Source organism: Flavobacterium nitrogenifigens, assembly GCF_003254565.1.
Taxonomy (GTDB): domain Bacteria; phylum Bacteroidota; class Bacteroidia; order Flavobacteriales; family Flavobacteriaceae; genus Flavobacterium; species Flavobacterium nitrogenifigens.
Genome location: NZ_QJRI01000178.1, coordinates 115,344 through 230,686, shown reverse-complemented (window position 1 = coordinate 230,686; position 115,343 = coordinate 115,344). Strand labels below are relative to the sequence as shown.

111 protein-coding genes and 3 pseudogenes (2 of these 114 cut by a window edge) are annotated in these 115,343 nt (G+C 33.0%); 54 read left to right on the top strand and 60 right to left on the bottom strand.

Features of this window, described 5'->3' with window-relative positions; all coding sequences use genetic code 11:
• From DM397_RS16790 to DM397_RS16770, 5 genes are all read left to right on the top strand, one after another.
• Positions 1–120, top strand: partial view of an RrF2 family transcriptional regulator gene (locus DM397_RS16790; protein WP_111378637.1) — the 3' portion only. The gene continues 327 nt to the left of window position 1, outside the view; only the last 120 of its 447 coding nucleotides appear in the window; the start codon falls outside the window, past its left edge; its stop codon occupies positions 118–120.
• A gap of 20 nt (positions 121–140) precedes the next feature.
• Positions 141–668 (top strand): azurin, encoded by a 528-nt coding sequence (gene azu / locus DM397_RS16785; protein ID WP_111378636.1) that lies wholly within the window; start codon positions 141–143, stop codon positions 666–668.
• A 98-nt stretch (positions 669–766) separates the two neighbouring features.
• Positions 767–3,001, top strand: a complete 2,235-nt coding sequence (locus tag DM397_RS16780; RefSeq protein ID WP_111378635.1) for a nitric-oxide reductase large subunit — start codon at positions 767–769, stop codon at positions 2,999–3,001.
• Positions 3,002–3,026: 25 nt separating this feature from the next.
• On the top strand, positions 3,027–3,758 hold the full coding sequence (ric, locus tag DM397_RS16775; protein ID WP_111378634.1) for an iron-sulfur cluster repair di-iron protein: 732 nt from the start codon (positions 3,027–3,029) through the stop codon (positions 3,756–3,758).
• A gap of 262 nt (positions 3,759–4,020) precedes the next feature.
• Positions 4,021–5,226 (top strand): hypothetical protein, encoded by a 1,206-nt coding sequence (locus tag DM397_RS16770; protein WP_111378633.1) that lies wholly within the window; start codon positions 4,021–4,023, stop codon positions 5,224–5,226.
• A gap of 511 nt (positions 5,227–5,737) precedes the next feature.
• Here DM397_RS16770 and DM397_RS16765 read toward each other — a convergent pair.
• The 3 genes from DM397_RS16765 to nirK are packed head-to-tail and all read right to left on the bottom strand — an operon-like array spanning position 5,738 to position 8,590.
• Positions 5,738–6,334 carry an SCO family protein gene (locus tag DM397_RS16765; RefSeq protein ID WP_111378632.1) on the bottom strand — a complete coding sequence of 199 codons (597 nt, stop codon included), beginning with the start codon at positions 6,332–6,334 and terminating at the stop codon, positions 5,738–5,740.
• A 17-nt stretch (positions 6,335–6,351) separates the two neighbouring features.
• Positions 6,352–7,128: a formylglycine-generating enzyme family protein gene (locus DM397_RS16760; RefSeq protein WP_111378631.1), complete on the bottom strand. Its 777-nt coding sequence runs from the start codon at positions 7,126–7,128 to the stop codon at positions 6,352–6,354.
• Positions 7,129–7,144: 16 nt separating this feature from the next.
• Positions 7,145–8,590, bottom strand: a complete 1,446-nt coding sequence (gene nirK / locus DM397_RS16755; protein WP_111378630.1) for a copper-containing nitrite reductase — start codon at positions 8,588–8,590, stop codon at positions 7,145–7,147.
• A gap of 256 nt (positions 8,591–8,846) precedes the next feature.
• Here nirK and DM397_RS16750 point away from each other — a divergent pair, with 256 nt between their 5' ends.
• Complete coding sequence (locus DM397_RS16750) at positions 8,847–10,106, top strand: aminotransferase class I/II-fold pyridoxal phosphate-dependent enzyme (RefSeq protein WP_111378629.1); 1,260 nt, start codon at positions 8,847–8,849, stop codon at positions 10,104–10,106.
• A 122-nt stretch (positions 10,107–10,228) separates the two neighbouring features.
• The gene (locus DM397_RS16745; RefSeq protein ID WP_111378628.1) at positions 10,229–10,714 is read left to right on the top strand and encodes a hypothetical protein; all 486 of its coding nucleotides are present in this window, start codon (positions 10,229–10,231) and stop codon (positions 10,712–10,714) included.
• 107 nt (positions 10,715–10,821) lie between these two features.
• Here DM397_RS16745 and DM397_RS16740 read toward each other — a convergent pair whose 3' ends face one another.
• Together DM397_RS16740 and DM397_RS16735 are read right to left on the bottom strand one after the other, a co-directional pair.
• Positions 10,822–11,940: a GTP cyclohydrolase gene (locus DM397_RS16740; RefSeq protein ID WP_111378627.1), complete on the bottom strand. Its 1,119-nt coding sequence runs from the start codon at positions 11,938–11,940 to the stop codon at positions 10,822–10,824.
• A gap of 45 nt (positions 11,941–11,985) precedes the next feature.
• Positions 11,986–12,954 carry a transporter gene (locus DM397_RS16735; protein WP_111378626.1) on the bottom strand — a complete coding sequence of 323 codons (969 nt, stop codon included), beginning with the start codon at positions 12,952–12,954 and terminating at the stop codon, positions 11,986–11,988.
• A gap of 123 nt (positions 12,955–13,077) precedes the next feature.
• On the opposite strand from DM397_RS16735, the gene DM397_RS16730 reads away from it, so the two are divergent.
• The 6 genes from DM397_RS16730 to DM397_RS16705 all read left to right on the top strand — a co-directional run bounded on the left by DM397_RS16730 (position 13,078) and on the right by DM397_RS16705 (position 21,003).
• On the top strand, positions 13,078–13,371 hold the full coding sequence (locus DM397_RS16730; protein ID WP_111378714.1) for a DUF4834 family protein: 294 nt from the start codon (positions 13,078–13,080) through the stop codon (positions 13,369–13,371).
• Positions 13,372–13,420: 49 nt separating this feature from the next.
• Positions 13,421–15,880: a YfhO family protein gene (locus DM397_RS16725; RefSeq protein ID WP_111378625.1), complete on the top strand. Its 2,460-nt coding sequence runs from the start codon at positions 13,421–13,423 to the stop codon at positions 15,878–15,880.
• Between the two features lie 55 nt (positions 15,881–15,935).
• Entirely contained in the window at positions 15,936–17,222 is a 1,287-nt protein-coding gene (locus tag DM397_RS16720; protein ID WP_111378624.1) for a glycosyltransferase family 4 protein, read from the top strand.
• Positions 17,223–17,256: 34 nt separating this feature from the next.
• The gene (locus tag DM397_RS16715) at positions 17,257–18,726 is read left to right on the top strand and encodes an oligosaccharide flippase family protein (protein ID WP_111378623.1); all 1,470 of its coding nucleotides are present in this window, start codon (positions 17,257–17,259) and stop codon (positions 18,724–18,726) included.
• Between the two features lie 95 nt (positions 18,727–18,821).
• Positions 18,822–20,474: a mechanosensitive ion channel family protein gene (locus DM397_RS16710; protein WP_111378622.1), complete on the top strand. Its 1,653-nt coding sequence runs from the start codon at positions 18,822–18,824 to the stop codon at positions 20,472–20,474.
• Between the two features lie 229 nt (positions 20,475–20,703).
• The gene (locus DM397_RS16705) at positions 20,704–21,003 is read left to right on the top strand and encodes a hypothetical protein (protein WP_035690587.1); all 300 of its coding nucleotides are present in this window, start codon (positions 20,704–20,706) and stop codon (positions 21,001–21,003) included.
• 90 nt (positions 21,004–21,093) lie between these two features.
• Here DM397_RS16705 and uvrA read toward each other — a convergent pair whose 3' ends face one another.
• The gene (gene uvrA / locus DM397_RS16700; protein WP_111378621.1) at positions 21,094–23,889 is read right to left on the bottom strand and encodes an excinuclease ABC subunit UvrA; all 2,796 of its coding nucleotides are present in this window, start codon (positions 23,887–23,889) and stop codon (positions 21,094–21,096) included.
• A gap of 524 nt (positions 23,890–24,413) precedes the next feature.
• On the opposite strand from uvrA, the gene DM397_RS16695 reads away from it, so the two are divergent.
• From DM397_RS16695 to DM397_RS16690, 3 genes are all read left to right on the top strand, one after another.
• The gene (locus DM397_RS16695; RefSeq protein WP_111378620.1) at positions 24,414–24,998 is read left to right on the top strand and encodes an RNA polymerase sigma factor; all 585 of its coding nucleotides are present in this window, start codon (positions 24,414–24,416) and stop codon (positions 24,996–24,998) included.
• 51 nt (positions 24,999–25,049) lie between these two features.
• Complete coding sequence (locus DM397_RS23955) at positions 25,050–25,193, top strand: hypothetical protein (RefSeq protein ID WP_167511684.1); 144 nt, start codon at positions 25,050–25,052, stop codon at positions 25,191–25,193.
• Positions 25,194–25,730: 537 nt separating this feature from the next.
• Positions 25,731–26,795 (top strand): tetratricopeptide repeat protein, encoded by a 1,065-nt coding sequence (locus DM397_RS16690; RefSeq protein ID WP_111378619.1) that lies wholly within the window; start codon positions 25,731–25,733, stop codon positions 26,793–26,795.
• 113 nt (positions 26,796–26,908) lie between these two features.
• Here the strand turns inward: DM397_RS16690 and DM397_RS16685 are convergent, their stop codons facing one another.
• A complete protein-coding gene (locus DM397_RS16685) occupies positions 26,909–27,571 on the bottom strand; it encodes an endonuclease III domain-containing protein (RefSeq protein WP_111366968.1) in 663 nt (220 codons plus the stop codon).
• Positions 27,572–27,837: 266 nt separating this feature from the next.
• On the opposite strand from DM397_RS16685, the gene bcp reads away from it, so the two are divergent.
• A complete protein-coding gene (gene bcp, locus DM397_RS16680; protein ID WP_111378618.1) occupies positions 27,838–28,290 on the top strand; it encodes a thioredoxin-dependent thiol peroxidase in 453 nt (150 codons plus the stop codon).
• Positions 28,291–28,565: 275 nt separating this feature from the next.
• Here bcp and DM397_RS16675 read toward each other — a convergent pair whose 3' ends face one another.
• Positions 28,566–30,026, bottom strand: coding sequence for a TonB-dependent receptor (locus DM397_RS16675; protein ID WP_111378617.1), 1,461 nt, complete (start codon positions 30,024–30,026; stop codon positions 28,566–28,568).
• A gap of 90 nt (positions 30,027–30,116) precedes the next feature.
• Here DM397_RS16675 and DM397_RS16670 point away from each other — a divergent pair, with 90 nt between their 5' ends.
• Genes DM397_RS16670 through DM397_RS16660 form a run of 3 tightly spaced genes read left to right on the top strand, consistent with a single transcriptional unit; the run spans position 30,117 to position 31,872 of the window.
• Entirely contained in the window at positions 30,117–30,881 is a 765-nt protein-coding gene (locus DM397_RS16670) for an MBL fold metallo-hydrolase (RefSeq protein ID WP_111378616.1), read from the top strand.
• A gap of 12 nt (positions 30,882–30,893) precedes the next feature.
• On the top strand, positions 30,894–31,397 hold the full coding sequence (locus DM397_RS16665) for a hypothetical protein (protein WP_111378615.1): 504 nt from the start codon (positions 30,894–30,896) through the stop codon (positions 31,395–31,397).
• Between the two features lie 46 nt (positions 31,398–31,443).
• Positions 31,444–31,872 (top strand): hypothetical protein, encoded by a 429-nt coding sequence (locus DM397_RS16660; RefSeq protein ID WP_239457871.1) that lies wholly within the window; start codon positions 31,444–31,446, stop codon positions 31,870–31,872.
• An 89-nt stretch (positions 31,873–31,961) separates the two neighbouring features.
• On the opposite strand, the gene DM397_RS16655 is transcribed toward DM397_RS16660, so the two are convergent.
• From DM397_RS16655 to DM397_RS16625, 7 genes are all read right to left on the bottom strand, one after another.
• Complete coding sequence (locus tag DM397_RS16655; protein WP_111378614.1) at positions 31,962–32,531, bottom strand: cysteine hydrolase family protein; 570 nt, start codon at positions 32,529–32,531, stop codon at positions 31,962–31,964.
• Positions 32,532–32,568: 37 nt separating this feature from the next.
• Complete coding sequence (locus tag DM397_RS16650) at positions 32,569–32,883, bottom strand: helix-turn-helix transcriptional regulator (protein WP_111378613.1); 315 nt, start codon at positions 32,881–32,883, stop codon at positions 32,569–32,571.
• A gap of 16 nt (positions 32,884–32,899) precedes the next feature.
• Complete coding sequence (locus DM397_RS16645; protein ID WP_111378612.1) at positions 32,900–33,256, bottom strand: type II toxin-antitoxin system RelE/ParE family toxin; 357 nt, start codon at positions 33,254–33,256, stop codon at positions 32,900–32,902.
• A gap of 132 nt (positions 33,257–33,388) precedes the next feature.
• Entirely contained in the window at positions 33,389–34,033 is a 645-nt protein-coding gene (locus DM397_RS16640) for an alpha/beta hydrolase (protein ID WP_111378611.1), read from the bottom strand.
• A 139-nt stretch (positions 34,034–34,172) separates the two neighbouring features.
• Positions 34,173–34,499 carry a hypothetical protein gene (locus tag DM397_RS16635; RefSeq protein WP_111378610.1) on the bottom strand — a complete coding sequence of 109 codons (327 nt, stop codon included), beginning with the start codon at positions 34,497–34,499 and terminating at the stop codon, positions 34,173–34,175.
• Between the two features lie 4 nt (positions 34,500–34,503).
• Positions 34,504–35,754, bottom strand: coding sequence for a dihydroorotase (locus DM397_RS16630; RefSeq protein WP_111378609.1), 1,251 nt, complete (start codon positions 35,752–35,754; stop codon positions 34,504–34,506).
• 156 nt (positions 35,755–35,910) lie between these two features.
• Positions 35,911–37,839 carry a BatA domain-containing protein gene (locus tag DM397_RS16625; RefSeq protein WP_111378608.1) on the bottom strand — a complete coding sequence of 643 codons (1,929 nt, stop codon included), beginning with the start codon at positions 37,837–37,839 and terminating at the stop codon, positions 35,911–35,913.
• Positions 37,840–38,091: 252 nt separating this feature from the next.
• On the opposite strand from DM397_RS16625, the gene DM397_RS16620 reads away from it, so the two are divergent.
• Positions 38,092–39,204, top strand: coding sequence for a lactonase family protein (locus DM397_RS16620; RefSeq protein ID WP_111378607.1), 1,113 nt, complete (start codon positions 38,092–38,094; stop codon positions 39,202–39,204).
• Between the two features lie 139 nt (positions 39,205–39,343).
• On the opposite strand, the gene DM397_RS16615 is transcribed toward DM397_RS16620, so the two are convergent.
• From DM397_RS16615 to DM397_RS24140, 5 genes and pseudogenes are all read right to left on the bottom strand, one after another.
• On the bottom strand, positions 39,344–40,690 hold the full coding sequence (locus DM397_RS16615; RefSeq protein WP_111378606.1) for a DEAD/DEAH box helicase: 1,347 nt from the start codon (positions 40,688–40,690) through the stop codon (positions 39,344–39,346).
• Between the two features lie 102 nt (positions 40,691–40,792).
• Entirely contained in the window at positions 40,793–41,557 is a 765-nt protein-coding gene (locus DM397_RS16610; protein ID WP_111378605.1) for a TIGR02757 family protein, read from the bottom strand.
• On the bottom strand, positions 41,550–43,247 hold the full coding sequence (locus DM397_RS16605; protein ID WP_111378604.1) for an LIC_10190 family membrane protein: 1,698 nt from the start codon (positions 43,245–43,247) through the stop codon (positions 41,550–41,552). Before DM397_RS16605 ends, DM397_RS16610 begins: the two co-directional genes overlap by 8 nt.
• Positions 43,247–43,693: pseudogene (locus DM397_RS24145) on the bottom strand (ABC transporter ATP-binding protein); the annotation flags it as partial. The pseudogene DM397_RS24145 and the gene DM397_RS16605, both read right to left, overlap by 1 nt.
• Positions 43,694–43,912: 219 nt before the next feature.
• Positions 43,913–44,125 (bottom strand): annotated as a pseudogene (locus DM397_RS24140) (ATP-binding cassette domain-containing protein); the annotation flags it as partial.
• A gap of 223 nt (positions 44,126–44,348) precedes the next feature.
• On the opposite strand from DM397_RS24140, the gene DM397_RS16595 reads away from it, so the two are divergent.
• Entirely contained in the window at positions 44,349–44,645 is a 297-nt protein-coding gene (locus tag DM397_RS16595; protein WP_111378602.1) for a hypothetical protein, read from the top strand.
• On the opposite strand, the gene DM397_RS16590 is transcribed toward DM397_RS16595, so the two are convergent.
• From DM397_RS16590 to DM397_RS16560, 7 genes are all read right to left on the bottom strand, one after another.
• Entirely contained in the window at positions 44,642–44,944 is a 303-nt protein-coding gene (locus DM397_RS16590) for a DUF6787 family protein (RefSeq protein ID WP_111378601.1), read from the bottom strand. The two genes, DM397_RS16595 and DM397_RS16590, sit on opposite strands and share 4 nt — an antisense overlap.
• A 31-nt stretch (positions 44,945–44,975) precedes the next feature.
• Positions 44,976–45,416 (bottom strand): DUF6146 family protein, encoded by a 441-nt coding sequence (locus DM397_RS16585; protein ID WP_111378712.1) that lies wholly within the window; start codon positions 45,414–45,416, stop codon positions 44,976–44,978.
• Between the two features lie 210 nt (positions 45,417–45,626).
• Entirely contained in the window at positions 45,627–46,190 is a 564-nt protein-coding gene (locus DM397_RS16580; RefSeq protein WP_111378600.1) for a DUF937 domain-containing protein, read from the bottom strand.
• A 157-nt stretch (positions 46,191–46,347) separates the two neighbouring features.
• Positions 46,348–46,695 carry a hypothetical protein gene (locus DM397_RS16575; RefSeq protein WP_111378599.1) on the bottom strand — a complete coding sequence of 116 codons (348 nt, stop codon included), beginning with the start codon at positions 46,693–46,695 and terminating at the stop codon, positions 46,348–46,350.
• Positions 46,696–46,788: 93 nt separating this feature from the next.
• Positions 46,789–47,739, bottom strand: coding sequence for a D-2-hydroxyacid dehydrogenase (locus tag DM397_RS16570; RefSeq protein WP_111378598.1), 951 nt, complete (start codon positions 47,737–47,739; stop codon positions 46,789–46,791).
• Between the two features lie 99 nt (positions 47,740–47,838).
• Entirely contained in the window at positions 47,839–48,909 is a 1,071-nt protein-coding gene (gene serC / locus DM397_RS16565) for a 3-phosphoserine/phosphohydroxythreonine transaminase (protein ID WP_111378597.1), read from the bottom strand.
• 93 nt (positions 48,910–49,002) lie between these two features.
• Positions 49,003–50,070 (bottom strand): acyl-CoA reductase, encoded by a 1,068-nt coding sequence (locus DM397_RS16560; RefSeq protein ID WP_111378596.1) that lies wholly within the window; start codon positions 50,068–50,070, stop codon positions 49,003–49,005.
• A 192-nt stretch (positions 50,071–50,262) separates the two neighbouring features.
• On the opposite strand from DM397_RS16560, the gene DM397_RS16555 reads away from it, so the two are divergent.
• Both DM397_RS16555 and DM397_RS16550 read left to right on the top strand, forming a co-directional pair.
• Positions 50,263–50,613: a 4Fe-4S dicluster domain-containing protein gene (locus DM397_RS16555; RefSeq protein WP_111366760.1), complete on the top strand. Its 351-nt coding sequence runs from the start codon at positions 50,263–50,265 to the stop codon at positions 50,611–50,613.
• Positions 50,614–50,784: 171 nt separating this feature from the next.
• Positions 50,785–51,948, top strand: a complete 1,164-nt coding sequence (locus DM397_RS16550) for a carboxypeptidase-like regulatory domain-containing protein (RefSeq protein ID WP_167511683.1) — start codon at positions 50,785–50,787, stop codon at positions 51,946–51,948.
• Positions 51,949–52,032: 84 nt separating this feature from the next.
• Here the strand turns inward: DM397_RS16550 and DM397_RS16545 are convergent, their stop codons facing one another.
• Positions 52,033–54,699 carry a TonB-dependent receptor gene (locus DM397_RS16545; protein WP_111378711.1) on the bottom strand — a complete coding sequence of 889 codons (2,667 nt, stop codon included), beginning with the start codon at positions 54,697–54,699 and terminating at the stop codon, positions 52,033–52,035.
• Positions 54,700–54,993: 294 nt separating this feature from the next.
• Here DM397_RS16545 and ychF point away from each other — a divergent pair, with 294 nt between their 5' ends.
• From ychF to DM397_RS16505, 8 genes are all read left to right on the top strand, one after another.
• Positions 54,994–56,088, top strand: coding sequence for a redox-regulated ATPase YchF (gene ychF, locus DM397_RS16540; protein ID WP_111378594.1), 1,095 nt, complete (start codon positions 54,994–54,996; stop codon positions 56,086–56,088).
• A 354-nt stretch (positions 56,089–56,442) separates the two neighbouring features.
• A complete protein-coding gene (locus tag DM397_RS16535; RefSeq protein ID WP_111378593.1) occupies positions 56,443–57,120 on the top strand; it encodes a TIGR02117 family protein in 678 nt (225 codons plus the stop codon).
• 91 nt (positions 57,121–57,211) lie between these two features.
• Entirely contained in the window at positions 57,212–58,126 is a 915-nt protein-coding gene (locus DM397_RS16530; protein ID WP_111378592.1) for a YihY/virulence factor BrkB family protein, read from the top strand.
• 117 nt (positions 58,127–58,243) lie between these two features.
• The gene (locus DM397_RS16525; protein WP_111378710.1) at positions 58,244–58,768 is read left to right on the top strand and encodes an NADPH-dependent FMN reductase; all 525 of its coding nucleotides are present in this window, start codon (positions 58,244–58,246) and stop codon (positions 58,766–58,768) included.
• The gene (locus DM397_RS16520; RefSeq protein WP_111378591.1) at positions 58,769–59,749 is read left to right on the top strand and encodes a transglutaminase domain-containing protein; all 981 of its coding nucleotides are present in this window, start codon (positions 58,769–58,771) and stop codon (positions 59,747–59,749) included. It abuts the gene before it with no gap.
• 78 nt (positions 59,750–59,827) lie between these two features.
• Complete coding sequence (gene pncB / locus DM397_RS16515; RefSeq protein WP_111378590.1) at positions 59,828–61,003, top strand: nicotinate phosphoribosyltransferase; 1,176 nt, start codon at positions 59,828–59,830, stop codon at positions 61,001–61,003.
• 162 nt (positions 61,004–61,165) lie between these two features.
• Positions 61,166–63,034: a DNA topoisomerase IV subunit B gene (locus DM397_RS16510; RefSeq protein WP_111378589.1), complete on the top strand. Its 1,869-nt coding sequence runs from the start codon at positions 61,166–61,168 to the stop codon at positions 63,032–63,034.
• Between the two features lie 161 nt (positions 63,035–63,195).
• Positions 63,196–65,916 carry a DNA gyrase/topoisomerase IV subunit A gene (locus tag DM397_RS16505; RefSeq protein WP_111378588.1) on the top strand — a complete coding sequence of 907 codons (2,721 nt, stop codon included), beginning with the start codon at positions 63,196–63,198 and terminating at the stop codon, positions 65,914–65,916.
• A 53-nt stretch (positions 65,917–65,969) separates the two neighbouring features.
• Here DM397_RS16505 and DM397_RS16500 read toward each other — a convergent pair.
• Positions 65,970–66,629, bottom strand: a pseudogene (locus tag DM397_RS16500) (AAA family ATPase); the annotation flags it as partial.
• Between the two features lie 2 nt (positions 66,630–66,631).
• On the opposite strand from DM397_RS16500, the gene DM397_RS16495 reads away from it, so the two are divergent.
• The gene (locus tag DM397_RS16495; RefSeq protein ID WP_162615495.1) at positions 66,632–68,395 is read left to right on the top strand and encodes a type VI secretion system baseplate subunit TssF; all 1,764 of its coding nucleotides are present in this window, start codon (positions 66,632–66,634) and stop codon (positions 68,393–68,395) included.
• 62 nt (positions 68,396–68,457) lie between these two features.
• Here DM397_RS16495 and DM397_RS16490 read toward each other — a convergent pair whose 3' ends face one another.
• The 8 genes from DM397_RS16490 to DM397_RS16455 all read right to left on the bottom strand — a co-directional run bounded on the left by DM397_RS16490 (position 68,458) and on the right by DM397_RS16455 (position 76,654).
• Positions 68,458–70,242 (bottom strand): cytochrome-c peroxidase, encoded by a 1,785-nt coding sequence (locus DM397_RS16490; RefSeq protein ID WP_111378587.1) that lies wholly within the window; start codon positions 70,240–70,242, stop codon positions 68,458–68,460.
• Positions 70,243–70,312: 70 nt separating this feature from the next.
• Positions 70,313–71,791, bottom strand: coding sequence for a PhoX family protein (locus DM397_RS16485; protein WP_111378586.1), 1,479 nt, complete (start codon positions 71,789–71,791; stop codon positions 70,313–70,315).
• 163 nt (positions 71,792–71,954) lie between these two features.
• Complete coding sequence (locus DM397_RS16480) at positions 71,955–72,584, bottom strand: 3'-5' exonuclease (RefSeq protein WP_111378585.1); 630 nt, start codon at positions 72,582–72,584, stop codon at positions 71,955–71,957.
• Positions 72,585–72,586: 2 nt separating this feature from the next.
• Complete coding sequence (locus DM397_RS16475) at positions 72,587–74,506, bottom strand: DUF294 nucleotidyltransferase-like domain-containing protein (protein ID WP_111378584.1); 1,920 nt, start codon at positions 74,504–74,506, stop codon at positions 72,587–72,589.
• Between the two features lie 216 nt (positions 74,507–74,722).
• Entirely contained in the window at positions 74,723–75,094 is a 372-nt protein-coding gene (locus tag DM397_RS16470) for a DNA topoisomerase IV (RefSeq protein WP_111366732.1), read from the bottom strand.
• A 142-nt stretch (positions 75,095–75,236) separates the two neighbouring features.
• Entirely contained in the window at positions 75,237–75,701 is a 465-nt protein-coding gene (locus DM397_RS16465) for a hypothetical protein (protein WP_111378583.1), read from the bottom strand.
• Positions 75,702–75,716: 15 nt separating this feature from the next.
• Positions 75,717–76,292 (bottom strand): DUF1572 family protein, encoded by a 576-nt coding sequence (locus DM397_RS16460; protein ID WP_111378582.1) that lies wholly within the window; start codon positions 76,290–76,292, stop codon positions 75,717–75,719.
• 11 nt (positions 76,293–76,303) lie between these two features.
• Positions 76,304–76,654 carry a winged helix-turn-helix transcriptional regulator gene (locus DM397_RS16455; RefSeq protein WP_111378581.1) on the bottom strand — a complete coding sequence of 117 codons (351 nt, stop codon included), beginning with the start codon at positions 76,652–76,654 and terminating at the stop codon, positions 76,304–76,306.
• Between the two features lie 129 nt (positions 76,655–76,783).
• On the opposite strand from DM397_RS16455, the gene DM397_RS16450 reads away from it, so the two are divergent.
• Positions 76,784–77,587, top strand: a complete 804-nt coding sequence (locus DM397_RS16450; protein WP_111378580.1) for a DNA alkylation repair protein — start codon at positions 76,784–76,786, stop codon at positions 77,585–77,587.
• Positions 77,588–77,591: 4 nt separating this feature from the next.
• Here DM397_RS16450 and DM397_RS16445 read toward each other — a convergent pair whose 3' ends face one another.
• The 5 genes from DM397_RS16445 to murQ form a co-directional block, all read right to left on the bottom strand.
• Positions 77,592–78,164, bottom strand: coding sequence for a pentapeptide repeat-containing protein (locus DM397_RS16445; RefSeq protein ID WP_111378579.1), 573 nt, complete (start codon positions 78,162–78,164; stop codon positions 77,592–77,594).
• The gene (locus tag DM397_RS16440) at positions 78,152–78,466 is read right to left on the bottom strand and encodes a type II toxin-antitoxin system RelE/ParE family toxin (protein ID WP_111378578.1); all 315 of its coding nucleotides are present in this window, start codon (positions 78,464–78,466) and stop codon (positions 78,152–78,154) included. Before DM397_RS16440 ends, DM397_RS16445 begins: the two co-directional genes overlap by 13 nt.
• Positions 78,451–78,681, bottom strand: coding sequence for a hypothetical protein (locus tag DM397_RS16435; protein WP_111378577.1), 231 nt, complete (start codon positions 78,679–78,681; stop codon positions 78,451–78,453). The genes DM397_RS16440 and DM397_RS16435 overlap by 16 nt, the downstream gene beginning before the upstream one ends.
• A gap of 27 nt (positions 78,682–78,708) precedes the next feature.
• Positions 78,709–78,930 (bottom strand): DUF6095 family protein, encoded by a 222-nt coding sequence (locus tag DM397_RS16430; RefSeq protein WP_111378576.1) that lies wholly within the window; start codon positions 78,928–78,930, stop codon positions 78,709–78,711.
• Positions 78,931–79,127: 197 nt separating this feature from the next.
• On the bottom strand, positions 79,128–79,940 hold the full coding sequence (murQ, locus tag DM397_RS16425; RefSeq protein ID WP_111378575.1) for an N-acetylmuramic acid 6-phosphate etherase: 813 nt from the start codon (positions 79,938–79,940) through the stop codon (positions 79,128–79,130).
• Between the two features lie 167 nt (positions 79,941–80,107).
• On the opposite strand from murQ, the gene DM397_RS16420 reads away from it, so the two are divergent.
• Positions 80,108–81,253, top strand: a complete 1,146-nt coding sequence (locus DM397_RS16420) for a helix-turn-helix domain-containing protein (protein WP_111378574.1) — start codon at positions 80,108–80,110, stop codon at positions 81,251–81,253.
• A gap of 155 nt (positions 81,254–81,408) precedes the next feature.
• Positions 81,409–83,793, top strand: coding sequence for a TonB-dependent receptor domain-containing protein (locus DM397_RS16415; protein WP_111378573.1), 2,385 nt, complete (start codon positions 81,409–81,411; stop codon positions 83,791–83,793).
• Positions 83,794–83,864: 71 nt separating this feature from the next.
• Here the strand turns inward: DM397_RS16415 and DM397_RS16410 are convergent, their stop codons facing one another.
• Both DM397_RS16410 and DM397_RS16405 read right to left on the bottom strand, forming a co-directional pair.
• Complete coding sequence (locus DM397_RS16410) at positions 83,865–84,533, bottom strand: ZIP family metal transporter (protein WP_111378572.1); 669 nt, start codon at positions 84,531–84,533, stop codon at positions 83,865–83,867.
• Positions 84,534–84,627: 94 nt separating this feature from the next.
• Complete coding sequence (locus DM397_RS16405; RefSeq protein WP_111378571.1) at positions 84,628–85,392, bottom strand: class I SAM-dependent methyltransferase; 765 nt, start codon at positions 85,390–85,392, stop codon at positions 84,628–84,630.
• Between the two features lie 135 nt (positions 85,393–85,527).
• Here DM397_RS16405 and DM397_RS16400 point away from each other — a divergent pair, with 135 nt between their 5' ends.
• The 3 genes from DM397_RS16400 to DM397_RS16390 all read left to right on the top strand — a co-directional run bounded on the left by DM397_RS16400 (position 85,528) and on the right by DM397_RS16390 (position 87,781).
• Positions 85,528–86,685, top strand: a complete 1,158-nt coding sequence (locus tag DM397_RS16400; protein ID WP_111378570.1) for a THUMP domain-containing class I SAM-dependent RNA methyltransferase — start codon at positions 85,528–85,530, stop codon at positions 86,683–86,685.
• Between the two features lie 153 nt (positions 86,686–86,838).
• Complete coding sequence (locus tag DM397_RS16395) at positions 86,839–87,075, top strand: hypothetical protein (RefSeq protein ID WP_111378569.1); 237 nt, start codon at positions 86,839–86,841, stop codon at positions 87,073–87,075.
• Between the two features lie 13 nt (positions 87,076–87,088).
• The gene (locus DM397_RS16390) at positions 87,089–87,781 is read left to right on the top strand and encodes an aspartate/glutamate racemase family protein (protein ID WP_111378568.1); all 693 of its coding nucleotides are present in this window, start codon (positions 87,089–87,091) and stop codon (positions 87,779–87,781) included.
• Positions 87,782–87,937: 156 nt separating this feature from the next.
• Here DM397_RS16390 and DM397_RS16385 read toward each other — a convergent pair whose 3' ends face one another.
• The 3 genes from DM397_RS16385 to rlmD are packed head-to-tail and all read right to left on the bottom strand — an operon-like array spanning position 87,938 to position 90,711.
• A complete protein-coding gene (locus DM397_RS16385; protein WP_111378567.1) occupies positions 87,938–88,777 on the bottom strand; it encodes a DUF6048 family protein in 840 nt (279 codons plus the stop codon).
• Positions 88,749–89,291: a DUF6452 family protein gene (locus DM397_RS16380; protein ID WP_111378566.1), complete on the bottom strand. Its 543-nt coding sequence runs from the start codon at positions 89,289–89,291 to the stop codon at positions 88,749–88,751. Before DM397_RS16380 ends, DM397_RS16385 begins: the two co-directional genes overlap by 29 nt.
• A gap of 7 nt (positions 89,292–89,298) precedes the next feature.
• Positions 89,299–90,711 carry a 23S rRNA (uracil(1939)-C(5))-methyltransferase RlmD gene (gene rlmD, locus DM397_RS16375; RefSeq protein ID WP_111378565.1) on the bottom strand — a complete coding sequence of 471 codons (1,413 nt, stop codon included), beginning with the start codon at positions 90,709–90,711 and terminating at the stop codon, positions 89,299–89,301.
• Positions 90,712–91,045: 334 nt separating this feature from the next.
• Here rlmD and DM397_RS16370 point away from each other — a divergent pair, with 334 nt between their 5' ends.
• Positions 91,046–91,921 carry a sensor histidine kinase gene (locus DM397_RS16370; protein WP_239457870.1) on the top strand — a complete coding sequence of 292 codons (876 nt, stop codon included), beginning with the start codon at positions 91,046–91,048 and terminating at the stop codon, positions 91,919–91,921.
• A 49-nt stretch (positions 91,922–91,970) separates the two neighbouring features.
• On the opposite strand, the gene DM397_RS16365 is transcribed toward DM397_RS16370, so the two are convergent.
• The 4 genes from DM397_RS16365 to DM397_RS16350 form a co-directional block, all read right to left on the bottom strand.
• Positions 91,971–92,381, bottom strand: a complete 411-nt coding sequence (locus DM397_RS16365) for a hypothetical protein (protein ID WP_142479053.1) — start codon at positions 92,379–92,381, stop codon at positions 91,971–91,973.
• Between the two features lie 153 nt (positions 92,382–92,534).
• The gene (locus DM397_RS16360) at positions 92,535–93,521 is read right to left on the bottom strand and encodes an aldo/keto reductase (protein ID WP_111378562.1); all 987 of its coding nucleotides are present in this window, start codon (positions 93,519–93,521) and stop codon (positions 92,535–92,537) included.
• 154 nt (positions 93,522–93,675) lie between these two features.
• Positions 93,676–94,563: a cysteine synthase CysM gene (gene cysM / locus DM397_RS16355; protein ID WP_111378561.1), complete on the bottom strand. Its 888-nt coding sequence runs from the start codon at positions 94,561–94,563 to the stop codon at positions 93,676–93,678.
• A 1-nt stretch (position 94,564) separates the two neighbouring features.
• Entirely contained in the window at positions 94,565–95,356 is a 792-nt protein-coding gene (locus DM397_RS16350; protein WP_111378709.1) for a serine O-acetyltransferase, read from the bottom strand.
• 190 nt (positions 95,357–95,546) lie between these two features.
• On the opposite strand from DM397_RS16350, the gene DM397_RS16345 reads away from it, so the two are divergent.
• Positions 95,547–96,248 (top strand): DUF1003 domain-containing protein, encoded by a 702-nt coding sequence (locus DM397_RS16345; RefSeq protein WP_111378560.1) that lies wholly within the window; start codon positions 95,547–95,549, stop codon positions 96,246–96,248.
• 72 nt (positions 96,249–96,320) lie between these two features.
• Here the strand turns inward: DM397_RS16345 and DM397_RS16340 are convergent, their stop codons facing one another.
• Positions 96,321–96,587, bottom strand: a complete 267-nt coding sequence (locus tag DM397_RS16340; protein ID WP_239457873.1) for a DUF2752 domain-containing protein — start codon at positions 96,585–96,587, stop codon at positions 96,321–96,323.
• 126 nt (positions 96,588–96,713) lie between these two features.
• Between DM397_RS16340 and DM397_RS23950 the strand changes: the two genes are divergently transcribed.
• A complete protein-coding gene (locus DM397_RS23950; RefSeq protein ID WP_167511682.1) occupies positions 96,714–96,887 on the top strand; it encodes a hypothetical protein in 174 nt (57 codons plus the stop codon).
• Between the two features lies 1 nt (position 96,888).
• A complete protein-coding gene (locus DM397_RS16335) occupies positions 96,889–97,440 on the top strand; it encodes a Smr/MutS family protein (RefSeq protein ID WP_111378558.1) in 552 nt (183 codons plus the stop codon).
• Between the two features lie 147 nt (positions 97,441–97,587).
• Here the strand turns inward: DM397_RS16335 and DM397_RS16330 are convergent, their stop codons facing one another.
• On the bottom strand, positions 97,588–98,583 hold the full coding sequence (locus DM397_RS16330; RefSeq protein WP_111378557.1) for a hypothetical protein: 996 nt from the start codon (positions 98,581–98,583) through the stop codon (positions 97,588–97,590).
• An 87-nt stretch (positions 98,584–98,670) separates the two neighbouring features.
• On the opposite strand from DM397_RS16330, the gene DM397_RS16325 reads away from it, so the two are divergent.
• Positions 98,671–99,795 carry a cysteine desulfurase family protein gene (locus tag DM397_RS16325; RefSeq protein WP_111378556.1) on the top strand — a complete coding sequence of 375 codons (1,125 nt, stop codon included), beginning with the start codon at positions 98,671–98,673 and terminating at the stop codon, positions 99,793–99,795.
• A gap of 289 nt (positions 99,796–100,084) precedes the next feature.
• Here DM397_RS16325 and DM397_RS16320 read toward each other — a convergent pair whose 3' ends face one another.
• Complete coding sequence (locus DM397_RS16320; protein ID WP_111378555.1) at positions 100,085–100,657, bottom strand: L-threonylcarbamoyladenylate synthase; 573 nt, start codon at positions 100,655–100,657, stop codon at positions 100,085–100,087.
• Between the two features lie 35 nt (positions 100,658–100,692).
• A complete protein-coding gene (locus DM397_RS16315; RefSeq protein ID WP_111378554.1) occupies positions 100,693–101,769 on the bottom strand; it encodes a DegT/DnrJ/EryC1/StrS family aminotransferase in 1,077 nt (358 codons plus the stop codon).
• A gap of 249 nt (positions 101,770–102,018) precedes the next feature.
• Between DM397_RS16315 and DM397_RS16310 the strand changes: the two genes are divergently transcribed.
• Genes DM397_RS16310 through DM397_RS16280 form a run of 7 tightly spaced genes read left to right on the top strand, consistent with a single transcriptional unit; the run spans position 102,019 to position 107,813 of the window.
• Entirely contained in the window at positions 102,019–102,249 is a 231-nt protein-coding gene (locus DM397_RS16310) for a phosphopantetheine-binding protein (RefSeq protein ID WP_111378553.1), read from the top strand.
• A gap of 4 nt (positions 102,250–102,253) precedes the next feature.
• On the top strand, positions 102,254–103,309 hold the full coding sequence (locus DM397_RS16305) for a 3-oxoacyl-ACP synthase III family protein (RefSeq protein WP_111378552.1): 1,056 nt from the start codon (positions 102,254–102,256) through the stop codon (positions 103,307–103,309).
• A complete protein-coding gene (locus DM397_RS16300; RefSeq protein ID WP_111378551.1) occupies positions 103,306–104,388 on the top strand; it encodes an aromatic ring-hydroxylating oxygenase subunit alpha in 1,083 nt (360 codons plus the stop codon). Before DM397_RS16305 ends, DM397_RS16300 begins: the two co-directional genes overlap by 4 nt.
• 5 nt (positions 104,389–104,393) lie before the next feature.
• A complete protein-coding gene (locus DM397_RS16295) occupies positions 104,394–105,137 on the top strand; it encodes an SDR family NAD(P)-dependent oxidoreductase (RefSeq protein WP_111378550.1) in 744 nt (247 codons plus the stop codon).
• Positions 105,138–105,144: 7 nt separating this feature from the next.
• Positions 105,145–106,152, top strand: a complete 1,008-nt coding sequence (locus DM397_RS16290; protein WP_111378708.1) for a ketoacyl-ACP synthase III — start codon at positions 105,145–105,147, stop codon at positions 106,150–106,152.
• Positions 106,152–106,787 carry a PglD-related sugar-binding protein gene (locus DM397_RS16285; RefSeq protein WP_111378549.1) on the top strand — a complete coding sequence of 212 codons (636 nt, stop codon included), beginning with the start codon at positions 106,152–106,154 and terminating at the stop codon, positions 106,785–106,787. The genes DM397_RS16290 and DM397_RS16285 overlap by 1 nt, the downstream gene beginning before the upstream one ends.
• A gap of 60 nt (positions 106,788–106,847) precedes the next feature.
• Complete coding sequence (locus DM397_RS16280) at positions 106,848–107,813, top strand: glycosyltransferase (protein WP_111378548.1); 966 nt, start codon at positions 106,848–106,850, stop codon at positions 107,811–107,813.
• Positions 107,814–107,815: 2 nt separating this feature from the next.
• Here DM397_RS16280 and DM397_RS16275 read toward each other — a convergent pair whose 3' ends face one another.
• Positions 107,816–108,826, bottom strand: a complete 1,011-nt coding sequence (locus tag DM397_RS16275) for a glycosyltransferase family 2 protein (RefSeq protein ID WP_111378547.1) — start codon at positions 108,824–108,826, stop codon at positions 107,816–107,818.
• Positions 108,827–108,945: 119 nt separating this feature from the next.
• On the opposite strand from DM397_RS16275, the gene DM397_RS16270 reads away from it, so the two are divergent.
• Positions 108,946–109,812, top strand: a complete 867-nt coding sequence (locus DM397_RS16270) for a hypothetical protein (protein ID WP_111378546.1) — start codon at positions 108,946–108,948, stop codon at positions 109,810–109,812.
• Between the two features lies 1 nt (position 109,813).
• On the opposite strand, the gene DM397_RS16265 is transcribed toward DM397_RS16270, so the two are convergent.
• Positions 109,814–110,890, bottom strand: coding sequence for a glycosyltransferase family 4 protein (locus DM397_RS16265; protein WP_111378545.1), 1,077 nt, complete (start codon positions 110,888–110,890; stop codon positions 109,814–109,816).
• Between the two features lie 78 nt (positions 110,891–110,968).
• Between DM397_RS16265 and DM397_RS16260 the strand changes: the two genes are divergently transcribed.
• Positions 110,969–111,739 carry a Kdo domain containing protein gene (locus DM397_RS16260; RefSeq protein WP_111378544.1) on the top strand — a complete coding sequence of 257 codons (771 nt, stop codon included), beginning with the start codon at positions 110,969–110,971 and terminating at the stop codon, positions 111,737–111,739.
• Between the two features lie 2 nt (positions 111,740–111,741).
• On the opposite strand, the gene DM397_RS16255 is transcribed toward DM397_RS16260, so the two are convergent.
• The 3 genes from DM397_RS16255 to DM397_RS16245 form a co-directional block, all read right to left on the bottom strand.
• A complete protein-coding gene (locus DM397_RS16255; protein WP_111378543.1) occupies positions 111,742–112,500 on the bottom strand; it encodes a glycosyltransferase family 2 protein in 759 nt (252 codons plus the stop codon).
• 3 nt (positions 112,501–112,503) lie between these two features.
• Positions 112,504–113,568 (bottom strand): glycosyltransferase family 9 protein, encoded by a 1,065-nt coding sequence (locus DM397_RS16250; RefSeq protein WP_111378542.1) that lies wholly within the window; start codon positions 113,566–113,568, stop codon positions 112,504–112,506.
• A 107-nt stretch (positions 113,569–113,675) separates the two neighbouring features.
• On the bottom strand, positions 113,676–114,491 hold the full coding sequence (locus DM397_RS16245; RefSeq protein WP_008462641.1) for a 2,3,4,5-tetrahydropyridine-2,6-dicarboxylate N-succinyltransferase: 816 nt from the start codon (positions 114,489–114,491) through the stop codon (positions 113,676–113,678).
• A 262-nt stretch (positions 114,492–114,753) separates the two neighbouring features.
• Between DM397_RS16245 and DM397_RS16240 the strand changes: the two genes are divergently transcribed.
• On the top strand, positions 114,754–115,343 hold the 5' portion of the coding sequence (locus DM397_RS16240; protein ID WP_111378541.1) for a PAS domain-containing protein. Its footprint extends 43 nt past the window's final position; the window shows 590 of its 633 coding nt (coding positions 1–590); its start codon is at positions 114,754–114,756; the stop codon falls past the right edge of the window.

The window sequence follows — 115,343 nt, the reverse complement described above, 5'->3', positions numbered from 1 at the left end:
CACGAGTTCAAGAAAATAAGAGGACTTCTGTTAGAAATGCTTATCAATACAACTTTAGAACAGTTAGCTTCTGATGTTAAATCGGGAGATTTCTTTCTTAAAACAAATGCAAACAATTAACATTATTAAATATCTTAAAAATGAATACAAAAACCAAAATTTCAGTACTAATCCTAATGGGATTTCTAGCCGTTACTTCTTGCGGTAAAAAAGAAACAGCTCCAGCTGATCAAACAGAAACAACTGAACCGTCTACAGAAGGAGAACAAGCTCCTGTAGCAGCAGCAACAGAGGAAAATGTTTTAGTTATTGAAGGAAATGACCAAATGCAGTTTAGTGTAAATGAATTGAAAGCTGTTGCAGGAAAACCAATCAAATTGACTTTGAAACACGTTGGTAAAATTCCGAAAGAGGCGATGGGTCACAATTTAGTGATTTTGCAAGAAGGAACAGACCAAGCGGCTTTTGCTTTAAAAGCTAATGATGCCAAAGCAACTGATTATATTCCGGAATCTGAAAAAGCTTCAATCATTGCACACACTAAATTAATTGGTGGAGGAGAAGAAGATACAATCGAGTTTACAATTGATAAAAAAGGATCATATCCATTTATTTGCTCTTTCCCTGGTCACGTAGCCATGATGAAAGGTGTATTAATTGTTGAGTAAATAATCAAAAACTCCAAATGCTGTAATTGGGTTTGGAGTTTTTTTACAGACCAATAAAAGATAAAATTATCTTTTATTGGTAAATTCCCCCAAGAGAAATGAAAAGAGAAAAAAAATTATGGATAGTATTTGCATTGGTAATGAGTATATCATTTGCAGTGCTAGGTTATTATGGTTATGAGATTTATCAGCAGGCACCGCCAGTTCCAAAGGAAATTGTAACCGATTCTGGTAAAGCTGTTTTTAGCGAAAGCGAAATTAAAGACGGACAAAATATCTGGCAAAGTATAGGAGGCCAGGAAGTGGGATCTATCTGGGGGCACGGCGCTTATGTGGCCCCAGACTGGACCGCAGATTGGTTGCATAGAGAAGCTGTTTTTATATTAGATATCTATGCTCAAAAAGACTTCAATAAAAAGTATGAAGAATTAGATGCCGAAAAACAATCAGCTCTAAAGGTTCGTCTTCAGAAAGATTTAAGAACAAATCGTTACAATGCTGACACTGGTACACTAACTATTTCTGAAAACCGTTTGGCTGCAATTGAACATTTAAGCGAATATTATAAAGGTCTTTTTACAAATGATCCAAAATTTGATAAACTGAGAGAAGAATATGCGATTCCGAAAAACTCTATTACAGATGTGGAGAGAATGCATAAAATGAATGCCTTTTTCTTTTGGGCAACTTGGGCAACAGTCACCAATCGTCCTAATGGAGATATTTCGTATACACATAACTGGCCGTCAGATGAATTAGTCGGAAATAAGGCTACAACAGAGCTTTTAGCTTGGTCTGGAGTAAGTATTATTTTATTGATTTTGAGCGTTGGGATCTTAGTTTTCTATCATGCAAAATCGGGCGAAGAAGAAGAATTTCCGCTTCCAAAAGAAGATCCGTTGATTAAGCAAGGTAAAACGAAATCTATGGGATTGGTAACCAAATATTTCTGGATTGTAAGTTTACTAATGGTTCTACAAATGGTTTTCGGAATTATCACTGCGCATTATGGAGTGGAAGGAAATGGTTTGTACGGAATTCCGATTGATAAAATCCTGCCTTATGCTGTAACGCGAACATGGCATACGCAATTGGCTATTTTCTGGATTGCAACAGCTTGGTTGGCAACAGGATTGTATATTGCTCCGGCAGTTTCGGGTAAAGATCCTAAATTTCAATGTTTTGGTGTCAATTTCCTGTTTATTGCTTTGCTTATTATTGTTTTAGGTTCAATGGCTGGACAATGGTTTGGAGTAATGCAGAAATTAAATTTAGTTCAAAATTTCTGGTTCGGACATCAAGGTTACGAATATGTTGATTTAGGTCGTTTCTGGCAGATTTTCCTTTTAGTGGGACTGTTTTTATGGCTGGCTTTAATGATTCGTCCATTACTTCCAGTTTTAAAGAAAAAAACAGAAGAGAAAAATCTAATCATTTTGTTCTTAGTTTCTTGTACTGCAATTGCCATGTTTTACGGAGCTGGATTAATGTGGGGAAGACAAACCAATTTAGCCATTGCAGAATATTGGAGATGGTGGGTAGTTCACCTTTGGGTTGAAGGTTTCTTTGAAGTATTTGCAACAGTTGTAATTGCGTTCTTGTTTGTTCGTTTGGGATTATTGAAAACGAAAACAGCGACTTTAAATGTGCTTTTTGCTACGATTATTTTCATGTCTGGTGGTATTTTAGGAACATTTCACCACTTATATTTCTCAGGAACGCCAACGGCAATTATGGCTTTGGGAGCAACATTTAGCGCATTAGAAGTTGTGCCATTAACTTTAATAGGTTTTGAAGCGTATCAAAACTATAAAATCTCAAAATCAACACAATGGATTGCCGATTACAAATGGCCAATTTACTTTATGATTTCTGTTGCCTTTTGGAATTTCCTTGGAGCCGGAATCTTCGGATTCATCATTAATCCGCCAATTGCCTTGTATTATGTTCAAGGATTAAACACAACGCCTTTACACGGACACACGGCTCTGTTTGGAGTGTACGGAATGCTTGGAATTGGTCTGGTATTATTTGTACTGAGAAGTTTATACCGAAATGTAAGCTGGAATAACAAACTGCTTAAAATCACTTTCTGGTCTTTAAATATTGGATTGTTCCTGATGGCAATCTTAAGTCTTCTTCCAATTGGAGTTTGGCAGGCAATTGAAAGTATCAGTCACGGAATGTGGTATGCTCGTTCATCAGAATTAATGCAGCAGCCAGCAATGATTACTCTAAAATGGCTTCGTGCTATCGGAGATTCAATTTTCGGAATCGGGTTTATAACAATGGCCTGGTTTGTATTTGAATTGACATTAAAAAACAAAAAATAAACACAAAAAATATAAATTGATTATCATGGAAAATTTAAAAAACAAAACAATAGGATCATTTGTAGCTGAAGATTTTAGAACAGCTACAGTATTCTCTAAATATAGAATTGATTTTTGCTGCAAAGGAAACCGAACAGTTACCGAAGTATGCGAAAAACAAAATATTGATGCAGATGCTTTACTAGAAAATGTATTGCAAGTTGTACAATCAGAAAATAACGGAAGTATTGATTTCAACTCATGGCCTTTAGATTTATTGGCAGATTATATTGAGAAAACGCATCACCGTTATGTGGAAGAAAAAACGAATGTTTTGCTTCCGTTTTTAGATAAATTATGTAAAGTTCATGGAGCAAATCATCCTGAATTGTTCAAAATAAACGAATTGTTTATTGGCTGTGCAGGAGAATTATCTCAACACATGAAAAAAGAAGAGTTGGTTTTATTTCCATTTGTAAAAAGAATGGTGAAAACGAAAGACACGGATGGAGTTTTACATCAGCCATCTTTTGGAACCGTTGCAAATCCGATTGCGATGATGATGCACGAACATGATAATGAAGGCGAGCGTTTTAGAGAAATCGCGGCGTTGACAGATAATTATACTCCGCCAGCAGATGCTTGTACGACTTACAGAGTAACTTTTGCTATGCTAAAAGAGTTTGAAGCAGATTTGCATAAACACATTCATTTGGAAAATAATATTTTGTTTCCAAAAGCTGTGATTTTAGAAAAAGATTTTGTTGAAGTAGAATAAAGGTTGATTTTAATAGTGGAAAAAGCACCGATAAAATATCTAAATATGATAATTATCGGTGTTTTTTATTTCAAGAAATGTTATTTTTAATTGGAATTAAACACATAGAAACATAGATTAAAAAACTCAAAAAGATGATTTTAGAAAATCTAGATTTTCACACATAGCTATGTGTATTAATGCAAGTGAAATGCCTTTTATACGTTTGCAATCCCGATAGCTATCGGGAATGTTTCTATGTGTTTAAATAAAAATATAATCTATGAATTCTCAAAAAAGCTGGATACTGTGCTGTTTTTTTAATTTTCTGATAGCCTGCGTTTTCGGATTATTAATGCGGTTTATGTATCTGTTTCCTTTAGATCTTTTGAACTATAGTTTTCTGCTTCATGCGCATTCGCATGTTGCCATGTTAGGCTGGGTTTATATGATCGTATATGTTTTGGTGGTTCATTTTTTTATTCCAAAAGAAAAAAGCCAGAAACCCATTTATAACCGTTTGTTTTGGCTGACAGAATTTTCAGTAATCGGAATGATGATTGCTTTTCCAATTCAAGGATATGCTTTGTTTTCGATTGTTTTTTCGACTCTGCATATTTTGCTGAGTTATGTTTTTTGCCGTTTAGTTTGGAAAGACAGCTTAAGAGATAAATCGCCATCACAAAGACTTTTATTGGTTTCAATTCTATTTATGATTTTATCAACTTTTGGAGTTTGGTGTCTTGGTCCAGCGGTGAGTACGTTAGGAAAACAAAGTGCTTTTTATCAAATTGCGATTCAATTTTTTCTTCATTTTCAATTTAACGGCTGGTTTATACTGGCGATTTTGGCTTTGTTTTTAAAGCAATTTCAAAATAAAATTGATGAGGTAAAGTTTAAGAAGTTTTACTTTCTAATGGTTGTTTCTACTCTATTGACGGTTTGTTTTCCAGTTCGATGGTTCATAGAAAATGATATTTTGAGTTATATCAATGGTTTGGGGGTTTTGATGCAATTAGGGGCATTTTTTTATTTTTATAAAATGCTAAAACCCCAAATCCATCATTTCAAAAGCACTTTAGATAAAATCACAAAAATGGTTTACGGTTTGGCTTTGTGTTCTTTGTTTTTGAAAGTCGGAATTCAACTGCTAACTCTTTTTCCTAATCTGGCAGAAGTTTCGCATCAAATCAGAAATTTTGTAATAGGTTTTATTCACTTAACAACATTAGGAATCATAACCGGATTTTTGTTTGGAATTATGCTTCAAAACAAAATGCTTTCAGCCAATTCATCATCATTGAAAATAGGAGTGAAGAGTTTTATTTTAGGATATATTGCAACCGAAGTTTTATTGTTTCTGCAAGGCTGGTTTTTCTTTTTTGGAGAAGGCAGTATTCCAGCATATTTTCAAAGTATTTTGATTTTTAGTATTCTTTTGGTTTTGGGATTGGTTTTAATGATGAGTTCTATAATTAAGAGAAAATAATATAGTAAGTAAGTTCCAGAGGAATGACATATTTATAGAAAAATTGGGTAGTAGAGAAAAGAAGCTCCGGAGGAGCGAAATATTTATAGAAAACGTTTTGACAAAGATTAAAGAGCCCCAGCGGGGCGAAATATTTTCTAATAGTTTTTTTTCTAACCTGATAAAGATTTCGCTCCGCTGGAGCTTTTTATAAACGCGTTACATTTTTTCTATAAATATTTCGCTCCTCCGAAGCTTTACAACATATTTCTTTTAACTTATTATAAATAAAAAACAAGAGTCAATTTATTTCTAAACTTGCTCTTGCTTCTTACTAATTAACCTATTTATCTAATGATTTTTTTATTTTAAACACATAGAAACATTCCCGATAGCTATCGGGATTGCAAACGTATAAAAGGCGTTTCACTTACATCAATGCACATAGCTATGTGTTAAAATCTAGATTTTTTAAAATTATCTTTTTTTACTTTCTTAAAAATCTATGCTTCTATGTGTTTAAAAACTATATCTATATTTTTCCTGCTTCTAAATTTATTGTTTCGATTGTTTTTTCATTATTTACACCTAAACCTTCCTGCTGAAATACCAATTCTCCTTCAGGATTAAAAACGCTGATAATATTTGAATGCGAAAAATCTATTGGAGAGATTTTTTTATAATTGACAGCCAAGACTGCTGCAAACTCTCTCGTGTTTTCTTCAGATGAACGAAGAAAAATCCAAGGATCTTGGTTCATTTTATTTTCAATAGCAAACGATTTTAATCTTTCAGGTGTGTCTGTATTAGGGTCAATACTTACCAGAATCAATTTTACATGCTGTTTTGTTTTTTTCTCTAGTTTAGATTCAATGTCACGCATATCGGCAACTAATCTAGGACATGCAGCTTTGCAGCTTGTGTAAATCATTACCATTACGAGAACATTTCCTCGAAGTGATTTTAATTCAATATCTTTTCCATCTTGTGTTGTCCATTTTGATGGCAGATTATAAATTGATAAATCGCTGATTTCCTTTTTTGTTTCTGCTTTGCTTTCTTTTTTATCGGCTTCTTGACAGCTGTAAAATGAGAATAGGAGGAGAAAAGCAATTGCTATTTTTTTCATTGTAAACTAATTTTAAATTAGATTTTCGGTTTTGTTGTGCTGGCACATCTAAAGCCAAGATTTCGTGTTGAATATTGCGCTTTCAAGCTTCCTCTGAACGCGTAACGCATAAAAGCGGCATAATCCATTAAATCGGATGCATTTACAGATCCGCTTCCGCAAAAGAGGTTTTTGTCAGTGCTTTTATCTTTTCTAGATTCTCCAGATAAAAAAATGCTGTTAAAGTCAGAAGTCCATTCCCAAACTAAACCGTGCATGTCGTAAACTCCCCAATAATTTTTGAAAGTTTTTCCAATTTCATTTTCATACGTTCTCGATTTCTCGTACCAAGACAAAATATATTCGTTGAATTCTTTTTTGGTTCTAGCATCTATTTTTTTAGTATCTGCCATTGCCACATATTCCCATTCATCCATTGTTGCCAAACGTTTTCCTTGACATTCGCAGTATTTTTTAGCTGCAAACCAAGAAACGCTTGTTACGGGCGATTTAGGCTTGGCACTTCCAAAATCAAAATCATTTTTCCAATAAGAGAGATAACTTTTATCAGCAAAAATTCCTTTAATCTTCGATTTTTGATAAGAAGGATTCTTTTTGACAAATTCTAAATACTCACTATTGGTTACAGGATAAATGTCTATGTAAAAAGATTTTACTACAACAGGTTTTTGAGAAACAGCTCCATAAAGAGGGACATAAGATCCCTCTTTTATGAAAGCCATTTCTTTTTCCTGCGCCTTCATGACACTAAACACAGAGAAAAAGATAGTTAGTATGAAAATGTATTTTTTCATGCTGAATGTTTGCTGTTTATCTTAATGCTTTTACCATTTCTGGCGTAACTTCAGTTTTATTGTTGCCCCAACTGTTATAAATGTAGGTAAGTACATTTGCGATTTCATCATCAGATAAATTTTGAGCCGGCATTACGTTGTTGTATTTTTTGCCATTAACGGTTACTTCTCCCGTTAAACCATGTAGAATGGTTTTTATGGCACGTTTAGAATCGGCATTTAAATAATCTGATTTTGCTAAAGGAGGGAAAGTACTTGGAATTCCTTGTCCTTCAGATTGGTGACAAGCAAAGCATGTTGTTCCAAAGATTTCTTTACCAATATTAATTTTCTCAGCAACTGTTCGTTTTGGAATTGCAGTTTTTGCAGTAGATTCGCCTGGCATTTTCTGGATTGTTCCTCCTTCTGGTAAATAAATACCTTCTTGGATAGTTCCAGAGTAAATGTTTTTGTTTTCTTTTCCTTCCACTTTTAGCATTCCCAGTGCTCCTTTATTAAACGCTCTAAAAATAGAGTGGTCTACGAGAATAAAAGTTCCTGGAGTTTCTACTTTGAAATCAACAATTGCGGCACCACCAGCAGGAATCAAGGTTGTCTGAACATTTTTGTTGATTGTACTTCCGCCTTCAATATGTACACTATCGAAAATTTCTCCAATAACGTGGAAAGAAGAAACCAAATTTGGTCCACCGTTTCCAACAAAAAGACGAACAGTTTCACCCACTTTTGCTGTTAATTCGCCGCCATTTGTCAAAGCACCTACTTTTCCATTAAATACAACATAATCAGGTGTTTCTTTTACCGCTTTATTCATGTCAAACGGCTGAAGACCTTTTGCGCCGTATTCACCTTGAGTGTAAAAATCACCCTGCATTACGTAGTACTCTTTATCTACAGGAGGAAGTCCTCCTTCTGGTTCAACCAGAATCAATCCGTACATACCGTTTGCAATGTGCATTCCTACAGGAGCAGTAGCACAGTGGTACACATACAATCCGGGATTTATAACTTTGAAACTAAATACTTTTTCATGTCCCGGCGCTACCAGAGATGAGGTTGCTCCACCACCTGGGCCAGTTACGGCATGTAAATCTATATTATGAGGTAATTTATTATCAGGATGGTTTTTTAAGTGAAATTCTACTTCATCGCCAACGCGTGTTCTGATGAAGCTTCCAGGAACCGAACCGCCAAATGTCCAATAGGTATATTTTACACCATCTGTCATTGTACCTTCTTGTTCTTTAATTTCCATGTTTAGTTTTAGCTTCATGGCAGTTCTGTTTCCAACTGGTTTTGGAACGTGTGGAGGAGATGTAAGTTCAGCATCCATTTCGCCTTCAGTCATAATGTCTGCATAATCTTTAGCTTCTTCTTTTTTGCAGCTACCTAAAATCAGCAGCATAAATAACGAGCACATAAGAAAGCTCGTTTTAATCCAGGTTTTGTTAGTTCTTTTCATGATATATTTAGATTTTATTTTGCTTTAAATTTCTAAACAAAAATAAAAGACTTTTTTGTCCTTTATTATGATATTAATCATGTTTTTACATAATTACAGAGCTAAGGTTTTTTGGGGACTAAACAAATATACGTAAAATCGTATTATTTTATGTAAGCATAATATTTTTGAATAAAAATAATTGAGGTTCTTCATTTTAAATTAATAATGATTATTTTTGCTCGCTGATTAAGTAAAAAAAATTACTACATATATTATGGTAAAAGATTTATTCGAAAGAATTCAGGACAATAAAGGACCTTTAGGAAAATGGGCTTCTCAAGCAGAAGGTTATTACGTTTTCCCAAAGTTAGAAGGAGAGTTGGGTCCTAGAATGCAATTTCACGGAAAAAATATTTTAAACTGGAGTTTAAATGATTATTTAGGTTTAGCTAATCATCCAGAAGTTCGTCAAGCAGATACAGATGCAGCAATTCAGTTTGGTGCAGCATATCCTATGGGAGCTCGTATGATGTCTGGGCACACAACGTACCATGAACAATTAGAAAATGAATTGGCAGAATTTGTAATGAAAGAATCTGCTTATTTATTGAATTTTGGTTACCAAGGTATGGTTTCTATCATCGATGCTTTGGTTACAAAAAATGACATTATCGTTTATGACGTAGATTCACATGCTTGTATCATTGATGGTGTTCGTTTACATATGGGTAAACGTTTCACATACAAACACAATGACCTTGAAAGTATGGAGAAAAACTTGCAGCGTGCTACTAAAATGGCAGAGGAGACAGGCGGAGGTATTTTATTTATTACTGAAGGTGTTTTCGGAATGCGCGGACAGCAAGGAAAATTAAAAGAAATTGTTGAATTAAAGAAAAAATACAATTTCAGATTATTAGTAGATGATGCTCACGGTTTTGGTACACTTGGTAAAACAGGTGCTGGAGCAGGTGAAGAGCAAGGAGTTCAAGATCAGATTGATGTTTACTTCTCTACTTTTGCAAAATCTATGGCTAATATTGGAGCTTTTGTAGCAGCAGATAAAACAGTTATTGATTATTTGAAATACAACTTGCGTTCTCAAATGTTTGCTAAAGCATTGCCAATGATTCAGACAATTGGATCTTTGAAACGTTTAGAGTTATTGCGTAAATCTTCTGCAATAAAAGATAAACTTTGGGAAAACGTAAATGCATTGCAAAACGGTCTTAAAGAAAAAGGATTTAATATTGGAGATACAAATACTTGTATTACACCAGTTTACTTAGAAGGAAGTATTCCTGAGGCAATGGTAATGGTAAACGATTTAAGAGAAAATTATGGTATTTTCCTTTCTATTGTGGTTTACCCAGTTATTCCAAAAGGAATTATCTTATTGAGAATGATTCCTACGGCTTCTCATACATTAGAAGATATCAATGAAACGTTAACAGCTTTCGAAGCAATCCGCGAGAAACTGACTAACGGAACTTATAAAGAAATTGCAGAGCGTACAACTGTTGACGTTTCGTAATGACTTAAGAAAATAAATTCTCATAACATGGGAATTATGTAAAAGAATCCATTCGTTATGCGAATGGATTTTTTTTTATTTAAAGTAACTTTATTTTATAATCAGAAAAATAAAAGATAAATATGAAAAAAGTACTTACAATAGCTGTGATAGCGCTGTCTATTTTTGCTTCTTGTAAAAAAGAAACAACGACAACAGAGCCGGTACAAATTACACCAAGTCCGCCAAAAGAAGCTGAAATTGTTGAGCCTGCTGGAGATCAATGTTATGCTTGGAAATCTAATGGAAGCGTTATAGAGATGAGTTTTAATGTTAATTCTCATCAAGAGGTGAACGGAAAACTAAGCTATAATTTGGTAGGAAAAGACAAAAACGAAGGAACTTTAATTGGAAATATGAAAGGTGATACTTTGGTTGCTGATTATACCTTTAATTCTGAAGGCGCTTCATCTGTTCGAGAAGTTGTCTTTCTACAAAAAGACGGGGCTTTTATTGAAGGATATGGTGATGTTGCAGAAGCAAATAATAAAGTTTCTTTTAAAGATAAATCAAAGCTAAAATTTGATGCCAAAAATACTTTGGTAAAAGTAGACTGCAAAGTAGAGTAGGATGTGTTTTATAAAGTAAAAAATCCATTCGTTATTGGGGGCGAATGGATTTTTTTTATTGTTAATTTTCTAAAACTGAAAACTGAGACTGCGACTGAAAACTAAATTTAAAGATTCTTCAAATAAGTCTTTCTCTGACAGTGAATAATTGGGTCAAAGTTTTTCCAAAGTAAATGAATAGCATTATTTTCTAATAACTCTGGAGTTCTAATACAAGTCTGAATTCCTTTGGCAGAAAAAGTCTTGTAATATTCATCAAAAATAATAGCGGTTACACCTTTATTCTGATATTCTGGATGAACTCCGATGAGGTAAAAAACAACATCTTTACTGTGTTTTTTAGCCTTTAATAATTGCAGAAAACCAAATGGGAATAGTTTACCTCTTATTTTTTGCAGCGCTTCAACAAAACTTGGCATTACAATACTAAAAGCTACTAGTTTATCATCTTTATCAACTACAAATTTGATGTATTCTGGATTGATAAAACTGATGTATTTCTTTTTAAAATACTCTTTCTGCACATCAGAAATAGCTACAAACGAAGCTAGTTTTTCATAAGATTCGTTAAACAAATCAAACATTTTGTCTACGTGAGGCATAATGTCTTTTGTTTTGGTAAAATTAAGCGCTTTAAGTCCGTAGCGTTTCTTGATTAACTCCTGTGCTTTCTGAAAGAATTCTGGTTTAACATTAGAAAAAGGAAAAATACTCTCAATATATTGTTTTTCAACCTGAAACCCCAGTTCTTCAAAATGTCTTACATAATATTCATGATTGTACCAAGTAATCATGGTTCCAACTTGGTCAAAACCTTCAGTAAGAACTCCAACTTTGTCTAAGTTTGAGAATCCCATTGGGCCTTCAGCGTGTTCTAAGTTGTGTTTTCTTCCTAATTCATATACTTTTTCAAGAAGTGCTTTAGTAACTTCAATATCATCAATTACATCAAACCATCCAAAACGAACTTTTCTTTTATGTTGATTATTCACCTCAGACCAATTGATAATAGCAGTAATTCGACCAACAATTTTATTGTCTCTGTATGCTAAGTAAAAATAAGCTTCGGCATTATCAAAAGCCGGATTTTTAGTTTTATCAAAAGATGCCAATTCATCTGAAATAATAGGCGGTACCCAATACGGATTGTCCTTGTATAATGAAAAAGGAAATTTGATGTATTCGGTTAATTCTTTCTTGCTTTTGGCTTCTTTAATTGTAATCATTAGTTGGTATTGAGAGTCCTTAAAAAAGGATCTAGTTATTTATGTTTATTCGTATTTCGCTTTACGTTTTCTTTCTCTTTCTTGATAATCTATTGGTTTCTCATTGTCAGGATTCTTTTTTGCTCTTGCTGCGGCTTTGTTTTCTATCTGTTTTTCTTTGTACCATCCATCATAACGCCATGATACTCCAACTCCGCCATATAAAATAGAAGGCGTATTCTTAAAGTTAGTGCTTATAGAAGCATCCACCTGTAAGTTTGAAGAAAGCAAATAAGCAGCACCTGTACGCAGAATTGAATCGCTGTAAAAGTCGCTTTTATATCCTTGATTTTCAAGAAAACCAGACCATTTGTCATTAAATCCGTGCGTCAAAGTTAATACATATCCGTAACTTGGATAGTCTGTACCGATATAATCTGCAATAATATTGGTAACAAAGACCCAAGATCCGCCTCCAAGAAGGTTTTGGGTAATGATAGAAACCTTAGGAGAAATGGCTCCATCTGGGGAAAAATAGTAAGGATTGTCAGCGCCAACAAAATTTGCTCCTGCAAATACCGAAACCGCAGGAATCAGCTCTCGCCATTGAAAATTACGATTGGCTTTATAACTGTAAATATTCACTTCTCTTTTGTAATTTTTATAAGGATCATAAATAAGATATTTAGCTCCTAAAACAGTCTGTCTAAAATTGTTTTTTTTGTAGCTAGTGTACGGAGTATCAAAGTTCTCTGCCTGATATTGTAAATCTGCAATAAATTCTAATTGCTCTAGAAAAGCACCAAATCTTATAGTTAAATCAGTGCCAAACCCGCTGGCATCGTAGTCTAATAAATCGTGTTTTTCTTTAATGCCGTAAACACCAAGTTCGGCCTGAATTACAGATTTTCCAACAGCGTAAGCTGACATGGTTTCGCCAGGACGATTGGAATTAATAACATCGGTGTATTGTGCAAAAAATAGTTGTGGAATAAAAAAAAGTACCGGGGCAAGTAAGTTTTTAATTTTGGACATATAATTTTTTTTGGATTAAAAAATAATAACGCATTTCAAATGTACATATTTTATTATTTATTTAAGATTCATATTTTATTTTTAAGGAATGGATTTATTAATTTTGGAAAAAAATATATAGTTATGCAAGAAGCATCATTTTCAGGTTTGTTTAAAACCATCATGTGGGTTATAGCTTTTTATTACATTTTTAAATTTTTAGCTAGAATCTTTTTGCCAGTATTGGTTAAAAAGGCGGTAGAGAATGCTAGTGAAAATTTTCAAAGACAGCAGCAGCAGTATAATCAAGGCAATACATATCAGAACAATCGCAATACAAATAATAATGATGAAATAATCATTAATACTGCTAATGCTAAAAATCCGCGCGAAACCAAAAAAGTGGGAGAGTATGTCGATTACGAAGAAATAGATTAGATTTGTGTCCTGAAAATTTAGGATTCATTTTAACCCAAACTAGCCAAAATTGAAAATAGTAAATAAGTTCTATCCGCATGCCCTTGTTATCTTGGGCTTTATTTTTGTTTCATTAATTTATTTTTATCCAGTTCTACAAGGAAAACAAATCTTCCAGTCTGATATTGCTCAATACACCGGAATGGCAAAAGAGCAAAATGACTTTAGAGCAGTAGAAAATGCTGAACCTTATTGGACAAACTCTGCTTTTGGAGGTATGCCAACGTATCAGCTTGGAGCAAATTATCCGAACGATTTTATTGGTAAAGTTGATGACGTTTTGCGTTTTCTTCCACGTCCTGCAGATTACTTATTCTTATATTTCCTTGGTTTTTATGGTTTATTATTAGTTTTAAAAACAGATCCTTTAAAAGCCTTTATAGGTTCAATTGCATTTGGTTTTTCAACTTATATGATTATCATTTTAGGAGTTGGACATAATGCAAAAGCGCATGCAATAGCTTATATGCCTTTGGTAATTGCGGGTTTTATACTGGTCTTTCAGAAGAAGTATATTAAGGGCGGTCTGCTCACTATGTTTGCCGTAGCACTAGAAATAAGTGCCAATCACTTCCAGATGACCTATTATTTATTGATTTTCTTATTGATACTTTCAGGTTATTTTGCTTTTAATTATATCAAAGAAAAAGATTTTAAAGGACTTCTAATTTCTTGTGGAGTTTTATTAGTTGCTGGAATTTTTGCCTTAGGTGCCAATGCAGGTAATTTAATGGCAACAAACGAATATGCTAAATATAGTATCAGAGATAAAAGCGAGCTGACTTTTAATCCAGACGGATCTAAAAACGAAACCACTGCATCGATGACCACAGATTATATTACAGAATATAGTTATGGTATAGCAGAAAGTTTAAATTTAATTGCTCCAAGAATTTTTGGAGGTTCTAGCCACGAAAATGTAGGTACAGACAGCCGTATGTACGCATTTATGCTTGAACAAGGAGTTCCTGCTTCTCAAGCTCAAGATTTTGTTTCGGGAATGCCTACCTATTGGGGAGATCAGCCAATTGTTTCGGCACCAGCTTACATTGGGGCTGTAGTTTTCTTTTTGGCAGTTTTAGCTTTATTTATAGACGAAAGAAAAATTAAATATGTTTTCCTTACCGGAGCGCTTTTTACTTTAGTGCTTTCTTGGGGAAAAAACTTCTCTTTATTGACAGACTTTTTTATTGAATATGTTCCGCTTTACGATAAATTTAGAGCCGTATCTTCAATTCAGGTTATATTAGAATTATGTTTCCCTGTTTTAGCCGTTATGGGATTACAGTCATTTTTTAAAGCTAAAGACGAGCCGAAATTACAGCAGAAAGCATTAGTGCAGACAGGAGTTTTTGGTTTAGGGGTTCTGGTTATTCTTCTAATAGCAAAAAGCTTCTTCCATTTTACAGGAATGAACGATAATGTTTATTTGGAAAGCTACGGGCCAGGATTTGTTGATGCTTTAAGAGAAGACAGAATGACCATGTACTATGCAGATTTGTTAAGATCTGGATTCTTAATTATAGTGACATTTGTGGTTCTTTGGATGTTTGTAAAGAACAAATTCTCTCAAACTACAACTTTAATTGTGGTTGGAATCGTGATGATTTTTGATTTGTTTTTTGTCGATAAAAAATATGTTTCTGCTAAAGATTTTGTGAGCCCAGTTCAAATTGCAGCACCTTTTCAAGAAACACAGGCAGATGCACAAATTTTAAAAGATACTTCAGTTTATCGTGTATTTGATCTTCAGGGACAATTGCAAGGAAGATCATCTTATTTCCATAAAACAATTGGAGGTTATAGTGCTGTACGACCAAGAAGAATGCAGCAATTATATGATTACCAAATTGCTAAAAATAATTTAGAAGTGCTTAATATGTTGAATGTTAAGTATGTTATTCAAGTGGATAAAGACGGAAACCAAATTCCTGCGGTTAATCCAGATGCTAACGGAAATGCTTGGTTTGTGGAGTCGGTAAAACTGGTAAACAAACCAGACGATGTAATGAAGGCGCTAAATACTTTAGACACTAAAAAAGTAGCCGTTTTCAATGTTCACGAACATGAAAGCAAATTCCAAAATGCGAGATTAAAGAAAGCCTTCGATACAACAGGAACTATCAAAGTTGTTACTTATAAGCCAAATTATATTAAATACAAATCAGAAAATAATGGAGATGGTTTAGCTGTGTTCTCTGAAATGTATTATAAAAATGGCTGGAACGCTTATATAGATGGAAAATTGACAGATCATTTCCCAGTTGATTATGTTCTAAGAGCTATGGAAGTTCCTGCTGGAAAACACACTATCGAATTTAAATTTGAACCTCAGATTATTAAAACTGGAGGAACAATTACTTTAATAAGTTCAATTGGAATGCTGTTGCTTTTATGTGCAGGGATTTATTTTGAGAAATTCTACCGCAAAGATTCGCAAAAAAGTCACAGAGATACTCAAAATAATTAAAAAAAATCTTTGTGATACTCAGTGCTGACTTTGTGAATCTCTGTATAATTTAAATATGGAACAAAAAAAACTTTTAATAATTACCTATTACTTTCCGCCTGCGGGTGGGCCAGGAGTGCAACGTTGGTTGAAATTTGTAAAATATCTACCTGAATTTGACGTTCAGCCCATAGTTTATGTTCCAGAAAACCCGACTTATCCAATTGTTGATGAAGGTTTGGTAAGTGAAATATCAGATAAAGTAATTGTTTTAAAGAATAAAATTTGGGAGCCTTATCAATTGGCTTCCATTTTTTCGAAAAATAAAACCAAGAAAATTAGTTCTGGCATTTTTCCGCAAAAGAAAAAACAGACTTTTTTAGATAAGACATTTCTTTGGGTTAGAGGAAATCTTTTTATTCCAGATGCCCGTGTTTTTTGGGTAAAACCATCAGTTTCTTATTTAGAAAAATACATTCAAGAAAATAATATTGACACGATTGTAACTTCTGGGCCGCCACATAGTTTGCACTTAATTGGTCTTGAATTACAGCAGAAATTAAAAGTAAAATGGTTTGCTGATTTTCGCGATCCTTGGACTACAATTGGCTATCATAAAGCACTTCGTCTATCTTCTTACGCCGAAAAAAAACATAAAAATTTAGAGCATAAAGTACTTAATTCTGCAGACGAAATCATTGTAACTAGTAAAACAACAAAAACTGAATTTGAAGCTATTACCAATAAACCAATTACGGTAATTACAAACGGTTACGATGTTGAAACTGTCGAAAAACAGACTTTAGATACGAAATTCACTTTAGCTCATATTGGTTCTTTCTTGTCTGATAGAAACCCGCCATTTTTATGGGAAGTTTTAGTTGAATTACTTAAAGAAGTTCCGGAATTTAAATCTCATTTAGAAATTAAATTAATTGGAGCAGTAAGTCAGGAAGTTTTGGATGCTATTCAAGAACATCAATTAAAAGATTATTTGAATTTAGTGGGTTACGTTTCTCATAAAGAAGCCGTTGCACACCAAAGAAAATCTCAAGTTTTGCTTTTAATAGAAATTAATTCTGAGGATACTAAAAGTATTATTCCAGGAAAATTATTCGAATATATGGTCTCAAACCGTCCAATAATTGCTATTGGGCCTCAAGGTTCTGACTTTGCTGATATCGTTACACAGACGAATACTGGAGTATTTTTTGATTATTCTGAAAAAGCGAAATTAAAAAGTGTAATTTTGGACTTTTTTAATCAGTTTTTGGAAGGGAAATTACAATCGCATGGGATTGGTTTACAGCAATATTCGAGAAAAAACCTAACCAAACAATTAGCACAGCTGATTAAAGGATAATCATTAAAAACAAAATACAATCTAAACTCAAGAAATGGGTATTGTCTTAAATCAGTCTTTTAAAAACACTATAATTACATACATTGGTTTTGGTATCGGAGCCATTAATACATTATATCTTTATCCCGTTTTTCTTGGGGCAACTTATTACGCATTAACAAATTATATTACTTCTGCAGCAAACGTAATTATGCCTTTGTTTGCAATTGGAATGCAAAATACGCTTGTAAAATTTTATTCGCAGTATAAAACAGAAGAAGAAAGAGAGCAGTTTCTATCTTTTACAGCACTGTTTCCCGTTTTAATGTGTATTCCGTTAGGGCTTATCGGAATCTTCTTCTACGATGATATAACCGATTTTGTCTCGAAAGAAAACCCAGTTGTTCGTGAGTTTATGCTTCTTATTCCGTTTATCGGAATCTGTATGGCTTATTTTGAAATTTTTTATGCCTGGGCGAGAGTGCATATGCATTCCGTTTTTGGGAACTTTATTAAAGAAGTCGGTTTAAGATTGCTTTCTACATTTGCCTTAATTGGTTTATATTTCAATTGGATCAGTTTGGTTCAGTTTGTTTACGTTACTGCAGGGATTTACTTTTTAGCTTTTATTGTAACCATGTTTTATGCATTTTATATCAAAAAGCCTAATTTCCAGATTACAATACCTGAAAATGTAAAGGCGGTAATGGAGTATACTTTTTATATTATCTTGTCAGGAAGCGTAGCCAATTTGCTTCTAGATGGTGATAAGCTGATGCTGAATCAATATATGAAGATTGAGAATATCGCTTATTATTCAGTTGCTACTTATATCGCTTTGGTTATTTCGGTGCCGAGTCGCGCCATGCACCAAATCGTATATCCAATTACAGCCAAATTAATGCATGAAAATAAACATGACGAATTGAATCAGCTGTACAAAAAAACGTCAATTAATTTACAGATCGTCGGCGGATTTGTAATGCTGTGCATTTTTGTGAATATCAGACAATTATATGAGTTGGTTCCAAAGGAATATAGTGGTGGTATCTCAGTTGTATTTATGATCGGTCTTTCTAAATATTTTGATCTGATTTTAGGAAATAACAACGCTATTATTTTCAATACCAAATATTACCGAATGGTATTGTATTTAGGATTAATGCTGGTTGTCCTGACCGTGATTTTAAATATGCTGTTTATTCCTCATTTCGGAATTATGGGTTCGGCATTTGCAACACTTTTATCTATTACATTATATAGTTTGGCAAAATTACTTTTTGTAGTTAAGAAGCTAGATTTGTATCCTTTTACCAAACAGACCATTCATTCGATGGTACTAACATTTGTATTGTTTTTAGTGTTTTATTTCTGGGAATTTCCATTTTTCCAATTAATCAGTATTGCTTTAAAATCGATATTAGTAACTATTGTGTATCTGTATTTGAACTATAAATTCAAGATATCTCCAGATATTAATAATGTTATAGATTCCATTCTTAAAAAGATTGGGATTAAAATCTAATTGGGTGTTGTAGGAAAAATGTAAATAATTTAAAATCGTAGCTTTTTTGTTTCTATATTTGTTAGAAAGGATAACTAATTTATTTCTAATTGAATATGAGGATAAAAGTACTTAGGTTATTAGCTTTCTTTTTTGTCTTGTTTTCTTTTTCGGTAATTGCTCAGAAAAATAATCTGAAAAGTCTTGAAAAAGATTCTATAGCAGTAAAACTAAAAGGTTATCCTGTAAAGCCTTTTAACGACACACTTTTTTTTATTTATCATAATGTTGGATCCTTTTCTGCAAAAGAACGGGCACAATACATTACAGATAAAATTAAAAGATTGTACAATGAGTCCTTTTTTGAAAAAGACTCTATAAAAGTTATTCCTTCTGATGTTTCTATGGATATTGTCTACCAAAGCGATTTGGTAATAATGTCTGTTTTAGAAGCCGATGCAAAAGCAGAAAATACTACGATAAAGAATATTGCCAATCGCAATCTGGATAAAATTAAAAGCGCAATACTTTTACAGAATGAAAATTATTCACAATTGCCAAAACGAATTGGCTATACAGCGTTATTGGTTCTTATAATTGGCTTAGTTTTATTTTTGACGTCGAGGATTTTTAGTTTTATAAAAAAATATATTGTAAAAAACAGAGTAAAGTATTTTAAAGGAGTTAGTTATAATTCCATTAAAATATTATCTCCAGAGAAGCAGTTGGTTTTATTGCTTCGAATCTTCGGTGTTATAAAAATAATAACGCTTATTTTAATAGTCTATCTTTCGCTTCCTGTTTTATTCAGCATTTTTCCAGCAACAAAAGACTATACTACAACATTGCTCAGATGGATTTTAACTCCTGCAAAATCTGCCTTTATGGGGTTTGTTGGTTTTCTTCCGAGCTTATTTACTATCATCGTAATCATTATTATTTTTAAATATTCGATCAAAATAATTAAGTTTTTCTTTTATGAAATAAAATCAGAGAATATTAAGATTAGTGGTTTTTATAGCGATTGGGCATTGCCTACATTTAATATTATTCGTCTTTTGATGTATGCCTTCATGCTGGTGATTATTTTTCCGTACTTGCCGGGCTCAGATTCTCCTATTTTTAAAGGAGTTTCGGTATTTGTTGGGGTTTTATTTTCACTCGGTTCTTCTAATGCGATTGCCAATATGGTGGCAGGTTTGGTTATTACGTACATGCGACCGTTTAAGATTGGCGATTATATAAAAATTGGCGATGTAAGTGGAGAAGTAATTGAAAAAACAGCTTTAGTAACAAGAATCAGAACACCAAAATTTGAAGATATTACAATTCCAAATGCTACCGTTTTATCGAGTACTTCTACAAATTATTCGGCAAATACAAATCAGTCGACTAATGGACTGCTTATTCATACTACAGTAACAATCGGGTATGATGTTCCTTGGAAAGACATTCATGCCGCTTTGATTGATGCTGCTTTAAAGACAGATATGACAGAAAAAGAGCCTAAACCATTTGTGCTTCAAACCAGTTTAGACGATTTTTATGTGTCGTATCAAATCAATGTTTATACAAAAGAGCCAACAAAACAGCCGCGGATTTATTCTTCGCTTCATCAGAATATTCAAGATTCTTTTAATGCTGCCGGTATTGAGATTATGTCGCCGCATTACAGTGCTTTGCGCGATGGAAACACAACGACGATTCCGCCAAATTATTTAAAAGAAGATTATGAATCTCCTGTTTTTAATATTAAAAACAAAGGTTAAATAATTGATAACGAGTGATTAAATTTAAAAATTTAACACTTGAATACTTTGTAATTAATTGAATAAAAATTAACTTTATCATGAATGTTTAGCAGTACTTTGCTTAAAACATAGTTTTTTTTCTAAGAAAACGATTAAATGTAGGTATTTTTTTATTTTTTAAGATTAAAAATTTTTGCAGGAAATTACGAATAAAAGTGTAACCAGAATTAATTGTAGATTAGTAATTATGAAGTACAATCATCTCAGCCATGAACAAAGCATGCAAGTATTTTCTAATATGATATCAAACAAGGTTCATAACGGATTTACTTTAGAAGAAAGGAATGATGAGCTTCTTTTCGCAGTCTTATCTAAAGGCGGAAAAGTGGTTAATCACAGTTTAAATTTTATGATTTTCTGTTTAACTCTTGGTTTGTGGTCATTTGCGTGGCTGTATCTTACTTTTGAGGCTTCAAAACAGAAAAAGATTTTAGTAGCTATTGATGAAGATGGTCTTCCTTTTGAAGAAAGATGTTTGGTAGCTTAAGAACATTAAAAAGAGAAATAAAAATATAAAGCCATAAATACAAACTAATCAATTGTACTTATGGCTTTATTATTTAAAAACGGTTAGATGTTACAATTTGTCTTTTAAATAAACACCCGTTACAGATTCTTTAACTTTTAGAATATCTTCTGGAGTTCCCGATGCTAACAAATGACCACCATTTTCTCCACCTTCGGGTCCTAAATCAAGTATCCAATCGGCACATTTAATTAGATCCAGATTATGTTCGATGACAATTATCGAATGTCCTTTTTCTATTAGAGCATCAAACGATGCTAAAAGTTTTTTAATGTCGTGAAAGTGAAGACCAGTTGTAGGTTCGTCAAAAACAAATAAGGCTTTTTCTTTTGTTGCACCTTTTACAAGGAAAGAAGCCAACTTAATACGCTGTGCCTCTCCACCAGATAGAGTAGAAGAAGATTGTCCTAATTGAACATATCCTAAACCAACATCTTGCAAAGGTTGCAATTTTTGAGTGATTTTAGACTGTTTGTTTTTCTCGAAAAAAGCAATAGCATCATCAATGGTCATTGTAAGAATATCATTGATGTTTTGATTGTCAAAAGTAACTTCTAAAATCTCTTTTTTAAATCGTTTTCCTCCGCAGGTTTCACAAGGAAGCGAAACATCGGCCATAAAAACCATTTCGACATTTATAGAGCCTTCTCCTTTACAAGTTTCGCAACGTCCACCGTCAACATTAAAAGAAAAATGTTTGGCTTGATAACCTCTTATTTTTGACAATTTTTCTTTGGCATACAAATCACGAATATCATCATACGCTTTGATATAGGTAACCGGATTTGATCTAGAGCTTCTTCCAATCGGATTTTGGTCAACGTATTCAATATGTTTAATGTGAGAAAAAGATCCTGAAATCTCGGTAAATTGCCCTGCTTTTTCAGCAGCACTTTCTAATTTTTTCTGAACGGCAGGAAACAAAATTTTCTTTATTAAAGTACTTTTTCCACTTCCAGATACTCCTGTTACAACGGTTAGAACATCCAAAGGAAAAGTAACATCAATATTTTTTAAGTTGTTTTCGCGCGCACCTATTATATCTATATGATTTTTGAATTTCCTTCTTTTTTTCGGAACAGAAATTTCCAAGTCACCATTTAAATATTTTGCGGTCAAAGAATCTGATTTTAAAATTTCATCATAAGTTCCTTGAGCAACCAATTTTCCTCCAAAAGTTCCTGCCTCAGGACCAATGTCAATAATCATATCGGCAGCTTTCATAATGTCTTCATCATGTTCAACCACAATTACAGTGTTGCCAAGATCACGAAGAGAAAGCAGTACTTTGATTAATCTTTCAGAATCTTTAGGATGCAGACCAATACTTGGTTCGTCGAGGATATACATAGATCCAACCAAGCTGCTTCCAAGAGAAGTGGCAAGGTTAATTCGCTGTGATTCTCCACCAGAGAGAGTAGCAGAATTTCTATTTAGAGTAAGGTAATCTAAACCAACTTCAGATAAAAAAGACAAACGATTATTAATTTCGATCATTAGTCGTTTGGCAATCTGCTGTTCGTACTGATTTAAGTCAATGTTTTTAAAGAATGTAACCAAATGCTTAATTGGTAAGTCAACCAAATCAGAAACTGTTTTTCCGTTGATTTTCACATACGAAGCTTCTTCGCGTAAGCGTTTTCCTTTACAGGCATGACATTTGGTTTTTCCGCGGTAACGTGATAACATTACTCGGTTTTGAATCTTATAATTTTTTTCTTCTAATTCCCTAAAGAAATCATTCAGACCTTGAAAATATTGATTTCCAGTCCAGATTAAATCTTTTTGCTCTTCAGTTAATTGAAAATAAGGTTTGTGAATTGGGAAATCAAATTTATAGGCATGTTTTACCAATTCATCTTTATACCAGCTCATGCTTTCGCCGCGCCAAGGATAAATGGCACTTTCATAAATAGATAATGCAGTGTTTGGAACTACAAGGTCGGCATCAATACCAATTATATTTCCGTAGCCTTCACATACAGGGCAAGCTCCGTATGGATTATTGAAACTGAATAAATGAACATTTGGCTCTAGAAAAGTTATTCCGTCAAGCTCAAAATTATTAGAGTAAGAAAATCTTTTTTCGCCATTTAATTCTTGCAGGAAACAAATTCCTTTTCCTTCAAAAAAAGCAGTCTGAACGGCGTCAGCTAGACGATTGTAGAATTCTTCTTCCTCTTTAACTACAATACGGTCAATTATAAGAAGTATGTCTTTATTGTCGAATTGATGTAAGTCTGAAGCCGAAAATTCATCAAGACGAACCATTTCGTTATCAACCAAAATACGAGCAAAACCTTGCTGTAAAAGTACTTTCAGTTTGTCTTCCAGCTGTCTTCCTTCTTCAAGATGAATAGGAGCAAGCAACAGCCATCTGCTGTCTAGAGGAAGCCCCTTAACATCAGAGATAACATCTGTAACCGTATTTTTTTTAACTTCCTGTCCAGAAATAGGAGAGTACGTGCGTCCAATTCTGGCAAACAAAAGTTTGATGTAATCGTATATTTCGGTAGAAGTTCCAACAGTAGAACGGGCATTGGTTGTATTTACTTTTTGCTCAATTGCAATTGCAGGAGCAATACCTTTAATATATTCTACTTTCGGTTTGTCTAGACGCCCCAAAAACTGACGAGCATAAGACGACAAACTTTCTACATAACGTCTTTGTCCTTCAGCATATAAAGTGTCAAAAGCTAAACTCGATTTTCCTGATCCTGAAAGACCTGTAATAACAACCAGTTTATTTCTCGGAATAACAACATCTACATTTTTTAGATTATGTACCTGTGCTCCTTTAATTATAATATTTGATTTTGGATCTATTTTAGAAAGGTCAATTTGCATAAAAAAGTCAATTTTTACAAAAGTAATCAATTTTGAATTGGATTTAGTTAAGGATTTAGTTCCAAATCTTAACTATTTTATCGTAAAAAATACTTGTTGATGAATCTCTTTTGTCAGAAAAAAATCAATTTTTAAAATGTGAAAAGATGCAGTTTAAAGGTTTTTTTAGAAAATTATCGAGTATTTGTTTATTTATTAGAGGAAAAATTGTAATTTAAATTCAGATTTAATCTAATAATTAAAATTTATCTTGCTAATTGTAAGTTATTTATGTTTGTTTTTTAACATTTTTTGAGAGCTTTTGTTTTACGGATCTTTAGCTCTTTTTAGGTAAAATTTATGTTTATTGTATATTAATAAAAGTTTTACTAACAATAATTAATGATTTTATTTGCTTTTTAAAAGTAAAATTTGTTAAATTTGGTCGCAATATTAACATAATCAAAAAAGATACGCCTATATAGAAAAACTACTTTTTAGAAAATACTCCAAATTTTAAAATAAAACTAAAAAAAGTAGTTATTATGGCTGATCTGCATACTCCAGACGCTCTATTAGTAAAAAATTATGTTGACGGTAGCGAAGCTGCACTGGCAACATTAATAAAAAGGCACGAATCTAAGATATATGGGTTTATATATTCTAAGATAGCTGATAGAGATATTTCAAATGATATTTTTCAAGATACATTTATTAAAGTTATTAAAACTTTAAAAAGCAATTCGTACAACGAAGAAGGTAAGTTTTTGCCTTGGGTAATGCGTATTTCTCATAACTTAATCGTTGATCATTTTCGTAAAACCAAAAAAATGCCAATGTATAGAGAAACAGAAGAATTTTCTATCTTCTCTATTATGTCAGACGATGCGCTTACAATTGAAGGCAAAATGATTGTTGATCAGGTAGAACTTGATTTAAAAAAGCTAATCGAAGAACTTCCTGAAGATCAAAAAGAGGTACTTGTAATGCGTATGTACCAAGATATGAGCTTTAAAGAAATCTCAGAAGTAACAGGCGTAAGCATCAATACAGCACTAGGAAGAATGCGTTATGCACTGATGAATTTGAGAAAAATAATAGATAAACATCAAATTATTTTAACCAACTAATACTATTTTGATAATTAGCCCGTTATACTAGTATAAAACATTCTTGATAGTATGGGGAAAATTTACTCAAAAAAAGCACAAGCTTCTAAAAATCTTAAACCTAAAAAAGAAGTCGTTTCTTTTTTATTGAATTATTCAAAAGCCTTAACTGTTGTTAAGATTGACGATAAAAATTTTGAGATTATAGCTAACTAAACAGCCCACTGCTCCTGTCGGATGTTTATAAAAAACAAACCAAATGGTCGTTTTGGTTTAAGAACTCACTCTTTGTATATTTTAATATACATGTAGTGAGTTTTTTTGTGTGAAAAAGTATAAGGTTTTTACAGCATTTTTCCTTCTATTTGTTAAAATTTAATATTTTGATTAGATTTTATGGGTTTGTTTGGTTTTTAATTCTATTTTAGTTAAAAAACTAGTTTTTTAGTCGATATAAATGCGTTTATTGAGTGTTATTCGTATTGAAAGGTTGGTTTTAGCTAAGGATTATAAAAATAATACATTAAGAATTAAATATTTAACCCCAAAACAGATTGTTTATGAAGAAAAACTACCCTGCTTTATTTTGTTAAGTTTGATGTTCATTTGATTTTTTGAGAGACTATTTGGACCAGCAAATGTTACTCATAAAATGGTAATAAAAGATAATTTTTGAACCAGTTTAATTATCTCTTTTACTGTACCTCAAAACAAGCTAAGAAAATCATTTAACCACCAAAACTTAACCGCAAAATGAAAGAGAACATTAAAATGTTGTCATGCTTATTAATGATAAGTATTGGCGCATTTGCTCAGAAAGACAAAATTAAAGAAGCGCAATCTTTATTTGATAAAGGAAATAGCCAAGAAGCTTTGGCAATTTTAACCAAAACAGAATACCTTATTCTTAACGCATCTGACGAAGACAAATCTGATTATTACTATTTAAAAGGTAATGTCCTAAAAGATTTGGCTGTAAAAAATGTAGATGCAGCTAATAATTTTACATTAGCATCGCAATCATATCAAGACGTATTCTTGTACGAGAATGAATCGGGCAAATTTAAATGGACAATTAAAGCTAATATGGCTTTAAAAGATATGAAAGCCAGTCTTGTAAATGGAGCAATGGCTGATTTTAACGCCGGAAAATTTAAAGAAAGTGCCGAGAAAAGCTATAAGGTGTATTTATTCGATAAGAAAGATACTATCAACTTATATAACGCGGCATCTTCGTCTATAAATGCAAAAGATTTCAACGCAGCAGTTACCTATTACGAACTTTTGAAAAAGATTAATTTCTCAGGAAAAGGAGTTTTGTATTATGCTACAAACAAGAAAACAAAAGAAGAGGACGCTTTCGTTTCGCCAAAAGCTAGAGAATCAGCAATTCAGCAGGGATTCTATGAAAAACCAAGAACAGAATCTGTGCCTTCTAAAAAATTAGAAGTAAACAATAATCTTGCTTATGCATACCTTGAAAGAAAAGATTATTCTAAAGCTGAAACGGTATATAATTACGTTTTAGAATTGAATCCGAATTATGTGGATGCCTATATTAATTTGGCTTACTTAAAGCTGCAAATGAAGAAAGACTTGGCTGATGAAATATCTTCATTGGGGACTACGCCAGCTGAGATGCAGAAGTACGATAAGCTTAATGCTAGAAAAGATGATATTACAAGAAGTGCAATTCCGTATCTGAAAAAAGTACTTACACTAGAACCAAAAAATCCAGATGCAACAAAAACATTGCTAGGTGTTTATAGATCGCTTGACATGACAGCTGAATATAATGCTCTAAAAGCGGGAATGTAAATAAATTGGGTAATGAGAAAATTTGATAATTAGAAAATTTCTACAGATTCCGAACACATTGTCTAATTTTCTAATTGGCACATTATAGCACAAAGATCTTTAATCTTTGTGCTTTATTTTTTTGAAACTGTTTTTTCTAGTTCTTCAATTAGAGATTTCTTTCCGACAGTCTTAGTAATAATGTCTTTTTCTAGATTCCATCCACGAGCTGGAGAATATTCTCGGCCGTACCAAATAATCTGCAAATGCAAGTCATTCCATAATTCTCTCGGGAATAATCTTTTAGCATCTTTCTCGGTTTGCGCTACATTTTTTCCATTAGATAAATTCCATCGGTACATTAATCTGTGAATGTGGGTATCCACAGGAAAAGCAGGAACGCCAAAAGCCTGTGACATTACCACGCTTGCCGTTTTATGTCCAACCGCTGGTAAAGCCTCAAGCGCTTCAAAACTCTGTGGAACTTCGCCATTATGCTTTTCAATCAAAATTTCAGATAACCCATGAATTCCTTTTGATTTCATTGGAGATAAACCGCACGGACGAATAATTTCTTTGATTTCCTCAATAGACATTTTAACCATATCATACGGATTATCAGCTTTTGCAAAAAGCAGCGGTGTAATCTGGTTCACACGAACATCGGTGCATTGAGCGGATAACAAAACTGCAATCAAAAGCGTGTAAGGATCTTTATGGTCAAGCGGAACAGGTATAGTAGGGTAGAGTTCTTTTAAGGTGTCGATAACAAATTGTACGCGAGCTTCTTTATTCATTTCCGTGTTTTTAATACTGTAAAAATAGTATAATTTTAATGATGTGCCTAATCCAGCTTTCCGTTTCAACTCCTCATTATGCTAGCAACATTTTTAAGTATTTAAAAGAGCTTCCGTTGGTCGCTTTTTAAATACAAAAAATGTAAGCTATCATAATTCCGGGGTTTTCACTGCAATCTGGGGCATGAAAAAAGTTATGAATTATAAGTTATGAGTTATCTTTGTTAATCTAAAGTCTAAAATAAACAATCTAAAATAACAAAGATATGACAACATTAAAAGCCGGAGATAAAGCACCAAATTTTTCAGGAACAGATCAAGACGGAAAAACACATAAATTAGCAGATTACGCAGGAAAGAAACTGGTTGTTTTCTTTTATCCAAAAGCAAGTACTCCAGGATGCACAGCTGAGGCCTGTGATTTGAGAGATAATTTTCATCGTTTTCAAGCTAATAATTACGAGCTTTTAGGAGTAAGTGCTGATAGTGCAAAAGCGCAAATCAAGTTTAAGGATAAATATGAATTGCCTTTTCCGTTAATCGCAGACGAAGACAAATCGGTTATTAATGCATTTGGAGTTTGGGGGCCAAAGAAATTTATGGGAAGAGAATATGATGGAATTCATAGAACTACTTTCGTAATCAACGAAAAAGGAATTATAGAAGAAGTAATTGAAAAAGTGAAAACAAAAGAACACGCTTCGCAAATTTTGAAATAAGTTTTTTTTTTTTTTTGTTTCAGGTCTTCTTTGTTTCAGGTTTCAAGTTATCTGTTGTGACTTATATTTAAACGCAAAGAACGCTAAGATATACGCAAAGTTCGCAAAGCTTTATATAGATTAAGCTTTGCGAACTTTGCATTTTTAGCATAAACGGAGACAAGAAAACTTAGCGTGCTTTGCGTTAAAAAAAATACCCGCTCCAACAGTAACTTGAAACCTGAAACAAAGAAGACCTGAAACAAAAAAAAGTCCCTTTTTTAGGGACTTTTTTATTATTTATTTTGTTCTAATTCTTTCTGCGGATGATATCCAAAAAGATGATGTTCTTTTATGATTTCTGGAATACCAGGAGGAAGCATTGGTTCCCAGCCCGTTTTGCCTTGATTAATCATTTTTAGAATTTCTCTAGAGAAAACATCTAAGATATTTGGATCATAATCTTCAATATCAACCACTTTTCCGTTGAATTTAAAGAACTTGTACAATTCTTTCATTCTAGGATGAACTTTTAAGTTGTTCGAATTCATCAATGAGCCATCTTCGTCTAACATTGGATATAAGAATACTTTCATATCGCGATAGAATAATTTTCCGAAAGCTTCCAGAATTCCACCGCTTAAATGGCGGTAGTACTTCTCGTCAAAAATATCAACAAGGTTATTTACACCCATTGCCAATCCCATACGAGCTTTGGTGTAGTTTGCGAAGTATTCTACAACTTTATAGTATTCTTGGAAATTCGAAATCATAACCGTTTGACCAAGAGAACAAAGCAATTCGGCTCTATCCATAAAGTCTCTCTCGTCAATTTCACCATCTGAACGTAAATTCGAAAGTGTAATTTCAAAAATTACAAGAGTATTATTTTTTTCAACCTTATTTTCTTTGAGAAACATTTCCAAAGATTTCTCATACATATCCATGTTTACTTTAGTAACAGGACGGAAACTTCCTCTTAAAGCCAAAAGGTTCTTTTTGTATAATATAGCAGCTGGAAGAATATTTTTTCCTTCAGGGTTAAACATTACGGCATCTGTCATTCCGTTTTTAACCAATTGCAAACTCATCAAACGATTGTCTACATCAGCAAAACGAGGTCCAGAAAAGTTAATGGTATCGATCTCTAATTGATCTTTGTCTAAGTGATCGTATAAGTAGCGAAGTAATCGTTTCGGATCATTGTATTTGTAAAAAGCACCGTAAATTAAATTAACTCCTAAAATACCAAGTGTTTCTTGTTGTAATCTTGCGTCAGTCTCTTTAAAACGAATATGAAGGATAATTTCGTTGTAAGCTTCATCTGGCTCAATTTGGTAACGAATTCCGACCCATCCGTGACCTTTAAACTGTTTGGCAAAATCTATTGTCGCAACAGTGTTAGCGTAACTAAAGAAAAGTTTTGTTGGGTGTTTTTCTCTGCTTAAACGCTCTTCAATAATCTGGCTTTCATGGGTAAGCATTTTTTTTAAACGCTCTTCGGTAACATATCTTCCATCAGTTTCAGCACCATAAACGGCGTCGCTAAAATCTTTATCATAGGCAGACATCGCTTTTGCAATAGTTCCTGAAGAACCTCCGGATCTGAAAAAATGCCTAACTGTCTCTTGTCCAGCGCCAATCTCAGCAAATGTTCCGTAAATATTCTCGTTTAAATTAATGCGTAATGCTTTGTCTTTTATAGAAGGAATCTGTTCGATGACCTTGTCACCTTTGAGTTTTATTTCTGTACCCATTTTGTTTTAAATAGATTTGTTACAAAGTTAGTAAATTAGGAGTCTAATGAAAGAGAAATAATCCTATTTTTGTAAAAAAATTAAGTTCAATTGAAGGTTTATTTTTTAGGTACAGGTACTTCTCAAGGTATTCCAATTATCGGAATCGATCATCCAGTTTGCAAAAGCACTGATGCTAAGGATAAAAGGCTTCGTGTATCCATTTGGATAACATGGGACGATCATTCTTATGTTATTGATTGTGGTCCCGATTTCCGACAACAAATGCTTTCCTGCGGATGCCGAAAACTCGATGCGATTCTTTTTACTCACGAACATTCAGATCATACGGCAGGTTTAGACGATATTCGTCCGTTTAATTTCAGACAAGGAGAAATTCCAATTTATGGACACAAACGCGTTTTGGATAATCTTAGACGCCGTTTTGATTATGTTTTTGAAACTGTAAATAAATATCCAGGAGCTCCAAGCGTAAAAACAATCGAAGTGCAAAATAATGCGCCTTTTGCTGTTGGAGATAAAATGGCAATTCCGATAAACGCTATGCACGGTGATTTACAGGTTTTTGGATACAGAATAGAGGATTTTGCCTATTTGACAGACGTAAAAACCATTGAACAAGCTGAAGTTGAAAAACTGAAAGGAATAAAAGTTTTGGTGGTAAATGCTTTGCGAGTTGAACCTCACGATACTCATTTTAATCTTCAAGAAGCGCTTGATTTTATTGATTTGGTTAAACCTGAAAGAGCGTATTTAACCCATATTAGCCATGTTTTAGGCTTTCATGAAGAAGTGCAGAAACAACTTCCTGAGAATGTTTTCTTAGCTTATGATAATTTAGAAATTACAATTTAATTATACCACACAATGAAAAAATCCTTAATGCTTTATCTTTTTATTCTTGCCATTTTAATGAATGTTTTTACCTATTCGTTTTACAGCGGAGAAGTGAAATTTGCAGAAAATAGATATGATAAAACAACTAAGAAATTAAGAGACAGCATTAGTCTTATGAAAAATAAGTTGGCAGAAGCAGATTATTTTTCTTTAGAGCATAACGAAAATGCACAAAATTACTTTGATAACAGTGCTTCTGGCGGGAAAGTGATTTTGTATGAAAAACTGATTCCAGTTGTAACTGAAAAACTATTAGACTCTAATTCAAATCCAAAAGGGAACCCTTATACTGGTCAAGATATGATTGATGGAAAGAAATTTATCATCAATAAAGTAAAAATCTTAAACCACCGTTGGATCATTGCAGATTATAGCAATGGGGAATTATGGGGAGAAGTCTTGTTAAAATACTTTGTAGATAACGATGATAATATTACCTTTGAAGTAAATCAAACTTGGTTATATCAAAAATAGGATTTTATAATCCTATTTTTTTTGACCTTTAAATAAATTTAGGATTATGAAAAAGATGTTTTTGTTTTTGATTATGGCAAGTGCAATTTCTTGCGGGAAAAAAGTTTCTCAAGAAAGTACAAGTACAGCTCCAAAGGAACCTAAAAAGGAAGCTGTAGTTGGAGGAGATTCAGATTCTCATGGCTGTAAAGGTTCAGCAGGATATACTTGGTCAGTTTTGAAAAAAGAATGTATCCGAGTTTTTGAAAATAGCACAAGGCTAAATCATGCTGAAGATGGAAAAACGTATTCTACTGTTTCCTATGTAATTTTTGATGGAAATAAAGCAGAACTTTTTTTAGATATTCAAAAGGAATCCATTATACTTGAAAGAAAATCAGAAGGTGATTCTTGGGTTAACGGCGATTGGCAGTTAATTCCTTGGAAGGGATATGTTTTGAAAAAAGCAGGAAAGATTCTTTATACGGGAGAATAAAGTTTACAGTCGCAGTCACAGTTTTCAGTTTTGAATAGCAAAAAAACTTTGACAAAGTTCTAACTGAAAACTGCGACTGCGACTGAATACTAAATAATCTCTTTAATAAACTCAGAATCTACAACCTGAGCAAATTCTTCATTTAAGCTTGCTAAAGCTGTCTGATGTATTAATTCGGCAGAGAATTCTTCTCCGTTTAGACCTTTTTTATTAAAAGTAGCTGTTGCATCAGAAACCAGATAAACGTTGTAACCAAAATTTCCAGCCATTCTGGTTGTTGTAGAAACGCAGTGATCTGTAGTTAAACCAACAATTATCAGATTAGTGATTTTGGCAGTATCAAGAAGCTCTTTTAAATTGGTTCCAATAAAAGCGCTATTGACATTCTTTTTGATGATGGTTTCTCCTTCAAGAGGTTTTACCACATCTTGAAATTCATTCCCAGGATTTGTTTCGTTTAAAATCGAATTTGGATTTGAAGAACAATGCTGAACATGAAAAATAGGGAGTTTTTTGCTTCGCCAGATTTCCAGAAGCTCACCAGCTTTTTCTTCTGCTGTAACATTATTACGGTCTCCTCCCCAATAGGCAACATCATGAAAACCTTTTTGGATATCAATTAAAATTAATGCAGGATTATTAAGTTTTGTTGTGTTCATTTATAAAGTATTATAATGATAAAAGAGCTAAATTAATTTATTTATCTAAACTGATTGTTAAGTCTTTTAGTTCTATTTGGAATTTAACGGTAGCTTTTAAAGCTGTAAAGACTTTAATAACGGTTTCTAGTGTTACATTTCCAGCATTTTTTTCAAGTTTAGATATTTGCGCTTTTTGAACACCAATGAGTTTTCCCAATTCTTCTTGGGTTAAATTACGTTCTTTACGAGTTTGTTTTATGGCGTTTCCAATTAAATCCATTTGTAAATCATGTTCAAATTTATCTCTTTTCGGAGTTCCAACTTTACCAATGATTTCATCGGTTACTTGATTTAAAGTATACGTTTTCATATTTTTAAAATTGAATTTAATCTTTATTTTTAAAATATTCTATTTTTAGTTTCTCTGCTTTTGATATTTCTTTCTCAGGAACTTTACCTTGTTTTTTTATAAAACCATGTGTAGAAATTACAAGAGTGTCTTGAATATTGCTTTTGTCCCAAAATGCTAATAACCGATAATGATTTCCTTGGTATAAAGTTCGAAATTCCCAAATTTCATTATTTAGCTTTTTGAAGAGTTCAGGATCATTTTTTGTTTGTGCTTTTCGAATATTATAGATTATTTTTTCTGAATGTTTTGGTTTTAATTCTTTTAAAAAGTCAAATACTTCTTGAAGAAAGATTACATCAAAGTTTTTTTTTTCATTCTCTCTATAGTACAAAAATACCCAAAAGTTTCTTTTTAAGGAAACTTTTGGGTATTTAATTATTGTTAATCTTTTATAAGACTAAAGTAAGTAATATAATTTAGAAATATTTTAAAAATAAGTTTTTTCTTTCTTTTTTTAAAGCTTTTAAGAAGCCAGCCAATTCCTAAAATCAAAGAAATTCTGAGGAGCAACTCCATGTCCAACAGGATATTCCTTGTAAGTAAGCGGAATGTTTAATTTTTCTAAAGCAGCAGGTGTTTTTCTTGCCCATTCAATTGGAATAACTTGATCTACAGTTCCATGTGAAGCGAAAAATTTTAAGTTTTTGAAATCATTGTTTGTAAAACCTTCTTTGATGATTTCTTCATTAAAATAACCGCTCATTGCCACAACTCTCTGAATTTTTTCAGGATAAGAAAGTGCCGTTGCATAACTTAAAATAGATCCTTGGCTAAATCCAATTAAAGTGACGTTGTTAGCATCAATTGGGTAATTTGCTACTAGTTCATCAATGAAAGTTGCAATTACATCTCTAGAAGTTCTAGCTTGTTCGTTGTCTGAAAATTTATTCTGATCAGCATCAAAGTTGATGGCATACCAAGCGTAAGCGCCATATTGCAAATCGTAAGGAGCTCTCGCAGAAATGATGTAATAGTTATCAGGAAGTTCAGAAGCAAAAGAGAATAAATCTGCTTCGTTGCTGCCATATCCGTGCAATAGAAGCAATAACGGATTTTTGTCTAAAATTACCTTTGGTTCTCTTATTTTATATTCTAAAGATAGATTCATTTTTTAATTATGAATTGTAAGTTGTGAATTGTAAATTTTTAGTCTCAGTCTCAGTCGTGGTTTTCAGTTCTTAACTTTGACAAAGTTTTTGACGTTTTTAGTTTGGAATTTGGTACTTAAAAATTGGGATTTTAAAAATTTATCCAATTTTACGGAACCATTTTTGAAATAAATTTCCAACCAAAGGAATTGGCCTCATTTGCCCTTGAATAGCATTAAAAATTCCGAAAGTCCATAGAATTGAAATACAAATCCACATTGGGAAAGTGATTAAAAAACTATCAAAATTACTGATGATTGCTCCTAAAGAAATAAAAGTTAAGGATAGTCCTAAAGATTGACGGATATGAAAAGAAGCAAAACTGTTTTTGTTTTCAGAATTCATGCTCATGGCGATTAAAACACCAATGATAAGAATATAACTAGTAATAGCAATTGGTTTTCCTTCTTCGACTGAATTATTCATTTTATTATTTTGTAACTAATTGATTTTGATTTAAAATTCCGTAAACAGAACCTTTAAGCTCGGTTCCTAAAAAAGCAGAATTTTTTGATTTTGAAAGAATGTTTTCTTTTGTAAAAGTTGATTTTCCTTCTGTTGTAAACAAAGTTAGGTTTGCTTTTGCGCCTTCTTCAATAATATTGTTTTCTAAACCAAAAACAGTTCTGGCAGCCGTTAATTTAGAAACAACTGTTTCAGCTGGTAAAACCGTTAATAAAGCTCCGAAAGCACTTTCTAGGCCAATTGTTCCGTTTTTAGCTGTATCAAATTCCATTTTTTTGAATTCAATATCAATAGGATTATGGTCTGAAGTAATCATGTCGATTGTGCCGTCAGCAATTCCGTTAAGCAAAGCTTGTCTGTCAACTTCTGTTCTTAATGGTGGTGTAACTTTAAAGCGAGTGTCAAATCCGTCTAGTTTTTCATCCGTTAAAACCAAATGATGAACCGAAACACTTACAGTAACTTTTAAACCTTTTGCTTTAGCTTCTCTGATTAATTCAACCGATTTTGCAGTAGAAATTGTTGGAATATGAAGTTTTCCGCCAGTATATTCTAATAAAAATAAGTTTCTAGAAATTTGCAGTTCTTCTGCTAGATTCGGAATTCCTTTCAATCCTAATCTTGTAGAAACAACACCTTCATTAGCGACACCATTTCCTTTAATATTTGGATCTTGAGAGTAGGCAATTACCAATCCATCGAAATCTTGTACATATTGCAAAGCAATTTTCAGGATGTTAGCGTTGTCGATGCTTTTGTTGTAATCTCCAAAAGCAATTGCTCCAGAATTTTTCATGTCAAAAAGCTCTGCCATGTCTTTTCCTTCACTAGCTTTAGTTAAAGCACCGATTGGGAAAATTTCTGTAGCAGAACCATTTGCTTTGTTTTTTACAAAATTTACCTGAGATTGATTGTCAATAATTGGCAACGAATTCGGCTGTAAGGCAATTGCTGTGAATCCGCTTTTTGCTGCCACATTCAATCCGTTTGCGATAGTTTCTCTGTCTTCGTAGCCTGGCTCTCCAAGGGAAACACTGCTGTCAAACCAGCCTTGAGAAACATGAAGATTTTCAAAACGTACTACTTCTGCGTCATCGTTTGGAAGAGAAACTCCTATTTTTTCTATTACACCATCTGCAATTAAAAGATCAACGGTCTGATTGTGAAACGGACTTTTTGAGTCGATAATTTTGGCGCTTTTGATGATTAGTTTCATATTTTGAATATTTATTTTATTAAAACATTAAATGTTTTTATTTACTACCATTAAGAAATTAAGTTCATAAAGCGAGGAACTTAATTTTCTGGGCATTTAGAATAAGATCATAAAGTAAAAAAACTTAATAATCTTAATGTCTTAATGGTAAAAAAATCATTTCACAAATTTTATAATTGCCATTTCCAATGCTAAAAATAACAGTGCAAAGATAACAAACCATTTCCAAATTTGGCTGTCTGTTCTTTCTGTTTGTAACGTATTGAAAATGGTCGAAATGGTATCGGCAGTTTTGAAATCTGAAACTACATTGGTATTTACCTGACTCAAATCGCTTTCGGTTCTTTTGTAATTAAAACTGATATTTTCAACCCATTCTTTTTTGTCAAAAATGCTGTAATTTCCAGCTGTTTCAGGGAAATCATTAAACGTTAATTTGACTTTATTGTTTAATATCTGCTGGATAGGAATAAACGAATCGTCTGTTCCTTTCACTTCCAAAATAGCATCTTTAGTCAATAAAACATCAACAAAATAAGGCTGATTGTTTCCTATTGTCAAAGCATTTACACCAGTTTTCTGGTTGTTTTGAGCAATTTTATAAAATAATGGAACAATTAAAGGCGATTGCTGAAAATTAGAGTTTGCACTATTTATTGGCGCTGTAAAGACCGTTATTCCAGAAACCTGATTCTGAACAGCAGTTACAAATGCAGTCTGATCTTCAAACGAAAGAACGGCTGGATACGAACTCGAAACAGCAAACGAACTGTTTACTTTTGGATATTGGAAATTAGTGATTTTGTTTTCGAAAACGCCTGAAAATAAAGGATGATCAAAATTAATTTTAGTGATTAGTTTCGCGTTGGTTTCTAAATTTCCGAATTGGATTTTTCCGAAATTCCCTAATAATGCATTTAAACTCGAAAGAGATGCTTTTTCAGATGGAATCACAACCAAATTTCCGCCCTTAGAAACAAAAGCTTTTAAAGTGGTTTGCAATGCTTGCGGAATATCAACCAATTCATTTAAAATAATAGTATTTTGTTTTTCTAAACTATTATAATCTAAAGAACCGATTGGATAATTGTTGTAGTTGAATTCTGCCGAAGTATAAATTCTTGATAAGAAATTGCTTTTTTCAGGCTCGCCAATACTAATAACGTTTGTTTTTTTATTTTTTGAAATGCTGAAAAACAATTTGTTGTCATAAGTTAAACCGTTGTCTTCAATTGTTACATATCCATGAAATGCTTCTTTTGGAATAGTGAAATTGATTGTCTTTTTCTTGGCGTCAAAATTGACAATAGTTTTGGCGATCAGTTTGTTTTGATTGTAAAGAGCTGTAGAAACAGGCTTGAAATCTTCGCCATAAGCTGATAAATTGATGCCAATTTCGTAGAAGTTTTCTAAAGTCTGATTGATGTAAACGCTGTCAATTGAAACATTATTTTTCTGTTCCGCTTCAGGAACTATAAAGTATGGTTTTTCGTCAAAATCTATAGTTGCAATAGCTGCCTCTTTCAAACCAACAGCATCGGTGATAATGACAATGTCTTTTTTATGAGCTGATTTGTGTGCTTTTATTTTGGCTGTAATTGCCGAAAGATCAAAAGGAGAAGCGCTGTATTTTAAGTTTTGTAAAGCACTTTTAGATGATTTAATATCGGTATTCCAATAGTTTTCGGTGTTGGTTAAAAGCGAAAACTGTGTGTTTTCTGGAGTGTTTTCAAGCAATTCCTGAACAGCTCTTTTCAGTAATTCTCCTTTTTTGCCTTTTGCCTGCATACTGAAAGAATTGTCCAATACAATATACATCTCATTTGATGCGTTCTTACTGTCGGCGGCTTCAAAAAAAGGTTGTGCAAAAGCGATAATGGCACAGGCAAGCAATAATAAACGTGTCGCTAATAAAAGACGTTTTTTAATTTTAGAACTCTTACGAGTCTGAATTGCAAGTTCTTTTAAGAATCGAACGTTGGTGAAATAGGAAGTTTTAAATCGTCTTAATTGAAATAAGTGAACCAAAATTGGAACGATCAATAAAAACAGAAAGTATAGAATTTCGGGATGTTTAAAATGCATTCTGGCTTCGATTTACTTCACTACGTTTTGTTTTTCGCGAAGATGCAGGTCAAAAATACAAATTAAAATTATTAAACCATATAAGTAGGAGAATTATGAATTGTAAATTATAAATTGAAAATGTATTAATGGACAATCGGGTAGTGGAAAAATATCAAAAAATGTAACTTTTGTAATTTCTTTGTAACTTAGAAGCTCCTTCAAACAGATATTATTACTTATTTTAGCTAATTCAAAAAACAAAAATAAACTATGAAAAAAATATACCTAGTATTATTTTCTGCTTTATCAATAACCGCGGTTAAAGCTCAAAACAAATTCAATTTACTGGTAGGAACTTATACCAATACTTGCCAAAGCAACGGTATTTATGTATATGAATTTGATGCTTCTACAGGCGATTATAAGTTAAAAAAATCATCAGAGAGTGTTGTCAGTCCAAGTTATTTATCGGTTTCTGCAGATAATAAATTTATTTATGCTGTAAATGAAAACGGGACACAAAGTACAGTAAGTTCTTTTTCTTATGATTCGCAAACGGGCAAGATCAGCCTTATAAATAAAAATGATGCTTTAGGAGCAGATCCTTGCCATTTAATAAATGATGATAAAAATGTAATTGCTGCCAATTATTCTGGCGGAAGTATTGCTGTTTTTAAGAAAAATCCAGATGGAAGCATTACAGAAGCGCAGCAGCTTATTCAGCATGAAGGAAAAGGGCCAAATGCAGCGCGTCAGGAGAAAGCGCATGTGCACATGGTTATGTTTTCTCCAGACAAAAAGTTTGTTTTGTCAAATGATTTAGGTTTGGATAAAGTGTTTATTTACAAATACAATCCAACTGCAAAAAATGAAATTCTTACCTTAAAAGGAAGTGTTGATGTAAAACCAGGAAGTGGACCAAGACACTTGACTTTCAGCAAAGACGGAAAATTTGTCTATTTGGTTCAGGAATTGGATGGAACTTTAACAACACTAAGTTGGGATAAAACGGGAAGTTTAAAAGTAGTTGCTGAAACAAGCATTCTTCCAAAAGATTTTAAGGGAGGAACAGGAGCAGCAGCAATTAAACTTTCGCCAGACGGGAACTTTTTGTATGTTACAGATCGTGTAGATGCTAATGCTATTTCTGTATATAAAATTTCTAAAACAGGAAGTTTGGAATTGGTAGAACAGCAAAGCACTTTAGGAAAAGGCCCGAGAGATTTTGCAATTGACCCAACAGGAAATTACCTTTTAGTAGGGCATCAATATACTAATGATATAGTTATTTTTAAAAGAGATATCGCAACAGGAAAAATTGTAGATACGGGTAGAAGAATACAAATGTGTTCGCCAGTAGGGCTTTTGTTTACGAAAATTTAGTAAAAAAGGTTCTAAGTTGCTAAGATACTAAGCTTCTAAGCTAAAAAAAGGGTAAAGATTCTTTGAATCTTTACCCTTTTTTAGTGTTATATAAACTTAGAATCTTAGCAACTTAGTAGCTTAGCATCTAAAAAAAGAATTATTTTTTCTTCTTCTTCTCGTTTCTTGTCTTCAACATATTTCTGTTAACAGAACCGTGAGTTTTCTTTTTGGTTTTTGAAGGACCTCCAAGATTGACTTTTTGATTCTTTTTAGATTTTTCATGAAAAGCACCGTCACCTTCTAGTTTTACTTTTTTCATTAAAAACTTTCTTGGCAATTTGTCTTTTTCGGCTTCAATAAGTTTTTCTGAAATTTCAACTTCTTCAGGGAAATCGGCTACATCAAGCTCTTGATCCATTAAAAGTTCTGTTGCAATTTTGAATTCTTCCTCTCTCGGAGTAACAAAGCTAATTGCCGTTCCTGTTGCATCTGCACGACCTGTACGCCCAATTCTGTGCATGTATAATTCAGGTTCTTCTGGAAGTTCAAAGTTAATTACGTGAGTAATGTTAGAAATGTCCAAACCTCTTGCCATAACATCGGTTGTAATTAAACCGCGAAGATTTCCTTCTTGAAATTCAGCCATTGTACTCAAACGGTAATTTTGAGATTTATTGGAGTGAATAACACCAAATTGTCCGTCAAAAAGCTCATCGATACGATTGAAAAGCATATCTGAAATCTTTTTGTTGTTTACGAAAACCAAAATGCGGCTCATGCTTTCATCGGTTTCCAATAAATGTTTCAGTAAATTTACTTTTGTATTGAAATTCGGAACATTATAGGTAATTTGAGTAATTTTTTCAAGAGGAGTTCCTGATGGTGCCAAAGTAACTTCTTCAGGAAAATCAAAATAATCATTTAAAAGATCATCAACTTCGTCTGTCATCGTTGCTGAGAATAGAATGTTCTGACGCTTGGTTTTCATCATCGCAAAAAGTGAAGTCAACTGTGGTCTGAAACCTAAATTCAGCATTTCGTCAAACTCGTCGATAACCAGTTTTTGTGTTTCGTCAAAACGAACTACAGCATCTAGCGCCAAATCCATTGTACGTCCAGGCGTTCCAACTAAAATGTCAACACCTTCATAAACGGCTTTTTTCTGCGTATTAATGTTTACACCTCCGTAGATACCTAAAGTTTTAACCGACATGTATGTAGTCAGTTTTTCTACTTCTTCAACCACCTGAACTACTAATTCGCGGGTTGGCACAAGGATTACGATTTTTGGTGTATTAGTATGCGTAAATTTATACAGTTTTAAAAGAGGCAGTAAATAAGCAAATGTTTTACCGGTTCCAGTTTGTGCAATTCCCATCATATCACGTCCAGACATGATTACAGAAAAAGATTTTTCTTGAATAGGAGTAGGCGTAACAAATCCTAATTCGTCAACTGCTTTTTGTAATGATTTTGGAAGATTAAATTTTTCGAAAGTGCTCATTTGCTTTAAATTTTGTGCAAATGTACGTTAAATTCATGGTTTGTTTATCAAATTCTTAAAATCATCTGATAATTTATTAATCTAACTATTTAATTTTCAGCATTAAAAGCCTTCAAAAACTCCCAATCCAAACAAAGCAAAATCATATTTTACAGGATCTTTTGCATCCATTTCTCTTAATTTGGTATCTAATTCTAATAAAGCTTTTGCATCATTTTGCTTTCGCGAAAGAATTCCAAGTTTGCGCGCTACATTTCCAGAATGGACGTCTAACGGACAAGATAAAACAGAAGGTGAAATGCTTTTCCAGATTCCTAAATCGACTCCTTTTGCATCTTGGCGCACCATCCAGCGCAGGTACATGTTGATTCTCTTGGCCGCCGAATTGTTTAGCGGATCTGAAATGTGTTTCTGAGTTCGAGCTAAATGATCTGTTTCGAAGAATATCTTTTTGAACTCGCTGATGCTTTTCTGCAAACTGTCTTTTTCTTGATTTTTAGCAAAAACAGATTCTAGTCCGTTGTGGTTTTGGTAGATATGTTTTAAGCCTTTTATGAAACCTGCAAAATCATGTCCGTTAAAAGTTCTGTGAACAAAAGTTTCCAATCTTGCCAAATCTTCATCAGAATGCGACATAACGAAATCGTAAGGTGTGTTCCCCATTAATTCCATCATTTTATGAGAATTCTTAATAATCATTTTACGGTTTCCCCAAGCAATAGAAGCGCTAAGAAAACCAGAGATTTCAATATCTTCTTTTTGAGTAAAGAGATGCGGAATTTGAACAGGATCACTTTCTATAAAATCCTGATTATTATATTGGATGACTTTTTCGTCTAGAAATTCTTTAAGTTCTGTACTATTCATTTTTAGTAAGGTCTTTGGCGTAAAATCCGTCTTTTAAATTATTGGTGCGCATTTGCGGAATAATATGAAAATATTTTTCAAAATAATCCAGTTGCTGTTTGTCAACGCAAGGAAGATCACCATTCCCATTTGCCCAGAAAAAATCATTTTTTACGGGAGAATTATATTTTAGATTTCCTAACTGAATAGATTCAAAGGTGGTGCTGCTTTTTGAGTTTTGATATGGAAAAACACTATTCTTTATAGAAAAATTACTGATTTTCAGCATAAATTTATGACTGGAAAAACCATTCAGATTTACAGAGAAAAACAGTACGATGAAGGTTGGAACCAGGGATGCGATGAGAAAATATTGGATTGCATTTTTGCGATAAAAAACACATGTAAAACAAAAGAGGGAAAAGAATAATATAAAGTTCATAAAGAATCGATACTGAGGCGAAGTCAACCCTAATAGAAGTAATTGTAAGACCATTACAAAATAAAGAATCCAAAGCGCTTTCTTGTTTTGGTATTTATAAATAAAAAATGGTACAATCAGTATTAAAAAAACACTTATTTTATTGAATAAACCATGCAATTTTGGCATAGTAAGCCAATGTAAAAATAATTCGGCAAGAGTCATTTTGTTGTATTGTGCTGCACTTACAAAAAAGCCATAATATTTAACCTGATCGTAATAAAAATCTTCTACTATATTTGGGATTGCATAATCTGTTGTAAAAGAATTAATCTTTGAAGGAAAAATAGGCGACCCGCAGATAATCATATTTTTTGTTATAAAAAGAGCGGCAATCAAGATGGTGAGTATTGCTGGTTTTAGAAGTTTTTTTGAAAGTGAGCTAAAATGATAACCCAAAAGAATAATTGGGATTACTGCAAAAGTTAAAGTCGTATTTTTTATATAAAGCAGAAACAGTACCAGTATTGCAATAAGATTGAAAATTTCAGAAGTGATGTTTTTAAAATTTTCTAAGAAATAGAAGAACAGAATAAATGAAAAAACATAAACAGGAATATCTGGAGAAGGCGCGCTTATGAATTGAAAAAAGAAAATATTGAATAAAGGGAGCAATCCGACTAGTAAATAGTTTTTATTGCCATTTTTGCTGTATTCGTTGAGTTTTTGAATAGAAAATACATTTCCTAATAATAAGCAAAAGCCACTTAAATCATTAAAATTTTTGTATAAGAAAGAAAAGCTAAAAACACTTTGAGTAATATGCCAACCGCTTGTCTGGCCATAGAATAAATGGAGATTTGCAAGTCCTTTTACAAAGCCATATTCGTTGAGCCATTTTATAGTTTGAATATAATAGGACTCATTATCAATTACAAAAGGAATTGAAGCACATTGTAAAATAATTAGAACCGAAATAATAGTTAAAATGATTTGTAAGCTTCTTTGCAGCTGCTGTAATTCTAAAAAAAACGACTTGTAAAGATTAATAATCTGATTGCGAAATTTTAGCAATAAAAAAACATTCAGAAGTATTAAAACGATGTGAAATTCAATATTAATTCTTCCAAAAATAGCCCAAAGGCTTGCAAGAATAGTTGCTGAAAATAACCCTAAGATAGAAGTAATTACAAAATTTTTAGTATTGAGGTTTAGTACTTTGTCTAAACCAATACCTAAATTTATGGTTGTAAATAAAATATAAATCCAGCTTATCGCAATGAGAATCATTAATTAAGAATTTGTCCATCGGACATTACTAATTTTCTATCAGCCATATTGGCCAATTCTTCGTTGTGGGTTACAATTACAAAAGTCTGCCCGAATTCATCTCGAAGCTGAAAAAATAATTGATGCAAGTTTTCGGCAGAATGAGTGTCTAGATTTCCTGAAGGTTCATCTGCAAAAATGACATCTGGTTTATTGATTAAAGCTCTGGCAACTGCAACGCGCTGCTGTTCTCCGCCCGAAAGTTCGCTCGGCTTATGGTTGATTCTATGTGAAAGTCCGAGATAAGAAAGGAGTTTTTTTGCTTCTTCTTCGGTTTCAGCTGTTTTTTTGCCTGCAATATGAGCTGGAATACAAACATTTTCTAAGGCTGTAAACTCAGGTAAAAGCTGATGAAATTGAAAAATGAATCCGAGATTTAAGTTTCTAAAGTCGGATAAAACTTTGTCTTGCTTGCTTTTCTTTTTGAAATATCGGTTGTAGTAAAAAAGTAACAAAAGAGTAGGCGTGAGTATTATTGTCCAAGTACCATAACCTAAAATATCGTTTTCTATTTTACTTCTAAAAAACAATACAAAAACAGCTAATAAAACAAAATAAAGAGTTCCTAACCAAGTAATGATTTTGAAGGCTTTTTTCTGATTTGAGTTTTCGCCTTTGATGTCTTGGAGTTCTAAAACATTTTTACCATTAATAGTCAGAGACGAATCTGGGTTGTGGTCTGGTTTGTCAAGAGTTCCTAAAATCTGCAATAAAGTAGTTTTGCCAGCGCCCGAAGCACCTACGATTGAAACAATTTCGCCTTTTTTTATATGTAAATCAACTCCTTTTAAAACTTCAAGTTTATCGTAGAATTTATGTATGTTTTTTGCGTGTATCATGTAGTGAAACTGTTTTTACAAAGAAACGAAGATTATGGTCAAAATCAAATTCTTAAAATCAAATTCCAATATGTAAAAATCCTAATTCCAAAAAGAGCGGATTGACTTTTCTAAAATCGGTACATAAATTGATATGGGAATGTTGGAAATTAAATTTAATAAATAAGTAAAACTATTTTGAAGAATTATTTTTAATTTCGATTAACTTAAAAGTGAATGTGTTATGCAAGATTTAGAAGTTGTAGAAGATAACAGAATGTCAAAATTAATCATCGGATTAGTTTTGGACGGAATTGGTATGATTTCTTTCTCGATTCCCCTTCTTGGTGAATTTTCGGATGTTATCTGGGCGCCAATTGCCGGTATTATTATGGCAAGAATGTATAAAGGAAGAGTGGGGAAAGTCGCTGGAATTTTGACCTTTCTGGAGGAGATTATTCCGTTTACTGATGTGATTCCGTCTTTTACTTTGACATGGATTTACACTTATTTTTTCTCAAGAGAGAAAACTGATGCTTAATCTTTAAACAGAAATCCAAGTCCCATATTTTTAAGCATTTTCTTTTCGAAGTTCCAAAAGAATTTAAATTGCCCAAAAATAGTTCCGATAGCAACCAATAGAACTTGATAGATCGGGAAGATGATAATAAGTCGGATAAGTGTAAACCAGCCACCAAAATCCTCTTTAGTAATTCCTAGCCAAATGCAGAAGGGTTTAGACAGCCAAGCAGATGCCGATCCTGTGATGGCAAAAACGATAAATATAATTACGGCTTGTAAATTGGAGGTGATTCCCCAGCGTTTTTTTAATCTGTTCATTGCTATTTGTAATGATTACAAATATAGTACATTATCTTGATGGAACATAACCCCAAAGCTTTTGTTTGTAAGTATTTTGAAAATAAATCATGTAATTGTAAATTAAGTAATTTACTTCATAGCCGTAATGGATGTCAGGTCGGTAATCAATAGACATTTCATACAAATTTGGATTGTAACGCTGTGGCTGTGAAAAACGATTATTCCATTCTGTTACATATAGGTAGTTTTTGTTTTCAAGATATTGCAATGAATAATAGTTTCTCGGATAGGCACGAGAAGCAAGCCAAGTAGAGAATCCATTGTCGATAATAATAACTTCGTATTCAAGTGAATCGTTTGCAATTCTAACGGTATCGCTTATTTTTTTATTTGATCCAGATGCAGTATCTGTGCTTGCAATTTTCTGAGAAGCAGAAGAGCAAGCAATAATAGTAAGTAAAACAATTAATATGGAAATGCATTTTTTCATAACCATAAAGTTACGATAATTTTTTAAGGTTCAGAGAGGTAAAGGTTCAAAGTAACAAAGGTTTAACATTCTTTTGAAGGTTCTAAGTTGCTAAGCTTCTAAGCTTTCTTTTTGGTTGTATGCATAAAAGTAAAAAGCTGTTTGCTTCGCAAACAGCTTTAAAAACTTAGTATCTTAGAAGCTTAGTATCTTAGAAGCTTAGTATCTTAACTATTTACTTCCAAACAGTTTTCCAATAAAACCTGCAATTCCTCCTTTGCTTTTGGTAACTACAAGTACATCTGCAACATCGACTTTTCCGTCATTGTTTTGGTCAAGACCAAATTGCGTTCCGTATTTAGAAATAGTATCCATTATTCCAGAAGCTTGTCCGCTGTTTCCTGAAATAGAATTTATGATATCTGAAATTTGAAAACTGCTATCGTTCGGATCTTTTGCTTTATTGACTAAAGAGCCTAAAATCTGCGGAATCAAATTGGAAGCAACTCCATTCGAATCGGCACTGCTCAAACCGAATTTTTCGCCAAGATTTCCGCTTAATTGCTGTTGAATTTGCTGAACAACTGGATTTGAACTATCTATTGGAGAATTTCCATTAAATAGTCCGGCAATCTGATCTGTGTTTCCTTCTGAAACAATCTTTTTTAATCCTTCAAAAATAGAACTGCTCGTTTCGCTTATTACGGCTTCATTATGCTCATTTGGGACAGCGTTATTGTTTACAACAGCATCGCCTCCGTATTGCTGTACTAATTGGGTTAATTGTTCAAACATGATATTTAGGGTTTAGATTATAAATCAAATTTAAACAAAAAAAGAAAGGGATTTATTAAACTGTGTTAATAAATCCCTTTTAAGTGATTTAATTATAGTTAATTAGCTTAATGAGATGGTTGAGCGTTATTTGTTTGATTTTAAATAAGAGTTAGTATTAAATTTTTACTCCGCACCAAGTAGTTACATTTTTAGAATTAAATCCTGGGCAAGATTTGGTTTTGTTTTTCGGAAAAAATAAAACATCATTATGAAATGTACTCAGATTATAATAGTAATTATTACAGTCTTCTCCATATCTCCACACATCACTTGAACCATCATTTTGAATAGTTTCTTTAAAAGTAAAAATTGAAGATTGTTTCGGAATGAAATACTCTTTTTCAATGATAAGTGAAAATATGTTAGCAAAGATATTTGTATAGAATAAAGCAACTAAAGCAATAGATGCTATTGAAAGAGTAATCCATTTTTGAACAGAATTTTTTTTATAAATTTTCGTCATATTAGATAAAGCTGATGCCAAAAATAGTAAAAAAGAAAGGGATTTACTACATATAGCAGTAAATCCCTTTTGAATAAGAATATTATAATTTTGTTAGCTCAACAAGGTAATAATTTGTGAAGCTAATTCAGTACCAATTCTGTCTTGTGCTTCTCCAGTTGCAGCTCCGATATGAGGAGTCAAAGAGATTTTAGAGTGCATTAAGATTGCCATTTCTGGTTTTGGCTCGCTTTCGAAAACATCTAAACCAGCAAAAGCCACTTTTCCTGAATCTAGCGCTTTTACTAAAGCTACTTCATCAATAACACCACCACGAGCACAGTTTACAATTCCAACACCGTCTTTCATGATTTCAAGTTCTTTCTCTCCAATGATGTAGCCATCTTGAGCAGGAACGTGTAATGTAATGAAATCTGATTCTTTAAATAAAGATTCTAAAGATTGAGAAACAATTTTAGTTGTGATTGACTGTCCGTCGAAAAATTCAACTTTTACATCTACTTCAGGAATAAAGCTATCTGCAGCGATAACTTTCATACCTAAACCAAGAGCCATTTTTGCAGTAGCTTGTCCGATACGACCAATACCAACAATACCTAAAGTTTTCCCTCTTAATTCTGTTCCGTTAGCGTAAGCTTTTTTCAAACCATCAAAGTTTGAATCTCCTTCAAGAGGCATATTTCTGTTAGAATCATGTAAAAAACGTACACCAGAAAATAAGTGTCCGAATACTAATTCTGCAACAGACTCTGAAGACGAAGCAGGAGTATTAATTACATGGATTCCTTTGCTTTTTGCATAATCCACATCGATATTATCCATACCAACACCACCACGACCGATGATTTTGATTCCAGGACAAGAATCGATAATATCTTTACGAACTTTAGTTGCACTACGAACTAAAATTACGTCAATATTGTTATCGTTTATATAGTTAGCTACTTGTTCTTGAGCTACTTTTGTAGTGATAACTTCAAAACCGCCTTTTTCTAAGGCTAGAATTCCGCTTTTAGAAATTCCGTCATTTGCTAATACTTTCATTGCAGGGTTTATTTTTTGTTTGGTTTAATCGTTTAATCGATAAACCAACTATTTGATTTTTCTTTTTTTGTAAACTGAGACTGTAACTGCGACTGAAAACTAAACTTTAGACTCCAATGCTTTCATTACGTCAACCAAAACCTGAACGCTTTCAATTGGCATAGCGTTGTAGATAGAAGCTCTGTAACCGCCAACAGAACGGTGTCCTGGCAATCCAGAAATGTTTGCTGCTTTCCATAAAGCGTCAAAAGTTTCAGTGTGTTCAGGATTGTTCAATAAGAAAGTTACGTTCATTTTTGAACGATCTTCTACAGCAGCTGCACCTTTAAATAATGGATTTCTGTCGATTTCAGCGTAAAGTAATTCAGCTTTAGCGTTGTTTAATTTTTCAACAGCAGCGATTCCGCCTTTTTCTTTAATCCATTGTAAAGTTAAAAGAGAAACGTAAACAGCAAATACAGGTGGAGTATTGTACATACTTTCGCCTTTAATGTGTTTAGCATAATCTAACATACTCGGAATAGTTTTTCCGTTTTTACCTAAGATTTCTTCTTTAACCACTACTAATGTAGTTCCTGCAGGTCCCATATTTTTTTGAGCTCCTGCATAGATTAAATCAAATTTAGAGAAATCTAATTCGCGTGAAAAAATATCAGAACTCATATCGCATACAACAGGAACATTTGTTGCTGGGAATTCTTTCATTTGAGTTCCAAAGATGGTATTGTTACTTGTGCAGTGGAAATAGTCAGCATCAGCTGGAATTTCGTAACCTTTAGGAACATAAGTATAATTGTCTTCTTTTGAAGAAGCTACGACAACAGTTTCACCGAAAAGTTTAGCTTCTTTGATCGCCGCAGTTGCCCACGTTCCAGAATCTAAATAAGCCGCTTTTCCGTTTTCTTTCATTAAGTTGTATGGCGCCATTAAGAATGCTGTGCTGGCACCACCTTGTAAAAATAAAGCTTGATAACCTTTTCCTTGAAGACCTAATAATTCTAAAGCAAGGGAACGAGCTTCCTCCATAACTGCAACGAAATCTTTGCTTCTATGCGAGATTTCAAGGATAGATAACCCTGAATCATTAAAATTTAAAATTGCTTTTGATGCCTTCTCAAAAACTTCCTGAGGTAAAATACTTGGTCCTGCGCTGTAGTTGTGTTTTTTCATGGTTGTTGTTAATAGTCGAAAATTTTAAAGACGCAAATTTCGGCAATAAGAGCCGAAAAAGCGTTAAAATATTCGAAATAATTAAACAATTTATCACTTTGTTGTTAACAAAAACGTTATAGTATCCACATTGTCTGCGTAATCCCACAGTTGAGGTTTTTGGGTTTCTCCAAATGCGATACTATTTGCAGTTAAATTATTGCTTACGATACACTGAATTTGATCTGCGTCTTCCTGAAGACGTCTTTGGAGTTCTTCTAGGTTTTCGTAGTATTCATAAAATACACTCGAAATAGGCGAAGCGTAACTCGAATCTTCTTTTAAAGTCAAAAATCCGTTGTCTAATAATTTGAAATTGCTCATTAAGAAAACAGCCTTATTGTAATCATAATTGTTAGCAAATTTTTCATAATGAATGACATCTTGATATTTGAACATTGCCTGAAAAAACGCTTCAAAAGAATAGCCTTTCGGAATATACAATTTTGAAACATTTCGACATCCTAAACCGAAATATCTAAAAATATCTTCGCCAAGCGCTTCTAACTCTTCATTGGTTTCTTTTCCAGTTAAAATCGCTGCCGAATTTCTGTTTTTACGAATAATTGAAGGTTTGTCTTTAAAATAATATTCAAAATAACGAGCAGTATTGTTGCTTCCAGTTGCAATTACAGTATCAAAGTTTTCCAGTTTTCCTTCTACGAAAGTGATTCTGTCTTTCAGGCTTTCATCAACAGCAATTAAATATTTAGCTAAAAATGGCAGTAAATGCTGGTCGTTTGATGAAGTTTTGATTAAAGCTTTATTTCCAGTTATTAAAACAGATAAAAAATCGTGAAAACCTACTAACGGAATATTTCCTGCTAAGATTAGAGCGATAGTTTTTGGATTTTCATCATTCTCATCAATTTTATATGCTGAAAGCCACTTGTCAATATTTTCTATTGTTAAAGCTTCCGCCCAAGATTGTATAGAGAAATATACTTGTTCTGGAGTATACCATCCATTATGAGATTGCGATAAACGAATTAGATTTTCGAAATCTTCAAAAAAGATGTCGTTATATAAAACGTCAGATTTTTGTGCAGAAGCGCCTTCAGAAAACTGACTTAAAAATTTTCCTAATTCAACAAAAACACTTTTTTTTGTTTCTAATGTCATAATGTTTGTTTATGAATTGTTTTGATTGTAATTTTGCACAAAAATAAGCATAATTAAGTCGAAAGACAAAAGTCCAAAGTCCAAAGTCAAAAGTTGAAAAGGCTTTTATACTTTTAACTTTAATACTTTCAAACTTTATGACAGATTTTATGACTTTAGACTTTATGACTTTTAAACTTTAAGACTAAAAAGATGGCAATTATTATAACTGACGAATGCATCAATTGTGGGGCTTGCGAACCAGAGTGCCCAAATACAGCAATATATGAAGGAGCAGATGATTGGAGATATAAAGACGGAACAAGTCTTTCTGGAAAAATAGTTTTACCTGACGGAACTGAAGTTGACGCTGATGATGCGCAGACTCCAATTTCTGACGAAATCTATTATATCGTACCAGGAAAATGTACAGAATGTAAAGGTTTTCACGATGAGCCACAATGTGCTGCTGTTTGTCCTGTTGACTGTTGTGTTCCTGATGATAATCACGTTGAAGACGAAGAAACTTTGTTAGAAAGACAAGCTTTTTTACATAACGAGTAAAAAAAATGCTGTTTAATTAATATAGAATCCTGAGTTGAAAAACTCAGGATTTTTTTTACCCTGATTTCAGGTATTTGTAAAGGTTAGTTTCTTGATAGTGAATGTTTTATTTTTAGATAGTTGCTTTATTATTAGAAAAATAATACTTTAGTTGAAAAAATAACAATGCCTATGAAGAAATTGCTACTTTTATTTATCGTTTTACTTAATTATGTAAGTATCTTTGCACAAAAGGAAGAGTATTCTATTATTGTTAAGGATATAGAAACCATGGAGCCTATACAAAATGCTACGGTTAAAATAATGAAAACTCAGCAGATTTTATTGAGCAATGAAGAAGGAAAAGTTACTTTTATGCTAACTGGTGGATCTAATGTTCAGGTTTCTGAAACTAATTATGAAGATTTGACCGTACGCTGGACTTCTTTGAACGGAGAGCAAAAATTTGTTGTTTATTTAAAGAGTAAAAACAATAAATTAGATGAAGTAGTTTTGTCTAAGGAATCTCCAGAAAAAACACTTCAGAAATTGGTTAACAATTCTACAAAGAAAATTAGTATTTCCCATAGGCAGAAAGTATATGTGAGAGAGTTTTTTATGCTCGACAATCAGTACACGTATTATAATGATGGGTTGGTAAATTTTCAATTTGATAAAAATAATAATGCAACCACTTTATTGGTTGAGCAAAATCGTTCCTACGGCTTGTTAGAAGCTGATGTAAGTGCTGATTTAAAGGGCTATAATTTGAATAATATAATGGAGAATTATTCGAATTTTAAATACTTAGAACCTTTATTGAGTCCAAAAGCCAAAAAGGAATATGATTTTACAACCAAAGGGCATTCTAAAAATAAAGATTATTATGTAATGTCGGTTGTTCCGTTGGATAAAGCCAAAGAAGCAATCGATAATTTTGAAATCATTTATGATCCTTTGAAAAAGATTATTGTAGAATTTACTATTTCTGTTACGCCTGCAACCCTTGATAAAGTAGAGGAGAAGACAAAAGAAGGCGATAAAAACATGACAAAATCGTTTGTAAAAGTAAATTATAGATGGGATGGAACTGATTACTACTTATTGAGTTCCAATGAAGAAATAGGCTATAATCTTGTTTTAAAGGATAAAACTAAAAATATTCAAGTAAGAAATAGTTTTGTTACAACAGGTTTTAATAAACAGAATTTTACGTATAACGAAAGTGATGTCTTTAAAGAAAAATCACTTTTTAATAAGAAAAACAAAATCTTGACCAATTATTGGGATATTTCGGGATTTACAGCAACCGATGAAGAAAAAGCAATCATCGCCTCTTTAGAGTTTAAATTGTAATTATAAATAGAAATGAAAAATCCTGGACATAATGTTCAGGATTTTTTTGTTTTATGTTAGGCTAAACAGAGTCGAACCCCTTTCTTAAAAATTAAATCCAAGTCTTGCATAGTAATAAGCTCCGCTGAAACCCATTTGTACAGCATCCCAATAACCTCCAGCTTCTGTATTTCCTTGTTCGTCCTGTTTAGTTGGGTATACATTAAATAAGTTGTTGCTTCCTAAAGTCAATTTTAAGCTTTTTGTAAATTGATATCCAACAGTTAAATCAGTAATCAATCTTGGGTTGTAAACATCGTCTTCGTCAGCATAATCAACCAGAACTACTTTGCTGAAACGAGTAAAAGCTAGTCCAGCATCAAATTTGTTTTTAGCATAAGTAAGGTTTAAGCTAAATTTATTGTCTGGAGCAGAAGCCAGTAAAAATGCTTTTTCGCGTTTTCCGAAGAAAATAGATTCGTCAAGAGTGCCATTTTTAACCTTGTCAATTTTCATGTCGTTGATGTTTCCTACTAAAGTGGCACCAAATTGGCCGAAATCAAAGTTTTTCTTCCAAGAGAAAACCAAATCCAAACCATGTGTGCTTGTGTCAACTCCATTCACAAAAAACTGAGCTTCAGAAACGCCTAGATTTAAAGAACTAGCGTCAAAATATCCAGTCAAAACGATACGGTCTTTTACCTGAATATAATAGCCGTCAACTGTAGCGGTAAAATCACCGAAAGATGCTGTAAATCCTAACGAAGCATTTACCGCTTTTTCTTCATTTAATTTCTGAATTCCGAATGCTCTTGTTACTGGGCTATCGTTTGGAGCCAATAATACTTCTGTTGCTCCGCTTGCATTGAAGTTGGTAAAACGTAAATTATAGTAAATTTGAGCTAAAGACGGCGCACGGAAACCTGTACTTATCGATCCTCTAGCGTTGATATGATCTGTAAGTTTAAGCCTTGAGGCTAATTTTCCATTTAGTGTACTTCCGAAATCACTATAATTTTCAAAACGTAAAGCTCCGCTAACCATCCAAGCCTCGGTAACATCTAATTCGGCATCAGTATAAAGAGAGAAGTTGGTTCTATCTTTATTTACTTCGTTTGCAGGGCTATATCCAGGGAAACCTTGCGAACCTCCTGGTCGTGGAATTGTTGGAGAAGATTCTGGATCTGTTGGGTCGTAATCAGGATTTGGAACAGTTGGTGCGCTTTGTGTTGTTGGATCAGTAATAGGTTTTCCGTTGGTGTCATAAGTTGCGTATGAACCTTCTTCACCAGCAAAAATTTCAAATTGTTCCACTCTAAACTCTGCTCCAAAAGCAATATTTAAACCTTTTAAAACATCTCCATAATTTTTCGAAATATCAAAATTAGTAGTGTTTTGAAGCAAACTGTGCCCTCCAGCATCAAATTCATGAGGAGATTTTTCTTCAAGAGAAGCATTTATAGTTCCTTTAATATCATATTGGAATTTGTTTTTACCAAAAGTATTGCTCAGGTCAAATTTCCATCCGCCAGAAGATTCGGTTCTAATTCCAGCAGCGATAGAATTATCATTAATTTTAGAAGTAATTCTTGGCGTATATCCTCCTGGATAAACAGATTCTACAACTCTTTCGCCATCATTTCTAGTAAAAGCATAAGCATCTGTATCTCTAAAATTGCTTCCGCCAAAAGCATAAAATTCGGTTTTCTCAGAAATAGGAATTGCTAAATTGGCGAATAAGTTAACACCTGTCATTTCTGCATCACCAAAACCTTTTCTAAAATCGTAAGCAGGTCTAAGTGTTTTGTTTTTACTCAAAAATTCTCCTGTAACATTTACATAACCGCCTTTAGAACCAATTCCAGTTCCATAATTTGCTGCTACTCTTACAGAGCCTCCGTCAAAATCCTGATCTTTTCCATAAGAGTTTCCATTTCCATTCTGATCCAATCTAAATCCTTTTGTGTTTGGAGTTCCTGGCAAGAATTCGCCTTTGGCATGTGTATTAAAAACGCCATATGTAACAGAACCTGTTAATTCGTCAACGTTGTCATTTGTTACAATATTAATAACTCCGGCAATGGCGTCAGAACCATATTGCGCAGAAGCGCCATCGCGTAGAATCTCAATTCTTTTAATGGATGCGGCAGGGATTGCATTCAAATCTGTTCCTGTATTACCACGTCCGCGAGTTCCAAATAAGTTGATTAGAGAAGATTGATGTCTTCTTTTTCCGTTAATCAAAACCAAAGTCTGATCTGGTCCCATACCTCTCAAAGAAGCTGGATCAACGTGGTCGGCACCATCAGATCCTGATTGTTTATTGGCATTAAATGAAGGAGCTACGTATTGCAATAGCTGATTAATTTCGATTTTACCGCTTTGCGTTGTAACATCTTTTACATTGATCACATCAATAGGAACTGCAGAATTTACAACGGTTCTTTTAGCATTTCTAGAACCCACAACAACAACGTCATTTAAAACTTGTCCATCATTCTCACTTAAAGTAACATTCATTTTATCTCCGGTGGCTACTTTTTCAACTGTTGTAAATCCTACATAGCTGAAAACCAAAGTTGCACCTTCTTTAACTTTTATTCTGAAGCTTCCCTCAAAATCGGTAGAAACACCATTAGAAGTGCCTTTTTCTACAATATTAACACCTGGAAGCGGATTTCCAGTTTTATCTTTTACAAGACCCGAGACCTCTTTTTGTGCAAAAAGAAATGCTGAATTCAGCAGAAATAGTAATAATGCAATCTTTTTCATAGTTGTTGGTTTATTGGTTTGTTTTTTGTTGATTAGTTTTATAAAAGTAATGTTTTTTAACAAAAATTTAATAAAATGTTTAAAAATTTCATTGCGTATATCTAAAATTATATTATTGGCCATTTTTACTTCGTGCAAGAGCTATTAAATCTTATATTTGCAAAATTTTAAAGCCAAAAAATAATATTTTGGCAGAAAATGAGAAAACATGTAAATCATAAGGCATTAAATCACAAGGTTTAATGTGAAGGGTTTAAATTTGAAGACCCGCATAAAATAAATAGAAACAAACAGATGAAAGCAGGAATTGTAGGATTACCAAATGTTGGAAAATCAACATTATTTAATTGTTTATCTAATGCAAAAGCGCAGAGTGCGAACTTTCCGTTTTGTACAATCGAACCAAATATTGGTGTTGTAAACGTTCCAGATCCAAGAATCAACAAATTGGAAGAATTGGTAAAACCAGAGCGCGTTCAAATGGCAACTGTAGATATCGTTGATATTGCAGGTTTAGTAAAGGGAGCAAGTAAAGGTGAAGGTCTTGGAAACCAGTTTTTAGGAAACATTAGAGAGTGTAATGCTATCATTCACGTTTTGCGTTGTTTTGACAATGATAATATTGTGCACGTTGACGGAAACGTAAACCCAATTCGTGATAAAGAAACTATCGATATCGAATTGCAGTTAAAAGATTTAGAAACAATCGAAAAACGTTTAGAGAAAGTAAAACGTGCTGCAAAAACTGGAAATAAAGAAGCGCAGGCTGAAGAGGCTTTGCTAAACAGAATTAGAGAAGCTCTTTTGCAGGCAAAATCTGCGAGAACAATCGTTCCTCAAAATAATGACGAAGAAGTTCTTATGGAAAGTTTCCAATTAATTACTGCAAAACCAGTTTTATACGTTTGTAATGTTGATGAAAGTTCTGCGGTAAACGGAAATAAATATGTAGATCAAGTTCGTGAATTAGTAAAAGATGAAGAAGCTGAAGTTATTGTGCTTTCAGTAGGAGCAGAGGCTGATATTACAGAATTAGAAAGCTACGAAGAGCGTCAGGTTTTTCTTGAAGATATGGGATTAGAAGAGCCAGGAGCTTCAGTTTTAATTCGTGCAGCTTACAAATTATTAAAGCAGCAAACGTATTTTACAGCTGGTGTAAAAGAGGTTCGCGCTTGGACAATCAATATTGGAGCAACTGCACCACAAGCGGCAGGAGTTATCCACACTGATTTTGAAAAAGGATTTATCCGTGCAGAAGTAATTTCATACGATGATTATGTTCAATACGGTTCTGAGGCAAAAGCAAAAGAAGCTGGAAAATTTAGAGTTGAAGGAAAAGAATATATCGTGAAAGATGGTGATGTAATGCATTTCCGTTTTAACGTTTAGTCTTTTTTTCTTGAGATAAAAGAGTAAAGAAGAAAGATAATAGATTAAAACTGCTGGAGAAATTCAGCAGTTTTTTTATGTTTAAAATGAATAATCATAAAGTTTGTCATCCTGAGGAACGAAGGATCACACACGAAACTCTACAAAGATTGGCGATTTGGATTGTGGAAATTCTAGTGTTATCCTTCGTTCCTCAGGATGACAAAAACAAGAATAAAAGATCCGTTTAAATCCGCGTTTTCGCGAAAGCGAATCTGTAAAATCCGCGTCCTATTTTAGCAACTGAAAATTTTTGGCTCAAAAATTGGTTACAGAAAAATTAACCAATTACTAATCTAAAATCAATCAATCAAAATGCTAAAAAAATCATTCAAAATTCTAGGCTGGACGCTTTTCGGAATCTTTAGTTTTCTTGCCGTGTATATTTCTTCTGTTTTGATTATTTCTAAAATTACAGTCAATTCAGATATCGCAAAAGTGGAAGAGCAAGATGCAGTTCCAATTTATATTCTTTCAAACGGAGTCCATACCGATATTGTGGTTCCGATAAAAAATGAAATCAAAGATTGGCGAAACGAAATTCAGTTTAATCAAACCCAATCAAAGGATTCTTTAATGAATTATATCGCTTTTGGCTGGGGAGATAAAGGCTTTTATTTGGAAACGCCAGAATGGTCAGATTTAAAAGCAAGTACAGCTTTCAAAGCAGCATTCGGAATCAGTTCGTCTGCAGTGCATGCAACGTTTTTTAAACAATTAAGAGAAGGTGAAGACTGCAAACGAATTTTAGTTTCAAAAGAAAATTATCAAAACTTAGTCAATTATATTTCAAATAGTTTCAGCGATCCAATTCATCCACAATGGATTGAAGGTCATAGCTACGGAAGAAAAGATGCTTTCTATGAAGCAAAAGGAAGTTATAGCCTTTTTTATACTTGCAATACTTGGGCAAACAATGCTTTAAAAGCAGCCAACCAAAAAGCAAGTTTGTGGACAGTTTATGATAAAGGGATTTTTTGTCATTATAAATAAACATGGTAAAAATGTAAAATCTTGCTAAAATCCAAGAAGTTAAAAATTTTCATTAATGCTTAAATTTGAGTGAATATCAAAAAATAAGCAAATGAAAAATCATAACATCTTTTCAAAAACTTGGTATTTATTAAAAACAACATTTTTAGAATTCAACGATGACAATGCTATAAAATTAAGTGCGGCGTTATCTTATTATACCATTTTTGCTTTGCCTCCTTTATTGATTATTATAATTACCATTTGTGGCTTCTTTTTTGGGGAAGAGGCAGTCACGGGTCAGTTATATGGTCAGATAAATCGATTGGTCGGGAATAATGCTGCGGTACAGATTCAGGAGGCAATCAAAAATGTTCAATTATCAGATAGCAATGTCTTTGTAACCGTTTTTGGAGTTGTAATGTTACTCATTGGAGCATCTGGAGTTTTTGCCGAAATTCAGAGTTCAATCAATTATATTTGGGGACTTCGAGCAAAACCTAACAAAGGTTTGAAAAAATTTATTCAAAACAGATTGATGTCTTTTTCTATGATAGTTTCAGTTGGATTTTTGATGCTGGTCAGTTTAATAGTCAATGCTACACTCGACGTTTTAAATGCCCGTTTAAAACTCTATTTTCCAGACACAACAGTTTACTTTTTTTATGTGGTTAATTTGGTGATTGTTTTTGCTAGTATTACATTGCTTTTTGCCATTATATTCCGAACTTTACCAGACGGAGTTATCAAATGGAAAGATGCTTTTATTGGTGCATCAAGCACAGCAATTTTGTTTATGATAGGTAAATTTGCAATTGGAGTGTACTTAGGAAATTCAACTGTTGCAAGTGTTTACGGTGCAGCAGGTTCTGTAATTATAATTTTGGTTTGGGTGTATTATTCGGCTATTATTTTATATTTTGGAGCAGAATTTACTAAAGTCTATGCAAAAGCGTTCGGCGGAAGTATTTCACCAAATGATTATTCTGTAGAAATACAAAAAGAGATTTTTGAAATAGAAAATTAATATTAAACCATATAAGTCATATAAGAAAATTTAAGTTTGTCTTGTTTAGTTTAAAGACAAAGCTTTTTAAATGAACTTACATTACTTATATGGTTGAAAAAAACAAATACCACAAATATGAAAATAGTAGCCTTTGGAGGAAGCAACAGTAAGCAGTCAATCAATAAGCGTTTTGCGACTTATGCATCTAGTTTGTTTGAAAATGCAGATGTTGAAGTTTTAGATTTAAACGATTTTGCAATGCCAGTTTTTAGCGTAGATCTAGAGAAAGAAATTGGTCAGCATGAAGTGGCGCAAGCATTCTTGAATAAACTTAAAGAAGCTGATATTCTAGTGGTTTCAATGGCAGAAAATAACGGAAATTTTTCTGTTGCTTTTAAAAATGTTTTCGATTGGAGTTCTAGAATCGAAAAAGATGTTTTCCAACATAAACCAATGCTATTATTGGCAACTTCTCCAGGTGGTAGAGGAGGCGCGTCTGTTTTAGGAATTGCGCAAAATCTTTTCCCTCGTTATGGTGCAGAAATTAAAGGAAGTTTCTCATTACCAGCATTTGGCTCGAATTTTGATTTACAAGAAAATAAAATCTCTAATCCTGAATTAGATCAAGAACTGAAAGATATTATTAAATCAAATTTTTAAATGCCACAAAAAAAGATTGCCCTTATTTTCCTTTTATTAAATAGTATTTTCATCAATTTCACTTTTGCTCAAAAGATCAGTGAAGTCGATAAAATAGTTGCAAAATATCCAAAAAGTTTCGATAGCACCGAAAAATTAGCCGACAGAATCGAGAAAGATTTTGATTCGGATTATGATCGTGCGCGTGCTATTTACAGTTGGATTGCCTTCAATATAAGATACGATTATAATGCGTATTTGAATCCGCCTAGAACGCAAGGTTTCAGCTATTCTTCTGAAGCTGAAAAACAGCGAAAAATAAAACAGCTGAATGATAACCTAATCCAGAAAGCTTTTAAATCTAAAAAAGCGGTTTGCGAAGGTTTTACGGCTTTGTATCAGCATTTGGCATCTTTGATGGGAATTAAATGCGAAATCATTCGTGGTGATTCTAAGATTTCAGTAAGAGATATTGGTAGAAAAAACACTTCTTCCAATCATGCTTGGAATATGGTTTTGATTGATAAAAAATGGCGTCTTTTGGATGTGACATGGGGGCAAGGCTATTATGACAGCAGTAAAGGCAGAATGGTCAACGATTTTAATCCTGCTTATTTTGACACAGATCCAGATTATTTCTTTGCAAAGCATTTTCCAGATTCGGGTTCTTATTTGGGAAACAGATTAAGTAAAGAAGATTTTCTGAATGGCCCTTTAATTTACAATACTACAATCGAAAAAGATTATAAAATTAAATCGCCTGATTCTGGAATAATTGAAGCTCGAAATGGTGATAAAATTACAGTTGAAATCAAAAATCTCTCAAAATCCAATCAAGTTTTTTATTTGAATAAATACAATAAAGCTGTTAAAGTTCAGAATCCAAAAGAAAAACGTGGGGGATTAGAATTTCAAATAGGCATCGATAACAATATTGGAGATTATATTACTGTTTTTGTGGATGGTAATAGTGTTGTCTCTTTTAAAATAGTTTCGAAATAATTTATTTAAGGATTATTCAATTTTCATCTTTTCTGAAATTGCCGTATCTTAGCAAGGAATGATCCGAATTTGAACACTATGGAAGCGACTTTTCTGAAATCAATCTTAGACAATGATTTCTATAAATTTACAATGCAGCATGCTGTAATTAAACTTTTTCCAAAAGCAAAGGTTCGTTACGGATTTATAAACCGCGGAAAACATGTTTTTCCAGAAGGTTTTGCAGATTTACTACGAAATTCTGTTGATGCAATGGCAGATTTACGTTTAACAAAGGAAGAAAAGAATTATCTCGCTCATTATTGTCCATATCTCGATCCCACTTATTTAGATTTTCTGCAAGGATATAGTTTTGATCCGTCTGAAGTTCAGATTAGTCAGGAAGGTTCGGAAATTACAGTAACAGTTGAAGGTTTTTGGTACAGAACTATTTTATGGGAAGTGCCTTTAATGGCTTTGATTTCGGAACTTTTTTACAAAGCAAATCATTTAATTCGTTTAAACGATGAGGCTGTAAAAAATCTTACGAAAGAAAAAATAGAGAATTACAATAAACTTGGTGTTTCTATTTTAGAATTTGGTACAAGACGTCGTCACTCTTATGATGTGCAGAATCTTGTAAATGAAACTTTGCGTACTTATGGTGGACAGAGCTTTATTGGTACAAGTAATGTGCATTTTGCAATGGTCAATAATCGAAGACCTTTAGGTACGCACGCTCATGAATGGTTTATGTTTCATGCGGCGCAATATGGCTTTAAAATGGCAAATTCTATCAGTCTGGAACATTGGACACAAGTTTATAGCGGAGATCTCGGAATCGCCTTAACAGATACTTATACTACAGAAATATTTTTCAATCAGTTTGATAAAAAATATTCAAAACTTTTTGATGGCGTTCGACATGATAGCGGTGATCCGATTGAGTTTGCCCAAAAAGTGATTTCTCATTACATTAAAATGGGAATAGATCCAAAATCAAAAGCCATTGTTTTTTCAGATTCGCTCAATTACGATAAAGTAAAAAAGATTGTCGATTTCTGTCAGGACAAAATAAAAATGTCATTTGGAATTGGAACCAATTTTACCAATGATGTAGGGCTTCCTGCAATGAATATGGTAATTAAATTAACAGATACAAAGCCCGATAATCTACATTGGCAAGGTGTTGTGAAACTGTCTGATGAAAAGAACAAAAATACGGGAACGCCCGAAATGATTGCTTTGGCAAAAGAAGTTCTTGGAATAAAGTAGTGTTTTTTTGTCGAAAATGCATTTTTTTATAACTTCGATACTCGTTTTATTTTAAAATCAGCTTAAATAGATTTTAAACTGTTATTATTCATAACAAAAAGAAAATACGCTTTCATTTTTTGTTAAGAAATGGTACATTAGCAAAAAATCCTAAAATCATATATGCTAGAGCAAAATCAATATACCGAAGATAATATTCGTTCGCTTGATTGGAAAGAACATATCCGTATGCGTCCTGGAATGTATATCGGAAAGCTTGGAGACGGTTCTTCTCCAGATGATGGTATTTACATTCTTCTAAAAGAGGTTTTAGATAACTGTATCGATGAGTTCGTAATGGGCTCAGGAAAAACTATTGAGGTAAGTATCAAAGAAAAAACGGTTACTGTTCGTGATTACGGACGTGGTATTCCGTTAGGGAAAGTGGTCGATGTAGTGTCGAAGATGAACACGGGGGGAAAATACGATTCTAAAGCTTTCCAGAAATCAGTTGGTTTAAATGGTGTCGGAACAAAAGCGGTTAATGCGCTTTCTACTTTTTTTCGTGTAGAATCGGTTCGAGATGATAAACAAAAAGGAGCAGAGTTTTCTGCTGGAAATTTAGTTCTAGAAGAAGATATAATCGATACTACAAAGCGTAAAGGGACAAAAGTAACTTTTACGCCAGACGAAACGATTTTCAAAAACTATAAATTCCGTTTAGAATACGTTATCAAAATGGTTAAAAACTATTGTTATCTAAACAATGGTTTGACGATTATTTTCAATGGAGAAAAATACTATTCAGAAAACGGACTTCGTGATTTATTAGAAGAAACGATCAATGAAGAAGATTTAGAATATCCAATTATTCATTTGAAAGATCACGATATTGAGGTTGCGCTGACGCACAGTAAAACGCAGTACAGTGAAGAATATCACTCTTTTGTAAACGGTCAGAATACAACACAAGGAGGAACGCACTTAGCGGCTTACCGTGAGGCAGTTGTAAAAACAATTCGTGAGTTTTACAATAAGAATTTTGAAGCATCTGATGTTCGTAAATCTATTGTGAGTGCGATTAGTATTAAAGTAATGGAACCGGTTTTTGAGTCTCAGACCAAAACAAAATTAGGTTCTACCGATATGGGTTCTGACGACGGAACACCAGCAGTTTCTGTTCGTACTTTCGTTAATGATTTTATCAAAACGAAACTAGATAATTATCTACATAAAAATCCGCCGACAGCCGAAGCTTTATTACGTAAAATTCTTCAGGCAGAACGCGAAAGAAAAGAATTGTCAGGAATTAGAAAACTGGCGACAGATCGTGCTAAAAAGGCCAATCTTCATAATAAAAAATTAAGAGATTGTCGTGCGCATCTTCCTGATACTAAAAATCCTAGAAACTTAGAAAGTACACTTTTTATTACCGAGGGAGATTCGGCTTCTGGATCGATTACAAAGTCGCGTGACGTAAATACACAAGCGGTTTTCAGTTTACGTGGTAAACCTTTAAATTCATACGGAATGTCTAAAAAGATTGTGTATGAAAATGAAGAATTCAATTTATTGCAAGCTGCACTTGATATCGAAGACGGACTAGAAAAATTACGTTACAACAATATCGTAATCGCAACCGATGCCGATGTCGACGGAATGCACATTCGCTTACTTTTAATAACTTTCTTTTTGCAGTTTTTTCCAGAATTAATCAAAGAAGGACATTTGTATATTTTGCAAACACCGCTTTTCAGGGTTCGAAACAAAAAAGAAACGATTTATTGTTATTCTGAAGAAGAAAGAAAAGACGCGATTGAAAAGCTGAAACCAAAGCCAGAAATCACCCGATTTAAAGGTTTGGGAGAGATTTCGCCAGATGAGTTCAAGAACTTTATTGGAGATACTATTCGTTTAGATCCTGTTATGATGGATAAACATACTTCGATTGAGCAATTGTTATCTTTCTACATGGGGAAAAATACGCCAGACAGACAAGAGTTTATTATCAAGAACTTGAAGGTGGAGATTGATGAATTGGAGGAGGTTTAAATAAAAATCCGCGACAATGTTGTGGAATTTTTTAAGTTTTGAAAAGCGCAGTGACTGTCTGCGGTTTTCAAAATATAAAACCCAGTCAGTGACTGGGGAATTGAAAAAACTTCCGTTAAATTTAAAATAGAAAGAATACTGAAATAATTCAGCATATAAAAATGAAAGACGAAGAAGACGATAACATAATTCCAAACGACGACGAGAATAATCAAGATGAAAACCTGATGGATGACAATCAGGATGGAAATGACGATGAGATTATCGATGTAGATGCAAAGCATTTTGAAGGAGCGCATTTTTACGAAAATCAGGAAGAAGAAGGCGAGGACGTTATTACCAAAGTAACCGGAATGTATAAAGACTGGTTTTTGGATTATGCTTCGTATGTAATTCTGGAACGTGCAGTTCCTGCTATCGAAGACGGATTCAAACCTGTTCAACGTCGTATTATGCACTCTTTAAAAGAGCTGGATGATGGTCGTTATAATAAAGTTGCCAATGTAGTAGGGCACACCATGCAGTATCACCCACACGGAGATGCGAGTATTGGTGATGCAATGGTGCAAATTGGTCAAAAAGATTTATTGATTGACTGCCAAGGAAACTGGGGAAATATTTTAACAGGCGATGGTGCGGCAGCGCCCCGTTATATTGAGGCACGTTTATCTAAATTTGCTTTGGAAGTTTTATATTCTCCAAAAATTACCGATTGGGGCGTTTCGTATGACGGACGTCGTGCAGAACCAAACAATCTTCCTGTAAAATTCCCATTGCTTTTAGCGCAAGGAGCAGAAGGTATTGCGGTTGGACTTTCTACAAAAGTGCTTCCTCATAACTTCAACGAATTAATTGATGCTTCGATTAAAATCTTAAAAGGAAAGCCGTTTACGCTTTATCCTGATTTTATGACGCAGGGTATTGCCGACGTTTCGAATTATAACGACGGAATGCGTGGCGGACGTGTGCGTGTGCGTGCTAAAATTTCGCAGTTAGACAAAAATACCTTGGTGATTACACAGATTCCGTTTTCTACCAATACATCGAGTTTAATTGACAGTATTTTGAAAGCCAATGAAAAAGGCAAAATCAAAATCAAGAAAATTGAAGACAATACAGCAGCTGATGTTGAAATTTTAATTCATCTTTTTCCAGGCGTTTCGCCAGACAAAACTATTGATGCGCTATTCGCATTTACTGCCTGCGAAACATCTGTTGCACCTTTAGGGTGCGTTATTGAAGACAATAAACCATTGTTTATCGGAGTTTCACAAATGTTGAAGATTTCAACTGAAAGAACGGTTGATTTGCTTCGTCAGGAATTGGAAATTCAATTAGAAGAATTAAAAAATAAGTGGCATTTCTCTACTTTAGAAAAAATCTTCATTCGTGAAGAAATGTATATTGACTTCAAATTATACGGAGACAGAGAATCGCTTTACAAATATTTATACGATCGTTTTGAGCCTTTCAAAAAATCATTCGTCAGAGAAATTACAGACGAAGATTTACAGCGTTTGACTCAAATCCCGATGATTCGTATTACGCGTTTCGACTCTGATAAAGCCGATGAATTGATTTCAAGGTTAGAAGAAGAAATGAAAGAGGTAGAATACAATTTAGAACATCTTACAGATTTTGCTATTGCTTACTTTACCAAATTAAAAGAGAAATACGGAAAAGGACGTGAACGCCAGACGGAACTTCGTGTTTTTGATAACGTTGAGGCCACAAAAGTAGTTTTACGTAACACAAAACTTTACGTAAACCGCGAAGAAGGTTTTGTTGGAACGAGTTTAAAGAAAGATGAATACGTAGGCGATTGTTCTGATATTGATGATGTTATTGTGTTTTTACGTGACGGAACATTGATGATCACAAAAGTAGATGCCAAAACATTTATTGGGAAGGACATTATTCACGCCGCCGTTTTTGATAAAAACGATAAACGTACCATTTACAACATGATGTACCGCGATGGTAAATCGGGACCGTCTTATATCAAACGTTTCAATGTTACTGGTGTAACCCGTGATAAAGCATACGATTTGACAAATGGAACAAATGGTTCGCAAGTAGTTTATTTTTCACACAATCCAAATGGAGAAGCTGAGGTTGTAACTATTTTATTGCGCCAAGTTGGAACGATCAAGAAATTGAAATTTGATATTGATTTCGCGAAACTCGCAATTAAGGGCCGTGGTTCTAAAGGAAATTTAGTGACCAAATATCCAATCAAGAAAATCGAATTAAAAGAAAAAGGAATTTCGACTTTACTGCCAAGAAAAGTTTGGTTTGATGATACCGTAAAACGTCTAAACGTTGACGCAAGAGGAGAGTTATTGGGAGAATTTAAACCGACCGATAAAATCTTAGTAATTAATCAGTCTGGTAAGTTAAAAGTGCTCATTCCAGAATTATCTACGCATTTTGACGAAGATATGATTGTGTTGGAGAAATGGAAACCTAAAAAACCGATTTCTGCGATTTACTATGATGGAGAAAAAGAGCGTTATTTCTTAAAACGTTTCTTGGTTGAAAATGAAGGAAAAGAAGAAAGTTTCATAACAGACCATCCGAATTCGCAATTGGAAATCGTTTCGACAGATTATCGTCCTGTAGCGCAATTGGTTTTTGCAAAAGTAAAAGGAGTTCAAAAAGATGATCTTCATATTGATGTTGAAGACTTTATAGCTGTAAAAGGTTTCAAAGCTCTTGGAAATCAATTGACAACTGATAAATTAAGACAAGTCAATTTGTTAGAACCGCTTCCTTATGAAGAGCCAGTTGAAGAAGTTCCTGAAAAACCGGAAATTCCAGAAGATGATTCTGTAGAGACAGAATTAGACGATGATGGCCAGATAGGTTTGGTTTTAGAATAAAAAATTAGAAAACGCTAAGATTGATTTCTTAGCGTTTTTTATTTGGAGGGTAATTAATTCTCAACTGAAATAGGTTCTGTTATAATCCATTTTACTTCGTTATTTTCAATAATTACCGAAATAGTATCGTTGTCTTTAACTTCTCCAGAAATTATTTTTTTCGCTAGAGGTCTTCTTAAATGCGTTCGAATAATGTTTTTGATAGGTCTTGCTCCATATTTGGCGTTATAACCGTTTTCAGCTAGATATAATTTAGTTTCTGAAGGAATTTCTACTGTTATTTTACTATTGTGTAATAAATCAATGAATTCTTTTTTAAGATGGATTTCAAATATTTTTAAAGCATTTTCTTTATTGATTGGTGCAAAAGGGACAATTTCAGTCAAACGTCCTAAAAATTCAGGCCTGAAATAATTTGCCATAATTTCCATTAACGAACTCGATGCTGGAATTTCACCATTATTAAATGTATTAACGATATGATCGGCACCAATATTTGACGTGAAAAGAATGATGGCATTGGAGAAATCTCCTTCTTTCCCTAAACGATCGTGTAGTTTTCCTTCGTCCATAATTTGAAGAAATACATCAAAAACAGAAGGATGTGCTTTTTCAATTTCGTCAAATAAGACAATAGAATACGGTTTCTGTCTAATCTTGTTGACTAATAATCCACCTTCTTCGTAACCAACATATCCTGGAGGCGCACCATGAAATGGAAACTTCCTTTGATCCTGTTGTAGCGATGATGCTGAATGCATTATCTTATGAATTGGAAAAAGTGGCTCACGAACTCGAAGATTCCAAAACCCGCATTGTAGAAAGAGTTTTAGAAATTATGTTTCCAGAAGTTTCATCTGGAGCTAAACCTTCAAGAGCAATTGTTCATGCATTGCCAATAGAAAATAATATTAAAGTTTCTCTCCAAAATCAAATGACGGTTAGCAGAAGGATTCATAATATTTATAATCCGCTGGCACCAATTACAAAAGAGATTGCGCTAGCGCCAACTCTAGAGGTAAAGTTGTCTGCCTGCGAGATAAAATATATTGCGTATGAAAGAAATCTGTATCAAATCTCTAATCTTTTTTATAAAGATGCTGTTAGAGATTATAATCATACAATGCCATCGGGAGAGATTGTTTTAGGGATCGAACTAAGCAGTGAAAAGGCATTAGAATTGGAAGATTTAATGTTGTATGTCGATATTAAAAATACCCATCAGAAAGAAATGTTTCATTATTATTTAAAACAAATGAAGTGCATTTTTGACGATAAAGAGATAGAAGTAAAAGAAGGTTATAACGTTCCGTTTAATGATCTTGATATAGAAGGTGTTATTAATCACAATTATTCTACTCTTAGTGGAGTAATGCAGGAAGTAAATGAATTTTACTTTGATAATTTTTATACTTTAAAAGGAGTCTTAAAATATAAAAACATAAATGAATATGCAGCTGAATATAAACCATTTGAAGAGGTAGCCAATAAAAGTGAAAAACCAGTAATTTGGGTAAAAATGGTATTTCCAGAATCATTAGTCCCTCAAATTATAGATAATGTTTCTTTTACAGCAAATTGTATTCCTGTAATTAACAAAAAAAAGCATAATCTAACCAAGCCGCTTGATACTTTTTTATCATACATAGCTTTAGACACGAAGAATGATATTTTTCTTGATATAGATACTGTTGTAGATGGACTTAACAGACGTTATGAGACAAAAGAGTTTAAAGAGGGCATTTTAGAAGAAGGAAATGCAGTGTTGAGAACAGGAGGAGTTTCCAGATTTGATTCCAGGACAGCATCTGAATTGTTGCAAAATGTTTTAGATTTATTAAAAGACGAAAGTTCTTCGTTTGCGGGTTTAGGAAAAGACTTTATGAACAGTTCTTTGATTGAAATTAATCAGTTGCTGGCTTCGGTAGAGCAACAAGCTAAAGAAAGTAATTTTTCTAAAAGTAATGATCCTTATTTAATGATTAAGCCTAAGGCAGATGAATCTGTAGGGAAATCATTCAACATAAGTTATTGGTCAACATGTGCAGAAGAAGGTAATGATATCAAGGCAGGAACTGTTTTGGCATGTAAAGATGATTTATTTTTTGTAAGCAAAACAACAACACTTATGACAAATACGGTGGGCGGATTGAATAAACAAACCAACAAAGATCGAATTTTAGCTTATAGAAATGCCTTGCTAACACGAGGTAGAATTGTGACTTTTGCCGATATTAAAGCCTTTGGATTTAATCATTTTAAAAATTCAATAGAAGATATTAGAATAGAAAAAGGAACAAGGAAAGAAATATCTGTAAAAGCTGGTTTTAGCCGAACTGTAGATATTTATATCAAAACAAAACCTGAAGAAAAACAGCATTTATCTGATTCTGAATGGAATTACTTATGTGACAGTTTTTTGAAAAATCTAAAAAACAGGTCTTCAAATGCATTTCCGTATAGAATGTTTGTTGACTAAAATAAAAAACGCCGAAAAACTACTTTTCGGCGTTTTTGTTTAATTGAGGATTTATTTTGGTTTTATTGGTATTTTTTATCCGTTAGGGTTTTCATAAAAGCAACGAGAGCTTTTTCTTCTTTTACCGTTAAATTTAGTTTATCAAAAGGAAGAGTCTGATTTTCTACTTTGTAGCCTAAACCAATTCCGCCTCCTTTGTTGTAAAAAGAAACCACTTCTTCTAAGGTTTTAAAAACTCCGTTATGCATGTATGGAGCGGTAACTGCTGCATTTCTCACTGTAGGCGTTTTAAAAGCACCGACTAACTGTGACATTTGATTGTATATATAACGGCCTTTATCTGGACTCAAAGATTTTCCTGAAGGCTCATTTGGAGTTCCGATAACTTCATGTTCGGTTTTGGAATAACTTGGTGGAACTGTTCCGTTAAACAAAGGCGTAAAATGACAAGTAGCACATTTTGCTTTTCCCATAAAAAGATTCATTCCTTCTATTTCCTCATTGTTCAAAACATTTTTATTTCCTCTCATGTATTCATCAAATCTCGAATCAAAAGAGTTTAACGAACGTACATAACTCGCAATAGCATTTTGAATCTGCCACGCTTCAGGTTTTGATATTTTTGGATAAGCTTTTTTAAACAATTTTACATATTCCTTATCCAGCTGAATTTTAGCATGAATATTTTCCATAGAACCATGCATTTCGTCTTTATTCTGAATCACGTCGACACTTTGTTTTTCTAGATCCAACTGACGCATGTCCCAAAACTGAGCATTCTGCAACGAAGCATAGGTTAGAGTAGGCGTGTTTCTTGGTAAATTCATTCCAGTAAGCGAAACATTTGTTTTTAAACCATCTGTAAAAGCTTTTTCAGGATTATGGCAAGTTGCACAGCTTCTATCGTTATTTTTAGAAAGACTTGTATCGTAAAACAATTTTTCGCCTAACGCAGCTTTTTCTTTAGTAAAATTATATTCTTTAGAAAGCACAAAAGCATTTACGTCAAAAGCGTCTTTGTCAAATAGAGTTTTAATTGTTGGTTTTAGCGGGCTGCTTTTCTTTACATTTTTAATATTCTCTTCTTTCTGAAAAGTTTTCAGTTTTTTCGAAATCGGATTCAAATATTCAGTTATAAAAACGGCACGATTGAAAGCATTGAAATTATTATTTTCAGAGCAGTATTTTTGTGCGTTTTTGGTTAATTCTCTTAATTCAGATACCGATTTGTTATCAGCATTAATCTTTTCAAGCGTTTCCGGAATCGAAATTAAACTCTGTCCAGCTTCGGGAATTGAAGACTGCAAAATTGGACTGTCAAAACCTGTAATTCCTAAGGTAACAACTCTAAAAACATTCTGCTGTATGGCATCCAGAACATAATCGTCACTAATGGTAATAACTTCAAAAGTGCTTTTGAGCTGTTTGATATTCGATTGAAAAATATTCAATTCTCTTGTTAAATCTTCTTTGCTTTCAAGATTGTATTCAGGATAGATCATTTCTTCCATAACCTGAAAACCATGCGGTTCAAAAGATCGGTTTTCTTCCAATTCCATTTCGTCAAGAGCAGGGCCGTTCATGAATCTGGCGGTTTCAGGAATAAAATATTCAATTGCCCATTCGACTTTTTTGTATGCTAGCCGTGACTTTTTAAATTGTTCTACAATTTTTTCTTGCGAAGAATTGCTTTTTACAAGCTTTTGAAATTGAGTAATTTCATTGCTAAGTTTACTTAAATCGACAAGTAATTCTTGTTTAACCGTTGGTTTTGAGGCTTCGCTTTCTTTGCATGAATAGAAAAAAGAAAGCAGTAGAAATAGAAAGGTAAAATATTTTAATTTCATAGTGGAGTTGTAATAGAAACAACCCTTATCGGAAAATAAGGGTTGTCAATAAGATTTTGGTCGAAAATTATTAGCGTTGTACGTTTCTAATAATTACAGTTTGTCCTCCCTCTTTGTTAGTTTGAGTTCCCGAACCATCAGCATTTTTAAATGCATCGCTTTGCCAAGTGTGTGGGTGAACATTTACCGTGAAAGTATCTGGAACACCAATGATATCTGAAATGTCTTGCATAGCTCCAAATTCCCAGCTTCCAAATCTCATTTCGCCAGTTTGGTTATAAAGAGTGTTCCAAGCTGTATCTGTTCTTTTGTGGTTCATGTTTAACCACGGTTTATTTTGTTTTGTAGCAATATTGTATTGCCAAATGTATGAATCGTGTTTTGCATCTGCATAATAACTATCACCATCTTCTTGAATGTAAACGTAGTTTTCAGTCACACATAAGTTGTCAGGATTGATGATTCCAGTTCCAGGAGTACTGTCACCTTCAACAGCCAATTCTAAAGTTCCTTTTAATGGGTTTGTTGCGTCTAATTTTACTTTATAAACTCTTCCCCACATGGTGTAACCTTCAACTGGAGCATTATTTGTTGCTTGACCAGTTGCTGTAAAATAGATCTCTCTATTGTTGCTTGCGCTTCCTTTTCTGTAATCTACGTCTTCAACTCTTGAAAAACGGATTGCTTTTAAATCATTAACCGTTGTATTGATTACAGCACCAGTTAAGTTTTTTGCATTCGGAATTTCAACAAACTCAACAGGATATGAATTGTTTAACTTCATAGTGGTTTCAACTTGATTTCCGTCAGTTCTTTTTAAAGCATATAATTTTCCGTTAGATAAATCACCAACTGTACTTACATACATAATCAGCTGACCAGCACTTACGTGAGAAGTAGAATACGATTGATCTTCACCAATTAAAATAACTGTTTTTCCAGGATAAGCCTCTTTTGGAAGCGGAACAGCGTTTTCCATGCTTGCTTTTCCTAAAGCTGGTAAAACTCTGTCTTTTCTTGCTTTATCTGAAGACAACCCTAACGGATTGATTCCGTGAACCATACTTTCCTGACCGCTTTCTCCTGCAGTTAAAAAGATTGGCCCAAATCCGTGAACTTCTGGAGTCGCCAAAGTAGCAGAACATAAACGAGTTAGACCTCCAACACCATCAACAATATAATCTCCTTTTACAGGTTTGAAAGTTTTGTCTAAATATACTCTTGATACAGATTGGATAATTTCGTGGTTGGTAATCATAATGTATCCATCACCATTTGGATCTTTCATTAATCCAGCTCCGTCTGGCTGTGCTCCGTAAACAAAAGAAGGTGAATTTGGAAGGACATCTGCACTTGTAATTAAAGTGCTGATTTTTAAGTTTTCAAAACCTGTTTGTGCATAAACAAAAGGAGGTACTTTTGAATGTGAAGTAAAATCTATACTTGCGTTTACATCGTTTTTTGAATCTTTGTCATCATTTTGACAGCCTATTGCAGAAAGACCAGCAAGTCCAAGCAAGGTAATTGATTTTAAAAAGTTAGCTTTCATAAAGTGTTTTTTATTTTTTTGATTTAGGCAAAGCTATCTCTCTAAAACAAAGTACACGTTATGTTAATTTTTTCTTAATGCTAATAAATGTAAGTCTTGTATTATGAAAAAGTAAATTAAAGGTTTCGAATGTAAATTTAAGATTCCTAAAAAAAACTTAAAACTATTTGAAGAGCTGATTTAGATTAGTTGCTTTCTTCTCTTTCAGTTTTTTAACAATTTTGAGAAAAGCAATCGCAGTAATATAAGCGTCTCCCAAAGCAGTGTGACGGTCTTTCTTTGAAATATCAAATTTATCAGCTAAGTCATCTAAAGTATAATGATCTTTCCTTTCAAATAAATGTGATTGGATTAAAGTCTTTTTATACAAATAAGCCGTATCTAAAGTTTTATTGGTTAAATGCGGAAGGCCATTTCGTTCTAAAGCTTTATTAATCATAGTAACATCAAAAATCGTGTGATGCGCAATAATTATGGAATCTCCCAGAAAATCCAAAAACTGCTGCAAAGCTTCGAGCTCGGTCGGACGTTTGACAAGCAGATCTTTTAAAATGCCATGAATCTTAGCGGTCGATTTATCATAATGATCTTGTTCTAGATAAACTTCAAAACTGTCCTGAACATTAATAATTCCGTTTTGAAGAACTAGTGCGCCAATGCACAAAATGCGATCATTATCGTAATCAAATCCTGTAGTTTCGGTATCTAAAACCACAAAACGAGTTTCTTCGATCGTAATATTTTCATCGAATAGATTATTTTCTTCTTTCTTCCAAAAATTGAATAAACTCATTATTATACCAGATTTGAGATATTAAAACGTACTGAGATAAGTTCCTGAAGTTCTTTAATGGTTTTAAAAGTACGTTTCAGTTTAATTTTTTCCATTTTTGTTAAAGATTCCAATTCGATAAACTGACCAGAATCATGATGTAGCAATCCTTGTTTGGTTCTAAATTTCAGTAAAGCTTTAAACGAATAAGAACACGATAAATACAATTCTCTGTTATTAGGCTCCAATTCTGCCAGTTTCTCAAAACGCTCTGCTGTATTGCTGATTCCTTTTACCGAATGGGATAAAATTAAAACGCGTGCAGCATCGGTTAGAGGCATTAAAGCTCTACGTTTAATATCGAAATTATCTTTGTTTGCACCGTCTTGTTCAACCAAAAATTGTCTAAAGAAGCCAGTAGGCGATGGGCTTTGCAAAGCGCCACTCACCAAATGCATATAAAAAATCGGATTTGCTTTTACGTTTTCAAAAATGGAATCAGACAGTTGATTAACGATTTCAGAATCGCCATAAGTTTTGCTGTAATCAAAGAAAATAAACGAAAGTAAAACCTCATTTTTCCCAGGATTTGTAATCCAATGATGTACTTGGGCTTTCCATTCGTCCAGACTCATGCACCATTTCGGACTTGAAGCCATCATATCGGCAGGACAATAATCGTAACCAATTTCAAAAAGGCCTTTATTGACAAGTCCGGCAAATTTTAAGAAATAGATTTTAGTTTCATCCCTAAAAACTTCATTGACATTTTCATATACAATCGCATTATCTTGATCGGTATGTAGCATTTGCTCGCCGCGCCCCTGACTTCCAAGCGCTAGCCAGGCAAATTTTACAGGTGGCGGACTACTCATCTTTTCCAAACAAATTTCGATAACTCGAGTTGTACAGGCTTCATTCAATTCTGTAATAATTTTGGTAATCAAAGTCATCGGAATATTTTGATCCAGATAACCTTGAAGCAATTGCATAATTCGGTTACGAATTGGTTTTATCTCTTTGATTTTTTTGGTACGCTTCAACGCTTTAATTAGAACCGCTGGATTATTTCCAAGCGCCACCATTACGTCATGTTTCGATAAAATTCCGACCGCTTTAGTATTTACAGTTCCATCTTTTGTTAAACACAAATGGCTGATATTACTTTTCATCATCGCCATTTGCGCCTCTGTAACCGTCATTTTTTTCGGATACGTAATAACAGGTTTTGTCATGATCGTTTCGGCAGTTGTGGTTATCGGAAAATCGCCTGTAACTATTTTGTTTCGAAGATCTTTATCAGTCAAAATACCAATAGGAAGCATTTCATCTACAATCAATATCGCACCAACTTTCTTTTTATTCATAATCTTTGCCACTTCCTTAACTGTCGTTGACGGACTGCAGGTAACGATTTTTTTAGAATATTTTATTGGCGCTAAATCAAAAGAATGATTGCTCGAATGCAGGTTTTCATTCAGCTGATCATCACCATATAATTTATCTTTATGAATATCTGAGTAAGGATTTCGAGTATTCGAAGCATAACTCTCAATCAGGAAATTACCAACATTTCTATTTTCTAGCGCATAAGGTTTAAAAACGGCAATCGGAATAGCATAAAGAATACTTTCTTCGTGCGCTACTGCTTCCATAATGTAATTTTCTTGCGCCAAAAGCGGACGAAGTCCAAAAATATCGCCTTCATCACACATGTCTAAAACAGTGTTTTTAGTGCTTTTTTTCAAAGCGACAGCGCCTTTATGAACTACATAAAAAGAGTCATGCGTTTTGTCATTTTCGGCAAAAATCACAGCATCTTTTTCTTTATATATAATTGAAATCTGTTCAGATAGTTTTTCTAAATCTCTCTGATGCAAAAAATTAAATGGCGGATATCCTTTTAGAAAGTCAGCAACTCTTTGCGAAATGGTATTTTTCATTTGGTTGGATTAAAGTTCTAATGTACTATTTAAAATAGAAATGTAAAAGAAACATTTTTGTTTTTTGAGTTGCAAAGGGACGGAGGTACAAAGTGACAAAGGTTTTACTCATAGTTTTGTCATCCCGAGGAACGAGGGATCTCCGCAAGTAACTCAACAAAGTTTTGCAATAAAAAAAGCTCCAAAATTGGAGCCTTCAATATTTTAAATTAAGTCTTAATCAACTTTATAAACTGTTCCTCTTTGTTTCTCCTCAGAACCAACTAAGCCGAATTCAAAAGTGTAAGAATCTTTAGAAGTCGTTAAAATCTTCATGCTGATTGCTTTTTCTTCAGCCATATTTTTCGGATGTTTTTTCTGCAGCACATATTCGCAATCACTTACCCAACGAATGGTTGCCGTATCTGTTTTACCTTCAAAAGTTTCGATTTCGATATCGTCTTTGCGTTCAAAATAAGTTGTTTTTTTCTCGCCGTTGACTTCGGTTTCAAATTTGAATTTCCCAGTTTTAAAATCTTTGCAATTGTGTTCAGTATTATAACAAGACACTAAAGCCAATATTGGAAATAAGAATACTATTTTTTTCATTTTAATTAAGTTGTTTTTTAGGAGCTGATTCCTGCTGTCCGCTATATCTTTTGTGTCCCGATAGCTATCGGGACCACCACAAAAGGATGCCGCTTCCATCAGGGCTAGGGCGTTAGGATTACAATAAACAGTTGTATTATAATTAGATTTTTTGAATATAAAATTCTTTCAGTTTTTTAGATTCTTTGACTTCTTCTCTCATTTCCTCTTTAGACTCACTTTTAATTGCTTTTGGCCAGATATGAAAACCTCCCTTTGTCATCGCTTTAATTTGTTGAAGAACGTTTGGCGAAAAATCAGAAAAAAAACTCAAGTCTTCAGGATTATCCCAAATACCCCAAATGCCGTTTTCGTCTATATCTCCAGCATAATTAATGATATGTGTTGGATAAGTTTTGACCATTTTAAGTTTAAAATTTTCCAAATTATAAGAGCCGTTCCATCGAAATGAATCTACATCATCAATTCCAGAGCCTGTAATAATTGAATTTGCAAAACTCAATTCAATAGACATTTTATGTTGTGAGGACGAATTAGAATAGCAATAAAATCCTTCCCATTCTCCGCTTGGTAAAAAGTGATGTGTTTCGTTATCTTTTGATTTCATATTTAGAAAGATAGATTATTTCAACCTCTTTAATTCATCATCGGTAAAGTTCTTGATTTCTTTTTCTTTGGCAAACTTTTCGGCATTATAATTTCCCGATTTATTCTTCGGAATTGATAAACTATTCCATTCGCTGTTTTTCAATTGTTTAGCATAAAAAACAATTTGCCCAACATGATAAGGATAATGTGCCAACTGGCGATTAATGGCTTCAATAACCGTATGGCCTTCATTTCTAATGTAAATGATATCTGAAAGCTGATCTGCTTTTAAGTTTTCTAAGGCATTTTCGAGACAATTCCAACCTTTATTCCAGATATATAAAACCTCTTCTTTAGATTGTATATCGTTTTCAAATTCGGCATCACGGTTTCGCCATTCTTTTTCTCCATCAGAAGTTAGAAAATCAGTCCATCGCGAAAGCATATTGCCCGAAATATGTTTTATGATTGTTGCAATGCTGTTGGTGTCGTCATTAAAAGAAACAAAAAGCTGTTCAGGTTCGAGTTGATCGATTGCTTTTTCGCCAAGCATTTTATAATATAAAAATTGCTTTTTGACACTTTCTAGGTAAGATTCATCAGCTTTCATGATTTGCTATTTTAAGATTGAAGTTCGATTTTGTTTTCCTGAATCAATATTTTTCCCCAGTCATTTAGTTTCCAAAGAATCTCTACTAATTGTTTTCCAGTTTCGGTCAAAGTGTATTCAACCCGCGGAGGAAGTTCGTTAAAAGAATGTTTTATCAATATGCCATCTGCAACCATTTCATTTAACTGCTGATTTAAAACACGTCGGTCCACTTTTGCAATGCCACGCAAAAATTCGCTAGGTCTTTTTTTGCCATCATTTATCTGCCAGACAATCGGAATTTTCCATTTTCCGCTAATGGAATTTACAGCAATTTCTAGTGGACAAATTTTATTTTCGGCGTTTCGTTCCTTTGTTTGCATAAAATTGACTTTTATATCCCTATGGGATAATAATATGCGGTATTGCCAGTGTTATCAGGCTTTCCGATCTTTACAAAAATAATCAAAATTTTAAGCATAATAAGCGATTGAGTAAATCAAAGTAAAAACATGGAAGATATAAAACGTAAAGGAGCTAGATCGGCAAAAGATATTCCTGCTTCTGTTTTAGAACAGCTCAATAAAGGAGAAATTGAAACTGCTAATCTGGTAGAATGGCTTGCTGTGAATCAAACGACGCTTTTAGGGAATCTATTGAAAGAAAGTAATCGAATTCAATATTTGGAACCTATTTTGACAGATATCAGAAATTTGAAAAAACAGACAGTGAACACCATAAATGAAACAATTGGAACAGGAATATTGACAGAATCAATTCTTAATAATGATTCTGATATACTTTCAATAATGGCGAGACACAAATCGGATGTAGTAAGATGCTGGTTTGCTTATACAATTGGAAAAAATCAAGAGCTTAAAATTAAAGCAATTTTAAAGGAAATGCAGTTTCTGTCAGCCGATAAGCATTTTGGTGTAAGAGAAATTTCATGGTTAGCAATTCGATCCAATATTATAAACAATTTAGAAGAAAGTCTTGAAATTTTATTAGAATGGACTTTTAGTGAAGATGAGAATATAAGACGTTTTGCGACCGAAGCGACCAGACCAAGAGGAGTTTGGTGCGAGCATATTCAAAAACTAAAACAAGAACCAGAATTGGCTTTAAAAATTCTAAATTCTTTAAAAAGTGATCCTTCAAAATATGTTCAGGACAGTGTTGGAAATTGGCTGAATGATGCCAGTAAAACAAGACCAGATTTTGTAAAAGATTTATGTGAAAAATGGGAGAAACAAAGTCCAACAAAAGAAACACTTTATATCATTAAAAAAGCGCTCAGAACAATAAAAAAATAATTTATTATATAATTTTGATATCGTATTTATCCAATAATCCAACAATTCCCTCGGTAGAAAACTGCGCTTTTTTCATCGGATTAAATTCAGGGTCAATTTTGTAATTGTAAGCTGTTTTAAAATTAACTCCCGCCAATTGCGTTTCGTTAAAAATAGCGCCGTCTAGATTGCAGTTGTCAAAAACAGAGCTCGTTAAATTGGTTCCTATAAAAGTCACTTCGCGTACAGAGGAATTGATAAATTTGGTTTTAGGCATCTTTTTATTCGAAAAAAGAGCATAATCAAGAACGCAATCTTCAAAATAAACTTGAAATAAAAAATCGTCACATTCGTTAAAAGCAATTCCGAGAAGTTTGCAGTTTTTGAAAGTGACATTTTTTAAACTTGTTCCTGCTAAACTCGTCATAGAGAGATTACAGTCAACAAACTCGCAGTCCAAAAAAGTATTAGAATTGAAATTGCTGTTGGAAAAATCACAGTTTTTAAAAACACAATCTTCAAACTCGCGATTGTTTATTTTCTTATCGATATAAACAACTTTCTCAAATGTTTTCTGAATGTGAATTAGACTTTCCATGAATGTTTTTTTGGTTTTTGTGCATTGTGACGCACTCGAAGTATATAGATACTCTCTTTCGTTATTTGATAAGAAATAGCGTAATCGTAAACAGAATAAACTCTAAAACTGCCATCATTGCTGGCTTTTTGTTTATCAAGTTTATAAATTTCAGATTGTGTTTTAAGTATTTCAGTGCTTTCAAAAATAGTATTAACTACTTTATCTGCAATAGTAAGTGATTTACTTTCAAAGAAAATGTAAAAATGAATATCTTCTAGTTGGCCCAAAGCACTGTTTGTCCAAATTATTTTCTTCCCCATTTTTTTGCAATTTCTTTAGCTTCATCTTCAGTATAAAAATTGCCTTTTTTAATATCGCCTAAGGCATTTTGAATATCTAAATTATAAGCTGCATCCGAATCAATTGCGGTATTATTTATTGATTGTAAAAGGTGTTTTAATTTTTCTACAAAAGAGGGGTCTTTTACTTTATCAATTTCTTGATGAATCCAGTTTATTTCTGCTTGTATATCCATAACAAAGAATTTTAGTAAAGATACAAATTAGTCATTAAATATACCTTTCATAATAATTTTCAATCCCAAAAAGATCAAAAGCATAGAAGAAAGACAAGCCACAATTCCGATTCCTAAAACAAGGTAATGCCAATTGTTGCCTTGATTTTGAAAAGCATTATAAATCAATGTTGGCCCAAGAAACATAAGAGGCAGAGCGCCTGATAAATATTTCACTCCTTTTTTTAGTAATTCTTTATTTGTTGCCATGTTTTTAGTTTCAGGTTTTTCCTTGTGTCAAGTTTCGAGTTGCTTGACTTGCATCTAACCGCAAAGGTCGCAAAGTTTTTTTACATTAGAAACTTTAAATAAAACGCAAAGTTCGCAAAGCTTTAGAAAAACTTGCGAACCTTGCGTAAACCTTAGCGTGCTTAGCGGTTAAAATGAACTGCAAAGCAGAAAACTATTTATTTTTTATAATTATCAACAGCATTTCTTACGCTGCCATATTTTTTCAATAATTCAGAAGCTTCTTCATAAGAAACTGAAATCTCGTCCATAATCATTTTTACACCACGATCAACGAGTTTTACATTGCTTAACTGCATATCGACCATTTTGTTGCCTCGAACTTTTCCAAGCTGAATCATTGCAGCAGTCGAAATCATATTTAAAACCAATTTCTGTGCAGTTCCGGCTTTCATTCTAGAACTTCCTGTAACAAATTCTGGTCCAACTACAACTTCAATTGGAAATTGTGCTGTCAATGCCAGCGGACTTCCTGCATTACAAGTAATACATCCCGTAACAATGTTATTTTGATTACAAGTTTCTAAACCACTGATAACATATGGAGTTGTGCCAGAAGCTGCGATTCCGATTACGACATCATTTGAGTGGATATTATGATTTTGAAGATCGATCCAAGCGTTGGTTGTACTGTCTTCAGCGTTTTCTACAGCACGTCTGATGGCTGTATCTCCACCAGCAATAATACCATTTACCAAATCAAAAGGAACACCAAAAGTGGGAGGACATTCAGAAGCGTCAACAACACCAAGTCGGCCAGAAGTTCCTGCTCCAATATAAAACAATCTGCCACCTAGTTTTAACTTTGCAACAATTTGCGGAATCAAAGCTTCTATTTGTGGCAAAGCTTTCTCGACTGCATAAGGCACAGTTTTGTCTTCTTGGTTTATATTAGATAACAGTTCATGAACAGACATCTTCTCTAAATGTTCATATTTTGAGGCTTGTTCAGTAGTTTTCGTAAATGTCATTTTATCGTTATTTAGACTCGTCAAAATTAATATATTTTATATCAATCTTGCAAAGTCTCAGAGATTTAAAATCATTTTTTTTCTTCTATTTTTTTGCATAAAGACGGTTAAAATGTGACTTTGTTACATAAACTAAAATATTATATTTGTTTAATATAAAAAGATAAATGGATAAATTAGGATTTTTAGATAATGTTGCCCGTATTGCTGTTTTTGTTTCGTTACTACTTGCACTTTTTTTGCTTACCGTAAAGACAGAAAATAAATTAGCAAATCGATTATTTGCCTGTTTCATAACTTTTTCAGCAATTGATTTCAGCGGCCTTCTTGATTTTTCATTTCCGACAGAATATATTTATTTAACGATTTTGAGAAGTACATTTTGTTTGCTGGAAATGCCTCTGATTTATTTGTACGTTTTAGCAGTCTGTTATTCTGATTTTCGATTAAAATGGAAACACTTAATATATACAACTCCATTTGTAGTAATGAATTTAGTTTTAATGCCTCGATTCTATTTAGAATCAGGTATTGTAAGAGAACAATTTTTGGCCAACTTCAGTAACATGCCTGAAGTGTATTTTTTTCAGATTTTAATCGAATGCCAATATTGGTTTTATATTGTCAGCATATTTTTGATTTTAAGAAAATACAAGAAAATCTACCTCGAAAATTATACAAATCCGAGTACCTCTACCTACAAATGGCTTTTTCAGATGAACTGTGTTTTTGCGGTAATGCATAGTATTACAGCTTCAAAAAATTTGTTGCGTTATACTGCTTCCAGAGATACTTTTCTTTGGGGAAATGTTCTTATGGTGATTATGGCCTTAAGCGTAATATGCTGGTTTGTAATGAAAGCATTAAATCATCCGGAACTTTTTAGAGGAATTAATTCAAGATTGACGTTAACTAAAGACTTTCTTCCTAAAGAAAATAATGAAACCATCGAAATTGCAAATAATCAGGATGAAGCTGTTTCTGCTCAGATTTCAGAATTAAAAAATTATATGATTGAGAAGGAACCATATCTTGATCCGTCGCTTACGATCCAGGAACTGGCCAATCAAATTGAAATTTCAGTTCGAGATTTGTCTGTTTTGATTAATCATCATATGGATCAGCATTTTTTTGATTTTGTGAATGAATATCGTATTCAAAAAGCAATGGAAATTTTAAAAAATCCTTCCAAAAAAGATTTAACTGTTTTAGAAATCTTGTATGAGGTGGGATTTAATTCTAAATCATCGTTCAATACTTCTTTCAAAAAATATACAAATTTAACGCCTACGGCTTATCGAAACGCTTCATAACTAGTAGTTTGTAAAAAGTCGTACTTTATGCTAAAAAAAGTCGAACCAATTTCTTTAAGAGAAAATGGTTCGACTTTTTTTGTCGGTCGCATACTCAAAATTTCTAAGGCAACTTTGCTTCAAATTAATCGAAACAAGTTTTAAAATTAGAAATCATGAAAAAAGCAAACCTCCTTATCTTTTTATTATTGCCTTTATTTTGTTTGGCACAATCAACATTAAAATTAAAAGGAAAAATAACAAGCCAAACAAAACCTTTAGAATGGGCAGAAATAACAATCTCAAATTTAGAAGGAAAAATTATTGAAGGAACAACTTCAAGTCAAGATGGCTCTTTTGAAATCAATCTTAAAAATGGTTCTTATAAAATAGGGATAAGTCTTTTGGGGTTTACTGATTATGAAAATAAAATTTCCTTAGAAAAAGATACAGATTTAGGGGTTATGACGCTTAAAGAAAACGAAACAAAATTAGTTGAAGTTGTGATTCAGTCTAAAAAGAAAACTATCGAGCAAAAAACGGATCGTTTGGTCTATAATTTTGAAAATAATGTAACCAATGTTGGAGGAGATGCCTTAAGCGCCATCAATAGCGCGCCTGGTGTTGTAGTGCAAAACAATACGATAAATATATTAGGAAAAGGAACTTCGAGGGTTATGATTGATGGAAGAATTATTGAATTAACGGGCGAAGAATTGAATAATTTCCTGAAATCAATTTCGGCAAGTGATATTAAAAATATAGAAATTATAAGTAACCCGCCTGCAAAGTATGAAGCAGAAGGAACTGGAGGTTTGATTAATATAATAATGAAAAAAGGAGTTCGTGATTCGTGGAAAAATACTACTACAGCTTCTTATGATCAAAATAAATATGGAATTTTTACTTTGAGAGATAATTTCTTTTATAATAAAAATAAGTTTCGTCTTTCGGCAAGCGTCAACGGAAAAACGGGATATATGAATATAGAGGAATTTTCAAAAGTATATTTTGAAGACGGAATTTCAAATATGAGCGCAACAACAAAAATGAAAAATGAAAATCTATCAGGGAAATTTGCTTTAGATTATGATTTTTCAGAAAAAACAACAGTGGGTTTTCAATTTATAAACGACAGAAATAATCCAGATTTTCAATCGGATATTGTGATAGACAGATATGATACTCAGAATCAATTAAAAAATTATACCATCAATAAAAGTTACGCAGACAGAGCATCTGGAAGTTTAACGTACAATGCGCATTTGATAACAAAACTGGATTCGCTGAACCGAAAATTATCTTTTGATGTGGATTATTTTAATTACAATTCAAAATTTGATCGTGAGTTTACCGCAAATGACTATTTAGCAGATGGAACTTTTGTTGATGTGAATCAGTCGGGGCGAAATATCTCAAACCAAGATATTCATAATTGGAGTTTTAAGGCAGATATGGAACATCCGCTTCAAGTCTTGAATTTATCTTATGGCGCGAAAATGAGTTTTACAAACAGTGTAAGCGATTTACTTTATTACAACACGATTACAGGAACTCCAGAATTAGATCCTTTACAATCAAACCGATTTAATTACACAGAAAATAATCAAGCGTTTTATGTTAACGGAGATAAAAAAATCAATGAAAAATGGAATTTTCAAGTTGGTTTGAGACTGGAGAACACGCAAACGAAAGGTTTCTCTGAAACTTTAAATCAGGAAACGGTTAATAATTATTTGAAATTGTTTCCAACGGTTTTTGCATCTTATAAGAAAAACGACAACAATACTTTTACCTTAAATTATGGAAAAAGAATCAACAGGCCACGTTTTGATTTATTGAATCCGTTTCGAATTTATATAAGCAGTAATAGTTATTCAGAAGGAAATCCGTTTTTACAGCCTTCGTTTAGTGACAACTTTGAGCTTGGATATTCTTATAAAGAAATTTTGAGAACTACGGTTTTTGTCAATGCAATTACAAACGGCTATGGCGTTTTGTTTACCTCAAATCCAGAAACAAATACACAAATTGTAACCAGAGATAATTATTTTAAAAGTTTGAATTATGGAGTTGGAGAAACATATTCGGCAACTTTTGCAGATTGGTGGACAAGCGAAAATTCTGTGTATTTTTTAGGTGCAAAAACAGAATTTATTAAAGATATCAATGCAACTCCGTCAAATAGTTTGGAAATAGATTTTTCTACAAATAATACTTTTGTATTAGGGAAAAATTCTAAGCTTCAAATTGATTTTAGTTACACGCCACCTTATGAAAATGGTTTATACAAAATAGGGTATACGTCAAGTTTTGATATTGGTTTTAAACAAGATTTGTTTAATAAAACGATGCAAATCGCATTTTTGGCAAATGATATTTTTAATACTTCTTACTTAAAAGATTTTACTTCGGTTGTAAATGGTGTGAAACAGGTTTACGATCAAAACAATAGTAACCGATTTGTGCGTTTGTCTGTGGTTTATAATTTTGGAAATAAAAAGATAAACGTAAAAGAGCGTGCTTTTGGAAATCAGGATGAGAAAAAGAGAGCTAACTAAATTAGATAATTAGAAAATGTGCCAATTAGATAATGATAATTTTCTAATTGGCACATTTCCTAATTGACACATTATAAAAAGAATGCCAATAAAATTCCGAGAACGATCATCGAAACTTTAGCAACATTGAATTTGTGTCCTTCGCTGCTTTCAAAAATAATTGTTGATGAAATATGGAATAAAATTCCAATTACGATTGCCGTTATTTCGGTATAATATTTACTCAAAAAAGGCAAATATTCTGATGCTACTGTTCCTAGTGGCGTCATGATAGCAAATGTGAGCATGAAAGCAAAAATGGCTTTTTTGTTTAAATCTGCATTAATGAAAAATGTTGTTAAGATAACCGCAATTGGCAGGTGATGAATGGCGATTCCGACAGCTAAGCCGTGATGGTGACTTACAGGAAAACCTTCTAGAAAGGCATGAATGCAAAGACTAATAAACAAAAGCCACGGAATCTGAGACATTTTTGCGTGTCCGTGTACGTGTCCGTGCTCGGCGCCTTTTGAGAAAAATTCGAGAACGATCTGGAATAAAATTCCGACCATTATAAAGATTCCGATGTTATGATTGTGCGATTCGTAAACATCAGGAAGAAGATGCATTACGGTTAATGACAATAAAAAAGAACCGCTGAAGGCCAGTAGTAATTTTAAATTGGTTTTGTTTTCGGGTTTTATAAACAAAGCCGCGCCATATCCTAAAAGTACAGAAAATAAGGGTAGTAGATAATTCATCTTTTTGTTTAATCGTTTTTTTGTTTAATCGTTTAATCGAATTTCTTGTTAGTTTGTTTAGCGATTAAACAAATTAACGGTTAAACGATTAAACCTATTTAAAAATCATGATTAATCTTTCGCTTTCGGTTTTATGGAATTTTTTAAGCTTATAGTCTCCAAAAATATCCAGAAGGAAAATTCCAGCTTCGTCCATTAAATCCTGAAAGTCTTTCAAAGTTAGTGCTTTTACTTTTTCTGTAAAATGATATTTTCTGCCTTTGTCTTCAAAATCAATTTCTTTGAAAATATGTCCATCTTCTACATATCTTTTGATGTGAAAATCTATCTCGTCAACGGTTTTTACTTCTTCAGGTACAAGGTTTTCTATAACGTTTGCCACGTTCATGAAATCGATAACCGCAAAACCATATTCAGATAAGCTTTCTTTGATTGCTTTTAAAGTAGTTAAGTTGTCGTCGTCGCTTTCAAAATAGCCAAAACTGGTGAAAAGGTTGAAAATGGCATCAAACTTTTCTTCAAAAGGTTCGCGCATATCGTGCACTTTAAAATGCAGTGTTTCGTTGCTATTTTTACTGGCTTCTACAATACTGTTTTCAGACAAATCTGCTCCTAAAACATCATAGCCCAACTGATTTAAATAAATAGAATGACGGCCTTTTCCGCATGCTAAGTCCAATACTTTTGCTTTTTCGGGCAAGTTAAGGTAGTGCGTTAAATTGTCCATGAAAACCTGAGCTTCACGATAATTACGATCCTTATAAAGAATGTGATAATATGGCGTGTCAAACCATGAAGAATACCAGTTTTGATTATCGTCTTCGTGATTTGGGATTGATGCGTTAGGTTCTTGAGACATTTATTCTATTTCAATTAATTCAAAGTCCGGCAAATTTAGTGTATTTTTGCCGAAAAATAACTATTTCGCTTCGATACGTATTTATACCAGTATAATAAAATGTTATGGCGATTGGCTTTTTTTAATTGAAAAAAAATGGAAGAAAATTTTAAAATGATTGCCAAATGTTTTTTTGGCTTTGAAGAAATATTAGAAAAAGAATTACGCACACTTGGCGCTCAGGATGTTGAAAAAGGTGTGAGAATGGTAAGCTTTAAAGGTGATAAAGGTTTTATGTATAAAGCCAATCTGTCTTTACGCACGGCTCTTAAGGTCTTAAAACCAATTTATTCTTTTAGAGCAAACAATGAGCAAGCTTTGTACAAAGGTATTTCGGGTTTAAACTGGTCAAAATATTTAAATGCGAACCAGACTTTTGTGATCGATGCAACTGTGCATTCTACTTATTTCAATCATTCTGAATTTGTTTCTCAGAAATGTAAAGATGCAATTGTAGATCAGTTTAGAGAAAGAACAGGGCAAAGGCCAAGTATTGATAAACAATATCCTGATTTGCGTATTAATATTCATATTGATAAAGATCAGGTTTCTGTAGCTTTGGATACTTCTGGAGCTTCGCTTCATCAGCGTGGCTACAGAACGGCCACGAATATTGCTCCTATCAATGAGGTTTTAGCAGCCGGAATTCTTTTATTATCTGGCTGGGATGGACAAAGTAATTTTCTTGACCCGATGTGTGGTTCTGGAACTTTCTTGGCAGAAGCGGCTATGATTGCCTGCAATATTCCGGCAAACATCAACAGAAAAGAGTTTGCTTTCGAAAAATGGAAAGATTGGGATAATGATTTGTTTGATACAATTGTGGATAGTTTAATGAAAAAAACTAGAGAGTTTCATTATACAATTAAAGGTTTTGATAAAGCGCCAAGTGCGGTTAGTAAAGCTAAAGATAATATCAGAAATGCCAATTTAGAGGATTATATTAAAGTTTACGAAGAGAATTTCTTTGATACGGAAAAAGAAACAGAAGGAAAACTTCATATTGTTTTTAATCCGCCGTATGATGAACGTTTGGATATTCATATGGAAAGATTCTATGCTAGTATTGGAGACACTTTGAAGAAAAATTATCCAGGAACCAACGCTTGGTTTATTACAGCAAACTTAGAAGCTTTAAAATTTGTCGGATTGAAACCTTCAAGAAAAATCAAACTTTTTAACGGAAGCCTTGAAGCACGTTTGGTGAAATACGAAATGTACGAGGGAAGTAAGAGAACGAAATTTCAAGTCTAAGCTTCTAAGTTACTAAGGTTCTGAGATGCTAAGAATTTTAGCTAACTAAAAAAAGATTGAATAAAATTTAAATAATTAAGTTTCTGTTATTTAAGAATCAAAGGAAAACTTAGAATCTTAGCATCTCAGAACCTTAGCAACTCTAAAAAAAAAATGTCAAAACTACAACTACGCGCTTTTTTATACCAATTGGCAGCTTTTGCAGTCTTATTTCTTCTATTTAGATATTTGATTGCGGCTTATACAGGATTAACTGGAATCTGGATTCCGATGACGGCATTTGTAATCGGGACTATTATTGGACCTAAATTCCAGGCTGTGAGAACCAAAGACGGTGAAAAACTTTTTATGAAATGGCTTTTTATAAAAGGAATTAAAGAAATCGGATAATCTTAAAAAATATATGAGGAAAATTGGACTTATTGGCGGAATCAGCTGGGTTTCTACATCTGATTATTATACTTTGATTAATAAAGGAATTAATGAAAAACTCGGCGGATTAAATTTCTCCGAATGTCTAATTTACTCTTTTAATTATGCCGATATTAAAAAGAATAATGATGCTAACGATTGGGATTCGACTTTTAATATGCTTTTGAAAGCTGCAGAAGTTTTAAAATCGGGCGGGGCAGAAGCGATTCTTTTATGTGCCAATACCATGCATGTCATTGCTGATCGATTGCAGCAGGCAATTGATATTCCTCTTATTCATATTGCAGAAGAAACGGCGGTTGAAATTCAGAAGAAAGAACTGAAAAAGGTTGGTTTGCTTGGAACAAGATTCACAATGGAATTAGATTTTTTCAAAGATAAACTGGCTGAAAAAGGAATTGAAACGATAATTCCTGAAAGTGAAGAAGTAAAAAATTTTATTCACTACACTATTTTTGAAGAGTTAGGAAGAGGAATTGCAACAGAGGAAACGAAAAAACGTTATTTAGAAATTGCCAATGAATTGATAAAAAACGGAGCAGAAGGAATCATTTTAGGATGTACCGAAATTCCGCTGGTAATAAAAGAAGGTGACTTAAATGTCCCAATTTTTGATACTGCTTTAATACATACGCAAGCAGCAATTAATTTTCAGTTAACTTAGTTTAGGTGCTGAGGTTCTAAGCTACTAAGGTTCTAAGTTTTAATCTTAATAACATAAAAAGGGGTAAATTCAAATTTGAATTTACCCCTTTTTTTTATGTTTAATATATAAACCTTAGAACCTTAGTAGCTTAGCATCTTAGCGCCTAAAAAAAAACTATTTTTTCTTCTTTGGCTCTTCTTTCTTTGCCATTTCAGACGCCATGGTTTTTTTCTTGTAAATAGGAATAAAGTAAGAAACCGTGTAGTTGAAACCAATTCCGAAGCTTCCGTCATAAGTCCTGTTGAATCCTGGGATATAAAGGTTTTCAAAATTATTAGGCTCTTTGTTGGTTGTCAGAAGTTTAAGCTGTACGCCAAAACCAACAAAGACGTTTCTGAAAACTTGCGCTTTTAATCCCATTGCAACCTCGATCCAAGTTGCTGTAAGTCCGTTGTATTTTTGACCTTCTGTTATTGGAGGCAATTCTCCCCAATACGGATTTGGATTATAGATTTTGTAATTAATTAGTTCTTGACTAAAAGTACTGAAACCGCCACGCAGTCCTATTGTAATTAAGTTTTCCATATCCAGCCAATTTTGATAAAGATTATAATCAAAACCTGCTTTTACATAAGTTCCATTTGCCGAAGACGTTAATCGGTCATCTTCGGTCGTTTTGTCTTCATAACCTAATTCTGCCGCTATATAATACTTTTTTGTCAAACGCCAGTCTCCAACAAATTCCACTCCTTTATAATCTTTATCATAAAGTCCGCGGGTTAGTTTGTACAAGTCGACACCAACACGAAGTCCGTAGCGGTCTGTTTTTACAACGCTATCTTTTGGAACTTCCTGAATTTCTGGTTTTGCTGTTTTTACAGTTTTTTCTGTTTGAGGCTTTTTAGTCGCTGTTGTATCTTTATTTTTAGAAATCTCAGGCACATCCTGAGCAAAACCTAAAAACATTGAAAACAATAATGAAAGACTAAAAATAAACTTTAATGTGTGTTTCATTTTCAGATTCAATGTTAGGGTTTTCTAAATCAACTTCGGTCATCCAGAAAGTATCTCCGTCTGGATCAGTATGTATAAAAGGAGCAACGTTTGTTAACTGAAAAATAGTTTTAAATCCGCAAGCTCTTGATACATATACATTTTGTGTCGTATAATTGAATTTTATAACATCAGTGTTGATCGTTGTAGGCGTTTCACTTAGAGAGTTATAAATAAACTTGAAGGTTGTTGTCTTGTCATTTACTTTTAAGGGAATCATTACGGTACTCGCATTGGTTACATATCGTAATGGATCGTCTTCGGCAAGATTTTCATTAAAAACAATTCCCTGATCCATTTTGTCACCAATAACTTTTAAATTGCTTACATTTTTAGTTTTTGACGGATTCGCAATATCATAAAATGTAATCACCAATCTAGGTGTAGTTGGCGTATTGGCATCGCAGATATCATCTTTCTCGCAGCTAGATAAGCCAAAAGTAAAGAGCAGTAAAAGAGAGATTAGTTTTTTCATCTATTTTTTATCGAAGTTCTAAAAGTACAACATTTTCAACATGATGCGTCTGCGGAAACATATCTACAGGTCTCACACGCGTTACTTTGTATTTTTCATCCATTAAAGCTAAATCACGTGCCTGAGTTGCAGAATTACAGCTTACATAAACGACTCTTTTTGGAGCAATTTTTAAAATTTGCTCTACTACATCTTTATGCATTCCATCACGAGGCGGATCTGTAATAATAACGTCTGGTTTGCCGTGCTGTGCAATAAAAGCTTCGTTAAATACTACTTTCATGTCGCCAACAAAAAACTCGCAATTTGTAATATTATTGCGTTCTGCATTGGCTTTTGCATCAATAATTGCTTCTGGAACGCTTTCTACTCCAATAACTTTTTTGGCTTTTTTAGAAACGAATTGAGCAATTGTCCCTGTTCCTGTATATAAGTCATAAACAGTTTCGTTTCCTGTAAGATCAGCAAAATCTCGTGTTATTTTGTATAATTCGTAAGCTTGATCAGAATTAGTCTGATAGAAAGATTTAGCATTAATGCTGAATTTTAAACCTTCCATTTCTTCCAAGATATAATCTCTCCCTTTATAAAGAACAACGTCTTGATCGTAAATAGTGTCGTTTTGCTTGCCATTTACCACATATTGCAATGAAGTAATCTGAGGGAACTTCTCGTATAAATGATCAAGGATTAATTCTCTGTTTTCTTTGTCGTCTTCAAAGAACTGAATTAAAACCATAATTTCTCCTGTAGAAACAGTACGAATCATTACCGTTCTTAATAATCCAGAATGTTCTCTCGGATTAAAAAACGCTAAATTATGTTCGTTTGCAAAAGCTCTGATTTCATTACGAATCGCATTTGAAGGATCTTCCTGTAAATGACATTTGTTGATGTCCAGAATTTTGTCCCACATTTTCGGAATATGAAAACCTAAAGCGTTTCTGTTTCCTAAATCTTCAGTGCTTCCAATTTCTTTTTCGGTAAGCCAACGACTGTTAGAAAAAGAAAATTCCATTTTATTTCTATAGAAAAACTGTTTCTCAGAACCTAAAATATCTTCAAATTCCGGAAGCTCTATTTTTCCTATTCTTTGTAAGTGATTTTTAACTTCATTTTGTTTAAACGCAAGCTGTTGGCTATATTTCATATTCTGCCATTTACAGCCTCCGCACACCCCGAAATGTTCGCAGATTGGCTCTACTCTATATTCGGATAATTCATGAAATTTTACAGCTTTACCTTCGTAATATGCTTTTCTCTTTTTTAATGTCTGTACGTCCACAACATCTCCAGGTACCACATTCGGAATAAAGATAACTTTTCCGTCAGGTGCTTTGGCTACTGAAACGCCTTTTGCACCAGCATCAAGAACTTGAATTTGATGAAAGACAACTTTGTCTGTATTTTTTCTTCCCATAGCGCAAAAATAAGCCTTTGAAAACTTTTACAAATTTAATTTTTGAAAAAATTTAGAAATTCTTCAAAATATTAGTTTAATTGGCTATAAAAGTTAATTTTGTTTAAGCAATTACCCCAGTAAAAAGAGCTATTAACCTATTGCTTATTCTCGTCTTTTTATGAAGTTGTACCATAAACTCTCGCAAATCGGCTTTCTTAAAAAAAGTTATGCATTCAAATTTTTGTTTGTTGCTTTTATTGGTATTCATATTCCTTTAATTGGAATTTTGTTTTTTGTTTTATTTTTTGAGCATGAGGTGTCATCGACTTCAATTCTTATTTTTTCTTTAATCATGACATTGCTTGCAACGGCAATAACGCTTTTGGTTTTAAACAAGCTGATTAAACCTATTGCAACGGCATCAAAAGCTTTGGACGATTATAGAACTTCAAGGAAAGTGTCTTCTTTGCCAACAGAATATGTAGATGAAGCGGGATTGCTTTTGTGTAATATTCAAGAATCTATTAATGAAGCCGAAAATTTTATTAATGAAAAACAGGATTTAATCTACATGCTTTCGCACGATTTGAAGAATTTTGCTGGAAATCCGCAAGGTTTGGCGCAATTGATCATTAGCGAAAATCCATCAGAATCGATTAAGAATCTGGCCGAATTGATTTGCGAATCGACTGATCTTCAATTTAGATATATAGAGAATTTTATCAAACTGCTCAAAGAACAAGACGATGTTGCAAAAGTAAATCAAGAAGCGAAGATGATTTCATTTTATAATATTCTTCCTTTTATTAATGAACAAGTAGAACAGCGATTGTTGGATAAAAATATTAGACTAGATTTAATAATAGAATGTTCAGAAGCTAAACTGAAAATAGATGAGGGACTTTTGGTTCAGGTTTTGGTGAATCTGATTAGCAATGCAGTTAAGTTCTCTTATTTTGAAAGCGAAATAAAAGTCAGAATCTTTTCAGAGAATTCAAAATTGATTGTAACGGTAAAAGATCACGGAATAGGCTTTGATAAAAATCAGATTGAAGAATTATTTAAAAAGTTCACCAAAATGAGTCGACTTGGAACTGCAAGCGAAGGTTCTACGGGAATTGGACTTTATTTGTGCAAAAAAATCATTGAAAGAAATAAAGGACAATTGACAGCATCTAGTAAAGGAAAAAATAAAGGCGCAGAGTTTAGAATTGAATTTGATATTTAAAAGAAAAAAAAAGCTGTTAAGATTTTAGTCTAACAGCCTTTTTAGTTTTTTAATGCAATACAATATCGTACGATAATTGCGGTTTTCCATCAACACATTTTACGCCTGTTGGCTGTACAACCATATTATCGCAAAGCATTATAATATTCCATTTTTTATTAAAGTCAGCATAAGATTGCGCATATGCTTTTACTTTGTCTAAGAAAACTTTTGTATCTGTTTTCTTAGAGTAAATAATGTAGCTATTTCCGCCACAAACCGTTGTTGTAGGGATACTTGCAACTCCCCAATCATTAGGATCTGTACACTGTTGGGTATTAATGCCAGAAAGCTGCGTGATTTCCTCATACATTCGGTCCAACTTTGCTTTCTCTTGTTCTTGAGTAGTTGAAGAATCGTCATTGTTGCAAGAAATAAACATTAATGACAGGACGAATAATATAAAACTTAATTTTTTCATGGTTCATGATTTATGGTTAGTTTTATTATTAGATGTGCTGATAACGAAAAGGTTGCGTTTAAGCGGTAAGAAAAATTTTCTTTAGGATTTTAAGATTTTAAGATGCTGAAATTATTGCGAATTTCAACATCTTAAAAAACTTTTATATAAGTTTTACCAAAGCTGATGAACTGAAGGTTTGATCAGGTTAGTGTAAATTTTGTTCATTGCAGCAATCTGTTCTGAAGTTAATTTTGGAGTATCGTAAACCGATAAATTCGATAGAACGTGTTCTGTTTTTGATGCGCCTGGAATAATGCAGCTTACTTCATCAAAACTCAAAATCCATTGAAGGGCTATAGCTGCGAGATTTTTTGATTCAGGAAATAAAGCTTTTAGTTCTTCAACAGCTTTTAAACCTAATTCGTAATCAATTCCAGAGAACGTTTCGCCTTTATCAAATGCTTCTCCGTTACGATTAAAGTTACGGTGATCCTGAGGTTCAAAAGTTGTTTTTGAATCAAATTTACCTGTTAAAAGTCCGCTTGCCAGTGGAACTCTTGCAATGATTCCAATGTCTTTCTTTTTAGCTTCTGAGAAAAATAACTCAGAAGGGCGCTGGCGGAACAAATTGAAAATAATCTGAACTGTCGTTACATTAGAATATTCAATTGCTTTTAAAGCTTCTTCAACTTTTTCAACACTTACTCCAAGATTAAGAATTTTTCCTTGATCTTTTAATCGGTCAAAAAGTTCAAATATTTCTGGTCGATAGTAAACTTCTGTAGGAGGGCAGTGTAACTGAATTAAATCAAGTGTTTCTAAGCCAGTTCTTTTTAGACTGTCTTCAACAAATTTCTGAAGTACTTTAGGAGTATATCCTTCATTAACATGCGGATTTATCTGGCGTCCGCATTTTGTGGCAACAAAAATTTGTTCAGAGCGAGAACGAACGATTCTTCCAACGGCAGTTTCGCTTAATCCGTTTTCATAAACATCGGCAGTATCAATAAAGTTTATGCCATTGTCAATAGCCGTATTCAAAAGTTCATCGGCTGTTTTATCATCAAAACCCGATCCCCATTTTCCGCCAACTTGCCAAGTGCCAAGCGAAATTTCGGAGATATTGAAGTTTGTTTTTCCTAGTTTTCTGTAGATCATTTTTTTTCTTTTGAGGTTCTAAGTTTCTAAGGTTCTGAGGTGCTAAGTTTTTTTGTAGCTTCTAAGTCTCTAAGATTCTGAGATGCTAAGATTTTATATTCATAATTCTTTAAAAAACTTAGAACCTTAGCATCTCAGAACCTCAGAACCTTTTTTAATCAAATAAATCCGAAGACAAATAACGATCACCGCGATCGCAGATAACAGCAACCACAACTCCAGATTCTAACTGTTCGGCGATTTTTAATGCAACTGCAACAGAACCTCCGCTGCTCATTCCTGCAAAAACACCTTCTTCAAGAGCCAGTCTTTTAGTCATCGCGCGCGCTTCTTCCTCGCTAACATCGATAACGGTATCCACTTTAGAAGCATCAAATATTTTTGGGAGGTATTCCTGTGGCCATTTGCGGATTCCAGGAATCTGAGAGCCATCGCTTGGTTGAGCTCCAATAATCTGAACATTTGGATTCTTTTCTTTCAAATAAGTCGAAGTTCCTATAATGGTTCCCGTTGTTCCCATTGCTGAAACGAAATGCGTTACCGTTCCGTCGGTATCATTCCAAATTTCTGGTCCAGTTGTTTTGTAGTGTGCTTTCCAGTTGTCGTCATTAGCAAACTGATTTAACATCAGATATCCGCCTTGAGCGACTTTTTTATCGGCATAATCTCTAGAGCCAATAATTCCTTCGCTTGCGGGCGTAAGAATCACTGTAGCGCCATAAGCACGCATAGTTTGAGTACGTTCTTTGGTTGAATCTTCCGGTAAAACCAATTCGATTTCGATGCCAAATAATTGAGCAATCATTGCCAAAGCAATTCCTGTATTTCCGCTGGTTGCCTCAATTAATTTATCTCCTTTTTTGATGTCACCTCGTTCCAGTGCCGCAGCAATCATATTGTAGGCAGCTCTGTCTTTTACGCTTCCCCCGGGGTTATTTCCTTCCAGTTTCAGTAAAAGTTTTACATTTTTATTTTTAACTAGATTGACAGTTTCCATCAAAGGAGTGTTGCCAATTAAGTTTAACAATTTATGTGAATTCATTTTATTTTTTTTCTTTTATTTTGACTTCAGTGGTAGTAGTGTTGGTTACAATAGAGTTTTCAGGAATCGATTTTGTAATCCAGGCATTTCCTCCAACAATACTGTTTTTTCCAATTACAGTTTCTCCGCCTAGAATAGTTGCATTGGCATAAATGCAAACATTGGCTTCTACAGTTGGATGTCTTTTGGCATTTTTCATTTCTTTGCTTACGCTTAATGCACCAAGCGTAACCCCTTGATAGATTTTCACATGTTTTTTAATAACGGAAGTTTCACCAATTACGATACCTGTTGCATGATCGATAAAAAATGGCGATGCAATATTAGCTCCTGCGTGAATATCTGTACCTGTGATTCTATGCGCATATTCACTCATTAGTCGAGAAAAAAGCAATAAATCGAGATGATATAATTCATGACTTAATCTGTAAATTGCGATGGCATAAAATCCGGGATAACCCAGATAAACTTCGTCAATACTGTTTGAAGCGGGATCATTTTCAAGAATATATTCGGCATCCTGATTTAGCTTTTCTAGAACTTCAGGAAGTTTCTCTAAAAAACGATCCCAAATAGATTCACATAAATTTTGAGGTTTTTTGCATGCCAAGACCGCGATTTCTTTAAAACGAAACTCTAATTCATCAATGCTCTCGTCCAACGCTGCATTAGAATCAAATAGCGTGTAAAAAAGCTTTTCTGTAAAGTCTTCCGTCTTGGTTTTAATGCCGTAATTTATGTGTGAATGGCTCTTTAAAGCTCTTATATTTTGTATGATGTTTTCTTTTGTCACAATGGTAAAAATGAATGAATAATTTTGGAACGTTAAAAGTAAGGCGTTTTTTGGAAATAAAATCACGATTTAACGAAAGAAATTTTCTTTGCGAGGTTTGATTTGTGATAAAAAACGAATTGTAAACTGTTCTTTTTTATGCAATTCTTAAGAAGTTTATTGCGTAAATTAGCTTTTAAAATATACTAAAATGAAAAACAACCAAACATTTAAAAGTGATATTTCTGGCATTTCTTTTCCTGAAAATGAAAAAATATACGGAAGAGCAATTCATGATCCTATTTTAGGACTGATTAAAAAAGAATATCCTGATTTTGATGCTGAAGACTGTATTTCTATAAATGAATTAAATGTTTACCGTCAAAAATATATTTCAAATTATCTTTCTTCTGAAATTGGAGCACTTTCTGCAATGGAGAAAAATGTTATTTCTTCATTGAAAGAAGATAAATCGATTGTGAGCATTGTAGAAGAAGAGGAGGAAACGAGAAATCTAGGACAGATAGTGGCTGATAAAGTGGCTGATTTTGGAGGAAGCTGGACTTTTATTATTTCTTTCGTGGTTTTTATTACGGTTTGGATTGGTTCAAATGTTTTTATTTTCTTAAACAAAGGATTTGACCCTTATCCATTTATTCTCTTAAATCTAATTTTGTCTTGTGTGGCAGCTTTGCAGGCGCCCGTAATTATGATGAGCCAAAACCGTCAGGAAGAGAAGGATCGTAATCGTGCTAAAAAAGATTTTATGATTAATCTAAAATCAGAATTGGAGATTAGATTGATTCATGATAAAATTGACCATTTAATTATGCATCAGCAACAGGAATTAATCGAAATTCAGAAAGTTCAAATTGAGATGATGAATGATATTTTGGATCAGATAAAAAAATAAAGGTTGTTTAAAATTCCAAAATTAAAATTCCAAATTCCAAAAAGAGCAGAGTGATTTTTAAAAATCTAAAATCTAAAAATAAAAGTGTTTAAAATAGTAACCGCCAAGCATAAAAAATAGGTTTATAATGGCCATTCTCCAAATCAGTTTTTTGTAATTTTTGGATTTATCTAAGAAATGAAAGGCAATAAAAATGAGGAGTAAAAGGCAAGTATAAATGGCTGGATACATTTTAAAAGCCGCTAAAAATTCACCTTGAAAAAGTAAGAATAGAGAACGCTGAAATCCACACCCTAAACAGTCAAAACCAAATACGGTTTTGAACAAGCAAGGAATCATATATTTCTCTAAACCCATGGTAACTCTTTTTTGCAATTTTACTAAAAAAATATGACAAACGGCTGAAGTAGTATAGAAGTACTATTTGAAAGTTTTATACTTTTGAAATCTTAAAATAAGGATGGGATGAAAACTTTTAAAATTATAATAATGATTCTTGCGATTTCGGTTGCGTTATACGAGCAGGTTTCGGAAGAAAAAAACATCTATATCATGATTGCTGCAATTGTAGTTTTCATGTTTGGAATGATGCAATTGAGTGCAAAAACACCAAGTAAAAATAAAGATAAAGAGGAGTAGGATGTTGGTAAAAGGAGACAAGGTTTCGGTATTAGATGAAGCCATAAACGGAACGGTGGTTTCGGTTAAAAATAACGAGGTTTTGATTGAAACTGAAGATGGTTTTATGATGACATTTTTAGTCAACGAGTTACTTAAGATTCAAGAAACCAGTAATTTAATGAATTCTATTAAAAGAATTAATTTAGATGAAGTTTCAAAAGAGAAAACGGAGCCAAAACCGAGAAGTTTTGTTAAAGAAAAGAAGGATAAACGTGAAGTCGGCGTTCCAGAATTTGATTTGCATATCGAAAAATTGGTTCCAAATAAACGCGGAATGTCGAACTATGATATTTTAACTTTACAAACGGAAACGGCAAAAAGGCATATCGAATTTGCAATACGAAGCCGCATTCCAAAAATCGTTTTTATTCATGGCGTCGGCGAAGGAATTTTAAAAGCCGAACTTGATTTTTTATTGGGTCGTTATGACGGAATTGATTTTCAAGATGCCAATTATCAAAAATATGGCCTTGGAGCTACCGAAGTTTATATAAGACAAAACAATAAATAAAGGAGTTTTTTAAACGTAAAATGCTTCGTTTAAAAGCATGAAAAAACGTCTGTTTTTTGATTCGATTTAGTTGTAAAATCATCTCAAAAAACAGACGTTTTTTTGTAAGAATTATTTCTGTTGATTTCTTTTTAGAAACCGATGTTTTTAGTTAGTAGCTGCTCTGTCAATTTTTCCTAGAACGAAATGGCTTCCTAATTTAAAAGTGCTATTTCCTTTTTGTAAAACTACGTTTCTAAGTACTATTGTATGCTCGTAAACTTGCTGCCCGATTAGAGCAGTGGTTACTTCTATAATTCCGCTTACATTAGCAACTCCAAGTTGGCCTGTCCATGTCTCCTCAATTGCAGGTGCTGACGGTTGTAATTTTGCGCAAACAAAAGCTGGTGTTATAGATCCAGTTTCTGCTTTTGCAGTTTTATAAAACACTTTGTTTTGTGTCGCTGTTATCAAACTGGTACGCGGTTGGTCGCTCGGCGTAACAACATTAACAAGCAAAGCAGGATCTATATCATCAATAGATAAATAGAATGTATTGTTGTAGTTGTAAACTCTAGCAACTTCATCACACTCATACGCCGAACCATTAGGATTGGTTTTGAAAGTTAGATTGGCTGGATCTACTTTAGTTTTATAAATTCCAAACTCAAATTCAGGTTCTATTTGTGGCCCTGACGGTTTATTGAATGTAATATTTTTGAAGATAATACTATGTGTATATCCTGTTATTCTTGTACCATCGTCAGTTTTGTTTGGTTCTTCATTTTGAGTTGTTGAAATCTCAATTATACCATTTGTTCCAATCCATTCTTCAGTTACTTTTGGGGTGCTTGGAGGGATTATACCGCAAATATTTTCTTTTGCAACAGCTCCGTCATAAGCTCTATAAACCACATTGTATTCTTGTGTTTTTGGATCTATAGTGTAAATATAGTCTCCTGGATCATTTTTAATAGTTCCTTCTGGCATTTGAAATAAGAGAGCTTCCTGAGGTTTAAGTTTATAAAGCAAGGTATTTGTTGTAGGGTCACAAGCTTGAGACTCTGCAATATCGTCAAAATCTATTGTATCTACAGTCAAATCTCCGTCATCGCATCCGTTTAAAAAAAGAGCAAATAGTAGGAGGGCAGCATATTTTTTCATGATAAAATTTATTTGGGTCAAAAATAGTGAAAAAAATGCCAAATGATATTTAAGATTTGCCAATTGATATTTGTTAACTTTGCAACAATGAAAAAAGTATATCTAGATAATGCCTCAACAACAGCAATGCGTCCTGAAGTAATTCAGGAAATGACAAAAATAATGCTTGAGGATTACGGAAATCCGTCTTCTACACACAGTTTCGGAAGAAACGGTAAAACAATATTAGAGCTTTCAAGAAAAAGCATTGCCAAACATCTCAATTGCACTGCCCAAGAAATCATTTTCACTTCTGGCGGTACTGAAGCCGACAACTGGATTCTGCGCTCTGTTGTAGAAGATTTAAAAGTTGAAAGAATCATTACTTCAAAAATTGAGCATCATGCGGTTTTGCACACCGTTTGGGCGCTTCAGGAAGAATACAGTATTCAAGTTGATTACGTTAATGTAAACACGGACGGAAGTCTAGATTTAACACATTTATCAAATTTATTGTCCAATGAAAAAAAGACAATAGTGAGTTTAATGCATGTAAACAACGAAACGGGAACTATTTTAGATTTAGATCGCGTCAGTTTGATTTGCAAGCAGTATAACGCGTTATTTCATTCAGATACGGTTCAGTCTATTGGAAAAACTGAAATTGATCTTCAAAAGACTCCGATTGACTTTATTTCGGCTAGCGCACATAAATTTCATGGGCCAAAAGGAATTGGATTTGCTTTTGTTCGAAAAAATTCTGGTTTACAGCCATTGTTTTTTGGAGGAGAACAAGAAAAAGGATTACGAGCTGGAACAGAAGCTGTGCATCAAATTGCCGGAATGGCAAAAGCTTTATCTATTTCATACGAAAAATTAGATGAAGAAAGAACTTATATTTTGGGAATAAAAAATTATCTGATAGAGCAGTTAGAAATTCATTTTCCAGATTTTAGAATCAACGGAAAGAAAAATGATTTTTATAATATCATCAATATTATTTTGCCTTTTTCGCCAGACAAAACTTCGATGCTGCTTTTTAGTTTAGATATGAAAGGAATCGCAGTTTCTAGAGGAAGCGCTTGCCAGTCTGGGAGTATAAAACCTTCACATGTTTTAAACGAAATGCTTTCGGAGACCGATTTAAAATTGCCAAATCTCCGAATTTCTTTTAGTCATTATAATACCAAAGAAGATATCGATTGGCTAATTGAGAGTTTGAAAGCGGTCTAAGTTGCTAAGCTAAGTTGCTGAGATACTAAGGTCCTGAGATTCTAAGTTTTTTTAACCGCGAAGCACGCTAAGAATTACGCAAAGGTCGCTAAGATTTTTTTACAGCTATAAAAATGAAAAAGTTCGCAAAGTTTTTTGATAAAGCTTTGCGAACTTTTTTTAAATCTATTTAGATTCTCAATAAAAGCTTCTTTGCGACCTTTGCGTAATTCTTTGTGTGCTTTGCGGTAAAACTATACTCAAAGTTTTTTCAAAAACTTGAAACCTGAAACTTGAAACAAAAAAAAAACTATTTTCGAATTACTTTTACCTGAGAATCCTTAGTTAATTTGATAATCGTTGAAGATTTTCCGTTGACTTTGTCTTGATTTAATTTTACCACATAATCAACGCCATTGATAATTTCTGGACTAATGTCTTTGAAGCTTTGCGGTGTTGGCTGTCCGGAAATATTAGCTGAAGTAGAAACCAAGGGTTTTTTCATTCTTTCCATCAATTTGTAGCAGAAAGGTTCTTTTACCAATCTAACTCCAAGCGATTTATCGGCCGCAATAATGTTTTGCGCAACGTTTCTGGCATCGTCTAAAATTAAAGTAGTTGGTTTTTCAGATAAATCCATAATTTGCCATGCAACTTCTGGGATATCTTTAAAAACGTTGTACATCATTTTTTCACTATTCATTAAAACAATCATGCTTTGAGTTTCTGCCCGCTGTTTTAATTTGTAGATTTTAGCAACAGCATCGGCATTTGTAGCATCACAGCCAATTCCCCAAACCGTATCGGTTGGATAGAGAATAATACCGCCTTCTTTTATTACCTCGAAAGCATTGTGAACTTCAGTATTAATATCTTGAGTCATAATTTGATAATGTTTGATAATGGCAGTGAAAAAAATTACTGTATTTGTGTGTTTATAATTTGTGTTATTTTTTCTAAATCTTCTTGTGCTATTCCAACATACAGCGGAAGACATAAAATTCGAGATGCAATAGATTCAGATATTGGCATTTCTTTTCCTTTGGTGTAATCAATCGTATTCAAAGAAGGATAAAAATAACGCCTTGGTATAATATTTTCTTTGGCTAAAGCTTCTATGACCTTTAGTAAAGTTTTTTCAGAATCAAAAATAGCAGGATAATAACTGTAGTTCCATTCTGTGTTTTCTCTTATTTTTAAAATTTTTACCTTTTGTAAATCAAGATTTTTGTTATAAAAATCAACTACTTTTTTTCTCTCTGCAAAAATATGATTTATATAAGGAAAAACTGCTAGTCCCATTGCTGATTGTAATTCAGAAATTTTAGCATTAATTCCTAGTCCATGAAAAGCCAGAGGGCCATTGTGACCAAAATTATGGCTGTAATATAATTTATGGTACGTTTCAGCATCGTTGCAAAACATTGCACCGCCTTCGCCTGTATGGAATATTTTGGTAGCATGAAAACTACATGTGCTTACATCTCCATAATTAAAAACAGATTCATTGTTGTATTTAACGCCAAAACAATGCGCCGCGTCATAAATCACTTTTAGATTGTGCTTTTTAGCGATTTTTTCAATTTCAGTTACATGACACGGATTCCCAAAAACATGTGTCGCCAGAATTGCTGTAGTTTTAGAAGTTATGGCAGCTTCTATTTTGCTTTCGTCAATAGTCAAATAATCGGGATCAATATCTACAAATACAGGAGTGCAGTTTTCCCAAACTATAGCTGCTGATGTTGCAACATACGAAAATGGAGTCGTGATTATTTCACCTCCGTTTCCAAAAAGCTTTAATGCAATTTGAATAGGGATTGTACCGTTATTAGTAATAATTATAGAAGAACTGTTTAAAAACGTTTTCAGTTTTTCTTCCAATTCAATGGTGAGTTCGCCTCGATTTGTAAGCCACACTTTATCCCATGCGCGTTTTAAGTAAGAATTGTATTCTTCTTGCGGAGGAAGAAAAGTTTTGGTTACAGCAATCATTTTATTACAGATTTAGTGCGTTTAATTTATCTTTAAGGGTAACTATTGTTATATTTGTGCGGTAAAATTAGGAAAAGAAACCTTAATTTTTGATATAACTAAATATTATAACATTTTAAGAATTAAAACTTCTAGATAACAGTATTGGCTGACAGTGTGTTAGATTTTTTGATGATGTTAAAAGAATGTTTTTTTGATATTTGGTGTAATTAATGTTAAAAAAGAACACAAAATAAATTTAAGAATACTATGGAAATCAATGCCTTTTTGAAAAATTTTGCAGATATTTTAGATGATACAGATGCCGCTCTAATTACACAGGAAACTGTTTTTAGAGATTTAGACGAATGGAATTCGTTGACTGCTCTTTCATTAATAGCTATGGCAGATGAAGAATATGATGTAAAATTAACAGGAGATGATATTAAATCTTCGAATTCTTTAAATGACATCTTTGAAATTATTAAAAATAAAGGATAATTAAATGGCAGCTTTTTCAGTAAATGGTGTTGCAGTAAAAGGTATTGCGTGTAGTGTTCCGAAAAATAAGGAGCTCAATGTGGACCTTAATATACTGACACAAGAAGAAATTCAAAAATTTATTGAGGCAACCGGAGTTGAAGAACGACGTATTGCCCCAAAAGATCTTTGTACGTCTGATTTATGTTGTGAAGCTGCTAATAAATTAATTACAGATTTACATTGGCAGAAAAACGAAATAGAAATTCTGGTTTTTGTTTCGCAGACTGCCGATTATATTTTGCCTGTTTCTGCGGCCATACTTCAGGACAGATTGGGACTTTCTACAGACTGCATCGCTTTTGATGTGCCTTTGGGATGTTCTGGTTATGTTTACGGAATATCTATTATTGCTGGAATGATGAAAGCTTCTGGTTTAAAGAAAGGACTTTTATTAGCTGGCGATACCAGCAGTAAATTGCTTTCGAAAACCGATAAAAGTACTGTGCCGCTTTTTGGAGATGCAGGAAGTGCTACAGCTTTTGAATTGGATGAAAATGCAGAAAGTTTACAGTTTGATTTAGGTACAGACGGTTCAGGCTATAAAACGATTATGATCAATGATGGGGGCGCAAGAAACAGAATTAATTCTGACTCTTTAATTTATCAAACAATTTCTCCAGGAATTGAAAGAAATGCATGTCAGCTTATTTTAGATGGTATGGATGTTTTTGGTTTTGGTATTTCACAAGCACCAAAAACAGTTAATAAACTTATCGAAAAATTTGAAATCGATAAGGACAATATCAATCATTTTGTATTTCATCAGGCCAATTTGATGATGAATAAAATGATTGCCAAAAAATTAAAATTACCTGCAGAAAAAGTACCTTATTCATTAAAAGAATTCGGAAATACTTCTTCTGCTACAATTCCGTTAACAATAGTTACGCAGTTAAAAGACAATTTAGGCAATACTTCTCAAAGTTTAATACTATGTGGTTTTGGCGTTGGTTTATCTTGGGGAACAGCTAAAGTAAGTCTTGATGATGTTGTGATTTCAGATTTAATCGAAATATGATAAAGAATTTAAATTACATAGACGAAGAAATTTACCTCAAAGAGAAGTCTTTATTTTTAAATGAATCTTGGATTTTAGCCGCGCACAAAAACGAACTGTTAAATAATAATGATTTTGTAACTTTTGAGTACTACGAAAATAAAATTTTTATTCAAAATTTCAACGGTGCAATAAAGTCTTTTCAAAATGTTTGCCTTCACAGATTTAATACCATTCATGAAGAACCTTTTGGAAATCGTGTCTCGTCTTGTTTGTATCATAATTGGACATACGGAAAGAAGGGAAATGTAATTGGTTTAATGTGTCGGAATTCATTTGAAAGAGATCATATTAACGAATTGAAATTAAAAGAATATGAAGTAGCTGAATGTGGCGATTTTATATTTTTAAAATTGAATGACCAATTCAAGGACACTTTAGAAGAATATTTAGGAAATATTTATACGCCGCTCAAAGAAATAAGCAAACACTTTGGATCAAAAACAATTGATTATTCTATTGAGCATAAAGTAAACTGGAAACTTCTAGTTGAAAATGTTTTGGAATGTTATCATTGCACAGCAGTACACGAAAACTCATTTGCAAAAATGGGATTTGGTTCGTTACCGCCAGAAAAATTTGATTTTTATAATGCGCACAGTTGGTGCGAATTTCCAAAAGGAGAAGATGTAAAGCCAAATAAAATTATAGAAAAAGCCCTTTCTGCAAGAACTTTCAAAACACAGGGGTATCTTCATTTTCATATTTACCCAAATGCTTTTGTAAGTACTGTTGAAGGAAAAGGTTTTTATTTAGGTTTTATGCTGCCGCAATCTCCATCTAAAACCATTTTAAGAGTTCGTTATTTTGCTACAAAATTTGAAAAAGAATTAAGTGAATCAGAACAGAATATTATTGATTTTATTAATAACAGTTCAAATGAATCTTTGGATTTGGTTTTAAATGAAGATAAAAAAATCATTGAAAGCGTACAGTCAAATCTGGTAAACTTTAAAGACCATTCGCCAATATTTGGTGAAGAAGAATTTAGGATTTTAAAGTACTACGATTATTTAAACACAAAACAAGAATTAAAATAACAACAATGAACCCATTTGATTTATTAGGAAAGAAAATTTTAGTAACCGGAGCCTCTTCTGGAATTGGCTTTGAGACTTGCCGTGCCATTGTAAGACAAGGTGGTACTTTTATCGCTGTGGCAAGACGTGTTGATTTTCTTGAAAAATTAATTGAAGAATGTGGTAATCAAAATAGTTTTATAGCTGCCGATTTATCTCAGATGGACGATATAAAAGCTATTGTAGATGCAATTGAAAACATCGATGGAATTGTTCATTCGGCTGGAATTGTTTCTTTGGCTCCAGTTAAGTTCTATTCGGAGCAGTTAATGAACGAAATGAGAAGTATCAATTTTGATTCGATTACCTATCTAGTTAATTTGATTTTTAAAAAGAAAAAAATAAACAAAGGAAGTTCGATTGTTTTGGTTTCATCTGTTGCAGGTTTATTTGGAATGAAAGGAAACGGAATTTATGCTGCTACTAAAGGAGCGCTAATTGCGATCTCAAAAGTTTGGGCAAATGAATTTGCGGTGAGTAAAACTCGTGTAAATTGTGTTTCGCCTGGTATGGTAAAGACAGAAATAACCTCAAAATCTATAGAAAATTTATCTCTCGAAGTGATTCAAGAAGACGAAAAGAAATATCCGCTGGGTTATGGAACGCCAGAACAGGTTGCAGACCCAATCGTATTTTTACTTTCAGATGCTTCAAGCTGGATTACGGGTCAGAATTTAGTTTTAGATGGAGGAAGAACTTCAACAATATAAATCAAAGATGAAAGCGAATATAAAAGCCATTTCGTATTATCTGCCTGAAGCGGTTTTGTCAAATGATTTAATCAATAGGGATTTTCCAGAATGGGATATTGAAAAAATAAGCTCAAAAACAGGGATTAATTCCCGTCATATAAGTGCTTCAGACGAGTTTTCATCAGATATGGCTGTAAAAGCAGCTGAGAAGCTTTTTGCAGAACATAGCATTGATAGATCGACTATTGATTTTTTATTGTTCTGTACGCAGAGTCCAGATTATTTTTTGCCTACAACAGCTTGTATTATTCAAGAAAAGTTAAGTTTAAATACTTCAATAGGAGCTTTAGATTATAATTTAGGATGTTCTGGTTTTGTATATGGATTAAGTCTGGCAAAAGGATTAATCGCTGGTGGAATGGCTAAAAATATTCTATTAATTACATCCGAAACGTATTCTAAATTCATTCATCCGAAAGATAAAAGCAATAAAACCATTTTTGGAGATGCCGCAGCTGCGACGCTTATATCAAGTGAAAAAGGCTTTTGTTCTATTGGTGATTTTATTTTTGGTACAGACGGAAAAGGAGCTGAAAATCTTATTGTAAAACAAGGCGGAATGCGTTTTCCAGTTTCAAATAGTAATGACATTGAAGATGAGTTTGGAAACATCCGAAACGATAAAAACCTATACATGAACGGAACAGAAATTTTCAATTTTACAGGAGAATTTGTTCCTAAACTTACCGAATCAATTCTGGAAAAGTCTAATTTGTCAAAAGATGATATCGACCTTTTTATTTTCCATCAGGCCAATAAATACATGTTGAACCATTTAAGGAAAAAGATAAAAATTCCGGAAGATAAATTTTTCATCGCCATGGATCATTGCGGAAATACCGTTTCATCGACCATTCCTATTGCTGTTTATGAAGCTCAGAAACAAGAGAAGTTAACGGATATAAAAAATGTGGTGCTAGCAGGTTTTGGCGTGGGATATTCGTGGGCAGCCTGTAATTTAATAATAGAATAATGAAGAATTTAATAATTGTAGGAGCGAGAGGTTTTGGTAGAGAAGTTTATGATCTAGCCACTCAGTGTGCTGGTTTTAATATAGAGTATGTTGTAAAAGGATTTTTGGATGATAAGTCTGATGCTCTAGAAGGATTTTCAAACTATCCACAGATATTATCTTCTGTAGAAGATTATAAAATAGAGGAAAACGATGTTTTTGTCTGCGCGATGGGATCTGTAAAATGGAAAAAACATTATGCAGAATTAATTCTTGCAAAAGGAGGGAAGTTTATCAATTTAATTCATCCTTCGACAAAATTAAATACCAATGCCGTTGTAGGAACTGGTTTGCTTGTTTTTATGTATGCTAACATTAGCAATGATTGTATTATAGAAGATTTTGTAACGATACAAGGTTATGTAGGTTTAGGGCACGATACAAAAATATGTAAATGGGCACATGTAAGTTCCTATTCTTTTACAGGCGGTTTTGTTGTTTTGGAAGAAGAAGTAACCTTAAACACAAGAGCTACAGTATTGCCAAACATTATTGTCCGAAAAGGAGCTACGGTTGGTGCCGCGAGTCTGGTTATTAAAAATGTCAAAGAAAACACGACTGTTTTTGGTATTCCAGCTAAGAAAATTGAATTTTAAATTAAACCTCTTTAAGTAATTTACAGATTATCAATATTAAATTACTGAAATAATCACTTCATGAAAGATCAAAATAGCATTATTTTAAACGGGAAAGACTATACAGAACAGCCTTTAGTCAGCATTTTATGTGATGCTTATAATCATGAAAAATTTATTAAAGAAGCCCTGGACGGTTTTCTAAATCAGAAAACAACTTTTCCTTTTGAAATAATTGTCCATGATGATGCTTCGACAGATAATACACCTTCTATTTTAAAAGAATATGCAGAAAAATATCCGCAGATTGTTAAATGTATTTTACAGAAGGAAAACCAATATTCTAAGAAAGTAAATTTTTGGAGTGATATCACTTTTCCTATGGCAAAAGGAAAATATATTGCGTTATGCGAAGGTGATGATTATTGGATTGATGAGTTCAAACTACAGAAACAGGTTGATTTTTTAGAAAACAATAACGATTATGTAATTGCATGGACAGATTATCTTAATAGAAAAGATACTCAATTAGTTCCGAATGATTTTAAAGATACTTTGCCGGAAGTTTATACAATAGATTTTAATACTATTTTCCAGCCTTACTGTACATATACATTAACTTGTGTTTTCAAAAAAGAGGCAGTTGATCCATTAGATTATAAAAAATTTAAGTACGGAAAAGACAATACACTTTATGCATTGGCATTATGCCACGGAAAAGGAGCTTTTATGAATTTTCAAGGTGGCGTTTATAGATTGCATTCTGGAGGAGTGTATTCTTTAAAAACACCATTTTTTCAACGTTATTCATCATATTTAAATATTAAAGAAATATTCGAAAATATCCCTCAATCTAGAACTGCGAATATTAAAAAAGTGATGACTTCTTTGTTAAAAGCTTCTGCTGTTGAAGCTTTAAAACTTCGAAAGCATGATGAGTTTAAAAATGCTGAAGAGCCTAGAAAAGCGATTGATGAATTTTTACAACAAGCATCTTTACTGGTGAAAATTAAATTTTTATGGCGTTACATAAAATCAAATACATAATGTTATTTTCCTCCTTTTAAAGATTTAAAGTAAATAATTGTTCTGTCCAATAAACTGATTTTATTGAATATTGAGGCAGCATCACTTTTAAGAAATCTATAAAAGGTCTTATTGTAACTTGCCGCATTTCTAATGGAACGTATTAAGACTTTATTAATATGTTTCTCAAATAATTCCTGATTGAAATAATTAATCTTTGCATTTTGAGTAATAAGATGCTTAGAAGCATTTATGCTTTCTATAATTTCTTCAGGAGAAAGCTTTTTCTTTAGGGAAACAGCATTTAAGTAAGAATCGATTTTTGGATCAGAATCTGAAATTTCTAAATGCGCAAGTTGATTTATTTTTACCCTTCTTACAGATCGATTTACATTGTCAACTTTTGTTTTGCTAATGTTTGTATTGTGCTGTCTGTAATTTAATAAGGATTCGGGAATATTATAAAATTTAGTTTTAGCCAATAATCGGCTCCATAAGTCATAATCTTCAACAGGAACGTAATCATTGTCGAATTTTAAATCTCCCAAAACCTCTTTTTTAAACATTACAGTTGGATTTCCAATGTTACAACTGTGTAAAAATGATACTTTTATAGCGTCACTGTCTACACTATGCTTAATAGTTTTACTTTCTGCGTCAAAAAAAGTAAACCAAGTGCCGCATAATCCAATTTCAGGATTGTTTTTTAGAAATGTAAGTTGTTTTTCGAAACGATTGGGCATGGCAATATCATCGGCATCCATTAACGCGATATAATCTCCTTTTGCAATATTTATTCCCTCGTTTCTGAGATTTGCAGGGCCAACATTCTGTTCTTTATCAATTAAAACAATACGGTTGTCTATAGCTTTAAAATTGTTAATTATTTGTAAGCTTTCATCGGTAGATTTATCGTTTAAAATTATAAGTTCAAATTCAGAAAAAGTTTGGTTCAATATACTTTGAATGCTTTCGCTTAAGAAAGGAAATGCATTGAAGACGGGCATTATTACAGAAATTTTTGGTTCTAGCATGATTTTTGTTTTGATAAAACAAAGGTAATATTTAAGTTAAAATTATCTTAAAGAATAAATAGTAATTTTCATTGATAATGTCAGAATGTTATTATCTTTGCCCTAACAAATTTAAATAAATGAAAAAAATTCAGGTTGGATTTTTAGTGTCTTATGACTATGAATTGCTTAAAATAGCAATACCGCAAATTTACAAAGAATCCGATTCAATTTTTTTAGCAATTGATAAGCAAAGAAAAACCTGGAAAGGAGAAACTTTCGAAATTAGGCAAGATTTCTTTGAATGGATAAAATGGATTGATGTTGATTTTAAAATTGAGATATTAGAAGATAATTTTTATCATCCAGAATTAACGAGTATGCAGTGTGAAGTTCTAGAACGCAAAGCACTTGCAGAGAAAATGGGTGTAGGCAATTGGCTGATTCAATTAGACGCAGATGAGTATTTTTTAGATTTCAAAGGATTTGTAGATTTCTTGCGATCTAAAGATCATTATCTTGATAATCCGCAGAAAAACCAAATTCAAATATCTCCTTATTTAATTAATCTTTACAAAAGGGTTGATAATGGAGTATTATATGTGGAAAAGCCTACGAAAATCATGGTTGCCACAAATTTTCCAAGTTACCGAATAGGAAGACAAACTCGCAAAAGAATAATTTATTATAAAGGAGCAGTTCTTCATGAATGCATTTCGAGAACAAAAGAAGAGCTTGAAATGAAATTCAATAATTGGGGCCACGACACCGATATTAATAAAGAAGAGTTTTTAGAAAAATGGGAAACCGTAAATGAAAGTAATTATAAAACTATGAGAAACTTTTTTTACATGGAACCTGAAAAATGGAAAAAACTGGCTTTCGTAAAAGGAAGTAGTTTTAATGAAATCGAGAAAAATTTAGATTTTGATGAAGTATTGCCCTCAGGCTTTTACATATGGAAAAAGAACTTCGGGCAATGGTTTAAACATTTAACTAAAAAATAGTTTATTTCAAGATTTGATGATAAACATTTAAATATTCTGCAGCTGCAATTTTCCAATCGAAACTTGCAGCTCTTTTTTTCAATAAAGGCTCCAGTTCGTTTTTATGATCGTTAAAATGTTCTAATCCTTTAAAAAGAATATTTTTCATATATTCAGGATCAAAATCGCTCCAATAATTAGCTATATCTCCTCCAATTTCAGGAAGCGAAGTCTTGTCTGATAAGAATACTGGTTTTCCAAAACTCATAGCTTCAATAGGCGGCAGTCCAAATCCTTCTCTTATGGATGGGAAAAGAAATGCGGTACAATTTTTCATGTAAAATTGTTTGGCTTCATTACTTACTTTTCCAGTCAAGAAAACCTGATTCTGCAAACCATTATCATCAATTAATTTTCTAATAACACCACCGTATTTTTTAGAATTATTCCCAGAAATGATCAAATTAAAATCTTTTACTAATTTCATCATATTCACGATCGAAACATAATTTTTTCTTTCGATAAAATCCCCAATAGTATAAAAAAAAGGTTTATCTACCGGAATGTTGCTTACAAAATTTGTGGTGTCAAGTAAAGTAGATATTGGGTTTCCGTTGTAAATAATGTGCTCAGGTACATTAGGCACTTTAAAATACTGATGCGTTTGTTTTTTGGCAAACTCAGAGATATAGGTAATAGCGGTTGCTTTATTCAGTTTTTCGAGGAATAAACGATTACGTTTATGATTCATATCGGCAGATATTTCTTCTACAAAATTGACATCATGAATCGTTAGGAGATATTTAGTATTAGTTCTTGGCTCTAATTTAGAATTCTGGTTTACAGAATGCCATAAATCAAATTTATCAACAGGTCTGAAAGGTTTATATCTGTGAAAAGATCTGTATTTGTGATATTTAAATTTGTCATTAAACTCGTCCTTAAGCAATTCAGGTTTACCTGCATTTAGGTGAATTTGCAAATTATCAAATGATAATTGATTTAATCCTTTAATAAGTTCGTAATTAAAAGTGCCTAAACCAGTAGCTCGATTGTTTATATTGTGAGTTTCTAAAAAAACACTTTTCTTCTCTGACATATTTTTTTTAACGAAAATACAATAATAATTTGAAGTCTAAAATTCTATGCGTATTTTTGTTAATATATAAATCTACTGATGAATTTTAAAGTAAATCCCATTTTTGAAACTAGCTCAGCTTTAATTCTTGATAAAATTAAAACTTTTAATACCTCAGGAACTCTTTTTGGTAATGGCGATCGAAATAAAATAAAGCTTTTTAGCCTTGATGAAAAAACGATTAATATCAAATCGTTTAAAATTCCAAATATTATTAATAAGGTAGCTTACCGTTATTTTAGAAAGTCAAAAGCAAAGCGCTCCTTTGAGTTTGCGACTATTTTATTAGAAAAAGGTATTGGAACGCCTCAACCAATTGCATTTCTGGAAAACTTTAATCTAATAGGATTAAAAGATAGTTATTATGCTAGTGAGCATTTAATTACAGAGCTTACTTATAGGGAATTGGTTGAAATTCCTGATTATCCAGATCATGATAATATTTTAAGGCAGTTTGTGAAATTTACTTTTGAGCTTCATGAAAAAGGAGTAGAATTTTTAGATCATTCGCCAGGAAATACTTTAATTAAAAAAATAAGTGATACTGAATATGAATTCTTTTTGGTTGATTTAAACCGAATGAATTTTTATGATACCATGTCTTTTGAACAACGAATGAATAATTTCAGTCGTTTAACGCCTAAAAAAGAAATGATTGAAGTAATGAGTAATGAATATTCAAAATTCTATACCAATAAGTCTGAATCTGAGATCTTTGAAAAAATGTGGCAGGCGACTTCCAATTTTCAGGAAGAATTTATGAAAAAGAAAAGATTAAAGAAGAAATTGAAATTCTGGAAAAAGTCTTAATTCTATTTCTTTATTTTTTTTAATTCCCGAAAACGTTCTGCGACACTCAATGCATTTAGATAGCAGACTATAATCCCTTTTTTGCCATCTAAAAATCCGAATCGAAAAACATATTGATTCAAAAATTGATATGCAGGTCTGATGTAAAAATGAAAGAATGTTGGATTGGTGTTTTTCATTAATTCTTCCTGCGCTTTTAATTTACCGTAAAAGATCATTTTTTGCTTGTAATCGTCATAATTAGAATAGGAGTAATGAGTTAATCGGTTTTTTAGTATTTTAATTTCTCCATTTACAATTAATTTTTCATGTATAATTTTATTTAAATTGTAAACAGCATTTTCTTTTTTAAAAAGACGGATAATTTTGTCGGTTTGCCAGCCGCTGAAATTTAATTTTCTATTTTCAAAAATAAAATCACGATACATAAAATATGCTGAGGCACTTTTTTCCTGATGTATAATCGTATTGATTTCTTGCTGAAGTTCAGGAGTGACTCTTTCATCGGCATCAATAAAAAGTATCCACGAATTTGAAGCAAGATTAATAGTATAATTTCGCTGAAGAGCAAAATTGTCAAAAGGACGTTGAAAAGTTTTTACGTTTTTATAGCTAGAAGCAATCTCAAAAGTCTTATCGGTGCTAAAAGAATCAACAACGATAATTTCATCGGCAAAAACTAGATTATTAAGAACCTCACGTATGTTGTGTTCTTCATTATACGTTATTAATAAAGCCGATAATGATTGTTTTAGAGCCATTTTTTAGCGGATGTTTTTTTCTAGGAACGACTCGATTTTATCTTTAAAATATTCAGGTTTAAATTCCTGATACAAAGACAATGCTTCTTTTTTTAGCATTTTTTCAGATTTGCCTTCAAACAAATTTTCATGATAATCTTTTAAATGTACAGAAAGATGATGAATTCCATCTTCAAAAGTAGCCCAGATTTTCTTTTCAATCCAAGGTGAAAAAATTATGAATGAAGGTTTTTCTAAAGCTTTTGCCATATTAATGGCTCCACCATCATTCCCGATAATAAGATCGCATTGGTTTACAAGACCAATGAACGAACGAAGATCGCCTCCGAGCAAATCAAAATAGATTTTTTCCTGAGTTGATGGTTTGCAGGTGTTAAAAACAGTTTTGGCTTCTTCTAACTGTTTAGGAAAATAGTTAAAAAGAATGTTTACATCAGCATAATCAGCTATATAATCAATTACTTTAGCCATAAACTCCAAAGGATAGGTTTTAAGTTTTTCGCTGCCTAAAAGGCTAATCATGATGGTTTTTCTGTCTTTTCGAACCTGATGTTTTTCGAATAACGCAATGGCTTCTTTATTTTCTTTTTCAGAAACAAATAATTTAGGAATCGGATTTATCTCAATTTTAAGATCAAGAGGCTCTAATAAAGAAAGTCTTCTTTCTATTGCCAAACCTAAATTGGTTTTAGGAAAAGGTTCAAACGGAACATTGTCGGTGTATAAAAATGTTCTTCCTGGTTTTTTGTATGAAATTTTTCTCTTGGCATTGCTTAAAAACACCAAAATCCAACTTTCTAATTTAGAATAAGCGTCAATAATCAGATCATATTTTTCTTTTCTAATTTGCAAGCCCAGATTTAAAAGTTCTTTTTTACTCTGACGATGCTTTTCTTCAAATAAAATGATATTGTCAATATTTGAATTTCCTTCTAAAACAGCGGTTGTCGAAGCGTAAACCAGATAATCTATTTGCGCATTTGGATAAGCTGTACGCAGATTGTTGCATATAATGCTGCTGACCAAAACATCGCCAATCATTTTCTGTTGAATAACAAGTATCTTCATGTAAAACTCTTAATCGGATTGAGTGGTACAAATTGAAGCAAAAAAAATCCAAAATCCAATAATAATCAATTGGATTTTGGATTTTTAATTTTAGGATTTCTTAAAATCTATACTGCAACATCGTACTCACGAAGTGCATTGTTTAAAGAAGTTTTTAAATCTGTAGATGGTTTACGAGTTCCAATGATTAAGGCGCAAGGAACTTGATATTCTCCAGCAGCAAATTTCTTTGTATAGCTTCCTGGGATAACCACAGAACGAGCAGGTACATAACCTTTCATTTCAACTGGCTCATCGCCCGTAACATCAATAATTTTAGTAGATGCTGTCAAGCATACGTTAGCACCAAGAACTGCTTCTTTACCAACGTGAACACCTTCAACAACAATACAACGAGAACCGATAAAAGCACCATCTTCAATAATTACTGGAGCTGCTTGTAATGGCTCAAGAACACCACCAATACCAACACCACCGCTTAAGTGAACGTTTTTACCAATTTGAGCACAGCTTCCTACAGTTGCCCAAGTATCAACCATTGTTCCTTCGTCTACATAAGCACCAATGTTTACGTAACTTGGCATTAAGATTACACCGCTTGAGATGTAAGCACCATAACGAGCAACAGCATTTGGCACCACGCGGATTCCTTTTTCAGCATAATTTCTTTTTAGCAACATTTTGTCGTGGTATTCAAAAATACCAGATTCCCATGTTTCCATTTTCTGAATCGGGAAATACATTACAACTGCTTTCTTAACCCATTCGTTTACTTGCCATTTGTCACCAACTGGTTCAGCAACACGTAATTTTCCTGCGTCTACCAATTCGATAACCTCTCTAATGGCATCTGTAGTTGTAGTTTCTTGCAATAAAGCTCTGTTTTCCCAAGCTTGTTCAATTATAGTCTGTAAAGAATTCATACGTTTAATTTTTTGGCAAAGATAACGTATTTGTAGAAATGCAAAAAAGCAAAACTGCTTGAAAATGTTACAGATTTAACTTTTTGTTTCTTATTTGTAAGGTTAGCAAAGCGCGTAGGAGTTTTTAATTAATGCCATTGCCGCTAAAAGTTTTTTTTGTATCAAAATATGACAAAAGTCAGGATTTCTGCTTTTTCTTCGCTTTAATTTCGCAGTGTTGATCAACATTCCATTCCATAAATAATCATATAAGCAGTAAAATATGAATCAAGAAAATCACCTTCAAAACAGAGTAATTATAGACAAAGAAGTAAGCTGGGATAAAACTCAGGTTATCATGAGTAAAACAAATGCATATGGTATTATTGAATATGCCAACGAAGTATTTGTAGATGTTTGTGGTTATGAAGACTATGAGTTAATGGGGCAGCCTCATAATATCATACGTCACCCGGATATGCCGAAAGTAATCTTTAAAGTACTTTGGGAAAATCTTAAAAACGGAAAAAACTTTCACGCTATTGTAAAAAACCTTGCAAAGTCTGGAAGATACTATTGGGTAATTACAGATTTTGAAATTGCCCGCGACGAAAACGACGTTATTGTAAATTTTTTTGGTAGAAGACAAGCTGTACCACAAGAAGTAATTGCATTGCATATTGAACCTTTGTATAAAAAGCTATTGCAGATCGAAGCGGCAAGTGGAGTAGAATTTAGCGAAAAGTACTTGATCGGATTCTTAGAAGAGAAAAAGAGAACTTACGTTGAATATATTAAGGAGCTGATTTACGAACATGAAAAGTCACAATCTAAGTTTGCTAATTATTCTGAAGAAGAGGATGCGGGAGAGGA

What these genes read in the sequence shown, in the direction of transcription:
- DM397_RS16620 (WP_111378607.1), top strand. Translation starts at nt 38,092, where the DNA reads ATGAAAAAAATATACCTAGTATTATTTTCTGCTTTATCAATAACCGCG.
- DM397_RS16520 (WP_111378591.1), top strand. Translation starts at nt 58,769, where the DNA reads ATGCCACAAAAAAAGATTGCCCTTATTTTCCTTTTATTAAATAGTATT.
- DM397_RS16275 (WP_111378547.1), bottom strand. Translation starts at nt 108,826, where the DNA reads ATGCTAGAACCAAAAATTTCTGTAATAATGCCCGTCTTCAATGCATTT.
- DM397_RS16705 (WP_035690587.1), top strand. Translation starts at nt 20,704, where the DNA reads ATGAAGTACAATCATCTCAGCCATGAACAAAGCATGCAAGTATTTTCT.
- DM397_RS16590 (WP_111378601.1), bottom strand. Translation starts at nt 44,944, where the DNA reads ATGAACAGATTAAAAAAACGCTGGGGAATCACCTCCAATTTACAAGCC.
- serC (WP_111378597.1), bottom strand. Translation starts at nt 48,909, where the DNA reads ATGAAAAAACACAACTACAGCGCAGGACCAAGTATTTTACCTCAGGAA.
- cysM (WP_111378561.1), bottom strand. Translation starts at nt 94,563, where the DNA reads ATGAATTCACATAAATTGTTAAACTTAATTGGCAACACTCCTTTGATG.
- DM397_RS16295 (WP_111378550.1), top strand. Translation starts at nt 104,394, where the DNA reads ATGAACCCATTTGATTTATTAGGAAAGAAAATTTTAGTAACCGGAGCC.
- DM397_RS16630 (WP_111378609.1), bottom strand. Translation starts at nt 35,754, where the DNA reads ATGAAACTAATCATCAAAAGCGCCAAAATTATCGACTCAAAAAGTCCG.
- DM397_RS16750 (WP_111378629.1), top strand. Translation starts at nt 8,847, where the DNA reads ATGGTAAAAGATTTATTCGAAAGAATTCAGGACAATAAAGGACCTTTA.
- nirK (WP_111378630.1), bottom strand. Translation starts at nt 8,590, where the DNA reads ATGAAAAGAACTAACAAAACCTGGATTAAAACGAGCTTTCTTATGTGC.
- DM397_RS16390 (WP_111378568.1), top strand. Translation starts at nt 87,089, where the DNA reads ATGAGGAAAATTGGACTTATTGGCGGAATCAGCTGGGTTTCTACATCT.
- DM397_RS16695 (WP_111378620.1), top strand. Translation starts at nt 24,414, where the DNA reads ATGGCTGATCTGCATACTCCAGACGCTCTATTAGTAAAAAATTATGTT.
- DM397_RS16400 (WP_111378570.1), top strand. Translation starts at nt 85,528, where the DNA reads ATGGAAGAAAATTTTAAAATGATTGCCAAATGTTTTTTTGGCTTTGAA.
- DM397_RS16315 (WP_111378554.1), bottom strand. Translation starts at nt 101,769, where the DNA reads ATGATTGCTGTAACCAAAACTTTTCTTCCTCCGCAAGAAGAATACAAT.
- DM397_RS16760 (WP_111378631.1), bottom strand. Translation starts at nt 7,128, where the DNA reads ATGAAAAAATACATTTTCATACTAACTATCTTTTTCTCTGTGTTTAGT.
- DM397_RS16305 (WP_111378552.1), top strand. Translation starts at nt 102,254, where the DNA reads ATGGCAGCTTTTTCAGTAAATGGTGTTGCAGTAAAAGGTATTGCGTGT.
- DM397_RS16320 (WP_111378555.1), bottom strand. Translation starts at nt 100,657, where the DNA reads ATGACTCAAGATATTAATACTGAAGTTCACAATGCTTTCGAGGTAATA.
- DM397_RS16310 (WP_111378553.1), top strand. Translation starts at nt 102,019, where the DNA reads ATGGAAATCAATGCCTTTTTGAAAAATTTTGCAGATATTTTAGATGAT.
- DM397_RS16435 (WP_111378577.1), bottom strand. Translation starts at nt 78,681, where the DNA reads ATGGATATACAAGCAGAAATAAACTGGATTCATCAAGAAATTGATAAA.
- DM397_RS16255 (WP_111378543.1), bottom strand. Translation starts at nt 112,500, where the DNA reads ATGGCTCTAAAACAATCATTATCGGCTTTATTAATAACGTATAATGAA.
- DM397_RS16685 (WP_111366968.1), bottom strand. Translation starts at nt 27,571, where the DNA reads ATGAATAAAGAAGCTCGCGTACAATTTGTTATCGACACCTTAAAAGAA.
- DM397_RS16495 (WP_162615495.1), top strand. Translation starts at nt 66,632, where the DNA reads ATGGAAACTTCCTTTGATCCTGTTGTAGCGATGATGCTGAATGCATTA.
- DM397_RS16300 (WP_111378551.1), top strand. Translation starts at nt 103,306, where the DNA reads ATGATAAAGAATTTAAATTACATAGACGAAGAAATTTACCTCAAAGAG.
- DM397_RS16545 (WP_111378711.1), bottom strand. Translation starts at nt 54,699, where the DNA reads ATGAAAAAGATTGCATTATTACTATTTCTGCTGAATTCAGCATTTCTT.
- DM397_RS16715 (WP_111378623.1), top strand. Translation starts at nt 17,257, where the DNA reads ATGGGTATTGTCTTAAATCAGTCTTTTAAAAACACTATAATTACATAC.
- DM397_RS16570 (WP_111378598.1), bottom strand. Translation starts at nt 47,739, where the DNA reads ATGAAAGTATTAGCAAATGACGGAATTTCTAAAAGCGGAATTCTAGCC.
- DM397_RS16625 (WP_111378608.1), bottom strand. Translation starts at nt 37,839, where the DNA reads ATGCATTTTAAACATCCCGAAATTCTATACTTTCTGTTTTTATTGATC.
- DM397_RS16485 (WP_111378586.1), bottom strand. Translation starts at nt 71,791, where the DNA reads ATGAAAGCTAACTTTTTAAAATCAATTACCTTGCTTGGACTTGCTGGT.
- DM397_RS16765 (WP_111378632.1), bottom strand. Translation starts at nt 6,334, where the DNA reads ATGAAAAAAATAGCAATTGCTTTTCTCCTCCTATTCTCATTTTACAGC.
- DM397_RS16575 (WP_111378599.1), bottom strand. Translation starts at nt 46,695, where the DNA reads ATGACGAAAATTTATAAAAAAAATTCTGTTCAAAAATGGATTACTCTT.
- DM397_RS16290 (WP_111378708.1), top strand. Translation starts at nt 105,145, where the DNA reads ATGAAAGCGAATATAAAAGCCATTTCGTATTATCTGCCTGAAGCGGTT.
- DM397_RS16690 (WP_111378619.1), top strand. Translation starts at nt 25,731, where the DNA reads ATGAAAGAGAACATTAAAATGTTGTCATGCTTATTAATGATAAGTATT.
- DM397_RS16580 (WP_111378600.1), bottom strand. Translation starts at nt 46,190, where the DNA reads ATGTTTGAACAATTAACCCAATTAGTACAGCAATACGGAGGCGATGCT.
- DM397_RS16250 (WP_111378542.1), bottom strand. Translation starts at nt 113,568, where the DNA reads ATGAAGATACTTGTTATTCAACAGAAAATGATTGGCGATGTTTTGGTC.
- DM397_RS16410 (WP_111378572.1), bottom strand. Translation starts at nt 84,533, where the DNA reads ATGAATTATCTACTACCCTTATTTTCTGTACTTTTAGGATATGGCGCG.
- DM397_RS16635 (WP_111378610.1), bottom strand. Translation starts at nt 34,499, where the DNA reads ATGAATAATTCAGTCGAAGAAGGAAAACCAATTGCTATTACTAGTTAT.
- DM397_RS16330 (WP_111378557.1), bottom strand. Translation starts at nt 98,583, where the DNA reads ATGAAAAAATATGCTGCCCTCCTACTATTTGCTCTTTTTTTAAACGGA.
- DM397_RS16605 (WP_111378604.1), bottom strand. Translation starts at nt 43,247, where the DNA reads ATGATTCTCATTGCGATAAGCTGGATTTATATTTTATTTACAACCATA.
- rlmD (WP_111378565.1), bottom strand. Translation starts at nt 90,711, where the DNA reads ATGGGAAGAAAAAATACAGACAAAGTTGTCTTTCATCAAATTCAAGTT.
- DM397_RS16595 (WP_111378602.1), top strand. Translation starts at nt 44,349, where the DNA reads ATGCAAGATTTAGAAGTTGTAGAAGATAACAGAATGTCAAAATTAATC.
- DM397_RS16265 (WP_111378545.1), bottom strand. Translation starts at nt 110,890, where the DNA reads ATGTCAGAGAAGAAAAGTGTTTTTTTAGAAACTCACAATATAAACAAT.
- DM397_RS16530 (WP_111378592.1), top strand. Translation starts at nt 57,212, where the DNA reads ATGAAAAATCATAACATCTTTTCAAAAACTTGGTATTTATTAAAAACA.
- murQ (WP_111378575.1), bottom strand. Translation starts at nt 79,940, where the DNA reads ATGACATTTACGAAAACTACTGAACAAGCCTCAAAATATGAACATTTA.
- DM397_RS16420 (WP_111378574.1), top strand. Translation starts at nt 80,108, where the DNA reads ATGGATAAATTAGGATTTTTAGATAATGTTGCCCGTATTGCTGTTTTT.
- DM397_RS16260 (WP_111378544.1), top strand. Translation starts at nt 110,969, where the DNA reads ATGAATTTTAAAGTAAATCCCATTTTTGAAACTAGCTCAGCTTTAATT.
- DM397_RS16655 (WP_111378614.1), bottom strand. Translation starts at nt 32,531, where the DNA reads ATGAACACAACAAAACTTAATAATCCTGCATTAATTTTAATTGATATC.
- DM397_RS16720 (WP_111378624.1), top strand. Translation starts at nt 15,936, where the DNA reads ATGGAACAAAAAAAACTTTTAATAATTACCTATTACTTTCCGCCTGCG.
- DM397_RS16665 (WP_111378615.1), top strand. Translation starts at nt 30,894, where the DNA reads ATGAAAAAATCCTTAATGCTTTATCTTTTTATTCTTGCCATTTTAATG.
- DM397_RS16440 (WP_111378578.1), bottom strand. Translation starts at nt 78,466, where the DNA reads ATGGGGAAGAAAATAATTTGGACAAACAGTGCTTTGGGCCAACTAGAA.
- DM397_RS16380 (WP_111378566.1), bottom strand. Translation starts at nt 89,291, where the DNA reads ATGAAAAAACTAATCTCTCTTTTACTGCTCTTTACTTTTGGCTTATCT.
- DM397_RS16450 (WP_111378580.1), top strand. Translation starts at nt 76,784, where the DNA reads ATGGAAGATATAAAACGTAAAGGAGCTAGATCGGCAAAAGATATTCCT.
- DM397_RS16470 (WP_111366732.1), bottom strand. Translation starts at nt 75,094, where the DNA reads ATGAAAAAAATAGTATTCTTATTTCCAATATTGGCTTTAGTGTCTTGT.
- DM397_RS23950 (WP_167511682.1), top strand. Translation starts at nt 96,714, where the DNA reads ATGAAAACTTTTAAAATTATAATAATGATTCTTGCGATTTCGGTTGCG.
- DM397_RS16345 (WP_111378560.1), top strand. Translation starts at nt 95,547, where the DNA reads ATGAAAAACAACCAAACATTTAAAAGTGATATTTCTGGCATTTCTTTT.
- DM397_RS16745 (WP_111378628.1), top strand. Translation starts at nt 10,229, where the DNA reads ATGAAAAAAGTACTTACAATAGCTGTGATAGCGCTGTCTATTTTTGCT.
- DM397_RS16270 (WP_111378546.1), top strand. Translation starts at nt 108,946, where the DNA reads ATGAAAAAAATTCAGGTTGGATTTTTAGTGTCTTATGACTATGAATTG.
- pncB (WP_111378590.1), top strand. Translation starts at nt 59,828, where the DNA reads ATGGAAGCGACTTTTCTGAAATCAATCTTAGACAATGATTTCTATAAA.
- DM397_RS16445 (WP_111378579.1), bottom strand. Translation starts at nt 78,164, where the DNA reads ATGGAAAGTCTAATTCACATTCAGAAAACATTTGAGAAAGTTGTTTAT.
- DM397_RS16535 (WP_111378593.1), top strand. Translation starts at nt 56,443, where the DNA reads ATGCTAAAAAAATCATTCAAAATTCTAGGCTGGACGCTTTTCGGAATC.
- DM397_RS16370 (WP_239457870.1), top strand. Translation starts at nt 91,046, where the DNA reads ATGACATTGCTTGCAACGGCAATAACGCTTTTGGTTTTAAACAAGCTG.
- DM397_RS16430 (WP_111378576.1), bottom strand. Translation starts at nt 78,930, where the DNA reads ATGGCAACAAATAAAGAATTACTAAAAAAAGGAGTGAAATATTTATCA.
- DM397_RS16650 (WP_111378613.1), bottom strand. Translation starts at nt 32,883, where the DNA reads ATGAAAACGTATACTTTAAATCAAGTAACCGATGAAATCATTGGTAAA.
- DM397_RS16405 (WP_111378571.1), bottom strand. Translation starts at nt 85,392, where the DNA reads ATGTCTCAAGAACCTAACGCATCAATCCCAAATCACGAAGACGATAAT.
- DM397_RS16660 (WP_239457871.1), top strand. Translation starts at nt 31,444, where the DNA reads ATGAAAAAGATGTTTTTGTTTTTGATTATGGCAAGTGCAATTTCTTGC.
- DM397_RS16730 (WP_111378714.1), top strand. Translation starts at nt 13,078, where the DNA reads ATGCAAGAAGCATCATTTTCAGGTTTGTTTAAAACCATCATGTGGGTT.
- DM397_RS16640 (WP_111378611.1), bottom strand. Translation starts at nt 34,033, where the DNA reads ATGAATCTATCTTTAGAATATAAAATAAGAGAACCAAAGGTAATTTTA.
- DM397_RS16385 (WP_111378567.1), bottom strand. Translation starts at nt 88,777, where the DNA reads ATGAAACACACATTAAAGTTTATTTTTAGTCTTTCATTATTGTTTTCA.
- bcp (WP_111378618.1), top strand. Translation starts at nt 27,838, where the DNA reads ATGACAACATTAAAAGCCGGAGATAAAGCACCAAATTTTTCAGGAACA.
- DM397_RS16455 (WP_111378581.1), bottom strand. Translation starts at nt 76,654, where the DNA reads ATGCAAACAAAGGAACGAAACGCCGAAAATAAAATTTGTCCACTAGAA.
- ric (WP_111378634.1), top strand. Translation starts at nt 3,027, where the DNA reads ATGGAAAATTTAAAAAACAAAACAATAGGATCATTTGTAGCTGAAGAT.
- DM397_RS16585 (WP_111378712.1), bottom strand. Translation starts at nt 45,416, where the DNA reads ATGAAAAAATGCATTTCCATATTAATTGTTTTACTTACTATTATTGCT.
- DM397_RS16335 (WP_111378558.1), top strand. Translation starts at nt 96,889, where the DNA reads ATGTTGGTAAAAGGAGACAAGGTTTCGGTATTAGATGAAGCCATAAAC.
- DM397_RS16325 (WP_111378556.1), top strand. Translation starts at nt 98,671, where the DNA reads ATGAAAAAAGTATATCTAGATAATGCCTCAACAACAGCAATGCGTCCT.
- DM397_RS16525 (WP_111378710.1), top strand. Translation starts at nt 58,244, where the DNA reads ATGAAAATAGTAGCCTTTGGAGGAAGCAACAGTAAGCAGTCAATCAAT.
- DM397_RS16285 (WP_111378549.1), top strand. Translation starts at nt 106,152, where the DNA reads ATGAAGAATTTAATAATTGTAGGAGCGAGAGGTTTTGGTAGAGAAGTT.
- DM397_RS16550 (WP_167511683.1), top strand. Translation starts at nt 50,785, where the DNA reads ATGAAGAAATTGCTACTTTTATTTATCGTTTTACTTAATTATGTAAGT.
- DM397_RS16675 (WP_111378617.1), bottom strand. Translation starts at nt 30,026, where the DNA reads ATGGGTACAGAAATAAAACTCAAAGGTGACAAGGTCATCGAACAGATT.
- DM397_RS16360 (WP_111378562.1), bottom strand. Translation starts at nt 93,521, where the DNA reads ATGATCTACAGAAAACTAGGAAAAACAAACTTCAATATCTCCGAAATT.
- DM397_RS16465 (WP_111378583.1), bottom strand. Translation starts at nt 75,701, where the DNA reads ATGAAATCAAAAGATAACGAAACACATCACTTTTTACCAAGCGGAGAA.
- DM397_RS16490 (WP_111378587.1), bottom strand. Translation starts at nt 70,242, where the DNA reads ATGAAATTAAAATATTTTACCTTTCTATTTCTACTGCTTTCTTTTTTC.
- DM397_RS16780 (WP_111378635.1), top strand. Translation starts at nt 767, where the DNA reads ATGAAAAGAGAAAAAAAATTATGGATAGTATTTGCATTGGTAATGAGT.
- DM397_RS16510 (WP_111378589.1), top strand. Translation starts at nt 61,166, where the DNA reads ATGCTAGAGCAAAATCAATATACCGAAGATAATATTCGTTCGCTTGAT.
- DM397_RS16735 (WP_111378626.1), bottom strand. Translation starts at nt 12,954, where the DNA reads ATGTCCAAAATTAAAAACTTACTTGCCCCGGTACTTTTTTTTATTCCA.
- DM397_RS16475 (WP_111378584.1), bottom strand. Translation starts at nt 74,506, where the DNA reads ATGAAAAATACCATTTCGCAAAGAGTTGCTGACTTTCTAAAAGGATAT.
- DM397_RS16560 (WP_111378596.1), bottom strand. Translation starts at nt 50,070, where the DNA reads ATGACATTAGAAACAAAAAAAAGTGTTTTTGTTGAATTAGGAAAATTT.
- DM397_RS16480 (WP_111378585.1), bottom strand. Translation starts at nt 72,584, where the DNA reads ATGAGTTTATTCAATTTTTGGAAGAAAGAAGAAAATAATCTATTCGAT.
- DM397_RS16280 (WP_111378548.1), top strand. Translation starts at nt 106,848, where the DNA reads ATGAAAGATCAAAATAGCATTATTTTAAACGGGAAAGACTATACAGAA.
- DM397_RS16740 (WP_111378627.1), bottom strand. Translation starts at nt 11,940, where the DNA reads ATGATTACAATTAAAGAAGCCAAAAGCAAGAAAGAATTAACCGAATAC.
- DM397_RS16395 (WP_111378569.1), top strand. Translation starts at nt 86,839, where the DNA reads ATGTCAAAACTACAACTACGCGCTTTTTTATACCAATTGGCAGCTTTT.
- DM397_RS16415 (WP_111378573.1), top strand. Translation starts at nt 81,409, where the DNA reads ATGAAAAAAGCAAACCTCCTTATCTTTTTATTATTGCCTTTATTTTGT.
- ychF (WP_111378594.1), top strand. Translation starts at nt 54,994, where the DNA reads ATGAAAGCAGGAATTGTAGGATTACCAAATGTTGGAAAATCAACATTA.
- DM397_RS16340 (WP_239457873.1), bottom strand. Translation starts at nt 96,587, where the DNA reads ATGATTCCTTGCTTGTTCAAAACCGTATTTGGTTTTGACTGTTTAGGG.
- DM397_RS16615 (WP_111378606.1), bottom strand. Translation starts at nt 40,690, where the DNA reads ATGAGCACTTTCGAAAAATTTAATCTTCCAAAATCATTACAAAAAGCA.
- DM397_RS23955 (WP_167511684.1), top strand. Translation starts at nt 25,050, where the DNA reads ATGGGGAAAATTTACTCAAAAAAAGCACAAGCTTCTAAAAATCTTAAA.
- uvrA (WP_111378621.1), bottom strand. Translation starts at nt 23,889, where the DNA reads ATGCAAATTGACCTTTCTAAAATAGATCCAAAATCAAATATTATAATT.
- azu (WP_111378636.1), top strand. Translation starts at nt 141, where the DNA reads ATGAATACAAAAACCAAAATTTCAGTACTAATCCTAATGGGATTTCTA.
- DM397_RS16770 (WP_111378633.1), top strand. Translation starts at nt 4,021, where the DNA reads ATGAATTCTCAAAAAAGCTGGATACTGTGCTGTTTTTTTAATTTTCTG.
- DM397_RS16610 (WP_111378605.1), bottom strand. Translation starts at nt 41,557, where the DNA reads ATGAATAGTACAGAACTTAAAGAATTTCTAGACGAAAAAGTCATCCAA.
- DM397_RS16460 (WP_111378582.1), bottom strand. Translation starts at nt 76,292, where the DNA reads ATGAAAGCTGATGAATCTTACCTAGAAAGTGTCAAAAAGCAATTTTTA.
- DM397_RS16245 (WP_008462641.1), bottom strand. Translation starts at nt 114,491, where the DNA reads ATGAATTCTTTACAGACTATAATTGAACAAGCTTGGGAAAACAGAGCT.
- DM397_RS16555 (WP_111366760.1), top strand. Translation starts at nt 50,263, where the DNA reads ATGGCAATTATTATAACTGACGAATGCATCAATTGTGGGGCTTGCGAA.
- DM397_RS16365 (WP_142479053.1), bottom strand. Translation starts at nt 92,381, where the DNA reads ATGAAAAAATTAAGTTTTATATTATTCGTCCTGTCATTAATGTTTATT.
- DM397_RS16505 (WP_111378588.1), top strand. Translation starts at nt 63,196, where the DNA reads ATGAAAGACGAAGAAGACGATAACATAATTCCAAACGACGACGAGAAT.
- DM397_RS16710 (WP_111378622.1), top strand. Translation starts at nt 18,822, where the DNA reads ATGAGGATAAAAGTACTTAGGTTATTAGCTTTCTTTTTTGTCTTGTTT.